Source organism: Streptomyces sp. NPDC025806, from assembly GCF_055558275.1.
This window is the reverse complement of sequence record NZ_JBVHMU010000001.1, coordinates 439693-552547: the sequence shown is the minus strand read 5'-3', so window position 1 is coordinate 552547 and position 112855 is coordinate 439693. Positions and strand designations below refer to the sequence as shown.

The following is a 112855-nucleotide window of genomic DNA, read 5'->3' as shown; positions in this document are numbered from 1 at the left end:
ACCACCATGACCACACAGACCACCCCCACCCCGCAGACCGCGCAGACCGTCCTCGAAGCCCGTGACGTCACCATGCGCTTCGGCGGCCTCACCGCCGTCCGCAGCGTCGACCTCACCGTCCGCGAAGGCGAGATCGTCGGCCTCATCGGCCCCAACGGCGCCGGCAAAACCACCTTCTTCAACTGCCTCACCGGCCTCTACGTCCCCACCGAGGGCAAAGTCGCCTACAAAGGCACCGTCCTGCCGCCCAAGCCCCACCTCGTCACCCAGGCCGGCATCGCCCGCACCTTCCAGAACATCCGGCTCTTCGCCAACATGACCGTCCTGGAAAACGTCCTCGTCGGCCGCCACACCCGCACCAAAGAAGGCCTCTGGTCCGCCCTCCTGCGCGGCCCCGGCTTCAAGAAAGCCGAACGCGCCAGCGAAGAACGCGCCATGGAACTCCTCGAGTTCATCGGCCTCGAACACAAACGCGACCACCTCGCCCGCAACCTCCCCTACGGCGAACAGCGCAAGCTCGAAATCGCCCGCGCCCTCGCCAGCGACCCCGGACTCCTCCTCCTCGACGAGCCCACCGCCGGCATGAACCCGCAGGAAACCCGGGCCACCGAGGAACTCGTCTTCGCGATCCGCGACAAGGGCATCGCCGTCCTCGTCATCGAGCACGACATGCGCTTCATCTTCAACCTCTGCGACCGCGTCGCCGTCCTCGTCCAGGGCGAAAAGCTCGTCGAAGGCACCAGCGACGTCGTCCAGGGCGACGAGCGCGTGGTCGCCGCCTACCTCGGCACCCCCTTCGAGGGCGCCCCCGAGGACACCGCACTCGCAGAGGTCCAGGCCGCCGAAGCACAGGCCGCCACGGACAGCACCACAGAAGGAGACAACCAGTGACCGCGCTGCTGGAAGTCGAAGACCTCCACGTCGCCTACGGCAAGATCGAAGCCGTCAAAGGCATCTCCTTCAGCGTCGAAGAAGGCCAGGTCGTCACCCTCATCGGCACCAACGGCGCCGGCAAGACCACGACCCTGCGCACCCTCTCCGGCCTCCTCAAGCCCTCCAGCGGAAAAATCACCTTCGCCGGACAGCCCCTCACCTCCGTCCCCGCACACAAGATCGTGGCACTGGGCCTCGCCCACTCCCCCGAAGGACGCCACATCTTCCCGCGCCTCACCATCGCGGAGAACCTCCAGCTCGGCGCCTTCCTCCGGAAGGACAACGCGGGCATCGAGAAGGACATGCAGCGCGCCTACGAGCTGTTCCCGATCCTCGGCGAACGGCGCAAGCAGGCCGCGGGCACCCTCTCCGGCGGCGAGCAGCAGATGCTCGCCATGGGCCGTGCCCTCATGTCCCAGCCCAAGCTGCTCATGCTCGACGAGCCCTCCATGGGTCTCTCCCCGATCATGATGCAGAAGATCATGTCCACCATCTCCGAGCTCAAGTCCCAGGGCACCACCATCCTGCTCGTCGAGCAGAACGCCCAGGCCGCGCTCTCCCTGGCCGACCACGGCCACGTCATGGAGGTCGGCTCCATCGTCCTCTCCGGCACCGGCCAGGACCTCCTCCACGACGAGTCCGTCCGCAAGGCCTACCTCGGCGAGGACTGACCCGCACACGGCGAAGGCCCGCACCCCCGTCATCCCGGGGTGCGGGCCTTCGTCACGTACACCTACGAGGTCAGCCCTTGGCCGCCTTCTTCTCCTCGGCGTCCTCGATGACCGCCTCCGCGACCTGCTGCATCGACAGCCGCCGGTCCATCGACGTCTTCTGAATCCACCGGAACGCCGCCGGCTCGGTGAGCCCGTACTCCGTCTGCAGCACCGACTTCGCCCGGTCCACCAGCTTCCGCGTCTCCAGCCGCTGCGTGAGGTCCGCGACCTCCTTCTCCAGCGTCTTCAGCTCCGTGAACCGCGACACCGCCATCTCGATCGCCGGCACCACATCACTCTTGCTGAACGGCTTCACCAGGTACGCCATCGCACCCGCGTCCCGCGCCCGCTCCACGAGGTCGCGCTGCGAGAACGCCGTCAGCATCAGCACCGGAGCGATCGACTCCTCGGCGATCTTCTCCGCCGCGCTGATCCCGTCCAGCTTCGGCATCTTCACATCCAGGATCACCAGATCCGGCTTGTGCTCACGGGCCAGCTCGACGGCCTGCTCACCGTCACCGGCCTCACCCACGACGGTGTAGCCCTCTTCCTCGAGCATCTCTTTCAGGTCGAGGCGGATCAGGGCCTCGTCCTCGGCGATGACGACGCGGGTCGTCAGCGGCGGCACGTGCGACTGGTCGTCGTCGACAGCGTCGACAGGCTGGGGCGACTCGGGGGCGGTCACGGGGGCGCTCCTTGTTCGGGCAGGCTGGGGGCTGCCTCTAGAGCCTACCTAGCTGCGGCCGGGAGCGGAGACCCGGTATGCTTCCGACCAGCTCATCTGGCCGGGTTGGTGGAACGGTATACACGGAGGTCTCAAACACCTCTGCCTGAAAGGGCTTGCGGGTTCGAATCCCGCACCCGGCACATTTCGCACCGAAGCGGATGTTCACATTCTCGTGAACATCCGCTTTTTGCTGCATGGCGTCACGATCAGTCACGCAGGGTGTGCATGTGAACTACCACAGCACAGAGGTACGACAGCGGGCGCTCACCCTGCTACGTGGCGGCGCCCGCAATGCAGATGTCGCCCGAGACCTGAACATTCCGCTGGGCACCATCGGCTACTGGAAGCACATGGACCGCTCCAAGCGCGGCGAGTGTCCCGGCTCGCACGATCCCTCATGCCCTCGGTGTGACGGCCGAGCACTCGACGAAGCCGCGTACTCCTATCTGCTCGGTCAGTACCTGGGCGACGGGCACGTGAGCCACTACTCCAGCCACCGGGTGCCGAACCTCATGATCACCTGCGCGGATGCGTGGCCTGGTATCGCCGAGGAGACCGAGGCTGCCATGCGTGCCGTTTTCCCCGACAACCGAACTTGCCGCGTGCAACGCATCGGATGCCAGAATGTGAAGGTCTACTCAAAACACCTGATCTGCCTCTTCCCTCAGCACGGACCCGGCATGAAGCACACCCGCAGGATCGAACTTGAGCCCTGGCAGCAGGAGATCGTCGACGCGCACCCGTGGGAGTTCATCCGCGGCCTGATCCACTCCGACGGGTGCCGCATCACCAACTGGACGACCCGGCTCGTCGGCGGTGAGCGGAAGCGGTACGAGTACCCGCGGTACTTCTTCACCAACAAGTCCGACTGCATCCGGCAGCTCTTCACGGACACGCTCGATGCGCTCGGACTGACTTGGACGCACTGCACCCGGCACGGGAACCCGTACAACATCTCCGTCGCCCGGAAGGCCGATGTGGCACGCATGGACGAGCACATCGGCCCCAAGTACTGAGCAGCGGTGGCTACTTCGGGCTGTCGTCCTCGCCGATGTGGTGGACGCGGACGAGGTTGGTGGAGCCGGGGACGCCGGGTGGGGAGCCAGCGGTGATGACGACGGTGTCACCCTTGGCGCAGCGGCCGATTTTGAGGAGTTCTTCGTCGACCTGGGCGACCATGGCGTCGGTGGAGTCGACGTGGGGGCCGAGGAAGGTTTCGACGCCCCAGGTGAGGTTGAGTTGGGAGCGGGTGGCGGGGTCGGGGGTGAAGGCGAGGAGGGGGATGGGTGAGCGGTAGCGGGAGAGGCGTCGGACGGTGTCGCCGGACTGGGTGAAGGCGACGAGGAGTTTGGCGCCGAGGAAGTCGCCCATTTCGGCGGCGGCGCGGGCGACGGCTCCGCCTTGGGTGCGGGGTTTGTTGCGTTCGGTGAGGGGTGGGAGGCCCTTGGCGAGGATGTCTTCTTCGGCGGCTTCGACGATGCGGCTCATGGTGGCGACGGTTTCGACGGGGTATTTGCCGACGCTGGTCTCGCCGGAGAGCATGACGGCGTCGGTGCCGTCGATGACGGCGTTGGCGACGTCGCTGGCTTCGGCGCGGGTGGGGCGGGAGTTGTCGATCATCGAGTCGAGCATCTGGGTGGCGACGATGACGGGTTTGGCGTTGCGTTTGGCGAGTTTGATGGCGCGCTTTTGGACGATGGGGACTTGTTCGAGGGGCATTTCGACGCCGAGGTCGCCGCGGGCGACCATGATGCCGTCGAATGCGGCGACGATGTCGTCGATGTTGTCGACGGCCTGGGGTTTTTCGATTTTGGCGATGACGGGGAGGCGGCGGCCTTCCTCGTTCATGATGCGGTGGACGTCTTCGATGTCGCGGCCGGTGCGGACGAAGGAGAGGGCGATGATGTCGGCGCCGGTGCGCAGGGCCCAGCGGAGGTCGGCCTCGTCTTTCTCGCTCAGGGCGGGGACGCTGACGGCGACGCCGGGGAGGTTGAGGCCTTTGTGGTCGGAGACCATGCCGCCTTCGATGACGGTGGTGTGGACGCGGGGGCCGTTGACGCGGGTGACTTCGAGGGTGACTTTGCCGTCGTCGACGAGGATGCGTTCGCCGGGGGTGACGTCGGTGGCGAGGCCGTCGTAGGTGGTGCCGCAGGTCTGGCGGTCGCCTTGGGTGTCGGGTTCGACGGTGATGGTGAACTCGTCGCCGCGTTCAAGGAGTACGGGTCCTTCGCTGAAGCGGCCGAGGCGGATCTTCGGGCCTTGAAGGTCGGCGAGGACGCCGACGCTGCGGCCGGTCTCGTCGGAGGCCTTTCGCACGCGCTGGTAGCGCTCCTCGTGTTCGGCGTAGGTGCCGTGGCTGAGGTTGAAGCGGGCTACGTCCATGCCGGCTTCGACGAGTGCCTTGATCTGGTCGTACGAGTCGGTGGCGGGGCCCAGGGTGCAGACGATTTTTGCTCGGCGCATGGTTCGAGCCTAGGGCTTACCGGTGGGTAGAGATTTGGTGCGACATGACGACTCAACAAGCTTTACCTGAAGGACTGTTGACAAGTCTTGTATCTGTGCGGGCGGGTGCTCTGATGAGCGTGTGGGGTGGGTGGTTCGGCGGCTGGTCATCGGATCGAAATGTGTGGGGGGTGTTGCGGGTTGGGCTTCCTGGTCCAGAATCTACGCGCGTCATCACCACTGTTGTTCGTCCGTAGGTCAGGAGCCCGTCCATGTCGTTGAACCGCAGATCCTTCCTGGGCAAGTCCGCCGCGACTGGTGCGGGGGTCGCGCTGGCCGGTGGTGTCGTGGCGCCGTCGGCCGAGGCCGCCACCGGCGCTCCGGGGCGCGCGAAGCCGAAGAAGCGGTACGCGTTCACGGTCATGGGCACGACGGACCTGCACGGTCACGTCTTCAACTGGGACTACTACAAGGACGCCGAGTACAAGGACGCGGCGGGCAACGCGCAGGGTCTGTCGCGGATCTCGACGCTGGTGTCGCGGATCCGTGAGGAGGAGGGGCGCGGGAACACGCTGCTGATCGACGCGGGTGACACGATCCAGGGCACTCCGCTGACGTACTACTTCGCGCGCGTGGATCCGATCACGGCGGCGAACGGTCCGGTGCATCCGATGGCGCAGGCGATGAACGCGATCGGGTACGACGCGGCGGCGCTCGGCAATCACGAGTTCAACTACGGCATCGACACGCTGCGCAAGTTCGAGTCGCAGCTGCGTTTCCCGCTGCTCGGCGCGAACGCGGTGGACGCGAAGACCGAGAAGCCGGCCTTCGCCCCGTACGTCATCAAGACGCTGCGTACGCCGCACGGCAAGGACGTGAAGGTGGCGATTCTGGGGCTGACGAACCCGGGGATCGCGATCTGGGACAAGGCGTATGTGCAGGGGAAGCTGAAGTTCCCGGGGCTTGAGGAGCAGGCGGCGAAGTGGGTGCCGAAGCTGCGGTCGATGGGTGCGGACGTGGTGGTCGTGTCGGCGCACTCGGGTGCGTCGGGGACGTCGTCGTGGGGTGATCAGCTGCCGTACGTGGAGAACGCGGCGGCGCGGGTGGCGGCGAAGGTGCCGGGGATCGACGCGATTCTGGTGGGGCACGCGCATGTGGAGATCGAGCAGCAGGTGGTGACGAACGAGGAGACGGGCCGGTCGGTCGTGCTGGCGGAGCCGCTGTGTTACGCGGAGCGGCTCGCGCGGTTCGATTTCGAGCTGGAGTGGGTGAAGGGTCGCTGGACGGTGGCGTCGGTGACGTCGAAGCTGCTGAACTCGAACACGGTGGCGGACGATCCGGAGATCACGAAGCTGTTGGCGGCGCAGCATGCGCTGGTGGTGAAGTACGTGAATCAGGTGGTGGGTTCGGCGAAGGTCGAGCTGACGACGGTGGACGCGCGGTACAAGGACGCGCCGATCATCGATCTGATCAACAAGGTGCAGGCCGATGTGGTGACGGAGGCGTTGAAGTCGACGGAGTACGCGTCGTTGCCGGTGCTGTCGCAGGCGTCGCCGTTCTCGCGGACCTCGGCGATCCCGGCGGGCGAGGTGACGATCCGGGACCTGTCGAGTCTGTATGTGTACGACAACACGCTGGTGGCGAAGTTGATGACGGGTGCGCAGTTGCGGGCGTATCTGGAGTTCTCGGCGGAGTACTTCGTGCAGACGGCGCCGGACGCGCCGGTGGACGTGGAGAAGTTGACGAACGCGGGGAACCGGCCGGACTACAACTACGACTACGTGTCGGGGCTGTCGTACGACATCGACATCGCTCAGCCGGCGGGTTCGCGGATCAAGAACCTGAAGTTCGGCGGCAAGGATCTGGACGATGCGGCGAGGTTCGTGTTCGCGGTGAACAACTACCGGGCGAACGGTGGCGGTGCGTTCCCGCATGTGGCGAACGCCCAGGAGTTGTGGTCGGAGTCGACGGAGATTCGTACGCGGATCGCGGAGTGGGTGACGGCGAAGGGTGTGCTGGATCCGGCGGACTTCGCGTCGGTGGACTGGCGGCTGACGCGGGCGGGGACGCCGGTGTTCGCCCAGTAGTTCGGGCCGGTGGTTGCGGCCGGGGTCAGCTTCGGTCGAGGTCGTCCTGAAGTTCCACGAGAGCGCGCTGTCCGGGTCCGGTGTTCTGGTCCTGGGGGGCGCGTTCGTCGTGGGGGGTGAGGCCGAAGGTGGTGAAGGCGGTGCGGCGGGGCTGGGGGTAGGGGTCCTTGCCGGTGAGGCTGTTGAGGATGGTGGCGCTGCGCCAGGCGGCGAGGCCGAGGTCGGGGGCGCCGACGCCGTGGGTGTGGCGTTCGGCGTTCTGTACGTAGACGCGGCCGCCGGCGCCTTGGACGGTGTCGTCGAGGACGAGGCGGAACTGGTCGTCGATGCGGGGGCGGCCGGAGGCGTCGCGTCGGATGTGGGGGTCGAGGCCGGAGAGGATGCGGCCGAGGGGGCGTTCCTTGTAGCCGGTGGCGAGGACGACGGCGTCGGTGGTGAGGCGGCTGCGGATGCCTTGTTCCTGGTGTTCGAGGTGGAGTTCGATGCGCTGGTCGGCGAGGCGGCCGGCGGTGCGGACGCCGATGCCGGGGGTGAGGGTGACGTCGGGCCAGCCGCCGTGGAGGGTGCGTTGGTAGAGCTCTTCGTGGATGGCGGCGATGGTGTCGGCGTCGATGCCCTTGTGGAGTTGCCATTGGGCGGGGACGAGTCCGTCGCGTACGGGTTCGGGGAGGGCGTGGAAGTAGCGGGTGTAGTCGGGGGTGAAGTGTTCGAGGCCGAGTTTGCTGTATTCCATGGGGGCGAAGGCCTGGGTGCGGGCGAGCCAGTGGAGGTTTTCGTGGCCGGTGGGGCGGCGGCGCAGGAGGTCGAGGAAGATTTCGGCGCCGGACTGGCCGCTGCCGATGACGGTGACGTGGTCGGCGGCGAGGAGGCGTTCGCGGTGGTTCAGGTAGTCGGCGGAGTGGATGACGGGGACGGTGGGGGCGTCGGCGAGGGGTTTGAGGGGGGCGGGGACGAAGGGTTCGGTGCCGATGCCGAGGGCGATGTTGCGGGTGTGGGTGCGGCCGAGGGCTTCGGCTTCGCCGTGGGTGTCGAGTTGGGTGTAGTCGACTTCGAACAGGGCGCGTTGGGGGTTCCAGCGGACGGCGTCGACTTGGTGGCTGTAGTGGAGTCCGGGGAGGTTTTCGCTGACCCAGCGGCAGTAGGCGTCGTATTCGGCGCGTTGGATGTGGAAGCGCTCGGCGAAGTAGAAGGGGAAGAGGCGTTCGCGGGTTTTGAGGTAGTTGAGGAAGGACCAGGGGCTGGCGGGGTCGGCGAGGGTGACGAGGTCGGCGAGGAAGGGGACTTGGAGGGTGGCGCCGTCGATGAGGAGGCCGGGGTGCCAGTGGAAGGCGGGGCGTTGTTCGTAGAAGACGGTGTCGAGTTCGGTGAGGGGGTGGGCGAGGGCGGCGAGGGAGAGGTTGAAGGGGCCGATGCCGATGCCGACGAGGTCGCGGGGTGCGTCGGTGGGGGTGTGGGGGGGCTGCGGTGCGGGCGCGGCAGTCATCGGGGGGTGTGTCCTTCCACCAGTTTCAGGAGCGTGGCGAGGTCGCCGGGGTCGGTGTGTGGGTTGAGGAGGGTGGCTTTGAGCCAGAGGCGGCCGTCGATGCGGGCGCGGCCGAGGACGGCGCGGCCTTCGGTGAGCAGGCGGCGGCGGATCTCGGCGATGTCGTCGTCGTTCGCGCCGGTGGGGCGGAAGAGGACGGTGGTGAGGGTGGGGGTGTCGTAGAGGTCGAGGCCGGGGTGGAGGTCGATGAGGTGGGCGAGGTGGTGGGCGAGGGCGATGACCTGGTCGACGAGGGCGGCGATGCCGGTGCGGCCGAGGGCTTTGAGGGTGACGGCGATCTTGAGGATGTCGGGGCGGCGGGTGGTGCGCAGGGAGCGGCCGAGGAGGTCGGGGAGTCCGGCTTCGGTGTCGTCGTCGGCGTTGAGGTAGTCGGCCTGGTGGGTGAGGGGGGTCAGGTCGGTGGGTCGGCGTACGGCGAGGAGTCCGGCGGCGACGGGTTGCCAGCCCAGTTTGTGCAGGTCGAGGGTGACGGTGTGGGCGCGGTCGAGGCCGGTGAGCTGGGCGCGGTGGTGGGGGCTGAAGAGGAGGCCGGCGCCGTAGGCGGCGTCGATGTGGAGGCGGGTGCCGTGGGCCGCGCACAGGTCGGCGATCTCGGGGAGGGGGTCGATGAGGCCGGCGTCGGTGGTGCCGGCGGTGGCGGCGACGAGGTGGGGGCCGGGGAGGTCGGTGAGGGCTTCGTCGAGGGTGGCGGGGTCGAGGGTGCCGTTGGGGGTGGGCAGCACGATGGGTTCGGGCAGGCCGAGGAGCCAGGCGGCGCGGGTGAGGCTGTGGTGGGCGTTGGCGCCGGTGATGAGCTGGAGGGGGCGGGTGGTGCGGTGGGTCTCGCGGGCGAGGAGGACGGCGAGTTGGTTGGCTTCGGTGCCGCCGGTGGTGACGAGGGCGTCGGGGGCGGTGTCGGTGCCGGTGTGCGGGTAGACCTCGCGGGCGAGGGTGCTGGTGATGAGGGTTTCGAGGGTGGAGGCGGCGGGGGCCTGGTCCCAGGAGTCCATGGAGGGGTTGAGGGCGCTCGCGGCGAGGTCGGCGGCGGTGGCGACGGCGAGGGGCGGGCAGTGGAGGTGGGCCGCGCAGAGGGGGTCGGCGGGGTCGGCGGCGCCTTCGGTGAGGGCGGTGACGAGGGTGCGCAGGGCGGTTTCGGCGCCGGTGCCGTGTTCGGGGAGCGGGTTGCCGGCTGCCGCTGCGAGGCGGGTGGCGACGGTTTCGGGGCCGCCGGGTGGGAGGGGGCCTCCACGGTTTGCTCCGCCGGTGCGCAGGGCTTCCAGGACGGTGTCGAGGAGGGGCCGCAGGGCGTCGGGGCCGTCTGTGCCTCCGGCCAGGGGTGGCAAGGTGCGCATGCGGGGCCCTTCGGGGACTGGGCGGTCAGGTGGGTGCGGCCAGTCTTCGACGGGGCGGGAGCGTGCTCGGGGTGATCACGTGAAGTGGACCCGAAAGAGGGATGGGTGGGCGGGTTTTGGGGGGCGGGTGAGGTATAGGGGGCTGGCGGGTTCGTTGCCGGGTGACGGGTACGCGGTGGCTGGTCGCGCAGTTCCCCGCGCCCCTGAAGGCGCACTTCGTGCGCCCCAGGGGCGGCGCGCCTGGCGGCGGCGGTCGGGGAATCAAGCCCCTCCGGCGATTGAGGAGCGGGGGCCGGGGCGGAGCCCCTGGGGGTGCGCCAGGCTCCGGGCGCGAATTATGGCGCCGGACGCACCCCGTGCGGGGAGGGTCAGGCGGACCCGCGGACGCGTAGGGCTCGGGACAGGTCGTCGAGTTGGTCGACGAGGCGGCGGCGCAGCGCGGGCGTCGGGTCGGACTCGGCGAGGCAGCGTTCGCCGAGGGCGAGGGTTTCGGGGCTGATGGCCGTGGAGGGGAAGGCGTAGCGGCCGGCGGCTGCGGCGAGGGCGGCGCCGCGGCGTGCGGCGAGGGGGACGACGTCGGTGAAGTAGCGGGCGACGTAGCCGCGCAGCAGGTCGCTCTGTTCGGGTTGCCAGAAGCCCTGGGCGGTGGCGGCGAACAGGTAGTTGGAGAGTTCGCGTGCGGGGTCGTCGGTGAACAGGGCGTCCCAGGCGGCGGCCTTGGCCTGCGGGTCGGGCAGCGCGGCGTGGCAGCGGGCGGCGCCCTCCTGGCCGGTGGCGCTGGGGTCGTGGGCGAGTTCGGCCTCGATGACGGCGTCGTCGACGGCGCCGAGGACGCTCATGCGGCCCAGGATGCGCCAGCGCAGTTCGGGGTCGAGTTCGGGTCCTCCGGGGACGCTGCCGCTGTCGTACCAGCCGCGGATGACGTCGGCGTGCTGGGCGGCGTCGATGAGGTGGCGGACGGCGGTGAGGCGCAGGCCGGGGCGTTCTCCGTCCTCGGTGCGGCGGACGATGTCCTCGCACAGGGAGGTGAGGAGGGTGAGGGCGTCGGGGCGCTGTTCGGGGGTGCTGTAGTGGTCGGCGATCTGGTGGTGGGCGAAGGAGAGGACGCCCTGGACGAGGGCGAGGTCGGTCTCTTCGGGGAGGTGGGCGCGGGCGGCGGTGAGGTAGGAGCCGGTGTCCAGTTGTCCGTCGCGGACCATGTCGCTGAGCGCGTTCCACAGGACGGCGCGGGTGAGGGGGTCGGGGATGCCGGAGAGGCCGCGCAGGGCGGCTTCCTCGGAGGCGGGGTCGAGGCGGATCTTGGCGTAGGTGAGGTCCTGGTCGTTGGGGACGATCAGGGCGGGACGCGGGCCGCGGAAGGTGACGGGGTCGCCGGGTACGTCGACGTCGACGCGTTCGCGCAGGACGAGGGCGCGGGCGTCGGAGGGGTCGCGGTCGTAGAGGCCGACGGCGATGCGATGGGGGCGGCTGCCGGCACGGTCGACGGTGAGGGTCCAGTTGTCCTCGGCCTCGGTGACGCGCGGGGTGAGGGTGTCGACGCCGGTGGTGCGGAGCCAGGCGTCGGCCCAGGCGTGGACGTCGCGGTCGGTGTGGTGGGCGAGGGAGTCGATGAAGTCGGCGAGGGTGGCGTTGGCGAACTTGTGGCGTTCGAAGTGGGTGTTGATGCCGGCGAGGAAGTCCTTCTCGCCGAGCCAGTTGACGAGTTGGCGCAGGGCGGAGGCGCCCTTGGCGTAGGAGATGCCGTCGAAGTTGAGGAGGGCGGAGGCGGTGTCCTCGACGGCTTCGGGGGCTACGGGGTGGGTGGAGGGGCGTTGGTCGGCCTCGTAGCCCCAGTTCTTGCGGGAGATGCCGAAGTCGACCCAGGTGTCCGCGAAGCGGGTGCCTTCGGTGAGGGTCTGGTAGCCCATGTACTCGGCGAAGGACTCGTTGAGCCAGATGTCGTCCCACCACTTGAGGGTGACGAGGTCGCCGAACCACATGTGGGCCATCTCGTGGGCGATGACCATGGCGCGGGTCTGGCGTTCGGTGTCGGTGACGGCGGAGCGGTAGACGAACTCGTCGCGGAAGGTGACGAGTCCGGGGTTTTCCATGGCGCCGGCGTTGAACTCGGGGACGAAGGCCTGGTCGTAGGAGTCGAAGGGGTAGGGCTCGGCGAACTTCTCGTGGTAGCGGTCGAAGCACGCGCGGGTGATGTCGAGGAGTTCGTCGGCGTCGGCGTCGAGGTGGGGTGCGAGGGAGCGGCGGCAGTGGAGGCCGAAGGGCAGGCCGCGGTGTTCGGTGCGCAGGGAGTGCCAGGGGCCGGCGGCGACGGCGACGAGGTAGGTCGACAGGAGGGGGGTGGTGGCGGCCTGCCACTTTCCCTCGCCGAGGTGTTCGGTGACGCTGTTGGCGAGGACGGTCCAGCCTTCGGGGGCGGTGACGGTGAGGTCGAAGACGGACTTGAGGTCGGGCTGGTCGAAGGCGGTGAAGACGCGCTGGACGTCTTCCATGAACAGCTGGGTGTAGGCGTAGGTCTCGCCGTCGGTGGGGTCGGTGAAGCGGTGCATGCCCTCGCCGGTGTGCGAGTAGCGCATGGCGGCGTCGACGCGGAGCTCGTGCTCGCCGGCGGTGAGGCCGGTGAGGGGCAGGCGGTTGCCGTCGAGGGTGGCGGGGTCGAGGGCGTTGCCGTCGAGGGTGACGGAGCGCAGCTCGGCGGGTTTGAGCTCGACGAAGGTGTCTCCCGCGGTGCGTGTGGTGAAGCGGATCGCGGTGCGGGAGTCGAAGGTGTCGGGGCCGCGGGTGAGGTCGAGGTCCACGGTGTAGTGGTGGACCTCGATGAGCCGGGCGCGGGTCTGCGCTTCGTCGCGCGTCAGTACGGGCATGGGGTCATGGTGCCGTACGCCTCCGGCGCGGGAACAGGTGTCCTTGGTCGGGCCGCAGCCCTTGGCTCGGGGCCTGGGTCGCCCCGTAAGGGGCGCGGGGCTGTGCCGGTCAGCGGCTGCGCCGCAGGGCGCGACCAGCCACGACGGTGCTGAAGCCGCCGATGATCGCGCGCCCGCAACGGTGCTGAGGTCACGGGGCTCTGCCCCGGACCCCGCTCCTCAATCGCCGGAGGGGCTTGTTTTCGGGCCGGCGTCCGCCGCGATCTGTTCGTGGTGGCGGATGACCTCGCTGATGATGAAGTTGAGGAACTTCTCGGCGAAGGCGGGGTCGAGTTTGGCGTTCTCGGCGAGTTGGCGCAGGCGTTCGATCTGGCGGGATTCGCGGGCCGGGTCGGCGGGCGGCAGGGCGTGCTGGGCCTTGAGGTGGCCGACCTGCTGGGTGGCCTTGAAGCGTTCGGCGAGCATGTGGACGACGGCGGCGTCGATGTTGTCGATGCTGTCGCGCAGGCGGCCGAGCTCGGCGCGGACGGCGGGGTCGACTTCCGTCTGGGGTGCGGGGTCGCTGGTGGTCATGGGAGCTCAGCCTACGTGGAGCATGGGCGGGTGGTCGGGGTCGGGGATCTTGTCGGACCAGCCGCCGGGGACGGCGCGGCCCTGTTGTTCGCGGAAGCGGACGGGGGCGGTGCCGACGCGGCGGGTGAAGAGGCGGGAGAAGTAGGCGGGGTCGTCGTAGCCGACGCGGCGGGCGACGGCGGCGACGGGGAGTTCGGTGGCGGCGAGGAGTTCCTTGGCGCGGCCGAGGCGGATGCCGAGGAGGTAGTCCTTGGGGCTGCAGCCGGCGCCGCGGCGGACTGCGGTGCGCAGTTCGGCGGGGGTCATGCCGTGGCGGGCGGCGTGTTCGGCGACGGAGAGGGGCTGGAAGGCGTCGCGGGCGAGGGCCTGGAGGACGGGGTCGCCGTCGGGGGCCATGTCGGCGCGGGCGCGGCGCAGGGCGACGAGGAGTTCGTGGACGGCGGCGCCGGTCTCGACTTCGAGGAGGGGGTTGCCGCGGCGGGCGGCGCGGGCGATGCGGCCGACGGCGGCGCGGGCTGCCGCGGCGTCGGCGAGGGGGACGACGGGGCGGTCGGGTTCTATGTAGCCGAGTTCGGTGTAGGTGGCGGCGGCGGGTCCGGTGAAGTCGACGAAGCACTCGTCCCAGCCGCTGTCGGGGTCGGCGCCGTAGTGGTGCGGGACGCCGGGGGTGAGCCAGATGAGGGCGGGGGCGGTGATGGTGGTGCGGCGGCCGTCGGCGTTCTGGAACCAGCCGGTGCCGGCGGTGATGACGACGGCGACGTGGTGGTCGAGGGTGCGGGGTCCGACGGTGGGCAGGAGGCCGTGCTGGAGTCCGACGCCGAGGCAGACGAGGCCGAGTCGGTGGTGGGCCGGGCTGGGTGTGAAGTAGCGCATCCAGGTGTGGTATGTGGACATGTGTCCCCTCCTGTGGTGTTTCGCGCGCCTGGGTCGTGACCGCGTAGCCCCGTCCAACACCAGCCGATCTTTGTCCATGGACCCCGTCGCCCGCCAGAGGTGATGGTGGCCGCCTGTTCGTGAGCGAGAGGGACCTGATGACCGAGTTCAGGGTGGGCGAGGACGACTTCGAGGTGGACGGCCGGCCGGTGCGGCTGCTGTCGGGGGCTCTGCACTACTTCCGGGTGCACGAGGAGCAGTGGGGGCACCGGCTGCGGATGCTGAAGGCGATGGGCCTGAACTGTGTGGAGACCTACGTCCCGTGGAATCTGCACGCGCCCGGCCCGGGTGAGGTGCGGGACGTGGCGGCGGTGGGCCGGTTCCTGGACGCCGCGCGGGAGGCGGGCCTGTGGGTGATCGCGCGGCCGGGTCCCTACATCTGCGCGGAGTGGGAGAACGGGGGGCTGCCGCACTGGGTGACGGGCCGGGTGGGGGCGCGGCTGCGGTCGCGGGACGCGGAGTTCCTGTCGCTGGTGGAGGACTGGTTCCGGGTGCTGCTGCCGCAGATCACGGAGCGGCAGATCGACCGGGGCGGCCCGGTGATCATGGTGCAGGTGGAGAACGAGTACGGCAGTTTCGGCTCGGACCAGGTGTATCTGCGGGCGCTGGCGGATCTGCTGCTCGAACTCGGGGTGACGGTGCCGCTGTTCACGTCGGACGGGCCCGAGGACCACATGCTGACGGGCGGGTCGGTGCCGGGGATCCTGGCGACGGCGAACTTCGGCTCGCAGGCGCGCGAGGGTTTCGCGACGCTGCGCAGGCACCGCCCGTCGGGGCCGTTGATGTGCATGGAGTTCTGGTGCGGCTGGTTCGACCACTGGGGCGCGGAGCATGTCGTACGGGATCCGCGGGACGCGGCGGACGCGTTGCGGGAGATCCTGGAGTGCGGGGCGTCGGTGAATCTGTACATGGCGCACGGGGGGACGAGTTTCGGCGGCTGGGCGGGGGCGAACCGCGGGGGCGGTGCGCTGCACGACGGGGTCCTTGAGCCGGATGTGACCTCGTACGACTATGACGCGCCGATCGACGAGTTCGGGCGGCCGACGGAGAAGTTCTGGCTGTTCCGGGAGGTTCTCGGGAAGTACGCGGAGGGGCCGCTGCCGGAGGTTCCGGAGCAGCCTGCCGCGCTGGCGGCGCCGGTGACGGCGGAGCTGACGGCGTTCACGCCGCTGGACGGGGTGCTGGAGGGGCTGGGCGGGCCGGAGTCCCAGTGGGCGACGCCGCCGTCGTTCGAGGAGCTGGGCGTGGACCGGGGGCTGGTGCGGTACGCGGTGACCGTGCCGGGGCCGCGCGGCGGGCTGCCGCTGCGGGCGAACGGGCTGCGGGACGTCGCGGTCGTGGAGGTGGACGGGGAGCGGGTCGGGGTCCTCACGGAGGCGGAACCGGAGCTGCCGGTCCCGGTGGCGGGGTACGCGCGCGTGGAGCTGTGGGTGGAGTCCCTGGGGCGGGTCAACTACGGGCCGCGCACGGGTGAGCTCAAGGGGCTGACGGGCGGGCTGCTGCACGAGCGGCAGTATCTGCACGGGGTGACGGCCCGGGCGCTGCGCCTGGACGCGTTCACGGCCGGGGCGGTGGCCGGGCTGCCGTCCGGGGAGCCCGAGGAGGGGCGGCGCGGGCTGTTCCGGGGCGTGTTCGAGGTGGCGGGGCCGGGGGACGCGGCGCTGGAACTGCCGGGCTGGGCGCGGGGGTTCGTGTGGGTGAACGGGTTCTGTCTGGGCCGTTACTGGCCGGCGGCCGGTCCGCAGGAGTCGCTGTACGTGCCGGGGCCGGTGCTGCGGGCGGGTGCGAACGAGGTGTGGGTGCTGGAGACGGACCGCTCGGGTCCGCCGCGGGTGCGCCTGTCCTGAGCCGGGCTCGGGCACGGGGGAAGGGCCGGTCCCGGATCGCGGGGCCGGCCCTTCGTCTTGTTGCCGGGTGGGTCAGTCGAGCTCGGTCACGGTGAACCGGTCGATGACGACCGCGCCGCCGTCGGAGGCGTTCGAGGTCAGGCCCACCCACGCGTCGCCCTGGTCGGGCGCCGTGAACTCGTAGGCGAACTCGGCGGTGCCCTCGGTGGTCCTGGCGAGGGCATCGGAGCGCAGGGTCCGGGCGGCCGGTTCATCGACCGCGGTGGTCCAGGTGGCGGTGGTCTCGCTCTGGTAGAGGAAGGCCACCTTGTAGCGCTTGCCGGGGGTGAAGGGGACGGTCGCCGGGATGGTGCGGTAGACGAGGCCGGTGCCGGTCAGGCGGGCCTTGAGGGACCAGGTGCCGGTGAGCACGTCGTCGGTCTTCGTGCCGTTCCAGCCGGCCTGGGTGTAGGGCGCGTGCTTCTCCGCGAGGTGGGCGCGGCTCGTGGAGGCGATGAACGGGAAGATGCCGTCGGGCACGTCCTCGAAGTCCTGGTGGACGAGCGTGCCCGGCTGGGTGGCCGGGAGCGTGGCGCGGGCGACGCGGACGTTGTCGAACGCCACGCGCGCGTGGCCGTCGGCGACCTTCAGGGCGAGGGTGACGTCGCCGCCCTGTTCGGGGACGGTGAAGTGGACGAACATGCGCTGGAAGCGGGTGTTCAGCTTCAGGTCGCAGGACTGCTTGTTGACGGCCGTGGACGACTCCATGACGACCTTGCGGGCGCCTTCGGAGGTGGTGATCTCCAGGGTGGCGGTGCGCCGCTCCCCCGCCGTGTCGCCGACGAGTGCCTGGACGGAGGCGACGTAGGTCTGTCCGGGGCGCAGGCCGCGCAGCGTCTGGGCGAGGGACGCGGGAGCGCCGTCGGTGCCCGCCCAGGCCTCGTACTGGCCGGTGGCGCTGCGTTCGACGGCGCAGGTGCCGGTGACGGTCCAGCCGTGCAGGGAGCCGGAGTTGAAGCCGGGGTCGTGCACCGGGGTGCCTTCGCCCCACACGGGGTCGCGGTCCAGGTCGGCGCGGTCCTTGTAGAGGACGTAGGGCTGGTCGGGGTCGGCGTTCAGGGTGACGGTGCCGTCGCCGGTGACGGGTACGTGGGTGACGAAGACGCGGCCCTGGTCGGTGAGGCGGTACAGGGCGACGCGGGTGCGGGCGGCGGCCCACGCGCGCGGGAGGCGCCAGGTCGTGCTGCCGCCCTCGGGGTTGTAGTGGTAGAGCTTCGCGGGGTCGAGGGCGCGGCGCGGATCCCAGGGCAGCAGGTAGGTGTCGCCGGTGAGGACGGTGCGGCCGTCGGTGGTGACGGTGCGGGTGCCGTCGGCGGTGGTGGTGACCTTGGTGTCTCCGGCGCCGAAGAAGGTGATCTCGTCGTCGGTCCAGGTCTTGATCGCTCTGGCCTGGAGGTACTTGACGGGCAGGGTGTGGGACCAGATGAGGCGGTAGAAGGCGGTCCAGTCGGTCTTGTTCTGCCAGGCCTCGAAGTCGCCGAGGCGGGCGGTGCCGAGGAGGGGGAACTTGTCGGCGAAGACGTCCTTCTGGTGGTGGCGCATGAAGCGGATCAGCCGGGAGTTGACGCCGCGCGAGGAGTCGCCTCCGTAGGTGACGTCGTTGGCCCAGTGCGCCCACAGGGCGGAGCGTTCGAGGCCGTGGCCCCATTCGGTGGTGACCTGCCAGCCCTGGTCGCGCAGGATGCGCTGGAAGCGGTCACCGATCCAGCCGGAGTCGCGGAACACGTCGACGTAGAGGGTGTTGAGCCCGTCGTCGACCTCGTCGCGCAGCTGCTTCAGCCGCTGTTCGGTGCCGCCGCTGAGCAGGTCCCAGCGGTTGTTGATGCGGTAGCTCTGGTCCATCCACGCCCACTGCTTGTTCGTCTTGTCGACGAGCTGCTCGGAGAAGGCGCGGGCCTCGGGGTAGGACTCGGTGAAGTTGATGTGGACGGCGAAGTCGCTGTCCCATTTCTTGCCGGTGCGCACCAGGGTGTTGAGGTCGTCGAGGCCGCCGGCGCGCTCGTTGTAGTGGCCGCCGTAGTCGGGGTGGGCGGCGTCGTGGCCCTCGGACTGGTAGCCCTTGAGGAGGGTGAACTGGCGCAGGCCGTCGGTGGCGAGGTGGATGCGCTTGACGTGGTCGAGGGTGACGAGGAACGGATTGCCGGCGACGGAGCCGATGTTGTACGTGATGTGGGCGACGACGCGCTGGTACTGGCGGTCGGCGCCGAGCGGGGTGTGGGCGATGTCGCGGAAGGCGATCGCGGCGTCCTGCCAGTCGACGACGCCGTCGCCGTTGCGGTCGCCGGTGATGATCACCTTGGCCCAGGGCAGGGGTTCGGTGTCGTCGGCGGCGGCGGTGTCGGCGCGGTAGGTCCACTGGCCGTTGCTGATGCCGGCCTTGACGTAGCCGTCGCGCTGGACGACCTGGCGCCAGAATCGGCCGTTCTCCCAGTTCGCGCCGGGGGTCTTGGCCGGATAGTCGTAGCTGGCGTTGTTCTCGACGGCGGCGCCGAGTTCGCTCGTGTGGGCGACGGCGTAGGCGATGCCGGCGGCGGTCTCGTCAGGCCGGCTGTCAGTGGTGACTCGTACGGTGGCATCGCCGCTCTTGGCCTTGTCGATCTCGACGCGGGCCGTGGTGAGGGTGGCGCTGTCCTGCGTCGAGCGCACGCTGACCAGCTGCAGTCCGGGGATCTGCAGGGTGCGGACACGCAGGGCGTCCGTGTCGTGGATCGCGGTGACGCGGAAGGTGACGGTCCACTCGTCGACGGCGATCTCGGCGTCGATGCGGGGGCCTTCGTCGAGGGTGAGGGTGTAGGCGATCCGGTCGGACTCGGTGCGGCTGGTGACGCGGGGGGTGTACGGGGTGTTGTTGACGAGGAGCTGGGTGACCGCGTCCTCCTGGGCGTACAGGGTGCGGTCGGCGGCGCGGGCCGTGTACGAGGCGATCCGCGGGAAGGCCGTGCCGACGCGGACGGTGAGCGCGGCGGAGCGGATGACGGCCTCGGCGTCGGCGGCCGCGACGGCCGCCGCGCTCGTCTCCAGAGTCGCCGCACGCGCCACACCCCCCAGCCCGAGCGCGAGCCCCGCTCCCCCCACGGCCCCGACGGCCACGACCGCCCTGCGACTGGGTCCCTGCTTGTGCGGCGGCTGGCCGGTGGGCGGCACGTTTGCCCTCCTTCTCACGACGTTTCGACGTGCCGCTCACGATGCGCCGAGGCCCCGGCCCGGGCCCATGGACAAAGAAGCGGAAGGACTTGGACTAATGGGGCTCGGGGTGCGCTTGTGGGCCGGCGGGTGGGTGGGGGCGCGGGGGCTGCGGCGGGGTCGAGGGGTGGGTGCCGTGGCGGCCTCCGGGGCGGGAGGTCTGGCGGTCGGTGGTGGGGATGTGACGGTTGGCGGGGGTGGTGCGCTGGAGGAGTACGGCCCTGTGCCCGGTCCGTCCCCGTCCCCCCGTGGGCGGCGGGGTGCGGGTGTCCGCCGCCTCCGCCCCGCTCCCCCAGCGGGCGCGGAGGCGGACCCGCGTGCTGTTCCGGGGCGGCGGGGTCGCCGTACGCTGGAGTGGCCGGGCCCGGGGGCCGTCCCCGGGGGGACACGGCCCGGCGGCCCCAGGGGGTGCGCGCGTGGCGAACGGCGGGCCGGTGGTGCACGGCTATCCGCATCTGGAGACGGTGCGTTCGGCGATCACCGCGCTGTACCGGCGGCTGTCGTACGACACGGTGCACACGTTCGCCACGAGTGTCGCGCCCGTCGACGTGGCGTTCTGCGACACGGACGATCTGTATCTGGGGACGCAGCGGGTGGCGCGGGAGCTGGTGCGGCACTACCGGCTGCCGGACGCGCGGATGATCGTGAGCTTCCGGGAGATGCAGCACGCGGCGAGTGTCGAACTGGCGGCGGGGCCCGAGTACTTCATCGAGCTGAACGACCGGTTCCGCACGCATCGGCGGGACATCGGGGCGGCACTGGCCCACGAGATCATGCATGTGTATCTGCACCGGCTCGACCTGTCGTTCCCGGGGACGCGGGACAACGAGATCCTGACGGACACCGCGACGACATACCTGGGCGCGGGCTGGCTGCTCCTGGACGCGTTCCGGGAGGACGGGGCGTCGTCGCAGAAGCTGGGCTATCTGACGCCGGAGGAGTTCGGGTACGTGCTGGCGAAGCGGTCGCTGGCGTTCGGCGAGGCGCCGGAGACGTGGTTCACGAGCCCGCAGGCGTACACGGCGTACGCGGAGGGGCTGGCGCGGGCGCGACGGGACCAGCGGGAGCCTCCGCTGACGGCCTCCGGCTGGGCGGGGCGGCGCCGCTACGCCAAGGATCGCCGCGAGGCCCAGTCCCGGGGAGCCGTCTCGGCCTCGCCCTCCGCCTCGTACGCGTTCTCGGCGGCCGGGCCCCAGGACCGTCCCGGTGGCCTCCGGGTCGCGTTCCCGTGCCCGACCTGTCATCAGCGGATCCGGGTGCCGGTACGGGGGCGGGTTCGGGCGCGGTGTGGGTTGTGCCGCACGGTTTTGGAGTGCGACACGTAGGGGGTGGGGCGGTTCGTCGCGGGGTGCGGGTGGGTGGGGGCTGGTCGCGCCCCGCGGCGGAGCCGCTAGTAGACACAGCCCCGCGCCCCTGAAATGCAGACCCTTCGGGTCGCATTTCCCCGATACGCCGACGCCCCTATGGAGATGACGCACGAAGTGCGCATCTCCATAGGGGCGCGGGGAACTGCGCGACCAGCCCCCACCCAGCCGCACCCGGCGCCGAGGCGGGATGGACACCGGACCGAGCCGGGCCACCCGCCACCCCACTCCGCCGTCAGGCGTGCGGCTCCGTGAGCGCCGTGCGAGGAAGCAGGGCGCACAGCGCGGCGCAGAGCAGGAACCCGCCCACGACCCAGGGCGCCGCCGCCGAGAGGGCGTCCGTGAACCCGGCACCGTCGGAGAGCCGCCCGAAGAAGATCGTGCCGATGACGGCCGCACCGAGCGCCCCGCCGAACTGCTGGGCGGTGGAGAAGATCCCGGAGGCGCCGCCGGCGAGCTCGGCGGGGACGGCGGACAGGACGACGTTGACCAGCGGGACGACGAGGAAGCCCAGGCCCGCCCCGGCGACGACGAGCCCGGGCACCATCGGCCAGGCCCCGGTGTGCGTGCCGGCCGCCTGCTCGACGGCGTACCAGACCCAGCCGAGGCCGCCCGCCATGAGGAGCGCTCCGGCGCCGAGGACGAGCCGGCCGAACCGGACGGCGAGCGTGTCGGCGGCGGGGGCGGTGAGGAAGCCGCCGACGGAGAAGGCGACGGTCAGGACGCCGGCCTGCATCGGCGTGTAGTGCTGGCCGGCCTGCAGCCAGATGGCGAAGACGAGGAAGAAGCCCTGCATGCCGACGGAGAAGAGGAGTTGGACGAGGACGCCGACGGAGAAGGCGGGCAGCCGGAAGGCCTGCGCGGGCAGCAGGGGCACGGTCCGCTCGTCGTGGCGGCGTTCGCGCCGCGCCTCGAACACTCCGAGCCCGGCGACGGCGAGCACGCCCGCGGCGAGGCAGATCCAGCCCCACAGCGGCCAGCCGTCGCTGTGCCCCTGGACGAGGGGCAGCACGATCGCGACGAGGCCGGCGGCGAGCACGACGCTGCCGAGGACGTCGGGGCGGCGCGCGCTGCGCTCACGGGTGGCGGGCACGAGGAACCATCCGGCGACGAACGTGGCGATCGCGACCGGCACGTTGACGAGGAACACCGAGCGCCAGCCCCAGCCGAACAGGTCGGCGTCGGTGAGCAGTCCGCCCAGGAGGAGTCCGACGGCGGAGGCGAAGCCGGCGACGGCTCCGTACATGCCGAAGGCGGCGCCGCGTTCCTTGCCCTGGAACAGGGTGCGGAAGGAGCCGATGACCTGGGGCACGAGCACCGCGGCCATGACGCCCTGGAAGGCGCGGGCGGCGATCAGCTGGCCCGGCGTCTGGGCGATGCCGCAGGCCAGGCTGGCGACGCCGAAGCCGGCGGTGCCGGCGAGGAAGAGGCCTCGGCGGCCGAAGCGGTCGCCGAGGTGCCCGGAGACGATGAGGGTGGCGGCGAAGCCGAGCAGGTAGGCGGAGACGAGCCACTGCAACGCACTTTCGGAGGCGTGCAGTTCGCGGCCGATGGACGGGATCGCGACGTTGACGATCGTCACGTCGAGGAGGTCCATCAGGGCCGCGACCATCATGACGACGGCGGCGGCCCAGCGGCGCGGGTGCGCGGGGGTCTCGGTGACGGCGGGCGGGGCGAGCGCGGCGGACATGACGCCTCCAGGTCGGGGCTCGGCACGAAGTATTTCGTTCGGACTAACGAAATACTTGCACCGGCACTCCCGTGATCGCAACCCTTTCTTTCGGGCGAACGAAATATTGGCTAGCCTGGACCGTATGACGAGCGACGAGAAGAGCGAGCGGGCCGAGCCGGGGCCGGGCGGCGACGACCGGGAGTCCGTCCTCAAGGAGATGATGGAGACGGGGCGGGAGCAGAGCGCGGCGACGATCATGTTCCACACCGCCGTCGCCGCGTCTCAGGGCCTCAGTCCGACCGAGAGCAAGACGCTGGACCTGCTGGCCAAGCACGGGGCGCTCACCGCGAAGGACCTGGTGGAGTACACGGGACTGGCCCCCGCCTCGGTGACGGGCCTGGTGGACCGGCTCGCCGCCAAGGGCTTCGTACGACGGGTCAAGCACGCCACGGACAAGCGGCGCGTGGTCGTGGAACTCCAGCGGGAGAAGATCACCGAGCTCGCCGCGTTCTTCGACGACTGGGCCCGTGACGTCGTCGCGGCGTGCGAGGAGTTCAGCACGGAGGAACTGCGGACGGTGACGCGGTTCCTGGCGGTGACGGCGGCGCTGCAACGCGACGCCGCCGCCCGCCTCCCCCAGCCGGAGTGACCCGGCCGGCCCGAGCGACCCGGCCGGAGTGACCCGGCCGGGGCTCCGGCGAAAGCGCAGGTCAGGAGGCCCCGTACACGGCCCCCGGCGTCTCGGCGCGCGCGAGCAGGTCGCGGGCCGCGTCCCCCGCGCCGGAGGGCGTCCAGCGCTCGGCCTTGTCGACGGTCGGGCCGGGGCGCCAGCCCTCCATCACCGTGATGCGGCCGGCCTCGACCTCGAAGACCCGGCCCGTGACGCCGTCGCTGGCGGCGCCGGAGCCGAGCCAGACCACGAGCGGCGACACGTTCTCCGGAGCCATCGCGTCGAAGGCGCCGTCCTCGGGGGCGGCCATCGTGTCGGCGAAGGTGGCCTCGGTCATCCGGGTGCGGGCGGCCGGCGCGATCGCGTTGACCTGCACCCCGTAGCGCGCCATCTCCGCGGACGCGACCAGGGTCAGGCCGAGGATGCCGGCCTTCGCCGCGCTGTAGTTGCCCTGGCCGACCGAGCCCAGCAGGCCCGCCCCGGACGAGGTGTTGACGACGCGGGCGACCGGCGTGCGGCCCGCCTTGGCCTCGGCCCGCCAGTGCGCGGCGGCGGCCTGCAGGGGCAGGAAGTGGCCCTTGAGGTGGACGCGCATGACCGCGTCCCAGTCGTCCTCCGCCAGATTCACCAGCATGCGGTCGCGCAGGAATCCCGCGTTGTTCACGAGGGTGTCGAGGCGGCCGAAGGCGTCGACGGCGGCGGCGACCAGCGAGGCCGCCCCCTCCGATGTCGCTATGTCGCCTCCGTGGGCCACGGCCTCGCCGCCCGCCGCGCGGATCTCCTCGACGACCAGGGCCGCCGGGCTGTCGGGGGCGGGCGCGCCGTCGAGGCCGACGCCCAGGTCGTTCACCACGACCTTGGCGCCCTCCGCCGCGAAGGCCAGCGCGTGCGCGCGGCCGAGGCCCCGGCCCGCGCCGGTCACGGCCACCACGCGCCCCGCGCACAGCCCACCCGAACCCACCGCTTCAGTAGCCGCAGAATCCGTCATCTCACGCCTCCTTGTTGACCGTTGCCGCGTCGAGGAACGCGGGGCGCTCGCCGCCACCGTGCACGAGCAGGCTCGCCCCGCTGATGTACGCGGCGGCGTCCGACGCCAGGAACACCGCCGCCTCGCCGATCTCCCGGGGCTCGGCGAGCCGCCCCAGGGGCACCGTCGCGCCGACGGCGGCGATGCCCTCCTCGTCCCCGTAGTGCAGGGCCGACAGTTCGGTGCGGACCATGCCGAGCACCAGCGTGTTCACCCTGATGTCCGGGGCCCATTCCACGGCCATCGACCGCGCCAGGTTCTCCAGGCCCGCCTTGGCCGCCCCGTACGCGGCCGAGCCCGGGGAGGGGCGGGTGCCGCTGACGCTGCCGATCATGACGATCGAGCCGCGCGCCGCCGCGAGCTTCTCGCGGGCGGCCAGGGACGCCGTGAGCGGCGCCGTCAGGTTCAGCTCGATCACGCGCGCGTGCCGCTCCGCGTCCGTCTCGCCGAGGAGCCGGTACGGGGTGCCGCCCGCGTTGTTCACCAGTACGTCCAGCCGCTCCAGGCCTCCGAAGAACTCCTGCACCGCGGCCGTGTCGCGCAGGTCCACCTGCGCGAACTCGCAACCCTCGACCGGGACTTCGGGTGGTCTGCGCGCGCAGACCACCACCTTCGCCCCGGCCCGGGTGAAGGCGCGCGCTATCCCCGCCCCCACTCCCCTGGTGCCGCCCGTCACGACGGCGACCCGTCCGCTCAGATCCATCCCGGACCCCTCTCCCCGACCCATTCCGCCGGCCTCCGTCACCTGCTACGGTCATGACCTACCAAACAAACGTTAGGTGGAAAGGTAGCTGCACGCCATGGGTGTCTCCACCTCCTCACCCGAAAAAGGGATCTCCGTCGTCACGGTGGACTTCCCTCCGGTCAACGCACTGCCGGTGCAGGGCTGGTACGACCTCGCCGACGCGGTGCGCGCCGCCGGCCGCGATCCCGACGTGCGCTGCGTGATCCTCACCGCGGCCGAGCACAGCCGTGGGTTCAACGCGGGAGTGGACATCAAGGAGATGCAGCGCGAGACCGCGTCTCCCGGCGGTGGCCACCGCGCGCTGATCGGCGCCAACAGGGGCTGCTACGAGGCCTTCTCCGCCGTGTACCAGTGCGAGGTCCCGGTGATCGCGGCTGTGGGCGGCTTCTGCCTGGGCGGAGGCATCGGACTCGTGGGCAACGCGGACGCGATCGTGGCCAGTGACGACGCCACGTTCGGCCTGCCCGAGCTGGACCGCGGCGCGCTCGGCGCGGCCACGCACCTGGCCCGCCTGGTGCCGCAGCACCTGATGCGCGCCCTCTTCTACACCTCGCGCACCGCCACGGCGGCCGAGCTGCACGCGCACGGTTCGGTGTGGAAGGTCGTGCCGCGCTCCGAGTTGCGCGAGGCGGCGCTGGAGCTGGCGTGGGACATCGCCCGCAAGGACGGCTATCTCATCCGCCTCGCCAAGTCCGCGCTCAACGGGATCGACCCCGTGGACGTGCACCGCAGCTACCGCTACGAGCAGGGCTTCACCTTCGAGGCCAATCTCAGCGGGGTCGCCGACCGGGTGCGCGACACCTTCGGACAGGGAGCCGAGTGACCATGACCGACAAGACCGACAAGCTCATGACGCCTGACGAGGTGGTCGGCCGGCTGCGCTCCGGCATGACGATCGGCATCGGCGGCTGGGGTTCGCGCCGCAAGCCGATGGCGCTGGTCCGGGCGCTGCTGCGCAGTGACCTCACGGATCTGACCGTGGTCTCGTACGGGGGCCCGGACGTCGGGATGCTGGCCGCCGCGGGCAAGATCCGCAAGCTGGTGGCCGCGTTCGTGACGCTCGACTCGATCCCGCTGGAGCCGCACTTCAGGGCGGCCCGCCAGAGCGGCGCCTTCGAGATGACGGAGATCGACGAGGCGATGTTCATGTGGGGCCTGCACGCCGCGGCGAACCGGCTGCCCTTCCTGCCCGTGCGGGCCGGCCTCGGCTCGGACGTCATGCGGGTCAATCCGGAGCTGCGCACGGTCACCTCGCCCTACGAGGACGGGGAGACGTTCGTCGCGATGCCCGCGCTGCGCCTGGACGCGGCCCTGGTGCACATGAACCGCGCGGACCGCCGGGGCAACGGCCAGTACCTGGGCCCCGACCCGTACTTCGACGACCTGTTCTGCGAGGCCGCGGACGAGGCGTACGTGTCCTGCGAGCGCCTCGTCGACGGGTTCGGGGACGAGGCGCCGCCGCAGTCGCTGCTGATCAAGCGGCATGTGGTGACGGGTGTGGTGGAGGCGCCGCACGGCGCGGACTTCACCACGTGCGCGCCGGACTACGGCCGGGACGAGGCCTTCCAGAAGCTCTACGCGAGCACGCCCTGGGCCGAGTTCGCCGAGCGGTTCCTGCCGCCCGGCGGTGACGAGAAGCAGTACCAGTCCGCCGTCCAGGCCTGGCACGAGGAGCAGAAGTGACCACCACCGAGACCGCCGCCCCGCCCGCGACCCGGGCCGAGTACTGCGTGATCGCCTGCGCCGACGCCTGGCGGGACAACGGGGAGGTGCTGGCCAGCCCGATGGGCCTGATCCCCGGCTTCGGGGCCCGGCTCGCCAAGCGGACCTTCTCCCCCGACCTGCTGCTCACCGACGGCGAGGCCCTGCTGGTCGGGCTCGACGGCGCGGCCGAGGGCTGGCTGCCGTACCGCCAGCACCTCACCTTCGTGACCGGCGGCCGGCGTCACGTGATGATGGGCGCGAGCCAGATCGACCGGTTCGGGAACCAGAACATCTCGTGCATCGGCGACTGGGAGCGCCCCGACCGCCAGCTCCTCGGCGTGCGCGGCGCGCCGGTGAACACGCTGAACAATCCGGTGAGTTACTGGGTGCCCAAGCACAGCCCGCGCGTGTTCGTCGAGAAGGTCGACATGATCAGCGGGGTGGGCTACGACAGCGCCGCCGCGGCCGGCCCCTCCGCCACCCGCTTCCACCGCATCCCGCGCGTGGTGACGAACCTGGCGGTGCTCGACTTCGAGACGCCGGACCACACGATGCGGATCGCGTCCGTGCACCCCGGGGTCACGGTCGAGGAGGTGCGGGAGGCCACCGGGTTCGCGCTCGCGCTGCCGGAGGGCGGCGAGGTGCCGTTCACGCGGAAGCCGACGGCCGAGGAGCTGCGGCTGATCCGTGAGGTCGTCGACCCGAAGTCGCTGCGCGAGCGGGAGGTCCGGTCGGCATGAGCGACAGCGCGGATTTCACCCTCCCCACGGCGTTCACCAAGCTCACCGGGGTGCGTCACCCCATCGTGCAGACCGGCATGGGCTGGGTCGCGGGCCCCCGCCTGGTCTCGGCGGCGGCGAACGCGGGCGCGCTCGGTGTCCTCGCCTCCGCCACGATGACCGTCGACCAACTGCGGTCGGCGGTGCGGGAGGTGAAGTCCCGCACGGACCAGCCCTTCGGGGTGAACCTGCGGGCGGACGCGGGCGACGCGCGCGACCGCGTGAAGATCATCGTCGACGAGGGTGTGAAGGTGGCGTCCTTCGCGCTCGCGCCGTCCAAGGAGCTGATCGCCGAGCTGAAGGACGCGGGCGTCGTCGTCATCCCGTCCATCGGGGCGCGCCGGCACGCCGAGAAGGTCGCGGCGTGGGGTGCGGACGCGGTGATCGTGCAGGGCGGCGAGGGCGGCGGCCACACCGGGGAGGTGGCCACGTCGGTGCTGCTTCCGCAGGTCGTGGACGCGGTCGACATCCCGGTCGTCGGCGCGGGCGGCTTCCGTGACGGGCGCGGCCTGGTCGCCGCGCTCGCGTACGGGGCGGCGGGCGTCGCGATGGGCACCCGCTTCCTGCTGACCTCGGACTCCACCGTGCCGGACGCGGTGAAGGCCAAGTACCTGGCGGCCTCGGTCAAGGACGTGACGGTGACGACGGCGGTCGACGGACTGCCGCACCGGATGCTGCGCACCGACCTGGTGGACGCGCTGGAGAACGCGGGGCGCGCACGCGCCCTGCTCCAGGCCGTGCGCCGGGCCGCCGGGTTCAAGAAGCTCTCGGGTCTGTCCTGGCCGCAGATGGTGCGGGACGGGCTCGCGATGAAGCACGGCAAGGACCTGTCCTGGAGTCAGGTCCTGCTGGCGGCGAACACGCCGATGCTCCTCAAGGCGTCCATGGTCGAGGGCCGTACGGACCTCGGCGTGATGGCGTCCGGGCAGGTCGCGGGGCTCATCGAGGACCTGCCCAGCTGTGCCGAGCTCGTCGACCGTGTGATGGCCGAGGCCCGGCACGTGCTCCACACCCTGCCGACACCAGGGTGAACCGTGGGCCGCCCGGCGGCCCCCGGTCAGCGGGGCGGCCGTCGGACGGCCGCTTCCTGCAAGGGAGTTCAGGTATGCACGCTCCTCAGGCCGACATCACGGCGCCCTCCCGGCGCCGGGTGCTCGGGGTCACGCTCGGCGTGGCCACGGCGGCGGCGCTCGCTCCGGCGGGCGCCGCCGTCGCGCACGACCGGCTCTTGTCCGCTGCGCCGCCGATCCGGCAGATCCCGCTCCAGGGCGCGGTGAACGTCCGCGACCTCGGTGGGTACCGGGCCCGCTACGGCGGCCGGGTGCGGTACGGGCACGTGTACCGGGCCGACGCCCTCGGCAAGCTGACCGACGCGGATGTCGCGGCGCTGGCGGGGCTGGGGCTGCGGCGGGCGGTCGACTTCCGGGTGCCGTTCGAGGTCCGGATGGACGGCGCCGACCGGCTGCCGGCCGCTGCCGCCGCGGTCTCCCGGCCGATATCCGACGGGGGGATGTCGGCGCAGCTCATCGCGGCGATCGGGTCCAAGGATCCGGCGCGGCAGGAGGCGCTGCTCGGCGGGGACCGGGCGGCGGCGATGATGCGGGCCGTGTACCGGACGTTCGCGTCGGACGCGGTGACGCGGGAGGCGTTCGCGCAGACCCTGCGGGACGCTGCGCGGGGCGACGGGGCGGTGCTGTTCCACTGCACGGCCGGCAAGGACCGTACGGGGTGGCTGGCGTTCGTGCTGCACAGCGTGCTCGGGGTCGCTTCGCGGGACGCCGTGTCCGACTATCTGGCGTCGAACGGGTTCCGGGCGGAGGCCGATGCGCGGACCCGGGCGGGTTTGAAGGCGGCGGGGATGATGCAGAACCCGGACCTTCTGATCCCGGTCCAGGAGGTGCGGGTCGAGTACCTCGCGGCGGGGCTCGACCAGGTCCGTACGGACTTCGGCAGCCTCGGGCGGTACGTCGAGCGGGGTCTGGGCCTTGATCGCCGGGACCTCTGGGCTCTGCGGAGCCGGCTCGTGGGCTGACCGGTCTCGTCGCCGGGTGCCGGCCCGGTGGGGCTTCTCGCGCAGTTCCCCGCGCCCCTGAGATGCGCACTCCGTGCGCCATCTCAGGGGCGCCTGTCATCGGGGAAGTGCGACGCGAAGCGTCTGCATTTCAGGGGCGCGGGGAACTGCGCGACCAGCCCCCACCGGCCCGCAGACGAATCAGTCCGCAGCGGGACGCCGGGGGCGGCGGTTCCGGGGCGGGCGCGCCGCGGTGCCCGCGGAGGCACCGGCGCCCGAACCGGCCCCGCCGGAGCGACGCCCGGCTCCCCCGGACGCCCCACCGGAACGGCCACCGGCTCCCCCGGCCGACCCACCGGCACGGCCACCGGCCCCGCCGGAGCGCCCGCCTCGACCGCCCCGCGACCGGCGCGGCTTCGCAGAGGCCGCCGGAGCCGCAGGTTCCGGCACGACGATGGTGACGGGAACCCCGGAGGGCTCGCGCGCACCCGTGATGGTGACGAGCTCCTCGTCCGTGGAGCGGACCTGGGTGGTGCGCGGGCGCACCCCCGCGTCCCGCATCAGCCGCTGCACGTCCCGCTTCTGCTCGGGCAGGACGAGGGTGACGACGCTGCCGGACTCGCCGGCGCGGGCCGTACGGCCGCCGCGGTGCAGGTAGTCCTTGTGCTCGGTGGGCGGGTCGACGTTGACGACGAGGTCGAGGTCGTCGACGTGGATGCCGCGCGCCGCGACGTTCGTGGCGACGAGCGCGGTGACGCGGCCGTCCTTGAACTGCTCCAGGGTGCGGTTGCGCTGCGGCTGGCTGCGGCCACCGTGCAGCGGGGCCGCGAGGACGCCGGTGCCGAGGAGCCGCTTGGCGAGCCGGTCGGCGGAGCGCTTGGTGTCGACGAAGAGGATGACGCGCCCGTCGCGGGCGGCGATCCGGGCCGTGACGGCCTTCTTGTCGGTCTCGTCGAGCACGTGCAGGACGTGGTGCTCCATCGTCGTGACGGCGCCGGCCGACGGGTCGACGGAGTGCACGACGGGGTCGGTGAGGAACTGGCGGACGAGCCGGTCCACGTTCTTGTCGAGCGTCGCGGAGAAGAGCATCGTCTGGCCGCCCGGCGCGACCTGCTTGAGCAGCGCGGTGACCTGCGGCATGAAGCCCATGTCGGCCATCTGGTCGGCCTCGTCGAGGACCGTGATGCGCACCTCGCCGAGGGCGACGTCGCCGCGCTCTATGAGGTCCTTGAGACGGCCGGGGGTGGCGACGACGACCTCGGCGCCGCGGCGCAGCGCGCCGGCCTGGCGGGAGATCGACATGCCGCCGACGACGGTCGCCAGACGCAGCCGCAGCGCGGTCGCGTACGGGGTGAGGGCGTCGGTGACCTGCTGGGCGAGCTCGCGCGTGGGGACGAGCACGAGGGCCAGCGGCAGCTTCGGCTCGGCGCGCAGGCCCGAGGTGCGGGCGAGCAGCGGAAGGCCGAAGGCGAGCGTCTTGCCGGAGCCGGTACGGCCGCGGCCGAGCAGGTCGCGTCCGGCGAGCGAGTTGGGCAGCGTCGCGGCCTGGATCGGGAACGGCTCGGTGACGCCCTGCTCACCGAGGGTCTTCACGAGGGCGACGGGCATGTCGAGCACGTCGAAGGACTCGGCCGGGGGCAGCGCGGGCGTGGAGCTCTCCGGCATGGTGAACTCAGCCGGCGGGCTGGGCTGCCGCCTGCGCTGCTGTTCGGGCGCGCGGCGCTGGCCACCCGCCGCGGGGCGGGGACTGCGTCGGCGGGACGGGCGGGGGGAGCTGGCCATGCGGCATGCCTTCCGGGGACTGACAGAACAGGCCTGACAGGAACAGGCGGGGACAACGCGAACCGGGGCCCGCACCGCAAGGTGCGGACCCCGGCCCGTGTGCTGCGTGATCAGGCGGGGAGGATGTTCTCCGCCTGGGGGCCCTTCTGGCCCTGGGTCACGTCGAAGGTGACCTTCTGGCCTTCCTGGAGCTCACGGAAGCCCGAGGTGGCGATGTTCGAGTAGTGGGCGAAGACGTCGGCGCCGCCGCCGTCCTGCTCGATGAAGCCGAAGCCCTTTTCCGAGTTGAACCACTTAACGGTACCGGTGGCCATGTTGTTCTCCTTGAACAGGTAGCAGCTCCCATTCCGAGAACACCTCGGAAAACAATAATGCGCCTGAGGAACATTCCCGTCAGGCGCACATAAAGTCTATGGGTACCAAAACTGCAACGCCATCGACTCTAACACGCTCCTTCACCGCGTGGCGATCCCGTCCAGAACCATCGACAGATACTGGCGTGCGATCTCCTCGGGACTGTGGTGTCCACCGGGCCGGTACCAGGACGCGGCGACCCACACGGTGTCGCGCACGAACCGGTAGGTGAGCCGGATGTCGAGGTCGGCGCGGAAGACGCCGTCGGCGACGCCCCGCTCCAGGGTCGTCAGCCAGGTCTTCTCGAAGCGCCGCTGGGACTCGGCGAGGAACTCGAAGCGGTCCTGGGTGACGAGGTGGCGGGACTCCTTCTGGTAGATCGCGACGGCGGGCCGGTGCCGGTCGATCTCCCGGAAGGACTCGGTGACCAGCGCCTGGAGCGTCTCCCGGGGGCCGAGGTCCGCGTCGAGCACGGTGTCGTAGCCGGACCACAGCTCGTCGAGGAACGTGCGCAGGATCTCCTCCAGCATCGATTCCTTGGAGTCGAAGTGGTAGTAGAGGCTGCCGGCGAGCATGCCCGCGTGATCGGCGATCTTGCGGACGGTGGTGGCGTTGTACCCCTGCTCGGCGAAGACCTCGGCCGCGGTCTGGAGCAGCTCGCCGCGCCGCTCGGGCGCGGCGGTCGTCGCCTGGGGCTTCTTCTTGGTAGGCACGCGCCCATTGTCGTACCCGGGGGGACGCTCAGAGCCACAGGGCCGGGTGTTCGTCCGTCAGTTCGCCGCGGCCGGCCTCGGTGAAGCGGCCGGTGCCGAAGCGGGAACGGAAGTAGAGCAGCGGCCGGCCGTCGGGGCGCGGGGTGGTGAGGGCGGTGACGCGGCCGATGACGACCTCGTGGTCGCCGCCGTCGGCGATGCGCTCCACGATGCATTCGAGGTGGGCGAGCGCGCCGTCGAGCAGGACGGTGCCGGGGTCGTGGCCGGTGTGCCAGCCGAGGTCGGCGAACTTGTCGGCGGAGCGGGAGCCGAGGGTGCGGCACTCGCCGCGCTGGTCCTCGGCGAGCACCGAGATGCCGAACCGTCCGGTGGGCCGCAGCCGGGCCCAGCTGGACGAGGTGCGCGCGACGCAGAAGAGCACGAGCGGCGGGTCGAGGGAGAGGGAGGCGAAGGACTGGCAGGCGAGTCCTGCCGGGGCGCCGGCCTCGTCGAGGCCGGCGACGACGGTGACGCCGGAGGCGAACCGGGACAGGGCGTCCCGGAACTCCCCCGGATCGACGGGCGGCGCCATGGTGGTGCTCAGCCGTTCCACTCGTGGCCCCACAGCGAGTCGGAGGTGATCTCCCTGGCGGTCCAGGTGGCGGGGTCGACGATCAGGCCGTCCCAGCCGTACTCGACCTGGAAGCCGCCGGGCGCCTGGGCGTAGAAGGAGACCATGTGGTCGTTGGAGTGACGGCCGAGCGACGAGGCGATCGGGATGCCGGCCTTCTTCATACGGTCCAGGCCGTAGCCGACGTCGTCGAGGGTCTCCAGCTCGACCATGAAGTGGACGATGCCGGGGGGCAGGGCGCCGGGGTAGAGGCCGAGGCTGTGGTGGCGGCGGTTGGGCGACAGGAAGTACATGCGGTACGCGTCCTGGCCGGGCTTGCCGGTGGGGACGGCGACCGGGGGCAGCTGCATGGAGTCGCGCAGCTGGAAGCCGAGGAGGTTCTCGTAGAAGTCGAGGGTCTCGTCGATCTCGACGGCCGGCAGGACGACGTGGCCGAGGCCGAGGTCGCCGGTCGTGGGGCTGGTGGTGCCGGTGACGAAGCGGTTGCCGTAGGGGGTGCCGAGGGGGCTGTGGTCCTGGGCCTGGCCCCAGTAGATCTCCAGCGGGTTGCCGGCCGGGTCGCTGACGTGGAGGAGGCCCTGGACGCGGCGGTCGGCGAGGGTGGCGGCGTCGCCTTCCTTGACGGCGTGTCCGGCGGCCTCCAGCTCGCTCGCGACGCGGGCGAGTTCACGGGCGTTCGGCACCTCGAAGCCGGCGGCGACAAGGCGGTCCTGGGTGCCCGCGACGAACTGGAAGCGGTGGACGCGGTCGTCGATGCGGACGTTGAGCTGCTCGTCGGTGCTGCCCTGGGCCTCGACCATGCCGAGGGTGTCCAGGACGTAGGTGCGCCAGGCGGCGAGGTCCGTCGTCTCGATGCGGAGATAGCCGAGTGAGCGGATGTCCATCCGTAACTCCCGTACGTAGTCAGGTCGTTCAGTGGGTGAAGAAGTCGATGGCGAGGCGGTTGAACGCGTCGGCCTGCTCGGTCTGGGCCCAGTGGCCGCAGTGCGGGAAGACGTGGAGGCGGGCGTTCGGCATCGCCTTGAGGGCGACGAAGGCGCCGTCGATCGGGTTGACGCGGTCCTCGCGGCCCCAGGTGAGCAGGGTGGGGTGGGTGATGCGGTGGGCGTCGCGCCACAGCTGGGTGCGCTCGGTCCAGGCCGGGTTGGCGAAGGCGGCGCCCATGCGGGCGGCGCCGAGCTTGACCTCGGGGTCCAGGGCGCGCAGGTAGCGCTCCTCGACGAAGGCGTCGGTGATGATCGACCGGTCGTACGCGAGGACGGAGAGGAAGGCCCGCATCTGGTCGCGGGTCGGCTCGGGCGACATGTTGAAGTCGAAGAGCCGCTGGATGCCTTCGGTGGGGTCGGCGTGGAACAGGTTGAGGGTGACGCCGCCGGGGCCCATCAGGAGGAGCTTGCCGACGCGGTCGGGGAAGTCGAGGGCGAGCCGGGCGGCGGTGCCGCCGCCGAGCGAGTTGCCCACGAAGTCGGCCTGGTGGATGCCGAGTTCGTCGAGGAGGGCGACGGTGGCGCGGGCGGAGGCGGTCCAGTAGTCGGTGTCGAGTTCGGGCTTGTCGCTGTCGCCGAAGCAGAGCTGGTCGAGCAGGATCGTGCGCAGGCCGGCGGCGGCGAAGGGGGCGAGGTTGGCGCCGAAGTTGGACCAGCCGGAGGCGCCGGGGCCGCCGCCGTGCAGCATGACGACCACGGGTCCGTCGGCGGGGCCCGCCTCGTGGTAGGCGAGGGTGTGGCCGCCGGCCTTGACGGTGCGGCGGGTGGAGTCGGCGGTGAGGGCGGGGGTCACAGCATCACGTCCTGGACGTCGAGGCCGAGGGCGTCCTGACCGAACATCAGCAGGGCGCGCTCGGGGTCGTTGGCGGCGTGGCCGCGGCCGGTGTGGATGTCGCGCCAGGCGCGCTGGACGCCGGCCGGGCCGGCGCCGGTGCGCATGGCGTTGCCGCCCGCGTTCTCCATCAGCAGGTCGACGGCGGCGGCGCAGCGCTCGGTGGCGAGGACCTGGTCGCGGCGGGCGCGGGCACGCAGCTCGGTGCTCAGTTCGCCGCCGGCGCGCACGATCTCGTACATCTCGCCGATGTTTCCGCGCAGTTGGCGCCAGGCGGCGTCGATGTCGCCGGCGGAGCGGGCGAGGCGGATCTGGGCGAAGGGGTCCTCGGCGACCTTCTGGCCGTAGGAGACGCGGATGCGCTCGCGGGTGGCGGCGACGAAGCCGTCCCAGGCGCCCTGGGCGATGCCGACGATCGGCGAGGAGATGGTGGTGGTGAAGACGGCGGCGTACGGGAGGCGGAAGACCGGCTCGGGGTTGATGTCGAGGCCGGGGGCGGCCAGCGCGGTGACGGGGCCGTAGGACAGGGCGCGGTGCTCGGGGACGAAGACGTCCTCGACGAGGATGTCGTTGGAGCCGGTGCCGCGCAGGCCGACGGTGTCCCAGACGTCCTTGATCTCGTAGTCGGTGCGCGGCAGCAGGAAGGCGCGCATGTCGACCGGGTTGCCGTCGGCGTCGGGGACGAGGGCGCCCAGGATGATCCACTGGGCGTGGTCGCAGCCCGAGGAGAAGTGCCAGCGGCCGCTGAGCCGGAAGCCTCCGTCGACGCGGGCCGCGGTGCCGGTCGGGGCGTACGAGGAGGAGATGCGGGTGTCGGCGCGCTCGCCGTTCTCGCCCCAGACCTCGTCCTGCGCGGCCTTCTCGTACAGCGCCACGTGCCAGGGGTGGACCCCGAGGACGGAGGCGACCCATCCGGTGTAGCCGCAGGCCTGGGCGATCTCCTTGACGCAGTCGTAGAAGACGGCCGGGTCGGCGGCGTGTCCGCCGTACCGCTGGGGCTGCAGGAGCCGGAAGAAGCCGGTGGACGCCAGTTCCTTGACCGTGGCCTCGGGGATCTTGCGCAGCTCCTCGGCCTCGGCGGCGCGCTCGGCGACGGCGGGCAGGAGGGCGCGGACCGAGGCGAGGACTGCGGCGGTGGAGTCTTCGGTCATGTGAGGCACCTTCACGATGGGGCGGTGGGGTGAATGTGAGGGGACCGTAGGCGCGGCCCGGGGCGGGGCGACAGACGGGGTTCCCGCTGAGCGGGAAGCGGTGGCGGGGCGGGCCCGGAAAATCCACCGTGTCCGCTCTCTTCCCATGTCAGCCCCTGACGTGGCAAGGTCCCCTCAACGCTGAAGGACGACCGCGTCGTGGCGGTTCGTACCCCTTTGCTCTGTCCCGTTTGGGGGTGTGCTGTGCTCGAAATGGCCCCTGAGGCTGCCGTGGCTCCGCTGTCTCTGCTCGAGAAGGCCGAGAAGGTGCTCGCCGCGTTCGACGGCGGTCGCGGCCGGCTCTCGCTCACCGACGTCATCCACCGGTCGGGCCTGTCGCGCACCTCCGCGCACCGCATCCTGGACCAGCTGGTGCAGCTGCGCTGGCTGGACCGGGAGGGCCGGGACTACCGGCTCGGGCTGCGGATGCTGGAGCACGGCGGTCTTGCGGCGCACCACAACCGGCTGGTGCGGGCCGCCACCCCGCACCTGGACGCGCTGCACGAGGCGACCGGCAAGCAGGTGCACCTGTACGTGCTGGACGGGGCGACGGACGTCGTCTGTCTGGAGCGGTCCGGTTCGCTGCCGTCGTCCGCGGGCGATCGGGCCGACCGTACGCCTCAGGTGCGGGTCGGGGCGCGGCTGCCCGCGCACGCCACGGCGGCGGGGAAGGCGATGCTGGCGTTCGGTGACCAGGCGGACATCGAGCGGGTGCTCGCGGCGGGGCTCGCTCCGCGGACTGCGCGGACCGTGAGCCGGGCCTCGGTGTTCTGCTCGGAGCTTTCGCGGGTGCGGACGTCGGGGCTCGCCTATGACCGGGAGGAGTCGTTCCCGGGGCTCGTGTGTGTGGCGGTGCCGCTGCGTGGGGCGGGGCGGGCTGTTGCGGCCGTGTCCTTGTCCTCGCTGGGTCCGCAGCGGGGGCTCGAGCATCAGGAGGCCCGGCTGCGGGCTGCTGCGCGGGCGATCTGGCGGGATCTGCACGGGCCGGGTCGTGCGGCGCGGTTCGCTCAGGCGCCGGATGTCGCGCCGATGGGGCCCGGGGACCGGACTCTGCCGAACATGTTGAGCTGGGTGCGCCAGGACTCCTGGATGTGATCGAGCGTCGGCGTCTGCGGGTACGTCGTGGCTGGTCGCGCAGTTCCCCGCGCCCCTGGAGATGCGCACTTCGTGCGCTACCTCCAGGGGCGCGTCGGCGCGTCGGGGAAATGCGACGCGAAGCGTCTGCATTTCAGGGGCGCGGGGAACTGCGCGGCCCGCCCCCACCGGCCCGCACTCAATACTCGACCGACACCCGCGAACTGCGCGGCAGCGTCTGGCAGGCCAGGGTGTAGCCCTCCTTGAGGTCCTGTTCGTCGAGGACCTCGTTGCGGATCAGGGTGATGTCACCCGTGACGACCCGGCACGTGCAGGCCGCGCACGCGCCCTCGCGGCAGGAGAACGGGGCGTCGACGCCGGCCGCGAGCAGCGCGTCGAGCAGCGGGGTGTCCTCGGGCCAGGCCACCTCGTGCGTCTCCCCGTCGAGGCTGACGATCGCGGTGGAGGCGGGGCCCGTACCGGCCGAGGCCGAGACCGCGGGCACGGGAGCCGTGAACACGTCGCCGGAGAGGGAGAAGTACCGCTCCCGGTGGACGGCGCCGGCGCCCGCGCCGCGCAGGGCCTCCTCGGCCGCGTCCATGAAGGGGGCCGGGCCGCACAGGTAGGCGGGCCGGTCGCCGTACGGGGCGAGGAGCGGGCCGAGGGCCGCCGGTGCGGGCAGGCCCTGGAGCGACTCCAGCCAGTGCAGGACGGTGAGCCGGCCCGGATGGGCGGCGGCCAGGTCCTGGAGCGCGCCGCGCAGGATGACGGAGCGCTCGTCTCGGTTGGCGTAGAGCAGGGTGACGCGGCCGGTGCCGGCGGTGAGGACCGACGCGGCGATCGACAGGACCGGGGTGATGCCGCTGCCCGCGGCGGCGAGCAGCAGGTCGGTGTCGAGGTCGGCCGGGGTGAAGGTGCCGGCCGGGGCGAGCGCGGTGACGGTGTCGCCGGCCCGCAGCTGCTGACAGACCCAGTGGGAGCCGGTGCCCCCGGGCACGTGCTTGACCGTGACCCGGGGCAGTTCGCCGGTGTGCGGGGAGCTGGACAGGGAGTAGCAGCGGGCGTGGCCGCCGGGCACCTGGAGGGTGAGGAACTGGCCGGGCGCGTACGCGAGTTCCGGGGCGTCGAGGACGACGGTGACGGCGTCCTCGGTCTCCGGGACGATCTCGGCGACGCGCAGGCTCAGGGTGCGCGGGCCGCCCGGGAGGTCAGGGCTGCTCACGCCGGGTCACCTCCAGCCGGCCCGTGTCGACGGCGGAGTCGATCGCGGTGCGCAGGGCGGTGCAGTCCGGGACCCGTGCGACGGGGGTCCCGGCGGCGCCGGCCGCCTGCGCCGCGATGCGCGGGCAGGCGGCGGCGGTGTCGGCCGTCCACTGGATCTGGAGGTGGGCCGGGCTGTACTTCTCGCAGAGCACCTGGTTGCCGCAGGTGTCGCAGACGACGGGGGTCATGCCCCGTCTCCTTCCGTGGGCTGGGCGGCGGCGGCGCGCAGGGCCAGGTTGGCCTCGGCCTCGGCGCGCCAGTTCTCGTTGGCGCGGCGGGTGTCGATCTCGAACTCGAAGCGGCGCACCATCTCGTCCTTGACGTCGGCGGCGTCCACGTAGAACTGCTCGTACCAGCGGCGCAGTTGGTAGACGGGGCCGTCCTCCTCGGTGAGGAGCGGGTTGTCGATGCGGGTCTTGTTCTTCCAGATCTCGACGTCCTGCTCGAAGCCGACGGCGAGGCCCTCGCTGGTGAGGCGGGCGGCCTCGGCGGCCTCGGCGTCACTCATGCCGGGGAGCTTCTTGACCATGGCGCCGTACTGGAGGACGAAGCGGTCCGGGCCCACCGGGTAGTGGCAGTTGATGAGGATGGACTCCATCTCGGCGCCCGGCGCGACCTCCGTGTACAGCCAGTCGATCATGTACGAGGGGCCGAAGTAGGAGGCGTCGGAGCGGATGGCGCCGCTGGACAGGGAGCCGAGGTCGATGTCCGGGCGGGGCTCGGAGCGCATGTGCTGGGTGGCGACGTGCCCGTCGAAGATGTTCTTGAAGTAGACGGGGAACGAGTAGTGGATGTAGTAGAAGTGCGCCATGTCGACCACGTTGTCGACGATCTCGCGGCAGTTGGCGTCGATCGTGATCGTGTTCCACTGCCAGTCGGACCACTGGGCCCGCTCCTCGTCGGAGCCGTGGATGCCCGCGATCTCGGGGATGTCCTCCTCGGGGCGGGGCGGGTTGCCCTCGGGGTCGTGCCAGACGAAGAGCTGCCGGTTGCGCTCCATGGCGTGCCAGGTGCGGGTGCGGGCGCGCGGCGGGACACGGCGGGCGTACGGGATGGCGGCGCACTTGCCGTCGCCGGACCAGCGCCAGTCGTGGAACGGGCAGGCGACGGTGTCGCCCTTGACGGTGCCGTGGGCGAGGTTGCCACCCATGTGGGGACAGTAGGCGTTGAGGACGTGGAGCTCTCCGTCGTCCTCGCCCTGGAAGACGACGAGCTTGGTGCCGAAGGCCTGGATCTCGTGCGGCTTGCCGTCACGGAAGTCCGCGGCGAGGCCCAGGCAGTGCCAGCCGCGGGCGAAGCGGACCGGGGCGGTGCCGGTCTCGATGACGCGGACGTCGTTGTCGGTGGTCATGTTCTTCACACCCTTCTCTTCCGAATGTCTGCTGGACGGTTCAGGAACGGGCCGCGAGGGAGACGGCGATGTCGATGAGCTGGTCCTCCTGGCCGCCGACGAGCTTGCGGCGGCCGGCTTCGAGGAGGATCTCGGCGCCGGAGACGCCGTAGCGCTCGGCCTGCCGGTCGGCGTGCTTGAGGAACGAGGAGTAGACGCCGGCGTAGCCGATGAGCAGGGACATCCGGTCGAGGAGGCACTCGTCGTCCATGACGGGCCGTACGACGTCCTCGGCCACGTCGATGATCTTCAGGACGTCGATGCCGGTGCGCCAGCCGGACTTCTCGGCGACGGCGGCGAACGCCTCGACGGGCGTGTTGCCGGCGCCGGCGCCGAAGCGGCGGGTGGAGCCGTCGATCTGGCGGGCGCCCGCGCGCACGGCGGCGACGGAGTTGCCGACGCCGAGCCCGAGGTTCTCGTGGCCGTGGAAGCCGACCTGGGCGTCGTCGCCGAGCTCGGCGACGAGGGCCGAGACGCGGTCGGTGACGTCGTCCATGAGGAGGGCGCCGGCCGAGTCGACGACGTAGACGCACTGGCAGCCGGCGTCGGCCATGATGCGGGCCTGCTTCGCGAGCTTCTCCGGGGTGGTGGCGTGGGCCATCATCAGGAAGCCGACGGTCTCCAGGCCCATCTCGCGGGCGAGCTGGAAGTGCTGCTCGCTGACGTCGGCCTCGGTGCAGTGGGTGGCGATGCGGCAGATGTCGGCGCCGTTGGCCTGCGCGGCGCGGATGTCGTCCTTGACGCCGAGTCCGGGCAGCATCAGGAACGCGATCTTGGCGCGCTCGGCGGCCTCGACGGCGGTCTTGATGAGCTCCTGCTCGGGGGTGTGCGAGAAGCCGTAGTTGAAGGAGGAGCCGCCGAGTCCGTCGCCGTGGGTGACCTCGATGACGGGGACACCGGCACCGTCGAGGGCGGTGACGATCGAGCGGACGTTCTCCACCGTGAACTGGTGGCGGTGGGCGTGCGAGCCGTCGCGCAGCGACGAGTCGGTCACGCGGAGGTCGAGCTCCGCCGAGTAGGGCGCTTCGATGGTCACTTGCCACTCCCCTGCTGAATGCGGCGGGCGAACTCCTCGCCGACGCGGGTCGCGGCGGCGGTCATGATGTCGAGGTTTCCTGCGTAGGGCGGCAGGAAGTCGCCGGCGCCCTCGACCTCCAGGAAGAGGGCGACGCGGGCCATGCCGCCGTTCTCGGGGCGGGGCGCGTCGAACTGCGGGTCGGCGCGCAGCCGGTAGCCGGGCACGTACTCCGCGACCTGGGCGGCGACCTCCTTGACGCTGCGCACGATCGCCTCGTGGTCGCAGTCCTCGGGGATCGCGCAGAAGACGGTGTCGCGCATGATGACGGGCGGCTCGGCCGGGTTCAGGATGATGATCGCCTTGCCGCGCTGGGCGCCGCCGATCTGCTCGATGCCGCGCGAGGTGGTGCGGGTGAACTCGTCGATGTTCTGCCGGGTGCCGGGTCCCGCGGACACGGAGGCGACGGACGCGACGATCTCGGCGTAGGCGACGGGCACGACGCGGGAGACGGCGTACACCATGGGGATGGTGGCCTGGCCGCCGCAGGTGACCATGTTGACGTTGTCGGCGTCGAGGTGCGCGGTGAGGTTGGCGGGCGGCACGAGGCCGGGGCCGATGGCGGCGGGCGTCAGGTCGATGGCCCGGATGCCGGCTTCCTTGTAGCGCGGGGCGTTCGCGGCGTGCACGTAGGCGCTGGTGGCCTCGAAGACCAGGTCGGGCAGCTCGTCCTGGGCCAGCAGCCGGTCGACGCCTTCGTGGCTGGCGTCGAGGCCCGCCTCACGGGCCTTGGCGAGGCCCTCGCTGGCCGGGTCGACGCCGATCATCCAGCGGGGTTCGATGAGCTCCGAGCGCTGGAGCTTGTAGAGAAGGTCGGTTCCGATGTTGCCGGAGCCGACGATGGCGGCGGTCGCCTTCTTCCGTACGGTCGTCATACTCAGCCTCACTCGAAGGAAAGGGACACCGAGCCGAGCCCGGTGAAGTCGGCGGTGTAGGTGCGGCCCGGCGCGATGTCGACGGCGCGGGTGCAGGAGCCGGGCAGGATCAGGTGCCCCGCCTCCAGGCGCACGCCGAACCGGGCGACGGTGCGGGCCAGCCACGCGACGGACTCGGCGGGGTCGCCGAGCACGGCGTCGCCGCGGCCGGTGGCGAGCTCCGCGCCGGTGTCGTCGGTGAGCCGGGCCTCGACGGCCCCCAGGTCGAGGCCCGCGGGGGCACGGCCGGCGCCGACGACGTATCCGGCCGAGGAGGCGTTGTCGGCGATGGTGTCGCCGATGGAGATGCGCCAGTCCGCGATCCGGGAGTCGATCAACTCCAGGGCGGGGACGACGCGTTCGGTGGCGGCGAGCACGTCGGCGACGGTGCAGTCCTCGCCGGGGAGGCTTGCTCCGAGGACGAAGCCGATCTCGACCTCGATCCGCGGCGCGCAGTAGCGGGCGGCGGGGACGGGGGTGCCCTCGGTGAGCTCCATGGTGGACAGGAGGTGGCCGTAGTCGGGTTCGTCGACGCCCATCATCTGCTGCATGACGGGCGAGGACAGGCCGACCTTGTGGCCGTGCACCCGCTCGCCAGCGGCGACGCGGCCACGGATCCCGATGAGCTGGATCTCGTACGCGTCGACGGCGGTGAGCCCCTGGAAGGTCTCCGTCAGCGGCGCGATCGGCGCGCGTGCCGCCTCCGCCGCGGCCAGCGCCTCGGCGGCCTTGTGCCGTTCCTGCTCGGTGAGCATCGCGCCCGCTCCTCACTGCTCGGTTGCCGGTGGCTGTTGCCCGGGTGCCGTGACCGTAGGCGGGGGGCGCGGCCCGCTGCGACGGTCACTTCCCGGTGAGTGGGAAGGGGCGGCTGCCGCACCGCCCCCGGCTCTGCGAACCTCCCCGGCGTACGGACTTCTGAGGAGGGTGCGCCGGATGGACGGGCCACTGACGATCGCCGGACTCGCGGACTGGGCGGCCGACGCCTGGGGCGACGACGAGGCCCTCGGGTACGAGGGCGAGAGCTGGACTTTCGAGGCGCTGCGGGACGCGGTCGACGAGGCCGCGCGGGCGCTGATGGCGCAGGGTCTCGCGCCGGGCGACCGGGTCGCGCTGTGGGCGCCGAACAGTGCGCGCTGGGTCGTCGCCGCGCTCGGCGCGCTCGCCGCGGGCGGGGTGCTCGTCCCGGTGAACACCCGCTACCGGGCCCGGGAGGCGGCGGACATGCTGCGCCGGGCGCGCTGCCGGGTGCTGTTCACCGAGACGGACTTCCTGGGCACCGACTACGCGCGGATGCTCGCGGAGTCCGGGGAGGAGCTGCCGGACCTGGACCGGGTCGTGATCCTGCACGACGAGGCCGCCTGGGCCGGATTCCTGGGCCGCGCGTCCGAGGTGGACGGCGCGGCGCGGCGGGCCCGCACCGAGGCGGTGAGCCCGGACGATGTCGCGGACATCCTGTTCACGTCCGGGACCACGGGGCGCCCCAAGGGGGTGCTGACCACGCACGGGCAGACGGTGCGCGTGTACGCGGAGTGGGCGAAGGGCGTGACGCTGACGCGCGGGGACCGGTATCTGCTGGTCAACCCGTTCTTCCACACCTTCGGCTACAAGGCCGGGATCGTGGCCTGTCTGCGGGTGGGCGCGACGATGCTGCCGGAGCGGGTCTTCGACGCGGAGCGGGCGCTGCGGCGGATCGCGACCGAGCGGGTGAGCGTCCTGACGGGGGCGCCGGCGGTGTTCCGCGCGGTGCTGGACCATCCGCGGCGGGCCGAGTTCGCCGTCGACTCGATGCGGATGGCGGGGACCGGCGCGGCCGGCATCCCGACGACGCTGATCGAGGAGATCCGTGAACAGCTGGGCGCGGGGCTGGTGTTCACCGCGTACGGGCTCACGGAGTCGGACGGCACGGTGGCGATCTGTCCGCCCACCGAGTCGGCGGAGCGGCTCGCGCACACCTCGGGCAAGGCGCTGCCGGGCACGGAGCTGCGGATCGACTCCGCGGTGCCGGGTGAGCCGGGCGAGATCCTGACCCGGGGCTTCCATGTGATGCGCGGCTATCTGGACGATCCGGAGGCGACGGCGGAAGCGGTCGACGCGGACGGCTGGCTGCACACCGGCGATGTCGGGGTCCTGGACGAGCGGGGCTTCCTGACGATCACGGACCGGCTGAAGGACATGTTCGTGGTCGGCGGGTTCAACGCCTATCCGGCCGAGATCGAGCAGGTGCTGCGCACGCATCCGCGGCTCTCGGACGTGTCGGTGGTCGGCGCGCCCGACCGGCGGCTCGGCGAGGTCGGGATCGCGTTCTGCGTGCCGGCGCACGGTGAACAGCAGCCGGACGACGCGGAGTTGACACGCTGGGCGCGGGAGCGGCTGGCGAACTTCAAGGTGCCGCGCCGGTTCCTGCCGCTCACGGAACTGCCGCACAACGCGGCGGGCAAGGTCGACAAGCCGGCGCTGCGCGCGCGGGCCGCACAGGAGGTGGCCGGATGAGCGGCGCACGCACACCGGAACAGCGGGAGCTCGCGGCGGCGGTCCGCCAGGTGCTGACCGCGCACGAGGGCGCGGCGGCCTGGGAGCCGCTCGCCGGGCAGATCGGCGTGGCGGGGCTCGCGATCCCCGAGGAGTACGGCGGTTTCGGCGCCGGACCGGGTGAACTGGCCGTTGTCGGCGAGGAGTTGGGCCGTGCGCTGAGTCCCGTGCCGTTCCTCGGCAGTGCCGTCCTGGTGCCGGCCGCGCTGGTGGCGAGCGGGGACACCGAGGTGTGCGCGGGGCTGCTGCCGGAGCTGGCGGAGGGCTCACGGACGGCGTCGCTCGCGTGGGCCGAGAAGGACGCCGAGTGGGACACCGCGCGCCAGCGGACCAGCGCCGCGCTGCGGCAGGGCACGTGGCGGCTGTCCGGCGTGAAGGAGTACCTGCCGGCGGCGGGCGACACGCTGCTCGTCGTGGCGCGCACCGAGCACCACGGGCCGAGCCTGTTCCTGGTCCCGGCCGACGCCGAGGGGGTCGCTCTCACGCCGGTGCCGGTGATGGACGACAGCCGGCCGCAGTGGCGGCTCGAACTGACCCGGGCCGAGGGCGTGCCGGTGGGTGAACTCGGCGCCGCCGCCCCGGCGTTGGCCGCCGCCCTGGAGGCGGGGGCGCTGGTGCTCGCCGCGGACGCGGTGGGCGGGGCGTCCGTCGCGTTCGAGTCGACGCTCCAGTACGCCAAGGACCGGGAGCAGTTCGGCCGCCCGATCGGCTCGTTCCAGGCGGTCAAGCACCGGCTGGCCGACCTGTTCACCTCGCTGGAGTCCTCGCGTTCGCTGCTGGCCGCGGCGGTGGACGGCGAGGTGCCCGCGGGCGCGGCGAAGGCGGCGTGCTGCGAGAGCTTCGAGTGGATCGCCGGTGAGGCGATCCAGCTGCACGGCGGCATCGCGATCACCTGGGAGCACCCGGCGCACCGCTGGTTCAAGCGGGCCCACTCGGCGGCCCGGCTGCTCGGCTCGTCGGCCTGGCACCGCCGGAACCTGGCGCTGGTCTGACACGCGCGACCCCGGCCCCGGCCCTCGCCCTCTCATCCCCTCCCCCTCGGACCTCTTTCCGAACGTCTCACGAAAGGACCCGTCATGCCTGAACAGGTGGACGTCGTCATCGTCGGTGCCGGCTTCTCCGGCCTCTACGCCGCGTACCGGATGCGCGCCCTCGGTCTCACCGTCGCCGGGTTCGAGCGCGGAGAGGGCCCCGGCGGCGTCTGGTACTGGAACCGGTACCCGGGCGCCCGCTGTGACGTGGAGTCCGTCGACTACTCGTACTCCTTCGACCAGGAGCTGGAGCAGGAGTGGGACTGGTCGGAGAAGTACGCGACGCAGCCGGAGATCCTGCGCTACGTCGAGCATGTCGTCGAACGCCACGACCTGCTGCGGCACTTCACGTTCGGCACCTCGGTCGTCTCCGCCGAGCTGGACGAGGAGCGGCTGCGCTGGACGGTGCGCACGGACGACGGCCGGGTCGTGGAGGCCCGGTACGTGCTGACGTGCGTGGGCTGTCTGTCGACGGCGCACACCCCGCAGATCGAGGGCGTCGCCGACTTCGCCGGGGCCTCGTACCACACGGGGCAGTGGCCGCACGAGGGCGTCGACCTGACGGGGCTGCGGGTCGGTGTGATCGGCACGGGGTCCTCGGGCATCCAGTCGATCCCGCTGATCGCCGAGGACGCGGCGCATCTGACCGTGTTCCAGCGCAGCGCCAACTACTCGATCCCGGCGGGCAACAAGCCGCTGAGCGACGCGGAGCGGGCGGCGCAGAAGGCCTCGTACGCCGAGCGGCGGGCCCTGTCCCGGCGCTCCGGTGGCGGCTCTCCGCACATGGCGCACCCGCTGAACACCCTGGAGGCGGCGGCCGAGGAGCGCCGGGCCGCGTTCGAGGAGCGGTGGCGGCTGGGCGGGGTGCTGTACTCCAAGACGTTCCCGGACCAGGTCACGAGCAAGGCGGCGAACGACGTGGCGCGCGCCTTCTGGGAGGAGAAGGTCCGGGCGGTCGTCGACGACCCGGCCGTCGCCGATCTCCTGGTCCCCACCGACCATCCCATCGGCACGAAGCGCATCGTCACGGACGACGGCTACTACGAGACGTACAACCGCGACGACGTGCGCCTCGTGAACCTCAAGGCGACGCCGATCGAGCGGATCGAGGCGTCCGGTGTGCGGCTCGCGGGCGGTGAACTGGTCGAGCTGGACGTCCTCGTGTACGCGACCGGCTTCGACGCGATGACCGGTTCCCTCGACCGGATCGGGATCACGGGCCGCGCCGGGCGGACCCTGAAGGAGGCGTGGGCGGCCGGTCCGCGCACGTACCTCGGGCTCGGCGTGGACGGCTTCCCGAACCTGTTCAACATCGCGGGGCCCGGCTCCCCCTCGGTGCTCGCCAACATGATCCTGTGCGGCGAGCAGCACGTGGACTGGATCGCGGACCTTCTGACGCATCTGTCGGAGCGGGGGCACGCGGGCGTGGAGGCGCGGACCGCGGCGGTCGACGGCTGGGTCGAGGAGTGCCGCAGGCGGGCCGACGGCACGCTGATGCCGGCGGCGAACTCCTGGTACCTGGGCGCCAACATCCCGGGCAAGCCACGGGTGTTCATGCCGTTCGTCGGCGGGTTCGGCGCGTACGGGGACATCATCGAGAAGGTCGCGGCGGACGGCTACGAGGGCTTCGAGCTGCTGAGCTGACGGCCCCTGGGGGCATACGCGGAAGGGCCGGCGGGGTGCACCCCGCCGGCCCTCGTCGTGCTCGGCGCCCGTCAGTTCCGCAGCGCGGCGAACGCCTTGGCGCAGGCGTCGCGCGCCTCGGGGATGGCCACGTCCGCGCTCATCGTCATGAAGCCGTGGAACGCCTCGTCGTAGCCGTGGTGCTCGACGGGGACCCCGGCGGCGGCCAGCAGTTCGGCGTAGCGGCGGCCCTCGTCGCGCAGCGGGTCGAACCCGGCCGTGACGACGAACGCGGGCGGCAGCCCGGCCAGGTCGCGGGCGGCGAAGGGCGTGGCCCGCGGGTCGAGCGCGTCCGCCGGGCCGGTCAGGTACTGCTCCCAGTACCAGCGCAGATGGTCGGCGGTGACGAAGTAGCCGCGCGCGTTCTCCGTGTACGAGGCGGAGTCGCGGGCCGGGTCGAGCATCGGGTAGTAGAGGTGCTGGGCGGTGAGCGCGGGGCCGCCCCGGTCGCGGGCGAGCAGCGCGGTGACGGCGGCGAGATTGCCGCCCGCGCTGTCCCCGGCGACGCTCAGCGGGCGCCCGGGGTGGATGTCGGCGGCCCAGCGCAGCGCGGTGTACGCGTCCTCGAAGGCGGCCGGGAAGGGGTGTTCGGGCGCGAGGCGGTAGTCGACGGAGACGACGGTCGCGCCGGTGCCCGCGGCCAGTTCGCGGCAGAAGCCGTCGTGGGAGTCGAGGGAGCACAGCACCATGCCGCCGCCGTGGAAGAACACGACGACGGGGGCGTCCGGGCCGCCGCCGGGTTCGTAGACCCGGACAGGGACGCCGTGCGCGTCGGTGTCGGTGACCCGGTCGAGCGCGGGCAGCCGGGGCGGCTCGGGCGCGGAGCGGGCGGCGAAGAAGGCCCGAACCTCGCGGATGTCGGTCATGGTCGTGCCGAGCGGCGGGAACGCGGCGGTGCAGGCGTCCATGAGGACTCGCACGTCGGGGCGCGGTGCGCGGCTCATGCGTCGGCCTGCGCACCGCGCGGGGCGAACACCGGCATGCGGCCGGCCGTCGCACCGCCGTCGGCGGTGATCTCGGCGCCGGTCAGGTAGGAGGCGTCGTCGGAGGCGAGGAACGCGACGAGGGTGGCGACCTCTTCGGGGCGGCCGATGCGGCCGAGCGCGGCGGCGGGGTGGTCGGTGGTGCCCAGGTGGGCGGTCATCGCGGTGTCGATGGCGCCGGGGAAGACGCAGTTGACGCGGATGCCGAAGCCGCCGAGTTCGAGGGCGGCGGTGCGGCTCAGGCCGCGCAGGCCCCACTTGGCCGCGCCGTACGCGCCGTGGCCGATGATGCCCTGGAGGCCGGCCTGCGAGGAGATGTTGACGATCGCGCCGCCGCCCGCGGCGCGCAGGGCGGGCACGGTGGCCTGGAGTCCGAGGAAGGGGCCGACGAGGTCCACCTTGAGCAGGCGCTCCAGTTGCTCGGCGCTCTCGTCGAGGAGCGGGGCCGTCGTGTAGATCGCGGCGTTGTTGACCAGGATGTCGAGGCGGCCGAAACGGTCTGTGGCCGTGGCGACGGCCGCCGCCCAGGAGTCCGGCTCGGTGACGTCCAGCGGCACGAAGTGGGCCGCGTCGCCCATCGACGCGGCGGTCTTCTCGCCCTGCTCGGTGAGGACGTCGCCGAGCACGACGCGGGCGCCGCGCCGCGCCAACTCGCGGGCGATGGCCTCCCCCATCCCCCGGGCCCCACCGGTGACCAGCGCGACCTTCCCACCCAGTACCTGCCCTCGCTCATCGGACATCGTGTTCCGCCTCCCTGATTCGTATGCCTGTACAGACCCGACCGACGCCGGGGTGCCGGGCAGGATGCGCCCCGTAAGGGGCGCGGGGCTGTGTCCATGTGCGGCTCCGCCGCGTGGGCGCGAGCAACCACGACGACGCGGCACTCGGCAACGAGCCCCGGCCCCAACGGCGGCGGCGCCGGAGCCGAGGCCGATGAAACGCGCACCCGGCGCCGGGGTGCCGCCTTGCCCACCCGTGCCGCCCCAGGCGGCAGACTGCCCAAGGCGGCGGCAGCCGGAAGGCGTGCCCAGGGCCGATGTGCCCCGTAAGGGCGGCGCCCCCCTCAGGTGCCGGAGGCCATGTGGGTCGCGGCGCGGTGGCCGAAGACCATGCCCGTGCCGATGGGCGCGCCGGGCCCGGGATAGACGGGCCCCGTGACGTTCGCCGCCGTGTTGCCGGCCGCGTACAGCCCCTCGATCGCGGAGCCGTCCCCGCGCAGGACACGCGCGTGGACATCCGTGCTGAGACCCCCCTTCGTGCCGAGGTCTCCGAGCACGATCCGCACCGCGTGGAACGGCCCCCGCTCCAGCGGCAGCAGGCACGGGTTCGGCGCGGTCGACTCCGGGTCGGTGAAGAACCGGTCGTAGGGGTCGTCACCGCGCCCGAACTCGGGGTCGTGCCCCTCGGCCGCGTACCCGTTGAACGTCTTCACCGTGGCGGCCAGCGCGTCCGCCGGCACCCCGATCTCGGCGGCGATGCCCTCGATCGTGTCGGCGGTGCGCCACACCCCGGCCTGCTCGAAGGACTCCCGGTCGGTGGGGACCAGGACGATGCCGGGCGGCTCCTCGCCGTGCGCCGCGTCCCACACCCACCACACGGGCCGGTCGGGCCGGTCGCCGGCGCCCGCGGCCATCATGGCGCGGCCCATCCGGTCGTAGGACAGGCACTCGTTGGCGAAGCGGCGGCCCCGCGCGTCGACGAAGACGCCCGCGCGGAAGCCGAGGGCGAACGCGGCGCTGCCGTCGGGGAACAGCACGGACGGGCACCACCAGCTCTCGTCGAGCATCGTGGACGCGGCGCCGAGGCCGGTCGCGGCGCGCAGCGCGTCGCCGGTGCCGCCGCCGGCCGGGCCCATGGTCCAGTCGGCGCCCGGCCCGTTGCCCCAGGTGCGGCGCAGGTCGGAGGCGCGCTCGTAGCCGCCGGCGGCGAGCAGGACGCCGCGCCGGGCCGCGATGCACCGGGTCCCGCCGGAGGCGGTGCGCACCTCGGCGCCGGTGACGCGGCCGGTGTCGTCCTGGACGAGAGCGGTGAGCGCGGTGTGGCGCTCGGTGCGGCCGCCCGCGCCGTGCAGGGCGAGCAGCAGTCGGCCGATCAGCGCCCGGCCGTCCTCCAACGGGCCCTCGGGGGTGGGCAGTCGCAGGCGCTCGGCGTAGGCGGGCGGCCGGACCGCGTCGAGCAGCTCGGCCGAGCCCTCGGGGCGCTCCAGGGGGACGGGGAAGACGCCGCGGCCCGCGTCGAAGCGGCCGGGGCCCGGGTAGTAGTCGGGGAACGGGCGGTACTCGAAGTCGATGAGGTCGTCGCGCTCCAGGAACGCGACGAGCGGGCCCGCCCCGTCGAGGTAGGCGTCCTGCAGCTCGTGCGGGGTGGCGTCGCCGACGAGGGAGCGGAAGTAGGTACGGGCGAGGTCGGCGCTGTCCTCGACGCCGGCGCGGGCCTGTGCCTGGTTGCCGGGGAGCCACAGGCAGGCGCCGGCGTAGGCGGTGGTGCCGCCGAAATACTCGGTCTTCTCGACGACGAGGGTGTCGAGGCCCTGGGCGGCGGCGCTGTAGGCGCCGGTGAGGGCGGCGCCGCCGGAGCCGACCACGAGGACGTCGACCGTCTCGTCCCAAGACTGATTCTGCGTGCTCACAGGGTCTCGCTCCTCTCGTACCACTGGGGGAAGACGGCGCGGGCGGCGATCCGCCAGCCGTCGGCGGTGCGCTCGTACTCGTCCTCGTAGCGGACGGGGCAGCGCAGGTCGCCGCCCTCGGCGCCGAGGTGGTGGGCGATGCAGTAGGTGACGCCGCGGGCCCGGTCGGGTCCGGTGATCTCGGCGACGTGGTTGCCGACCTGGTGGAAGGTGCGGGGGAAGACGGAGAGGTCGTCGAGGAGCTTGGCGCGCTCGGCGCTGCCGCCGCGCTCCCACAGGAGGCTGCCGTCGGCCTCGTGGGCGACGATCCGCGCGTCGGCGGTGAACTGGGCGTCGAACAGGGCCGGGTCGCGGGCGTCGACCGCGAGGGCGTAGTTCTCGGCGAGGCGCCGCAGCGCGAACGCGTCACCGGGCTCGGGAGGAACAGACGTACGGGTCATGGCCCACACCCTGTCCCCACCCGGCCCGGTGCTCCACGGTCCGTTCCCGCTCAGTGGGAGACGGGCCGCCGCCTCACGACGCCCCAGACGCCGGGGACGTCAGAGGCGCTCGATGATCGTCACGTTGGCCTGGCCGCCGCCCTCGCACATGGTCTGCAGGCCGTAGCGCCCACCGGTGCGCTCCAGCTCGTGCAGGAGGGTGGTCATCAGCTTGGTGCCGGTCGCGCCGAGGGGGTGGCCGAGGGCGATCGCGCCTCCGTTCACGTTCACCTTCGCCGGGTCGGTGCCGGTCTCCTTGAGCCAGGACAGGACGACCGGCGCGAACGCCTCGTTGATCTCGACGAGGTCGATGTCCTCCATGGACAGGCCGGTCTTCTTCAGCGCGTACGCCGTCGCGGGGATCGGCGCGGACAGCATCCGGATCGGGTCCTCGCCGCGCACGGAGAGGTGGTGGATGCGGGCGCGCGGGGTGAGCCCGTGCTCGCGGACGGCACGCTCGGAGGCGAGCAGCATGGCGGCGGCGCCGTCGGAGACCTGGGAGGAGCAGGCGGCGGTGATGGTGCCGCCCTCGACGACGGGCTTGAGGCCGGCCATCTTCTCCAGGGTGGTGTCGCGGCGCGGTCCCTCGTCGACGGTGACATCGCCGTACGCGACGATCTCCTTGGCGAAGCGGCCCTCGTCGATGGCGCGCAGGGCGCGCTGGTGCGACTGGAGCGCCCAGGCCTCCTGGGCCTCGCGGGTGATGCCCCACTTCTTCGCGATGAGCTCGGCGCCGTGGAACTGGTTGACCGGCTGGTCGCCGTAGCGGGCGCGCCAGCCCTCGCTGCCGATGTAGGGGCCGTCGGTGAGGCCGAGGGGCTCGGCGGCCTGCCGGGAGGCGAACGCGATGGGGATCATCGACATGTTCTGCGTGCCGCCGGCGACGACGAGGTCCTGGGTGCCGGACAGGACGCCCTGGGCGGCGAAGTGGACGGCCTGCTGGGAGGAGCCGCACTGCCGGTCGACGGTGACGCCGGGCACCTCCTCGGGCAGTCCGGCGGCGAGCCAGGCGGTGCGGGCGATGTCGCCGGCCTGCGGGCCGACGGTGTCGAGGCAGCCGAAGACGACGTCCTCGACGGCGGCCGGGTCGACGCCGGTGCGGGCGACGAGCTCCTTGAGGACGTGGGCGCCGAGGTCGGCGGGGTGGACGGCGCTCAGTCCGCCCTTCTTGCGCCCGACGGGGGTGCGGACTGCTTCGACGATGTAGGCCTCGGCCATGACGGCTCCTTCATCCTTGCGGGGCGGGGGAATGGTCTGATCGGTCGGGTGCGGCGATCCCGTCCAGGACGGTCGCCAGGTACTGGCGGGCGATCTCCTCGGGGCTGTGCCGGCCGTCGGGCCGGTACCAGGACGCGGCGACCCAGACGGTGTCGCGCACGAAGCGGTAGGTGAGCCGGATGTCGAGGTCCGCCCGGAACTCCCCGGCCGCCACGCCGTCCTTCAGCGTGGTCAGCCAGGTCTGTTCGAAGGTGCTCTGGGACGCGGCGAGGAACGCGAAGCGCTCCCGGGCCGCGAGGGTCTTGGACTCTTTCTGGTAGATGGCGACCGCGGGTCCGTGCCGGTCGATCTCCCGGAAGGACTCGGTGACCAGGGCGCGCATCGTCTCGCGCGGCCCGAGCCCGGCGGCGAGCACCGTGTCGTAGCGGCCGGCGAGTTCGTCGAGGAAGCCGCGCAGGATCTCCTCGACGATCGAGTCCTTGGAGTCGAAGTGGTAGTAGAGGCTGCCCGCGAGCATGCCCGCGGCGTCCGCGATGCGGCGGACGGTCGTGGCGTCGTAGCCCTGGGCGGCGAACACCGCGGCCGCGGTGTCGAGGAGCTGGCGCCGCCGCTCGGGCGAGGCGCTCATGCGTGCTGGCTGCTCACGGACACGACCTCGCCGGTCATGTACGAGGAGTAGCCGGAGGCGAGGAAGACCATCACGTTGGCCACTTCCCAGGGCTCGGCGTAGCGGCCGAAGGCCTCCTTCTCGGTGAGCTCCGCGAGGAGTTCGGCGGAGGTGACCTTCACGAGGTGGGGGTGCATGGCGAGGCTGGGCGCCACCGCGTTGACCCGGACTCCGTACTCGGCGGCTTCCAGGGCGGCGCAGCGGGTGAGGGCCATGACCCCGGCCTTGGCGGCGGCGTAGTGGGCCTGGCCCTCCTGGGCGCGCCAGCCGATGACGGAGGCGTTGTTGACGACGACGCCCGTGCGGCCGGTGTCGCGGAAGGAGCGCAGGGCGGCGCGGGTGCAGCGGAAGGTGCCGCCCAGCGTGATGTCGAGGACGCGGGTCCACTGCTCGTCGGTCATGTCGACGAGGGCGGCGGTGCCGCCCAGGCCCGCGTTGTTCACCACGATGTCGAGGCCGCCGTGGACCTCGGTGACGTGGGCGAACAGGGCCTGTACCTGCTCCTCGTCGGTCACGTCGCAGGCGAGCGCGGAGACGCGGTCGGCGCCGAACTCCTCGGCGAGGGCCTGCTCGCTCTCCTTGAGGCGGCGGGTGTGCGCGTCGCTGATGACGACGCGGGCACCCTCCTCCAGGAAGCGGCGGGCCGTGGCCCCGCCGATGCCGGCGCCCGCGGCGGCGGTGACGACGGCGCTGCGGCCTTCCAGGAGCCGGTGGCCGGGGACGTACTCGGGAACGCGGGACTTCGGCGTCGTCATGCACGCACCTCTTTCGGCAGGCCGAGCAGGCGCTCGGCGATGATGTTCCGCTGGATCTCGTCGGAGCCCGCGTAGATCGTGTCGGCGCGGGAGAAGAGGAACAGGCGCTGCCACGCGTCGAGTTCGTAGGGTTCCTCGACGGCGAGCATCGAGGCGGCGCCGCAGATGTCGATGGCGAGCTCGCCGAGGCCGCGGTGCCAGGTGGCCCAGTAGAGCTTGGCGACGGAGGGGTCGACGCCGCGTCGCGCGTTGGCCTCCATGGTGCGCAGGCCCGTCCAGGCGCGGGCGAGGCGGTCGCGGAGCAGGGGGTCGTCGAGCGTGCCGCTCTTCTCGGCGAGCGCGATCAGGTCCGTCAGCTCGCGGCGGAAGCCGATCTGCTGGCCGACGGTGGAGATGCCGCGCTCGAAGCCGAGGGTGGCCATGGCGGTGCGCCAGCCGTCGCCGACGGCGCCGACGACGTGCGAGGCCGCGGTGCGGGCGCCGTCGAAGAACACCTCGTTGAACTCGCTGGTGCCGGTGAGCTGGACGATGGGGCGCACCTCGACGCCGGGCTGGTCCAGCGGCACGAGGAGGTAGGAGAGTCCGGCGTGCCGGCGGGAGCCGGGCTCGGTGCGGGCGATCACGAAGCACCACTGGGCCTCGTGCGCGAGCGACGTCCAGGTCTTCTGTCCGTCGACGATCCACTCGGTGCCGTCCTCGCTGAGGGCGGCGCGGGTGCGCACGCCCGCGAGGTCGGAGCCGGCGCCCGGCTCGCTGTACCCCTGGCACCACAGCTCCTCGACCCGGCGGATCGGCTCCAGGAAGCGGGCCTTCTGCTCCTCGGTGCCGAAGGCGATCAGGGTGGGGCCGAGCAGTTGCTCACCTATGTGGTTGACCCGGGCGGGGGCGTCCGCGAGGGCGTACTCCTCGTGGAAGGCGATCTGCTGCGCGAGGCTCGCGCCGCGTCCGCCGTGCTCCTCGGGCCAGCCGACGCACGTCCAGCCGTGCGCGGCCATGTGCCGCTCCCATGCGAGGCGCTCGGCGAACGCCTCGTGCTCACGGCCGGGTCCGCCCTTCCCCCGCAAGGAGGCGAATCCGCCGGAGAGTTCACGCTCCAGCCAGCCGCGAAAGCCGGTCCGGAAGTCCTCGACGCTGTCCATGCGCATAAGCTAACCTACCAAACACTTGTTAGGGAAGGATGAATCCGATGCCCGCACCGCAGCCCGACCTGTCCCAGCCCACGGAGGACACCTCCTCGCCCGTCCTGTACGAGGTCAGGGGCCCGGTCGCGTACGTGACGCTGAACCGGCCCCGGTACCGCAACGCGCAGAACTCGGCGATGACCTACGCCCTGGACGCCGCCTTCTACCGCGCGGCGGAGGACTCCGAGGTGAAGGCCGTCGTCCTCGCCGGCGCGGGCGAGCACTTCTCCGCGGGCCACGACATCGGCACCCCGGAGCGGGACGCGCACCTTCCGTTCGAGCGCAAGGCCGGTCTGTGGTGGGACCACTCCGACAAGCAGGGGGCCGACTCCCGGTTCGCCCGTGAGTCGGAGGTCTACCTCGGCATGTGCCGGCGCTGGCGCGAACTGCCCAAGCCGGTGATCGCCTCCGTGCACGGGGCGTGCGTGGCGGGCGGCCTGATGCTGGCCTGGGTGTGCGACCTGATCGTGGCGAGCGAGGACGCTTTCTTCGCGGACCCGGTCGTGCGCATGGGCATCCCCGGCGTCGAGTACTTCGCGCATCCGTGGGTGATGCCGCCGCGCATCGCCAAGGAGTTCCTGTTCACGGGCGAGCGGATGAGCGCCCGGCGCGCGTACGAGGTCGGGATGGTCAACCGGGTGGTGGCGCGCGAGGAGCTGGCGGAGCGCACGGACGAACTGGCCCTGAAGATCGCCGAGATGCCGCGTCTGGGCCTGGCCCTGACCAAGCGCGCGGTGAACCAGGCGGAGGACCTCCAGGGCCTGCACACCGGCATGGACTCGGTGTTCGGCCTGCACCACCTGGCCCACGCGCACAACGCGGAGACGGCGGCGGACTCCCTGGGCGGCATGGACGTCCGGTCGATGAAGGAGGCGGGCACGCGATGAACCTGGACTTCACCCCCGAGGAGGACGCGTTCCGGGCCGAGGCCCGCGCGTGGCTCGCCGCGCACGTGCCGGCCGAGCCGCTGCCCTCCCTGGAGACGGAGGAGGGCTTCGCCGCGCACCGCGCGTGGGAGGCCGAGCTGCACGCGGACCGCTGGGCGGTCGTGTCCTGGCCCGAGGAGTACGGCGGGCGCGGCGTCGACATCTTCAAGTGGCTGGTCTTCGAGGAGGAGTACTACGCGGCGGGCGCCCCGGGCCGCGTCACGCAGAACGGGATCAATCTGCTGGCCCCCACGCTCTTCGACCACGCGACGGACGAGCAGCGGGACCGCGTGCTGCCCTCGATGGCAAGCGGCGAGGTCGTGTGGGCGCAGGCCTGGTCGGAGCCCGAGTCCGGCTCTGACCTCGCGTCGCTGCGCTCGCGGGCGGTGCGCACGGACGGCGGCTGGCTGCTGAGCGGGCAGAAGACCTGGTCCTCGCGGGCCGCGTTCGCCGACCGGGCCTTCGGCATCTTCCGTACGGATCCGGACGCGCCGAAGCCGCACCAGGGCCTGACGTACCTCATGTTCGACCTGAAGGCGCCCGGGGTCACGGTCCGCCCGATCGGGCGGCTCGACGGGAAGCCGGCGTTCGCCGAGCTGTTCCTGGACGACGTGTTCGTCCCCGACGAGGACGTGATCGGCGAACCGGGCAACGGGTGGCGGATCGCGATGTCGACGACGGGCAACGAGCGGGGTCTGACGCTGCGCTCCCCCGGCCGTTTCCTCGCCGCCGCGGACCGGCTCGCGGCGCTGTGGCGCGAGCGCGGCGCGGACCCTGCGGTCCGGGACCGGGTGGCGGACGCCCTGGTCGGGGCGCGGGCCTACCAGCTGTTCACGTACGCCAACGCGTCGCGCTTCGCCGCCGGTGAGCAGATCGGCGCCGAGTCCAGCCTGAACAAGGTGTTCTGGTCGGAGTACGACATCGCGCTGCACGAGACGGCCCTTGACCTGCTCGGTGCGGACGCGGAGCTGGCGGACGGCGAGTGGGCGGAGGGCTACGTGTTCTCGCTCGCGGGCCCGATCTACGCGGGGACGAACGAGATCCAGCGCGACATCATCGCCGAGCGCCTGCTCGGCCTGCCGAAGGGACGCCGCTGATGAGGTTCCTCCTGGACACGGAGCAGGCCGAGTTCGGCCGCACCCTCGACCGGATGCTCGGCGCGGCCGACACCCCCGCCGCCGTACGGGCGTGGGCGGCCGGTGACTTCGGGCCGGGCCGGGCGCTGTGGGCGCGGCTCGCGGAGACCGGGGTGTTCGCCCTCGCGGTGCCCGAGGCGTACGAGGGGCTCGGCCCGCTGCCGGTCGAGCTGGCGGTCGCGTACGTGGAGCTGGGCCGGCACGCGGTCCCCGGCCCGGTCGTGGAGAGCGCCGCCGCGGCGGCGCTGCTCGCCCAGCTGCCGGAGGGCACGGGCGCCGCGAAGGAATGGCTGCCCCGGATCGCCTCCGGCGAGGCGGTTCTGTCGCTCGCGTCGGGCCCGTACGCGCTGGACGCGGACGCGGCGGACGCGGTGCTCCTCGCGGACGGTGACGCGATACGCCTGGCCGCCGGGCACGGCCCGCTGCGGGAGTCGGCCGATCCGGCCCGTCGCCTGTTCGTCCCGGAGGGCGGCGAGGTGCTGGCCCGGGGCCCGGAGGCCGCGGCGGCCCTGGCCCGCGCCACCGATCTGGCCGCGTTCCTCACGGCGGCCCAGTCCCTCGGCGTCGGGCTCGAACTGCTGCGCAGGACCGTGGAGTACGTGGGCCAGCGCCGCCAGTTCGGGGTGGCCATCGGCACGTTCCAGGCGGTCAAGCACCGGCTGGCGGACGCGCTGGTGGGCCTGGAGTTCGCCCGCCCGCTGCTCTTCGGGGCCGCGCTCACGCTGGACGGCGAGGAGATCGCGGCGGCCAAGCTCGCAGCGGGCGAGGCGGCGTACCGCGCGGCCCGCGCCGCCCTCCAGCTGCACGGCGCGGTCGGCTACACGGAGGAGCTGGACCTCTCCCTGTGGCTCCGCAAGGCCCTCCCCCTGCGCGACGCCTGGGGCACCCCGGCGCAGTGCCGGGCCCGGCTGGTCCCACAGGCGGGCGGGCCGGTCGCATGGCGGGCGTCGTCGGCGGGGTGACCTGCACGGGGGCCGCGGTGGGCGTGATCTCCGGGTTCGCTATTTTGAGCGGCGCCCGACGTTCATGACGTTGCTGACCTCAGGAGCCGGCCGTGGAACCCACGCCCCAGTCCGCCACGACCCCGACGTGCTACCGCCACGCCGGCACCGAGACGCACATCCGCTGCGCCCGCTGCGAGCGGCCGATATGCCCTCAGTGCATGCGCGACGCGTCGGTCGGCTTCCAGTGCCCGGAGTGCGTGGCCGAGGGCAGCCGCTCCGTGCGTCAGGCCCGCACGGTCACCGGCGGGCGGATCGCGGCCGTGCCGCTGGTCACGTACGTGCTCATCGCGGTGAACGTGCTGGCGTACGTGGGCGAGCTGATCAGCCCGCGGATCGTCGAGCGGTTCCAGATGCTGGGGCTCGGCCTGACGGGAGCCGACGGCCTCAGCTACCAGTACCTGGACCCGGCGCCGCCCGGCTTCGACCCGGCGGGCGTGGCGGCGGGCGAGTGGTACCGGCTGCTCACCGGCTCGTTCCTGCATCTGCCGCCCACCGACGGCTGGTACGGGCTGCTGCACATCACCCTGAACATGGCCTCGCTGTGGAACCTGGGCCGGCTCGTCGAGTCGCAGCTGGGCCGGGTCCGCTACCTCGCCCTGTACCTGCTGTCGGCGCTCGGCGGCTCGGTCCTCGTGCTGCTGCTCGCCCCCGAGACGCCCACCGTCGGCGCGTCCGGCGCGATCTTCGGGCTGGCCGCCGCGTACTACGTGATCGCGCGCCGGCTCGGCTGGGACATGCGCGGGGTCAACCAGTTCATGGCGTACTTCCTGGTGTGGATGCTGGTCTCCGCCGGATTCGCGTCCTGGCAGGGGCACCTGGGCGGGCTGCTCGCGGGCGCGGTCGCGGCGGTGGGCCTGGTGTACGCCCCGCGCGAGCGTCGCGTACCCGTGCAGACGGCGGCCTGCGTCGGGCTGCTCGCCCTGCTCCTGGTGATCACCGCACTCAAAGCGGGAGCACTGGCCTGAACCGGTCGGCGCGCCGCTTACTCTGTCCGGCATGAAACGCGCCGGCTGTCTGGCCCTCTCCTTTCTCGCCGTGGCACCGCTCGCCACGGTCGCGGTCTTCCTCATGTCCCCCGACGGGAAGACGGACGACTCCCCCGCCATGCCCTCGTCGGCCTCCGCGCAGCCGTACGAGAAGGACAAGTCGGCCGCCGAGCGCAAGGCCGACGACAAGCTGATAGCCAGCCTGCCGCCCGGCCTGGCCGCGCCCGCGAAGAAGGAGCTGGCGCAGCAGATCGTGGCGAGCGCGGAGAACTCGACGCTGGACTGGCGCAGCCAGTACGGCTACATCGAGGACATCGGCGACGGCCAGGGCTACACGGCGGGCCCCGTCGGCTTCTGCACCGGCACCCACGACCTGTTGACCCTGGTGGAGCGCTACACGAAGGCGCACCCGGACAACGAGCTGGCCCGCTTCCTGCCGGCCCTGCGCAAGGTCGACGGGTCGGACTCGCACGAGGGACTGGACCCGGGCTTCACCGAGGCGTGGAAGGCGGAGGCCGCGAAGAAGGCCTTCCGGGACGCCCAGGACACCGAGCGGGACCGGGTGTACTTCGATCCGGCGGTCCGTCTCGCCAAGCTCGACGGGCTCGGCACGCTGGGCCAGTTCATCTACTACGACGCGATGGTGCTGCACGGTCCGGGCATCGGTCCGAGCGGTTTCTACGGTCTGCGCGAGGCCGCCATCAAGGAGGCGGACACCCCGTCGCAGGGCGGCAGCGAGAAGAACTTCCTCGACATTTTTCTCGACCTGCGGCGCAAGGAGATGAAGGCGAAGCGCGCGGACCGCGACACCAGCCGCATCGACACGGCGCAGCGCCAGTTCCTCTACGACGGCAATCTGTCGCTGAAGACGCCGCTCACGTGGCAGGTCTACGGCGAAACGTTCAAGGCGCCGTGATCCACGCCGATTTGGCCCCGCGCACACCGTTCCGTCTGTGAAGATGACGTGTCGAAGCAGTGGTGCCCGCGTGTGCACCGGTCAACTCAAAAGAGGACAACACATGAACATACGCCCCACCTTGGCCGCCGCCTCCGCGCTGTCCGTCTCCGCGCTGGCCGCCGTGGCCCTGCTGGGAGCGGCCCCCGCGTACGCGACCGAGTACAGCTCGGCGCTGAAGATCCGCGGGGTCCAGTACGACGCGCCGGGCACGGACAGCAACCGCTGCTCGGGCGGCAACACGTCGCAGGAGTACGTGACGCTGAAGAACTACTCCAGGACCGCGACGATCAACCTCAAGGGCTACCTGGTCAAGGACGCCGCCGGCAACAGCTTCCGGTTCACCGCGAGCCACAGCCTCCAGCCCGGTGACTACGTGAAGCTGCGCGGCGGCAACGGCACGGACTCCGACGCCAACAACGTGGTCTACCGCGACAACTGCAACTTCATGTGGAACAACAGCGGCGACACGATCCACCTGTACAAGCCGTCCGGTCCGGGCTCGGACTCCCACAAGTACACGAAGTCCGCCAACGACCGTGACGGGAACGGGTACATCGGCTTCCACAGCTGATGCAGCACGTCCCCACCACCACGTATCGTCGAACGCGTTGACGATGCAGGGGCACACGTCCATGTGCCCCACGACGGGGGACGAGGACGGGCCGTGGGGTACACGATTCCGGGCTGGCTGGACGAGATCCTGGACTTCATCGGGATCAACTTCCCGAACGTGGACGAGGACGACTACCGCGAAATGGCCGACGCCATGCGGGAGTTCGCGGAGAAGTTCGAGGGGCACGGCGGGGACGCGCATCTGGCGTTCTCCCGGATCCTGTCCTCCTCCGAGGGCTGGGCCGTCGACTCCATGGAGAAGCACTGGAACAAGATCAAGGCCAGCCATCTGGAGAAACTCCCCGAGCTGGCCCGGCTGTTCGCGGACGCGTGCGACACCCTCGCCGAGATCATCGAGTGGATGAAGCACAAGGCCGAGGCCGAACTCGCCATCATGGCGGGTTCGGTGGGCCTGTCGATCGGCCTCGCCTGGGTCACTGGCGGCCTGTCCGCGGTCCTGGGCGCGGCCGAGATCCAGGCGATGCGTCAGGTGGTCAAGCGGATCATCGACGAGGCGGTCGAGCGGATCGTCGACGAGGTGATAGCCAAGCTGACCGAGCCGGTCAACGCGAAGCTGGAGTCGATGGTCGAGGACATGGTCCTCGACCTCGCCGAGGGCGCGTTCACCATGCCGCCGGCCGAAGGGCCCGGCGGCGGTGGCGGCTCCCACGGCGGCGGCAAGGACGGCGTGCACATCGCCTCGGCCGGCGACGGCGGCTCGTCCAGCGGTGGCGGCGCGGGCAAGCGCACGCGGATCGACCACACCGAGTTCGAGGACGGCGCGGGCAAGGTCTCCCGGCACGGCAGCGAGCTGCACCTCGCGTCCTCCGACCCGCTGGGCCGCGCCCGCGGCGCGTTCGGCCGCAGCAAGGGCCGCGACCCGTTCACCCAGGCCTTCGACAGTGTCCTGCACGGCGCCCTGAAGGGCTCCGAGAAGGCGCTGAAGAAGATCAGCAAGCACATCACGGAGACCGTCCCCGAGCGGGTCAAGGGCGCCTCCCGCACCCACAAGGGCAAGGACCACGACGTCCGCGACAAGGTCGACGGCATCGACGGCCGGCAGAAGGGACGCGACAAGAACAGCGGAAACGGCAGGCCCGGACCGGATTCCGGCGCCAAACTGAAGATCGATGAGGCCCGCAGGAACGACCCGGACCTGGTCGACCGCGCCAAGGACGCCCGCGCGTTCAAGGACAAGGAGTTCTGCGGCGACCCCATCGACATGGCATCCGGCCAGATGGCAATGTCGCAGACCGATGTCGAGTTGCCTGGTGTGCTGCCCCTGGTGCTGCGCCGTACGCATCTGACCGGTTACCGCCACGGCATCGCCTTCGGCCCGTCCTGGGCCTCCACCCTCGACGAGCGCCTCGAACGCGACCCGGCAGGTGAGGGTGTGTGGTGGCGCCGCGACGACGGCTCCAGCCTCTACTACCCCCGCACTCCCGACATCGTCGGCGATCGCGTCGTCCCGGTCGCGGGTGAACCGATCCCACTGACCTACGTCTCCCACGGCACTTCCTACGTACTCGTGGTCCAGGACCCGTCCACCGACCTGACCCGGTACTTCGAACCCGCCGCGACGGGCGAGGGCACCTGGTGGCTCGTCCGGACCGAGGACCGCAACCACAACCAGCTCACCCTCGAACGCGGCGAGGACGACCGGCTCTCGGAGGTGACGCACACCGGCGGCTACCGCCTGACGATCACCACCGCTCCGGGCGGCCGGGCAGTCACCGGGTTGCAGCTGCTCACCGAGGACGGCCCGCTACGGCTGCGTTCCTTCACCTACGACGACGCCTCCGGCGACCTCGTCGAGGTCCGCAGCGCCGTCGACGCCCCCACCCGCTTCACCTACGACGACACCCACCGCATCACCGGCTGGTGCGACAGCAACGACACCGAGTTCACCTACATCTACGACACATCGGGCCGGGTCGTCGCCACCCGCGGCAGCGACGGCTTCCTCGATTCCCGGATCACCTACGGGCGCCAGGAGAGCGACGGCAGTACGACCGTCACGTACACGGACTCCGTCGGCCACGCCACCGTCTACCGCGCCAACACTCTCGGCCAGATCGTCGCCGTGACCGACCCGCTCGGCCACACCGTCACCCAGACCTGGGACGACCGCGACCGCCTCCTGAGCCGCACGGATCCGGACGGCCACACCACCCGGTGGACCTGGGACGAGCGGGGCAACCTCGTCGCCGCCCACGAAGCCGACGGCACGGTCACCACGGCCGAGTACGACGAGCACGGTCTGCCCGTCGTCATGACCGCCCCCGACGGCGCCGTGTGGCGCTGCACCTACGACGCCGCGGGCAACAACACGGCACTCATCGCCCCTGACGGCACGGTCACCCGCTACGCGCACGACGAGCGTGGCGCCATCACCGCCATCACCGACGCGCTCGGCGCCACGGAGACGTTCCTGCCCGACGCCACGGGCCTGCCGATGGCTCGCACCGACGCCCTCGGCCATACCTGGGTCTTCACTCGCGACGCCTTCCGCCGCCCCACGTCCATGACAGACCCGATGGGCGCGACCACCCGCATGGAGTGGAGTGCCGAGGGCCGGCTGATCCGCCGCGTGGAACCCGACGGCAGCGAACGGACCTGGACGTACGACGGCGAGGGCAACCGGCTGACGGAGTCCACGGCCGGCGTCGGCACCACCCGCTACGAGTACACCCATTTCGGGCTGCTCGCCGCGCGCATCCAGCCGGGCGGCGCCCGCCACACGTTCACCTACGACACCGAGATGCGCCTCACGGAAGTCGAGAACTCGTCGTCCCGTACGTGGACTTACGCGTACGACCCGGCGGGCCGTGTCGTACGCGAGACCGACTTCGACGGCCGCGTCCTCACGTACGACCATGACGCCACCGGTCGCACGGTCACCCGCACCAATCCACTCGGCCAGTCCGTCACCCAGTACCGTGACGCGCTGGGCCGTCTCGTCGCGAAGGACGTCGACGGGGAGACGACCTCGTTCGACTACGACGCGGCCGGGCGGCTGCTGCGGGCCCGCTCCGCGCAGTCCGTGATGGAACTGGAGTGGGACACCCAGGGCCGGCTCACCGCCGAGACGGTCGACGGCCGCACCCACCGCTACGGGTACGACGCTGTCGGCCGCCGCACTCTGCGCACCACCCCCAACGGCACGGCGACCCGGCAGGCGTACGACGCGGCAGGCAACCGCACCGACCTGCACCTCGCGGGCCGCGCGCTGCGCTTCACCCATGACGCAACGGGCCGGGAACTCACCCGGGCCTTCGGCCCGCAGGACCACGCCGTCACTCTGGCCACGTCCTGGGACGCACTCGGCCGGGTCAGCGAGCAGAGCCTGACGGCGCGGGACCACAAGGTCCGCTCCCGCGCGTACCGCTACCGGCCCGATCACCACGTGCTCGGCATCACCGACCGACTCGGCGACGACGAACGGCGGTTCACACTCGACTCCGAAGGCCGGCCCACCGGTGTCGACGGGCGCAACTGGAGTGAGCGCTACCGCTACGACACCGAGGGCAACCAGACGGAGGCCGACTGGCCCGACAAGGCCCCACACCCGGAAGCGCGCGGCCCACGCGGCTACGACGGCAACCGGCTGCGGTTCGCGGGCGCACTGCACTACACGTACGACGCAGCGGGCCGGGTCGTCGAGCGCCGCCGCAAGCGGCTGTCCCGCCGACCCGAGGTCTGGCGCTACACCTGGGACGCCGAGGACCGGTTGACCTCCTGCACCACGCCCGACGGCACGGTGTGGACCTACACCTACGACGCCTTCGCCCGGCGCACCGCCAAGCGGCGGCACGCCCCCGACGGGACGGTGGCCGAGGTCACCGTCTTCTCCTGGGACGGCAGCCGACTCTCAGAGCAGACCGACAGCACGACGCGCACCACACTGACCTGGGAATACGACGGCATCCGGCCGCTCGCGCAGGTGGAGTCCCGCAGCCGCGCCGAGGACAGCGGCGCGATCGACTCCCGGTTCTTCGCCATCGTCACCGATCTCATCGGCACCCCCACCGAGCTCGTCGACGACACCGGTGACATCGCCTGGCACAGTCGCACCGTGCAGTGGGGCACCACCGCCTGGGGGCGGGAGTCGAGCGCGTACACACCGCTGCGTTTCCCCGGCCAGTACGCCGATCCTGAGACCGGCCTCCACTACAACCACTTCCGTCACTACGATCCCGAGCCCGGCCGCTACGTCACCCCCGACCCGCTGGGTCTCGCGCCCGCGCCCAATCCGGCCGCGTACGTGGACAATCCGGCGACCCTCGCCGACCCGATGGGGCTGGCCCCCTGTATGCAGTCGATGCAGGACATGGCCACCAAGATCAACAACCTGAAGAAGGAGGGCATCGCGCGCGACCGGCAGACCGTCGCGGTCATCCACGCGCAGACCCCGAACGGTCCGGTCACGTTCGTGGCGGGCACCAGCAAGAGCAAGCTCACCAAAGACCAGATCGCGCTGGCCAAGAAGATGGGGCTCGTCCCGCTTCCCAACGACGAGTACCTGAAGATTCCCAAAGGCCAGGAGGGCGGCCACGCCGAGCAGAACATCCTGCACTTCCTGCACCGCAGGAACCTTGCGGCGGGCGGAGAAGCAGGCTGGCTCCCGTCGCACGGTGCCGCCTCGAACGTCGTGTGCGACAAGTTCTGCTCGCCGATCATCCGCAGGACCTTCGGAGCTATGTTTGGGCAGGTGTATCCGGGAACCCAGGGGACGCAGCAGATGCAGTTCTACTGGCCGGCCCGGCACACCCCCTGACGCCACAGAAACCCAGGAGAGACGCACAGATGGCACCGCCCCGCCCGATGGTCGAACTGCTGGCCGAGGAGGAGTTCGCCGGGTACGGCGCCTGCTCCTCCAGGTACGACTCGTTCCTCACCCGTGACGGCATGAACTGGCTGGTCTCCCGGACCGGCGACACCATCGCGGTGGGCCGCGTCTCCACGGAGCCGGGCCGGGTTCTGGACGGAATGCGGAACTGGCCGGCCCCCGGGCCGGAGGGCTCGCGCACGTACGTGTCCCCACTGCCGGACGGCGGCCTCGCGGTGGTCGGTGACGGTCTGGTCACCGTGTACGAAGCGGACGCCCGGGTCCGCTGGACTCACGGGTTCACGCGCTGGACCGCCGGGACCGGCGCGAGTCCCGCGTGCATCGCCGACCCGTCCGGCGGACGCCTGCTCGTCACCACGCCAGGGCCCGAGCTGACCGCCCGTCCGTACCCCGGCGACCTGTGCGTGGCGCTCGACCTGGCCGACGGGCAGCCCCTCGGGCAGGTGCAGCTGCCCTCCGCCTCGGCGGGCTACGCCTTCAAGCAGTCCCTGACGCACCAGGCACAGCTCTTCCTCGACGCGGCGCAGGGCGACACGTTTTTCGCCCTGTCGATCGACGCGGCGGACGGCCGGCTCGCGGCGGACCGCGTCGGGCTGCCGACGGAGCTGTCCGCAGGGGTGGCCCTGGGCGGGGCCTGCCTGTACCTCGACGTGGGCGGCGAGTGGCTCGGCCGGTACGAACCCGGTCGGCCGGCGGTCCAGGCGGACGCCGAGGACGTGTTGCCCGAGGACTTCCGTTTCGTGGGCTACCGCACCGGCTTCCTGGACGAGAACCAGGTGCTCGCGGCAGCCGCCGAGGAGGAGGAATCGGACGAGAACACCCACCTTCTCCTGGACGGTCACACCCTGCGCCCCCTCGCCACGCTCGGCTACCCCGGCACGTCCGCGTACGATCCGCTCGCACTCGGCGACGGCACCTGGCTGACCGTGGAGGAAGACACGCTCCGCCGGTGGCGCCTGGCCTGACGGTGACGTCGGCGGGCCGGTGCTCCGCCCCGCCGACGAGCCGTGGCCGGCCCGCACCGACGCGCCCCGGCGGCGCCGACCCGAAGCGGAAGCCCTCCTGCTTCGCGACCTTGCACTTCTGCTGACTGATCGGCCAGTGGGCGTGGTGCACACCGCCGCGCCGGTGCTCGGCCGCGAGCCGGCCGACGGGCCGCGGGCCGGAGGCGGCGGCCCGCCCGGTGGTGGGCAACGGGCGGACGAGGACACCCCCGGTACGATCACCCCCGGCCCGCTCGCCCTGGGCGACGGCACCCGGCTCGCCGTGGAGGGCGACAACCTCCGCCGCTGGAGCCTCACATGACCCGCACCACCCCGCCCCGCCCCTTCGACGTCGAGGCACTCTTCCCCGGCCTCGCCCCGCTGCGCCGCACGGCGACCCGTCTGCATCCACGGCCCGGTTCCCCCACGGCGCGCGACAGTTCGGTCGGCGGCCCGATGCTGTGGCCCGCGCACGAGCCCTGGCCGGTGTGCCCGACGCCGCACAAGGGCGCCGAAGGTCCGCTGCCCCTGCTCGCGGTCGCCCAGCTCCACCGCCGTGACGTGCCCGGCCTCCCGCATCCCGAACTCGGCGACGTGCTCCAGGTGTTCTGGTGCGGCTTCGAACGGCACGGCGCGAGCGGCTACGAGCCGTACGCCGAGATCCGTTGGCGCCGCGCGGCGGACGTCACCGAACCGCTCGCCGAACAGCCGGCCCCCGAGGTCGTCGGCCGTGAGGAACTCGTCCCCACCCCGTGCGTCCTGCACCCCGAAGTGGTCACGGAGTACCCGTGGTTCGAGGAACTCCCCCTCGACCTCCAGGAACGCGTCGAGGCCTGGGAAGAGGACCGGGAAGGGGAGGTGGAGGACGAGGACGAGGAAGACGAGCACGACGGCGAGATCTACGTGTCGGACCTGTCGACGGCCCCCGGCTGGAAGACCGGCGGCCATATCGCCTGGAACCTGACCGGCCCGGCCGAACTGCGCTGCGTCACCTGCGCCGCGGACCTCTTCCCGCTCCTGAACGCCGCCGACCGGGAGTGGGACTGCAGCACCACGAGCTGGATCCCGTCCGAGGACCTGCCGAACGCCGACACCGAGCGCGCCTACGGGCCCACCGGTGTCCGGCCCGGCCGCAGCCATCTGGTCATCGCCGTCTGTCCGCGCGATGCCGGCCACCCGCTGCGCCTGGTCATCCAGTAGAACGACCGCGACGCCCGCCCTCTTCGTCCGGTCGGGGACAGTCTGGGCGAGCGTCGCGTTCAGTTCCGTACGCCGTTGTACGGGACAACTTTGAGGGGCCGTCAGGCCCCGGGGGGGGTCAGACCGTCAGGGCGCGGTCCGTCGGGCGGATCGGGGCCGGGAGGTCGGACGCTCCGGTGAGGAAGCGGTCGACGCCGCGGGCGGCCGAGCGGCCCTCCGCGATGGCCCAGACGATGAGGGACTGGCCGCGGCCGGCGTCACCGGCGACGAAGACGCCGGGGACGTTCGTCTGGAAGTCGGCGTCGCGCTCGATGTTGCCGCGCGCGTCGAGGTCCAGGCCGAACTGGGAGACGAGGCCGTTCTCCTGGTCGGTGCCGGTGAAGCCCATGGCGAGGGTGACCAGCTGGGCGGGGATCTTGCGCTCCGTGCCCGGCTTCGGGGTCAGCTTGCCGTCGACGAACTCGACCTCGGTGAGGTGCAGCCACTGGACGTTGCCGTCCTCGTCGCCCTCGAAGTGGGTGGTGGAGACGGAGTAGACCCGCTCGCCGCCCTCCTCGTGGGCCGAGGTGACCTTGTAGAGCATCGGGAAGGTCGGCCACGGCTGCGAGACCGGGTTCCGGTCGTCGTTCGGGCGCGGCATGATCTCCAGCTGCGTGACCGAGGCCGCGCCCTGGCGGTGGGCGGTGCCCACGCAGTCGGCGCCGGTGTCACCGCCGCCGATGACGACGACGTGCTTGCCCTCGGCGGTGAGGGGCGGCTGGACGTAGTCGCCCTCCTGCACCTTGTTCGCGAGCGGCAGGTACTCCATGGCGAAGTGGATGCCGTTCAGCTCGCGGCCCGGGACGGGCAGGTCGCGGGAGATGGTGGCGCCGGCGGCGACGACCACGGCGTCGTAGCGCTTGCGGAGCTTGGCGGCGTCGATGTCGCGGCCGATCTCCACGCCCGTACGGAACTTGGTGCCCTCCGCGCGCATCTGCTCGATGCGGCGGTTGATGTGGCGCTTCTCCATCTTGAACTCGGGGATGCCGTAGCGGAGCAGACCGCCGATGCGGTCGGCGCGCTCGTACACGGCGACCGTGTGACCGGCCCGGGTCAGCTGCTGGGCGGCGGCGAGACCCGCCGGGCCCGAGCCGATGACGGCGACGGTCTTGCCCGACAGGCGCTCGGGGATCTGCGGGGCGACGTCGCCCCGGTCCCACGCCTGGTCGATGATCGAGACCTCGACGTTCTTGATGGTCACGGCCGGCTGGTTGATACCGAGCACGCACGCCGACTCACAGGGCGCCGGGCAGAGGCGGCCGGTGAACTCCGGGAAGTTGTTGGTGGCGTGCAGGCGCTCCTGCGCCGCCGACCAGTCCTCGCGGTAGGCGAAGTCGTTCCACTCGGGGATCAGGTTCCCGAGCGGGCAGCCGTTGTGACAGAACGGGATGCCGCAGTCCATGCAGCGGGACGCCTGCTTGCTGATGACGGGCAGCAGGGAGCCGGGAACGTAGACCTCGTTCCAGTCCCGGACGCGCTCGCCGACCGGGCGGGTCTGCGCGACCTCGCGGCCATGGTTGAGAAAGCCCTTGGGATCAGCCATTGGTCGCCGCCTCCATCATCTTCTCGGTGATCTCGGTCTCGGAGAGACCGGCTCGCTCGGCGGCGTCCTTGGCGGCGAGCACTGCCTTGTACGTGCTGGGGATGATCTTGCTGAAGCGGGCGGCCGACGCGTCCCAGTCGACGAGCAGCTTCTCGGCGACGGTGGAGCCGGTCTCCTCGGCGTGGCGGCGCACGACGTCGTGCAGCCACTGCTTGTCGGTGGCGTCGAGCGCCTCCACGGCGCCGCGGTTGCCGACGTTGACCCGGTCGGTGTCCAGGTCGATGACGTAGGCGACACCGCCGGACATGCCGGCCGCGAAGTTGCGGCCCGTCTCGCCGAGGACGACCGCGTGACCGCCGGTCATGTACTCGCAGCCGTGGTCGCCCACGCCTTCCGAGACGACCGTGGCACCGGAGTTGCGGACGCAGAAGCGCTCGCCGGTACGGCCGCGCAGGTACAGCTCGCCGCCCGTCGCGCCGTACGCGATGGTGTTGCCGGCGATCGTCGAGTACTCGGCGAGGTGGTCGGCGCCGCGGTCCGGGCGGACGATGATGCGGCCGCCGGACAGGCCCTTGCCGACGTAGTCGTTGGCGTCGCCCTCCAGGCGGAGCGTGACACCGCGCGGGACGAAGGCGCCGAAGGACTGGCCGGCCGAGCCGGTGAAGGTGATGTCGATGGTGTCGTCGGGCAGGCCCGCGCCACCGAACTTCTTCGTCACCTCGTGGCCGAGCATGGTGCCGACCGTGCGGTTGATGTTGCGGATGGCGACCTGGGCGCGCACCGGGCGGGCGTCGGCCTGGTCGTCGGCCGCGAGGGCGTCGGCGGCGAGCTTGATGAGCTCGTTGTCGAGCGCCTTCTCCAGGCCGTGGTCCTGGGTGACGATCTGGTGGCGGACGGCGCCGGCGGGCAGGTCCGGCACGTGGAACAGCGGCTCCAGGTCGAGGCCCTGCGCCTTCCAGTGGTTCACGGCCCGCTCGGTGTCGAGGAGTTCGGCGTGGCCGACGGCCTCCTCGATGGAGCGGAAGCCGAGCTCGGCAAGGAGCTCGCGGACCTCGTGGGCGATGAACTCGAAGAAGTTGACGATGTACTCGGCCTTGCCGGAGAACCGGTCGCGCAGGGTCGGGTTCTGGGTGGCGATGCCGACCGGGCAGGTGTCCAGGTGGCAGACGCGCATCATGACGCAGCCGGAGACGACGAGCGGCGCGGTCGCGAAACCGAACTCCTCGGCGCCGAGCAGCGCGGCGATGAGGACGTCGCGGCCGGTCTTGAGCTGGCCGTCGGTCTGGACGACGATGCGGTCGCGCAGGCCGTTGAGCAGCAGCGTCTGCTGGGCCTCGGCGAGGCCGAGCTCCCAGGGACCGCCCGCGTGCTTGAGCGAGGTCAGCGGGGACGCGCCCGTGCCGCCGTCGTGGCCGGAGATGAGGACCACGTCCGCGTGCGCCTTGGAGACACCCGCGGCGACGGTGCCGACGCCGACCTCGGAGACCAGCTTCACGTGGATGCGGGCGACCGGGTTGGCGTTCTTGAGGTCGTGGATCAGCTGAGCCAGGTCCTCGATGGAGTAGATGTCGTGGTGCGGCGGCGGGGAGATGAGGCCCACGCCCGGCGTCGAGTGACGCGTCTTGGCGACCCACGGGTAGACCTTGTGGCCGGGCAGCTGGCCGCCCTCGCCGGGCTTGGCGCCCTGGGCCATCTTGATCTGGATGTCGTCGGCGTTGACGAGGTACTCGCTGGTGACGCCGAAGCGGCCGGAGGCGACCTGCTTGATGGAGGAGCGGCGCGCCGGGTCGTACAGGCGCTCCGGGTCCTCGCCGCCCTCACCGGTGTTGGACTTGGCGCCCAGCTGGTTCATGGCGATGGCGAGGGTCTCGTGGGCCTCGCGCGAGATGGAGCCGTACGACATGGCGCCGGTGGAGAAGCGCTTGACGATCTCGGAGACCGGCTCGACCTCGTCGATGGAGATCGCTTCGCGGCCGCTCTTGAAGTTGAACAGGCCGCGCAGCGTCATGAGGCGCTCGGACTGCTCGTTCACGCGGTCCGTGTACTGCTTGAAGATGTCGTAGCGGCGCGAGCGGGTCGCGTGCTGGAGGCGGAAGACCGTCTCCGGGTCGAACAGGTGCGGCTCGCCCTCGCGGCGCCACTGGTACTCGCCGCCGATGTCCAGCGCGCGGTGCGCCGGGGCGATGCCGGAGGCCGGGTAGGCCTTGGCGTGGCGGGCGGCGACCTCGTCGGCGATGACGTTGAGGTCCGCGCCGCCGATCTTGGTGGCGGTGCCGTTGAAGTACTTCTCGACGAAGGCCTCGTCGAGGCCGACGGCCTCGAAGACCTGGGCGCCGCGGTAGGAGGCGACGGTCGAGATGCCCATCTTGGACATGACCTTGAGGACGCCCTTGCCGAGGGCGTAGATCAGGTTGCGGATCGCGGTCTCGGCGCCGCCGTCCTCGTCACCGGCCAGGAAGGTGCCGGCGCGGACCAGGTCCTCGACGGACTCCATGGCCAGGTACGGGTTGACGGCCGCGGCGCCGAAGCCGATCAGCAGGGCGACGTGGTGGACCTCGCGGACGTCACCGGCCTCGACGAGCAGGCCCACCTGGGTGCGCTGCTTGGTGCGGATGAGGTGGTGGTGGACGGCCGCGGTGAGCAGCAGCGACGGGATCGGCGCGTGCTCGGCGTCGGAGTGCCGGTCGGAGAGCACGAGGAGGTGGGCGCCGGCCTCGATGGCGGCGTCGACCTCGGTGCAGATCTCGTCGATGCGGGCGGCGAGGGCGTCGCCGCCACCGGAGACCCGGTACAGGCCGGACAGGGTCGCGGCCTTCATGCCGGGCATGTCGCCGTCGGCGTTGATGTGGATGAGCTTGGCGAGCTCGTCGTTGTCGATCACCGGGAAGGGCAGGGTGACGCTGCGGCACGACGCGGCGGTCGGGTCGAGGAGGTTGCCCTGCGGGCCCAGCGAGGAGCGCAGCGAGGTGACGAGCTCCTCGCGGATGGCGTCCAGCGGCGGGTTGGTGACCTGCGCGAACAGCTGGGTGAAGTAGTCGAAGAGCAGGCGCGGGCGCTGCGAGAGGGCCGCGATCGGGGTGTCCGTGCCCATCGAGCCGATCGGCTCGGCGCCGGCCTTGGCCATGGGCGCGAGGATGACGCGGAGCTCTTCCTCGGTGTAGCCGAAGGTCTGCTGGCGGCGCGTGACGGAGGCGTGCGTGTGCACGATGTGCTCGCGCTCGGGCAGGTCGGAGAGCTCGATCTCGCCGGCCTCGAGCCACTCGGCGTAGGGCTGCCCGGCGGCGAGGCCCGCCTTGATCTCGTCGTCCTCGACGATGCGGTGCTCGGCGGTGTCGACGAGGAACATCTTGCCGGGCTGGAGGCGGCCCTTGCGGACGACCTTGGCGGGGTCGATGTCGAGGACGCCGACCTCGGAGCCGAGGACCACGAGGCCGTCGTCGGTGACCCAGTAGCGGCCGGGGCGCAGACCGTTGCGGTCGAGAACGGCGCCGACCTGGACGCCGTCGGTGAAGGTGACGCAGGCCGGGCCGTCCCAAGGCTCCATCATCGTGGAGTGGTACTGGTAGAAGGCGCGTCGCTCGGCGTCCATGGAGTCGTGGTTCTCCCACGCCTCCGGGATCATCATCAGGACGCTGTGCGGCAGCGAACGGCCGCCGAGGTGCAGGAGCTCCAGGACCTCGTCGAACGAGGCGGAGTCGGAGGCGTCCGGCGTACAGATCGGGAAGATCCGCTCCAGCTTCTCCGAGCCACTGCGTCCATTGTCGGCAGAGCCGAACGCATCGGAGGCGAGCTGGGACTCGCGGGCGCGCATCCAGTTGCGGTTGCCCTTGACGGTGTTGATCTCACCGTTGTGGGCGACGAAGCGGTAGGGGTGCGCGAGCGGCCACGACGGGAACGTGTTCGTGGAGAAGCGCGAGTGGACGAGCGCGACGGCCGAGGCGAAGCGGCGGTCGGACAGGTCGGGGAAGAAGGGCTCCAGCTGGCCGGTGGTCAGCATGCCCTTGTAGACGATCGTGCGCGCGGACAGGGAGGGGAAGTAGACACCCTCCTCGCGCTCGGCGCGCTTGCGCAGCACGAACGCCTTGCGGTCCAGGGCGATGCCCGTGGACGTGCCGTCGGCGACGAAGATCTGGCGGAAGGCCGGCATCGTCGAGCGGGCGCTGGCGCCGAGCAGCTCGGGGGCGACCGGGACCTCGCGCCAGCCGAGGACGGTCAGGCCCTCTTCGGCCGCGATCGTCTCGATGCGCGAGACGGACTCGGCGGTGCCGTGCTCGGGCAGGAAGGCGATACCGACGGCGTACGCACCGGCCTCGGGGAGGTCGAACTCGGTGACCTCACGCAGGAAGGCGTCCGGAACCTGGGACAGGATGCCGGCGCCGTCGCCCGAGTCGGGCTCGGAGCCGGTGGCACCGCGGTGTTCCAGATTGCGCAGAACGGTGAGCGCCTGCTCGACCAGCGTGTGGCTCGCCTCTCCGGTGAGGGTGGCCACGAAGCCGACGCCACAGGCGTCGTGCTCGTTGCGCGGGTCGTACATGCCCTGGGCGGCAGGGCGAGCATCCATGTGCGACCAGTTCTGGCCGCTGGTGGAGTGCTGGGACGGCTGGCGCGGCGTACGCATCGGCTCTCCCGTCGTCGTCGTGGCATTTGCGTGCCGAGGGACGACGTTGGCCCTCTGCGAGGTGATGCTGCTGCAAAATTTCGTGCAGGTTACATGATGGGGTGCTTCTCGCGAAGTGGATACTGCGTTCCATCATGCGGACACCGCGGTGGCGGTGGAGAGAGGCCTCAGGGACAGATCGTTGACCGGGGCCGTATGTGCCGGGGAGTGCGCCGCGAGCTTCGTTGCCCGCAGCGCTTACGGCTCATGCCCCGCTGTCGCACTGCCGAAACCGAACGGTAACGACTACTTATGCAAGGACCTGTATAGCCATCTTCAGGGGCACATCTTCGAGCGGGAACCCGCGCCCCGTCAACCGGCAAAAGTGCCGAAGACGCTTCCCAGGAGATACGTCACACCCGCCGCGGCCCCGCCCAGGGCCAGCTGGCGCAGTCCGCTGAACCACCAGGAGCGGGCCGTCACCTTGGCCACGACCGCGCCGCAGGCGAACAGGCCGAGCAGCGCGAGGATCACGGCCGGCCACAGGGCGCTCGCGCCGAGCAGGTAGGGCAGGACGGGGATCAGGGCGCCGAGCGCGAACGAGCCGAACGAGGACACCGCGGCGACCATCGGCGAGGGCAGGTCGGACGGGTCGATGCCGAGCTCTTCGCGGGCGTGGATCTCCAGGGCCTGCTCGGGGTCCTGCGACAGCTGCCGGGCGACCTCGCGGGCGAGCTCCGGCTCGACACCGCGGGACACGTACAGGTCGGCGAGCTCGCGCTCCTCGTCGGCGGGGTGCTTGCGCAACTCCCGGCGCTCCACGTCCAGTTCGGCCTCGACCAGCTCGCGCTGGGAGGCGACCGAGGTGTACTCGCCGGCGGCCATGGAGAAGGCACCGGCGGCCAGGCCCGAGAGGCCCGTGATGATCACCGTCTGCTGCGAGACGGCGCCGCCCGCGACACCGGCCATCAGCGCGAAGTTGGACACGAGGCCGTCCATGGCGCCGAAGACCGCCGGGCGCAGCCAGCCCCCGTTGACATCGCGGTGGGTGTGGTTGTCCCGGTGCGCGTCGTGGAGTGTCGCCTCGGTCTCGATGATCGCCATGCCTGCGCTCCCCGCTCCCCTGTGCCGACCCGGACGTCTGCTTCTGGATCCATCGCAGAATCTATTTCTGGACTTGATCCAGACCCGGATCTCTTCGATCTTTTGTCTACGCCCATGAAAGTACGCCTCCGGCGCGATCTCCGCTAGCAAGGAAGGCCGTACTTACCTGCAGTTTTGCGCCGCGCGGGGCCTCTCCGGCGGGGTTGAGGTCGGGCGATTCGGAGGGGCCCGGATCTTCCCGGACTCACCCGTGAGATGGATCACGGGATCACTCGGGCGCCACACCGGGGAAGCATGGTCGAAATATCTGGAATGCGGCTTTTCTCCGGGCGCCTCATGACTCCGGGGAGGGACCGCACCGGAAGAAAGCGCGGGCCCCTCATGAGCGTCAGCGTCGACCCGGATCCCCCGGCGGACGGCACGGCAGCGCCGCCCCGCAGACTGCGCACGGTCCCGCGGCGCCGCCCGCCCGCCGCGATCTCGCTGCGCGACCGGGCGCGGGGCGCGCTGCTCGGGCTCGCCGTCGGGGACGCGCTCGGGGCGCCCGCCGAAAACCTGAAGCCGTCTCAGATCCGGGAGCGCTGGGGGCGGATCGAGGGTTTCGTCGCGGACGATCCGGCGGGTACGGACGACACGGAGTATGCGATCTTCTCCGGGCTGCTGCTGGCCGAGAAGGGCGCGGCGCTCACCCTGGCGGACGTCGAGGCGGCCTGGCACACCTGGATCGCGGACCGGGACGAAGGGCCGTTCCGGGGCGCCGGGTTCAGCGAGCGCGGCACGCTGGAGAACCTGCGGCGCGGGCTCGCGGCGCCGATCTCGGCGCAGCACCGGCACGCGTGGAGCGACGGGCTCGCGATGCGGGCGGCGCCCTTCGGGGTGCACGCGGCGGGGCGGCCCGCCGAGGCGGCCCGGCTCGTCGCGATCGACGGGACCGTGTCGCACGACGGCGAGGGCATCCTCGGCGGGCGGGCCGTCGCGGCGGGGGTCGCCGCCGCGATGGTCAGCCACAACCCCGACGCGGTCGTGCAGGCGGCGCTGTCCGTGGTCCCGGACGACTCGTGGACGGCACGCTCGCTGCACCGTGCGGTCCACGCGGCCCGGCTCGCGCGGCGCGACCCGGAGGCGACCCAGCTGTCCATGGAACGGGCCGTCCGCAAGGCCGTCGTCATCGGCGGCTATCCCTGGACGGACCTCGCGCCGGAGGCGGTGGGGCTGGCGTTCGGGGCGTTCGCGGTGGCGCGGGGGGATTTCCGCGGGGCCGTGCTCACGGCCGTGAACATGGGGCGGGACGCCGATACGACCGCTGCGGTGGCCGGGGCCCTCGCCGGGGCCCTGAACGGGGAGTGCGCCATCCCCTCGCCCTGGGCCCACGCGATCGGCCCCGTACGAGGCACATGCCTCCCCCCGATGGCGGGCCGCCACATCCTGGACGTGGCCGACCGCCTGACCCCGCCCGCGCCGGGGGCTGCGGGGGCAGCATCATGACCCCACCGTCTCCGGCCGGCCTCCCCCACCCCTGGGGCGGCACGGGTGGGCAAGGCGGCACCCCGGCGCCGGGCGCGCGTTTCATCGGGGCTCGGCTACAGCGCCGCCGCCACAGTGGCCGAGCCTCGTCGCCGAATGTCGCGCCGTCGTGGCTGGTCGCGCAGTTCCCCGCGCCCCTGAAGGCGCACTCCGTGCGCCCCAGGGTCGTACCGATCGCGCCCCGCGGCGAAGCCGCCAACGGGTACAGCCCCGCGCCTCTTGAGGGGTGCCTTCGTGCAGCCCTGCTCCCACCCACCCGCCCCCTCCGGGGGCGTTCGGCCCGGCGCCCGGGCTCTGTCGGCACCGCCGCCCCGGGTACGTGTTCCGGTCAACCCCGCCTTGGGCAGTCTGCCGCCTGGGGCGGCACGGGTGGGCAAGGCGGCACCCCGGCGCCGGGCGCGCGATCCGGTCGGCCCCAGCTGAAGCGCCGCCGCCGTAGGGGCCGAGCCTCGTCGCCGGGTACCGCGCCATCGTGGCTGGTCGCGCAGTTCCCCGCGCCCCTGAAGGCGCACTCCGTGCGCCCCAGGGTCGTACCGATCGCGCCCCGCAGCGGAGCCGCTGACGGAAACTGCCCCGCTCGCGCCCAACGGCCAAACCACCCCGCAGGGCCCATCCGACCCCGCGCCGAGGAGATCACGCCCCCCGGCGGAGCCGGGCCGCGTACGCCCGGAGGCGCCCCGTGAATCCCGTTGAGGATCTCGTTCCGCGTCGGAGCCGCGTAGAGGGGCTGTTGCTCGGGGTTGCCGCCGGGGACGCGGCCGGGTGGCCCGCGGGGCGGCACCGCGCGGCGCGGCTGCCCGACTGGACGCGGCGGCTGACCCGGGAGCTGGACACGTTCGCCGAGCTGAACGCCACCACGACGCTCCCGGTGCCGATCGCGCTCAACCAGCCCCCGGAGCCGCTCCGGCTCGGCCCGTCGGACGACGCCGAGTGGGCCGCGTTCACCGCCGACGCGATCCTCGGCGCGGGCAACGACGACGTACGGACCGCGCTGGCCCGCGCCTGGCACGCCCTCGCCGACGAGATCGCCGCCGCCGCGGCCCGGGCCGACGAGATCGAGTCGGCCCGGATCCCGCTGCGGGCCCGCATCTCGGTGCGGGCCGGGCTCGGCAATCTCGCCGCCGGACTGCGGCCCCCGGCGACCGGCCACGACAACCCGCACTACTTCGACGACGCGGCCTGCGTCCGGGCCGCCGTCCTCGCCGTGGTCCACCCCGGCGAACCCGAACGCGCCGCGGACCTCGCCGAGTTCGACGCCCGCTACACGCAGGACGGCGACGGCGTGCACGGCGCCCGCGCCATGGCGGCGGCCGTCGCCGCGGCGCTCGGCGGCGCCCCGGTCGACGCCTGCGCGGATGCCGCGCTCGACCAGCTCCCCGAGGGCACGGAGATCCACCGCAACGCCCACCGCGCGGTCGGCCTGGGCCGCGCCGCCGCGGCTGCCCGCCCCGGTCTGCCCGGCAACGCGTTCGCCCTCGTACCGGTCCTGGAGCACGAGATCGTCGACCACGTCTACAGCTACGGCATCGCGGCGGCGGAGACCGTCCCCGTCGCCCTGGCCGTCGCGACGGCCGCCGCGGGCGCCGTCTCGGAGGCCGTGCCCACCGCCGCCTGCCTCTCCCGCGTCGCCGACTCCGCCCCCGCCCTGGCCGGCGCCCTCACCGGCGCGATCGGCGGCGCGGACGCCCTGCCCGACACCTGGCGCGCCGCCTGCCGCACCCTCGCCGGCTGCGCGCTCCCCCGGTTCGCGGGCACCGACCTCGTCCAGCTCGCCGGACGGCTCTCCCGTACGTCGTTCATCTCACCCGCCATGGAAGGGACTTCACCATGAACACCCCCCGCCCGACCCTCGAGGACCGCGTCACCGGCACACTCGTCGGCGCCGCCGTGGGCGACGCGCTCGGCGGACCGGTCGAGGGCTGGCCACCGGAGGCCATCGTGGAACGGCACGGCGGCCGGGTCCGCGGCATCGTGGAGCCCTTCCACAAGGACGACTGGCGCACGGCCCGCCCCATCGCCCCGTACCACAAGGGCGACGGGCACGTCACCGACGACACGTTGATGACGCACGCGCTGGTCCGCGTGTACGAGAAGGTCCGCGACCACCTCGACGCGTACGCGGTCGCCGACCACCTCGTGCCCGACCTGATGACGACCCCGCGCTGGATCCCGGAACTGGAGGCGGAGGCCCTCCCGCTCCAGCGGATCTTCCTCGCCGAGAAGTGGATCGTGACGCGGATCCACTACGGCCATGTGGACCCCCGCGAGGCCGGCGTCGGGAACATCGTGAACTGCGGCGCCGCGATGTACATGGCCCCGGTCGGCGCGGTGAACGCGGGCGATCCCAGGAAGGCGTACGAGGAGGCGCTGGACGTGGCGGGCGCGCACCAGAGCTCGTACGGGCGTGAGGCGGCCGGGGTGTTCGCGGCGGCCGTCGCCTCCGCGTTCAAGCCCGGCGCGACCCCGGACCGGGTGGTCGAGGACGCGCTCGCGCTGGCCAAGGACGGCACCCGCGCCGCGATCGAGGCGGTCTGCGAGGTGGCCGTGAACCACGTCGACTTCGAGGCGGCGCTCGCCCCGCTGCGTGCGGCGGTCGCCCCCTTCGACACGGTCGGCCCCGAGTACCGCAGGCCCTCCCTCGGCGCCCGCCGCCCCTCCCGGTTGCACGCGATCGAGGAGCTGCCGGTCGCGCTCGGCATGCTGCTCGTCGGCGCGGGCGACTACCGGCACACCGTGCTCGGCGCGGTCAACTACGGCCGGGACTGCGACTCGATCGCCACGATGGCCGGCGCGATCGTCGGCGCGCTGCGCGGCGAGAGCGCGGTGCCGAAGGAGTGGAGCGCGGAGGTCGCCCGGGCCAGCCGCCTGGACCTGCACCGCCCCGCGGCGTCCCTGGCTCTGGTCGCCCGCGAGGTGCACGCCCGCGACCTGTCGCGGCGCCGGGCCCACGAGGCGGCCTTCGCGTCGATCGCGGGCCTGTGATGCTGCGCCTGACCTGGGTGCAGCCCGAGGACCTGATCGGGCACGAGCTGCGCCAGGCCGCGCAGGACGGCCGGGACGCGGGCGCGGTGGCCCGGCGCTGGGCCGCGGCCGGCGGCCACCCGGCGCCGCTGCGCGCGGGCGCGTCGCCGACCCGGGCCCGTCCCGAACTGCGGGCCCTGGCCGAGGAGTTGCTGGACGAGTTGGCCCGGATGCCGGCCCCGCTGGGCGGCACCGAACCGGCGGTCTTCCACGGTCCGGCCGCCCGGGCGACGGGCTCCGCGCCCCGCCGCGAGCGCGAGCTGGACCGGCTGCACGCCGCCTGGCTCGGCCGCGCGGCCGGCTGTCTGCTCGGCAAGCCGGTGGAGAAGCTGCCCCTGGAGGGCATCCGCGCGATCGCCGCCTCCACCGGCAACCGCCCGCTGCGCACCTGGTTCACCGCACGCGGCCTCGACCCGGAGATCGCCCGTGCCCACCCCTGGAACCGCCGCTCGGCCGCCACCTGCCTCGCCGAGAACATCGACGGGATGCCCGAGGACGACGACCTCGACTACCCCCTGCTCGGCCTGCTGCTGCTCCAGCGGCACGGCCGGGACTTCACCACGGAGGACGTGGCCCGGCTGTGGCTGGACGAGCTGCCGGCCGGCCGCGCCTTCACCGCCGAACGGATCGCGTACCGCAATCTCCTGTCCGGGCTCGAACCCCCGCTCACGGCCACCCACCGCAATCCGTTCCGCGAGTGGATCGGCGCGCAGATCCGCGCCGACGTCTACGGCTGGACCACCCCGGGCGACCCCGCACGCGCGGCCGAACTGGCCCGCAGGGACGCCGTCCTGACCCACACGGCGAACGGGGTCTACGGCGCCCAGTTCGTCGCGGCGGCGCTCGCGCACGCGGCGGGCCCCGGCCGCCCCACCGTGCACGAGGCCCTGCGCACCGGCCTCGCGCACGTCCCGCCCGACTCCCGCTACGCCCGCGCGGTCCGCTTCGGCATCGCCGCCGCCGAGGCCGAACGCACCGGCACCGCCGCCGGGTTCGACACGGTCGTGGACCGGCTGCACACGGCGTACGGCGATCACCACTGGGTGCACGTCCTGCCCAACGCGGCGCTGCTCGCCGCCGCCCTCACCCACGCCGACGGCGACTTCGCGGGCTCGATCTGCCGCGTCGTGTCCGGCGGCTGGGACACCGACTCGAACGGGGCGACGGCCGGCTCGCTCACCGGCCTGCTCGCCGGACATCCGGGCGCGCTCGGCGAGCAGTGGACCGCCCCGCTGAAGAACCGTCTCGCCAGCACGGTCGCCGGCTTCGACGGCATCGGATTCGACGAACTGGCCCGGCTCACCCTGGAGGCCCGCGCATGACACACCACCCGCCCACGGACGGCCCGCTCACCGGCCTGCGCGTCCTCGACCTGGCCACGCTGTTCGCGGGCCCCCTGTGCGCGACGATGCTCGGCGACTTCGGCGCCGAGGTCGTCAAGGTCGAGCACCCGCGCCGCCCCGACCCCTCGCGCGGGCACGGCCCGTCGAAGGACGGCGTCGGCCTGTGGTGGAAGCTCCTCGGCCGGAACAAGCGGAACATCACCCTCGATCTGTCCACGCCGGGCGGCCGGGACGTGCTCCTGAGGCTGGCCGCCGACGCGGACGTCGTGATCGAGAACTTCCGCCCCGGCACACTGGAGCGCTGGGGCCTCGGCTGGGACGCGCTGAGCGCCGCCAACCCGCGGCTCGTCCTGGCCCGCGTCACCGGCTTCGGCCAGCTCGGCCCGTCCGCGCGGCGCCCCGGCTTCGGCACGCTCGCCGAGGCGATGAGCGGCTTCGCGGCGATCACCGGGGAGCCCGACGGGCCGCCGACGCTGCCACCGTTCGGCCTCGCCGACTCCATCGCCGCGCTCGCCTCCTCGTACGCGGTGATGGCGGCGCTGCGCGGCCGGGACCTCACCGGGCGCGGGCAGGTCGTCGACATGGCGATCATCGAGCCGATCCTCACCGTGCTCGGCCCGCACCCCGTCTGGTACGACCAGCTCGGCTACGTCCAGGAGCGCACCGGCAACCGCTCCACGAACAACGCGCCCCGCAACACGTACCGCACCGGCGACGGGAGGTGGGTCGCGGTGTCGACCTCCGCCCAGTCGATCGCGGAGCGCGTGATGCATCTGGTGGGGCGGCCGGAGCTGATCGACGCGGAGTGGTTCGCGTCGGGCGCCGGCCGCGCCGCCCACGCGGACGAGCTCGACGAGGCGGTCGGCGACTGGATCGCGGCCCGCACCCGCGACGAGGTGCTGCGCGCGTTCGAGAAGGCGGAGGCGGCGATCGCCCCGGTGCACGACATCCGGGACGTCATGGCCGACGAGCAGTACGCGGCCCTGGACTCGATCGTCGAGCTGCCCGACCCGGAGCTCGGCTCGGTCAAGATGCAGAACGTGCTGTTCCGGCTCTCCGGGACACCCGGCGCGATCCGCTGGACGGGCCGCCCGCACGGCGCCGACACGGACGAGGTCCTGGGCGCTCTCGGCCTGACGGGCACCGAGATCGGAGCGCTGCGCGAGGCGGGTGCCGTGTGACCCGCTCCCTTCGGAACCCCCTGTTCCTGACCTGGCTGTACGCGCCCGGTGACCGGCCCGACGTGGTCGCGAAGGCGCTCGGTTCGGGGGCCGACGTGGTCCTGGTCGACCTGGAGGACGCGGTCGCCCCCGACCGCAAGGCCTACGCCCTGGACGCGACGGCGGAGCTGCTCACGGACCGGCATCCGGTGCCGGTGCACGTCCGGGTCAACGCGCTGGACGGACCGCGCGCCGAGCACGAGGTGCGCCGCCTGAGCGCGCTGCCCGGCCTCGGTGCGCTGCGCCTGCCGAAGGTCCACGACGTGTCCGACCTGGACCGGGCGCTGGGCTGGGCGGTGGCGGTGCCGCCGCTGTACGCCCTGCTGGAGTCGGCGCTCGGGGTCGAGCGGGCCTACGCGATCGCCTCGCATCCGGCGGTCCACGGCATCGCGCTCGGCGAGGCGGATCTGCGCGCGGATCTCGGCATCGCGGATCCGGCGGGCCTCGCCTGGGTGCGCGGCCGGGCGGTGGTCGCGGCCCGTGCGGCGCGGCTGCCGCCCCCGCCGCAGTCCGTCCACCCGGACATCCGTGATCTGACGGGGCTCGCCCGGTCCTGCGCGGCGGGCCGGGCGCTCGGCTTCCTGGGCCGTATGGCGATCCATCCGCGTCAGCTGCCGGTGATCGAGGCGGCGTTCCGGCCGAGCCCGGCGGAGGTGCGGGCCGCGGAGGACATCGTCGCGGCGGCGGCCGGGGACGCGGGGGCGCTGGCGCTGCCGGACGGGCGGTTCGTGGACGCGGCGGTGGTGGCGGGAGCGCGCCGGACGCTGGCCCTCGCGGCCCGGTGCGGGGAGACCGATCGGGGCGGGCACGCGAACGGGGGCGCCGGACCTGTACGGTCCCGCGCCCCCGTCGACGTACGGAGCTGAGCGGTGGAGCCGGGCGGTCAGCCCTTCTTGGCCCCGGCCTCGGCGCCCGCCTCGGCCTCGGCTCCGGTGGCGTCGTCGCCGGAGTCGGGCTTCGCCGCGTCCTCGGGCTCGGCCTTCTTCAGGTCGGGCTTCTCGGCGGCGTCGCCGGTGTCGGCGGCGGGGGCCTCGTCCTCGGTCGGCTCCTTCTTGGCGTCCGGGGCACCGCCCTCGTCGTCGCCGGAACCGTCGGCGCCCGGCTCGACGATCTCCTCGCGGCCCGGCCGCGTCTTCGCAGAGATCACCATGTAGATCACGGCGAGCAGGAAGACGAACAGCGCCGTCCAGTTGTTGAGCCGCAGGCCGAGGATGTGGTGCGCGTCGTCCACGCGCAGGTACTCGGTCCAGAACCGGCCCACGCAGTACGCGGCGACGTACAGCGCGAAGGCCCGCCCGTGGCCGAGCTTGAACCGGCGGTCCGCCCAGATGACGAGCAGCGCGACGCCGATGCACCACAGGGACTCGTACAGGAACGTCGGGTGGTAGTAGCCCGGGACGCGCCCGTCGGTGTCGGAGGTGATGTGGAGCGCCCACGGGAGGTCGGTGGCCTTGCCGTACAGCTCCTGGTTGAACCAGTTGCCCCAGCGGCCGATGGCCTGGGCGAGGGCGATGCCGGGGGCGATGGCGTCCGCGTAGGCCGGGAGCGGGATGCCGCGGCGGCGGCAGCCGATCCAGGCGCCGACCGCGCCGAGCGCGATGGCGCCCCAGATGCCGAGGCCGCCCTCCCAGATCTTGAAGGCGTCCACCCAGTCACGGCCCGCGCTGAAGTACAGCTCGTAGTCCGTGATCACATGGTAGAGACGCCCGCCGACCAGGCCGAACGGCACCGCCCAGACAGCGATGTCGGCCACCGTGCCGGTCCGGCCGCCGCGGGCGATCCAGCGCCTGTTGCCGAGCCAGACGGCCACGAAGACGCCGATGATGATGCAGAACGCGTAGCCGCGCAGCGGGACGGGTCCGAGGTAGACCACTCCGCGGGACGGACTGGGAATGTAGGCAAGTTCCATGGCAGTGTCGACGCTACCGTGCCGGGCCTCGCCCACGTCGGGCAGCCCGGCAACGGCTCCATTACGACTTGCCCCGCTCCCTCTGATCTCCCGCGCGTCCCCTACTTGTTCGCGTCCTCGACCATCTGCTTCAGCTTGGCGGGCGTCAGCGTGTTGTCGTTCATCAGGTTCTTGCCGTCGAGCAGGACGGTCGGCGTGCCGGTGTGGCCCGCGTCCTGGAACGCCTTGTAGGACTTCTGGATCCAGGAGTCGTACGTGCCGTCGTTCACGCACTTCTTGAACGTGTCCGTCGTCAGCCCGTCGACCTTGCCGGCCAGCTCGATCAGCTTCGCGTTCGACGCGTAGGCGTCGTCGCTCTCCTCCGGCTGGTTCTCGAACAGGACGTCGTGGTACTCGCGGAACTTGCCCGCGTCCTGGGAGCACGCCGCCGCGTTGCCCGCGCGCAGGGAGCCGCTTCCTCTCAGGTTCCCGTCGATCAGGGTGACCGTGTGGTAGTCGGCGCGGAGCTTCCCGGCCTCCGTCAGCTCGTTGATCGTCGAGCGGTACGTGTCCTCGAAGGACTTGCAGGCCGGACAGCGGAAGTCCTCCCACACCGTGAGGGTGGACTTCGCCGAGGCCGGGCCGACGGGGATCGCCAGCTTGTCCTTGCCCGAGGCGCCCTTCGGGGCCGTCACCGGGCCCGACGAGTCGCTGGAACTGTCTCCCGAATTGGCGGCGACCACACCGATCACGGCGGCGAGGCCGAGCACGCAGACGACGGCGGCGCCCACGATCAACGTCCTGCGCCGCTTCTCCGCGGCCTTCTGCTTCTCGCGCTCTACGGCCAGCCGCTCACGGGCCGTGCGCTTTCCCTCACGGTTCTTCTCGCTCACACCCGCGCCAACGAACCGGGGAGGCGCAAACGCGCCTCCCCGACCCCACTTCCACCCATACGGGTGACTGAACTACTTACCGGCCCTGACCCCTTCGGCCAGTTCCGCCGCGAGGGCGCGGACACCGGCGAGGCCGGCCGCCTCGTCCTCGGCGTCCAGCATCCGCTTCACGAAGGCCGAGCCGACGATGACGCCGTCGGCGAAGGAGGCGACCTCCCTGGCCTGCTCCGCGTTCGAGACGCCGAGGCCGACGCAGACCGGCAGCTCCGTGGTCGCCTTGGTGCGGCGGACCAGGTCCTGGGCCTGGCTGCCCACGGACTCGCGGGTGCCGGTGACGCCCATGAGGGAGGCCGCGTACACGAAGCCCGAACCGGCTGCCGTGATGGTGGCGAGCCGCTCGTCCTTGCTGCTGGGCGCGACGACGAACACGGTCCCGAGACCGTGCTTGTCCGCGTGCTCCCTCCAGAGCGCCGACTCCTGCACCGGCAGGTCGGGCAGGATGCAGCCCGCGCCGCCGGCCTCGGCGAGCTCGCTGGTGAAGCGCTCGACGCCGTAGATGTAGATCGGGTTCCAGTACGTCATGACGAGGACCGGCTTGCCGGTGGCCTCGTGCGCCTCGCGGACGGTGCGCATGACGTCCTTGATCTTCAGGCCGCCGCGCAGCGCGATGTCGTCGGCGGTCTGGATGACCGGTCCGTCGAGCACCGGGTCGGAGTGCGGCAGGCCGACCTCGACGACGTCTGCGCCGCCCTCGAAGGCCGCCTTGACGGCCTCGATGCCGCCGTCGACGCTCGGGAAGCCCGCGGGCAGGTAGGCGATGAGGGCGGCGCGGCCCTCGGCCTTGGCCTGCGCCAGGGTGTCGTTCAACAGCTGTACGTTGCCGCTCACTTGGCGTCCCCCTCGATCTCCGCGACGTCGGCGGCGTCGGCCGCCACCTGCGCGTCGGTGCCCTCTTCGTACAGGCCGAAGTAGCGCGCGGCCGTGTCCATGTCCTTGTCGCCGCGGCCCGACAGGTTGACGACGATCAGGCCGTCCTTGCCGAGCTCCTTGCCGACCTCGATCGCGCCCGCGAGGGCGTGCGCCGACTCGATGGCCGGGATGATGCCCTCGGTGCGCGACAGCAGGCGCAGGGCCTGCATCGCCGCGTCGTCGGTGACCGCGCGGTACTCGCCGCGGCCGCTGTCCTTCAGGTACGCGTGCTCCGGGCCGATGCCCGGGTAGTCCAGACCGGCCGAGATCGAGTACGGCTCGGTGATCTGGCCCTCCTCGTCCTGGAGGACGTAGGAGCGCGAGCCGTGCAGGATGCCGGGCTCGCCCGCGGTCAGGGTCGCCGCGTGCTCGCCGGTCTCGACGCCGTGCCCGGCCGGCTCGCAGCCGATGAGGCGGACGCCGCTGTCCGGGATGAAGGCGTGGAAGAGGCCGATGGCGTTGGAGCCGCCGCCGACGCAGGCGATCGCGGCGTCGGGCAGCCGGCCCGCCTGCTCCTGGATCTGGCGGCGGGCCTCGACGCCGATGACGCGGTGGAAGTCGCGGACCATCGCGGGGAACGGGTGCGGGCCCGCGACCGTGCCGAAGAGGTAGTGCGTGCGGTCGACGTTGGCGACCCAGTCGCGGAACGCCTCGTTGATGGCGTCCTTGAGGGTGCGGCTGCCGGACTTCACGGCGACGACCTCGGCGCCCAGCATGCGCATGCGGGCCACGTTCAGGGCCTGGCGCTGGGTGTCGATCTCGCCCATGTAGATGGTGCAGTCGAGGCCGAACAGGGCGCAGGCGGTGGCCGTGGCGACGCCGTGCTGGCCGGCGCCGGTCTCGGCGATGACGCGGGTCTTGCCCATGCGCTTGGTGAGCAGGGCCTGGCCGAGCACGTTGTTGATCTTGTGCGAGCCGGTGTGGTTCAGGTCCTCGCGCTTGAGGAAGATCCTGGCTCCGCCGGCGTGCTCGGCGAACCGGGGCACCTCGGTGAGGCTGCTCGGGCGGCCGGTGTAGTGAACCAGGAGGTCGTCGAGCTCGCGGGCGAACTCCGGGTCGTTCTTGGCCTTCTCGTACTCGACGGCGACCTCGTCCACGGCGGCGACGAGGGCCTCCGGGATGAACTTGCCGCCGTAGGTGCCGAAGTAGCCTTCGGGGCTCGGGACCTGACCCTCGGGGTCGGGGATGAAGTAATCGCTGGGCATGCGGTTGTACCTCACGGGTGATGAAGGTGCGGGCATGAATGGGTACGCCTACGCGCCGTGAGTGGTCAGGAAACCGTGCGACAGCTGCACCGTTGTGGCTGGTCGCGCAGTTCCCCGCGCCCCTGACGGGGCGCTCTCGCTCAAGCGGCGCCGTGAGAGAGCGCCGCCTGCCATCGCATGCCGTTGATCTGGCCCGGCTCCGAGCCGATGTGGTAGCGGACCCGGCGGCCACGCACGCGTCGCGCAGGCGCCCGGCAGCCGCGGGGGCGGCAGCCGGGGGCGAGGCGGGCGGCGATCGACATGGCGGAGGTCAGGCCCTTCCGTGGCGCAGCGCCGGGTGGGCGCCCGCGGCGACGAGGTCGGCGACGGCGGCCTTGGGGTCGCGGCCGGTGACGAGGGACTCGCCGACGAGCACGGCGTCGGCGCCCGCGTTGGCGTACGCGATCAGGTCGTGCGGGCCGCGCACGCCGGACTCGGCGACCTTGACGATGTGGTCCGGGATGTCCGGGGCGACGCGCTCGAAGGTGCCGCGGTCGACCGTGAGGTCCTTCAGGTTGCGGGTGTTGATGCCGATGATCTTGGCCCCCGCGTCGACGGCGCGCTCGACCTCGTCCTCGTCGTGGGCCTCGACGAGCGGGGTGAGGCCGATGGACTCGGCGCGCTCGATGAGGGACTCCAGGGCGGGCTGGTCCAGGGCGGCCACGATCAGCAGGGCGAGGTCGGCGCCGTACGCGCGGGCCTCCCACAGCTGGTACGAGGTGACGATGAAGTCCTTGCGCAGGACCGGGATGTCGACCTTGGCGCGGACGGCCTCCAGGTCGGCGAGGGAGCCGCCGAAGCGGCGCTGCTCGGTGAGGACGGAGATGACGGCGGCGCCGCCCGCCTCGTAGTCGGCGGCGAGTCCGGCCGGGTCGGCGATCGCGGCGAGCGCGCCCTTGGAGGGGCTGGACCGCTTGACCTCACAGATGACCTTGACGCCGTCGCCGCGCAGGGCCGCGACCCCGTCCTTGGCCGCGGGAGCCTTCGCCGCGCGTTCCTTGAGCTCGTCGAGGCTGACGCGCGCCTGCCGTTCCGCGAGGTCGGCACGGACTCCGTCGATGATCTCGTCGAGCACACTCACGCGAGCGGACTCCCTTCTGGCAGTTCCCCGGGCAACCGGCTGGTCACTGCGAATGGTATCCGCAGGAGGGCGAAGGCTCCGCATCCGGTTGACTCCGGTCCCATTGGGTGGACATCGGACGGACAGCGGGGTCAGGGGTGCAGGAAGGCTCCGAACGGCAGGTTGCGGGCCACGGTGAAGGCGAGAACGACGGTGCCGGCCGCCCACAGGTGCGCCCGTCCGAGCCGGGGTGCGAACGGTCTGCCGCGGGCCGCGCGGATCACCCACACGGCCCACAGGACGGCGAAGAGGGCGTAGCCGGCGACCGCGAGGGCGTTGGCGCCGAGGGCCGTCGCGAGGTCTCCGTGCGCGAAGGCGTGGGCGCTGCGCAGACCGCCGCATCCCGGGCAGTAGGCGCCGGTGAGCTGGAGGAACGGGCAGGCGGGGTAGTGGCCCGGCTCGTTCGGGTCGACGGCGGCGACGTAGCCGAAGGCGGCGACGACTCCGGCGAGCAGGCCGACGGGGACGGCGGTCCGGCGCAGGGCGGCGCGGGCGGAGGCGCCGGAGGGGGCGGCGGCCCGGGGTTCGCTCGTCCGGTCGCTCGCCGGTGCGCTGCTGTCGACGGTCACCCGTGCATTGTGGCCCGGCGGTGCGGGACGTGCCCGCCCGGGAACGCGAAAGGGGCGGTACGGCGCGCGTGTCGCGCCGTACCGCCCCCGCGAGGCGTACCGGGGCTCAGGCCTCCGAGCCGGCGGCCTGCGGCGTGGCGACCGAGGGCATCTGCAGCTCGGCGCGGCGCGGCTTGCCGAGGCCGGCCAGGTGCATCACTCCACCGACGACGGCGGCGACGGCCAGCAGGGCCATGCCGGCCCAGAAACCGGCGACGCTGCCCATCACCATGAAGGCGCCGGCGACGATGAAACCGACGAAGGCGATGATGACACCGGTCCAGGCGGCCGGGGTGTGTCCGTGGCTGGCATCCGCCATGGCTTGCTCCTCATTGCTGATGGGTGTTCTTACGGCCCATGCGCACGCAGGGCGTACGACGTTCAGGGTCCATTGTCCCGTACTCGCCATGCGGCGATGTACAGGGGGTCTAGGCGGTGCCGGTGGGGTCCTCGCCGCGGTCCAGGGCCTTCCACAGGTCCTCGGGGCGGTCCGGGTCGAGGGCCTTGGCCTTGCGGGCGCGCGGGGCGCCGGAGCGCTCGTAGCGGCCGCCCATCGAGGGCCAGGCCGCGCCGTAGACGACGGCGAGGATGCCGGCGATCAGGATGAGCGCGCCGCCGCCGGCCGCGACGTACGGCCAGGCGGTGTGCGAGAGGGCGTCGATCGTGGTGGACGCGTCGCCCGCGGCCGTGGCGGCCTTCTCGTCGAGCGCGGAGCTGTCGCCCGCGCCGAGCACGGCGGCGGCGACGGCGCCCGCGCCGCTGAGCGCGAGCAGCGCGGCGACCAGGACGCGGCCGACGCGGCGCACGGCGAACACGGCGACGAGGGCGGCGAGCCCGACGATCGCGAGGGCCGCGGGGACCCCGGTGACGTCGCTGCCCTTCGCGGTGAGCGGCAGTCGGCCGCCCGCGACGGCGGCGACGCCCGAGCACCATTCCTGGCGGGAGGCGAGCAGCGCGACGGCGGCGCCCACCGCGCCGAAGAGCAGCGCGGCGCCGAGGCTGCGCCGGCCGGTCCGGTTCGGCCCGGTCTCGGCGGCTTCGGTGCGGGGGTGCGGTACGGCAGTCACGTACTCCACTATCGCCCCTCGGTCCAGGTGTGCGGGCGCCGGGGGTGGGAGTCGTGCGTCACTTCACAGCCGGTTCGCGGTGTGTACGGCGCGCAGCACCGCTGCGGCCTTGTTACGGCATTCGGTGTCCTCGGCGACCGGATCGGAGTCCGCGACGACGCCGGCACCGGCCTGTACGTACGCGGTGCCGTCGCGCAGCAGGGCGGTGCGGATGGCGATGGCGGTGTCGGAGTCGCCCGCGAAGTCGAGGTAGCCGACGCAGCCGCCGTACAGGCCGCGCCGGGAGGGCTCCAGCTCGTCGATGATCTGCATGGCGCGGGGCTTGGGGGCGCCGGAGAGGGTGCCGGCGGGGAAGCAGGCGGTGAGGACGTCGAAGGCGGTGCGGCCCTCGGCGACCTGGCCGGTGACGGTCGAGACGATGTGCATGACGTGCGAGTACCGCTCGATGGACATGAAGTCGACGACCTCGACGGAGCCCGGTTCGCAGACCCGGCCCAGGTCGTTGCGCCCGAGGTCGACGAGCATGAGGTGCTCGGCGCGCTCCTTGGGGTCGGCGAGCAGCTCGTCGGCGAGGGCCTGGTCCTCCTGCGGGGTGGCGCCGCGCGGCCGGGTGCCGGCGATGGGGTGGACCATGGCGCGCCCGTCCTCGACCTTGACGAGGGCCTCGGGGGACGAGCCGACGACGTCGAAGCCGTCGAAGCGGAACAGGTACATGTACGGCGACGGGTTGGTGGCCCGCAGGACCCGGTAGACGTCGAGGGCGCTCGCGGTGCACGGGGTCTCGAAGCGCTGCGAGGGGACGACCTGGAAGGCCTCGCCGGAGCGGATGCGCTCCTTGATGTCCTCGACGGCCTCCTGGTACTGCTGGCCGCCCCACAGGGCCGTGTACGCGGGCAGTTCGGAGGGCGGGAGCGCGGCGGGGGCGGACTCGACGGGCTTGCCGAGGTCGGCCTCCATCGCGTCGAGCCGGGCGACGGCGTCGGCGTAGGCCTCGTCGACGCCGGTGTCGAGGTCGTTGTGGTTGATCGCGTTGGCGATGAGCAGGACCGAGCCGTCCCAGTGGTCGAGCACGGCGAGGTCGCTGGTGAGCAGCATGGTCAGCTCGGGGAGCTTCAGGTCGTCGCGCTCCCCCGGGCCGATCTTCTCCAGGCGGCGCACGATGTCGTAGCCGAGGTAGCCGACCATGCCGCCGGTGAAGGGGGGCAGGCCCTCGTGGTGCGGGGTGTGGAGGGTCTCGACGGTGGCGCGCAGGGCGGCGAGCGGGTCGCCGTCCACGGGGACGCCGACGGGTGGGGTGCCGAGCCAGTGGGCCTGGCCGTCGCGGGTGGTGAGGGTGCCGGCGGAGCGCACGCCGACGAACGAGTAGCGGGACCAGGAGCGGCCGTTCTCCGCGGACTCCAGGAGGAACGTGCCGGTGCGCTCGGCGGCGAGCTTGCGGTACAGGCCGACGGGGGTGTCGCCGTCCGCGAGGAGCTTGCGGCTGACGGGGATCACGCGGCGGTCGGTCGCGAGCTTGCGGAAGGTCTCGAGGTCCATGGCCGCCGACCTTACTGGTTGAGGGGGAGGACGTCGGAGTCGAAGCAGGTGCGCGTGCCGGTGTGGCAGGCGGCGCCGACCTGGTCGACCTTGACGAGCACGGTGTCGGCGTCGCAGTCGAGCGCGACGGCCTTCACGTGCTGGACGTGGCCGGAGGTGTCGCCCTTGACCCAGTACTCCTGGCGGCTGCGCGACCAGTAGGTGGCGCGGCCCGTGGTGAGCGTGCGGTGCAGCGCCTCGTCGTCCATCCAGCCGAGCATGAGCACCTCGCCGGTGTCGTACTGCTGGGCGATGGCGGGGACGAGGCCGTCGGTGCTGCGCTTGAGGCGGGCGGCGACGGCCGGGTCGAGGTCGCTGGGGCGGGAGGCGCTGGTCATGGTGACCATTGTGCCGCGCCGGGCCGCACCGGCCGGGGGCGGTCCACTGTCCGGACGGTGGGGGCGGTCGTAGGCTGGCGGACATGTCGACCCATGCCAAGCGTGAACGGCTCCTGCTGGCCGATCTGTTGGAGGCCGCGGGCCCTGAGGCCCCGACCCTGTGCGAGGGCTGGACCGCCCGGGATCTCGCCGCCCATGTGGTGGTGCGCGAGCGCCGTCCGGACGCGGCGGGCGGCGCCTTCGTGAAGCCGCTGGCCGCGCGTCTGGAGCGGGTGCAGGCCGAGTTCGCGGACAAACCGTACGAGGAGCTGATCCAGCTCGTCCGCACCGGGCCGCCGCGGTTCTCGCCGTTCTCCGTGAAGCAGATCGACGAGGCGGCGAACGCGGTGGAGTTCTACGTCCACGCGGAGGACGTGCGCCGGGCGCAGAAGGACTGGAGCCCGCGGGCGCTGGATCCGGTGTTCTCGGACGTGCTCTGGTCCCGCCTGGAGAAGATGGCGCGGGTGATGGGCCGCAAGCTGCCGGTGGGCCTGGTGCTGCGCCGCCCGGACGGCCGGACGGCGGTCGCACACCGCGGCACCCCGGTGGTGACGGTGACCGGGGAGCCGCCCGAGCTCCTGATGTTCACCATGGGCCGCCAGGCGGCGGCGAAGGTGCAGGTCGAGGGCGACGAGGCGGCGATCACCCGACTGAGCGAGACGAAGGCGCTGGGGATCTAGGGGGTTCGGCGGGGCGAGCGCCGACCGGGCGCCGATCTGGAACGGCCAGCGGCCCCGGGCGGCGCGGGCGGCCGTACAGAGCCCGACACCTCCGGCGGCGGTACCAACGAGGCGCTTCCATGACGCCACGTCCGGGGCACGCCCGGCGCCTCCGCATCGGCGGAACCCTCACCGGCCGACGTGACCTTCGGCGCCGGACGGGCGCCGAGCCCGAGCGAGGCTCCGGCTCTCACACCCACGCCGGGCGGCGCTGGCGGTCGTACGGAGCCGGACGGCTCCGGCGGCAGTGCTAACGGGGCGCTTCCACTGCCCCGTGCGCGGGCGCGCCCGGTGCCTCCGCTTCGGCGGGGCGCTCGTCGGCCGGCCCGGGCTGGGCCGGGGTGGCCTCGGCCGGTGGGGCCTTCGGGGTCGTCCGGGCGCGGGACCAGAGCAGGGCGCCCGCCGCCACGCCCGCCACTCCGGGCAGCCAGGCCGCGGCGCCACCGGGCAGCGCGCCCGCGACGAGGCCGCTGAGGGCGCCGGCCAGCTGGAGGGCGAGCGACTGCACCGAGAGCGCGGTGGCGCGGCCGGAGCTGTCGGTACGCCGGTGCAGGAAGTCGTTCAGGCAGGGCGAGGCGAGGCCCAGGCCGATGTAGACGAGGACGTATCCGGCGACGGCCGGGGCCACGGTGCGGGTCGCGGCGGTCGCGCAGAGCACGGCCAGGCCGAGCAGCGTGATCAGCTCGGCGGCGAGGATGGCCCGCTCTCCGCTCCGGGCGACGCGGGCCACCCACGGGGAGAGCCGGTTGCCGAGCGCGGTGGCGGTGAATCCGGCGCAGGCCAGACCGGCGTAGAGGACGGCGCCCGAGGAGGCGGCACCGGTCGCGTCGGCGGCGCGGGACGGGGTGAGCAGTTCGACGACGCCGAGCGCGCTTCCGGCGGCGGCCATGGTGAGCATGATGCGCCGGACCATGACGTCGCGGGTGGCGAGCCGGACACCGGCGCGGGCGGTGCGCGGCACGTCGGCGAGGACGGCGCGCAGCCCGACGGACGGGCGGGCGGGCTCGGGCAGCGCGATCAGCACGTGGACGACGTAGAGGACGCTGCAGGCGGCGCCCGCGAGGAGCGGCACGGACAGCGGCGGGACGACGCCGCCGGTGGCGCGCTGCAGGGCGGCGCCGAGGTCGGGGCCGAGGCCGAGCAGCCAGGGCACGAGGCCGCCGAGGATCGTGCCGAGGGCGAGGGCGACGGAGGAGGCGGCGGAGCCGCGGGCCAGGCCGTCGCGCAGGTCGGCGTCGGGGCCGAGGTCCGCGTGCACGGTGTCGACGTACCAGGCCTCGGCGGGTCCGCTGTTGAGGGCGCGTCCGGCGCCCTTGAGGACCATGGCGAGGGCGAACACCCAGGTGGCGCCGGCCAGGGCGGTCATGGCGAGCGCAACGACGGAGAGGACCCCGGAGGCGGCGAGGACAGCGCGCCGGCCTATGACGTCGGAGAGCCCGCCTGTGGGCAGTTCGAGCCCGGCGGCGGTCAGGGAGTGCACGGCGAACAGGGCGGCGATCGTGGCCACGGAGACGCCCCGGTCGGCGAGCAGCAGCACCTGTACGGGGATGTAGAGCCCGGTCGGGAACCAGAAGAGGAAGTTGACCGCGACGAAGCGGCGGCGGGCGGCCCGCGCGTCGAGGAGGGCGGCCATCACGCGTTCCTCAGCGGGAAGGCGTACAGGTGCACGGCGACGGTCTCGCGGCCCTCGGGGTCGGCGGCCTTGCCGGCCTGCGTGTACCGGTCGACGACGGCGTGCAGCTCGGCGGTCATCTCCTTCAGCTCCTCAGGGGTGAGCCGGGCCAGGAAGTCGGAGCTGTCGTGGGCGTCCTGCCAGTCGGGGCTCCAGCCGGCGCGCTGGTCGAGGAAGCGCAGGTAGTGGTCGCGGCGCTGCTCGTACATGACGCGGGACAGCGCGGTGTGGGCCGCGGAGCCCTCGGGGGTGTCGCGGAAGTCGGAGCTGTCGATGCGCAGGGCTTCCTGCGCGGGCTTCCACCAGCGCTCGCGGCCGTCGGCGCCCTCGGGCTCGGCGGGCTCGATGAGGCCGTGCTCGGCGAGCTTGCGCAGGTGGTAGCTGATGAGGGAGACCGCCGTGCCGTCGTCGAGGTCCTCGGCGAGGTGCGAGGCGGTGGCGGTGCCGCGCATGTAGAGCGCCCCGTAGAGGCGCATGCGCAGCGGGTGCCCGAAGGCCTTCAGCGTGGCGAGATCGGTGATGCGGCGGTATTCCGTCATACCCACGACCCTAGATACGAAAGAAGACTTGCACAAGATAAGTTGCACAACTTTTCTTTCGCAATTCCGCGGGGTGATGGTCGCCCGGTGCCGGGCCAACGCGAAGCGCCCCCGAAGGCAGTGCCTTCAGGGGCGCTCGGGGGCGCTTCCGTGCGCGGGAACGCTTACCGGACCGGGTGGCCCGCCTCGCGCAGCGCCGACTTCACGTCACCGATCCGCAGATCACCGAAGTGGAAGACGGACGCCGCGAGCACCGCGTCCGCGCCCGCCGCGACGGCCGGCGCGAAGTGCTCGGCGCGTCCGGCGCCGCCGGAGGCGATCACCGGCACGGACACGTGCTTGCGGACGGCCTCGATCATCTCGATGTCGTAGCCGTCCTTCGTGCCGTCGGCGTCCATCGAGTTGAGCAGGATCTCCCCCGCGCCCAGCTCGGCGGCCCGGTGCGCCCACTCGACGGCGTCGATCCCGGCGGAGCGGCGCCCGCCGTGGGTCGTCACCTCGAAGGAGCCGGACTCGGTGCGGCGGGCGTCCACGGACAGGACGAGGACCTGGCGGCCGAAGCGCTCGGCGATCTCCCGGATCAGGTCCGGGCGGGCGATGGCCGCCGTGTTGACGCCGACCTTGTCGGCGCCGGCCCGCAGCAGCTTGTCGACGTCGTCGGCGGTGCGCACGCCGCCGCCCACGGTGAGCGGGATGAAGACCTGCTCGGCGGTGCGCCGCACCACGTCGTACGTGGTCGCGCGGTCGCCGGAGGACGCGGTGATGTCGAGGAACGTCAGCTCGTCCGCACCCTCGGCGTCGTAGACCTTGGCCATCTCGACGGGGTCGCCCGCGTCGCGCAGGTTCTGGAAGTTGACGCCCTTGACGACGCGGCCGTTGTCCACGTCGAGGCAGGGGATGACGCGTACGGCGAGGCTCATGCTGAGGGTGCTCCTGAATCGGACCGGAACGCCTCCACCTCGACCTCGACGACCAGGCTGGGGTCGACGAATCCGGAGACGATGATCATGGACGCGGCGGGGCGGACGGTGTCGAACAGCTCCTTGTGGGCCCGGCCCACCTCGTCCGTGTCCCGCGCGTGGGTGACGTACATGCGGGTGCGCACGACGTCCTCGCGGCCGAGGCCGAGCTGCCCGAGGGCGTCGAACGCGACGGTGAAGGCGTTCATCGCCTGCTCGTACGGGCCGCCGGCGGCGATCACGCCGTCGACGACCGAGGTGCAGCCGGAGACCAGGACGAGACCGGTGGGCAGCTCGACGGCGCGCGCGTACCCGAAGGCCTCCTCCCACGGCGCCCCCGACTGCACGCGGCGCACGGCACCGGTCATGACGAGACCGCCGCCAGGGCTTCTTCGAGGGTGAAGGCCTTGGCGTACAGCGCCTTGCCGACGATGGAGCCCTCGACGCCGAGCGGGACGAGCTCGGCGATGGCCCGCAGGTCGTCCAGGGACGAGACGCCGCCGGAGGCCACGACCGGGCGGTCGGTGGCCGCGCACACGTTCTTCAGGAGCTCCAGGTTCGGGCCCTGGAGCGTGCCGTCCTTGGCGATGTCGGTGACGACGTAGCGGGAGCAGCCCTCCTTGTCGAGGCGGGCCAGCGTCTCGTACAGGTCGCCGCCGTCGCGGGTCCAGCCGCGGCCGCGCAGGGTCGTGCCGCGCACGTCGAGGCCGACCGCGATCTGGTCGCCGTGCTCGGCGATGATCTTGGCGACCCACTCGGGGTCCTCCAGGGCGGCGGTGCCGATGTTGACGCGGGTGGCGCCCGTGGCGAGGGCGGCGGCGAGCGAGTCGTCGTCGCGGATGCCGCCGGACAGCTCCACCTTGATGTCCATGGCGCGGGCGACCTCGGAGATCAGCGCGCGGTTGTCACCGGTGCCGAACGCGGCGTCGAGGTCGACCAGGTGCAGCCACTCGGCGCCGGCGCGCTGCCAGGCGAGGGCGGCCTCCAGCGGGGAGCCGTAGGAGGTCTCGGAGCCGGACTCGCCGTGGACGAGGCGGACGGCCTGACCGTCGCGGACGTCGACGGCGGGAAGGAGTTCGAGCTTGTGCTGGGATGCGGTCACAGTACGGAGATCCAGTTCTTGAGCAGCTGCGCTCCGGCGTCGCCGGACTTCTCGGGGTGGAACTGCGTGGCCCACAGTGCGCCGTTCTCCACGGCGGCCACGAACGGCTCGCCGTAGGTGGCCCAGGTGACCTTCGGTGCGCGCAGGTTCGGGTTGTGCACTTCCAGGTCCCACTTCTGGACCGCGTAGGAGTGCACGAAGTAGTAGCGCTCGTCGGTGTCGAGGCCGGCGAACAGCTGGGAGCCCTGCGCGGCGTCCACCGTGTTCCAGCCCATGTGCGGGACGACCTCGGCCTTGAGGGGCTCGACGACGCCGGGCCACTCGTCGAGGCCCTCGCTCTCGATGCCGTGCTCGATGCCGCGCGCGAACAGGATCTGCATGCCGACGCAGATGCCCATCACGGGGCGCCCGCCGGACAGCCGGCGGCCGACGATCCAGTCGCCGCGCGCCTCCTTGAGGCCCTGCATGCAGGAGGCGAACGCGCCGACGCCGGGCACGAGGAGCCCGTCGGCGTTCATGGCCTTGTCGAAGTCGCGGGTGATCTCGACGTCGGCGCCCGCGCGGGCCAGGGCCCGCTCGGCGGAGCGGACGTTGCCGAACCCGTAGTCGAAGACGACGATTTTCTTCTGAGGTGTGGCGCTCATGTCAGCCGGATCAATTCCAGTAGTCGAGCCGCAGCACGCCCGCGAGCAGGCAGAAGCCCGCGCTGACCGCGAGGAGCGTGATGACGCTCTTGCCGATGCCCTGCTTGACGAACGAGTAGACGCCGCCGAGCAGGAACAGGCCGAGGACGATGAGGACGGTCGCGAGGCCGTTCATGACTAGAGGGCGCCCTTCGTCGAGGGAAGGATGCCGGCGGCCCGCGGGTCGTGCTCGGACGCGTAGCGCAGCGCCCGGGCCAGCGCCTTGAACTGGCACTCCACGATGTGGTGCGCGTTGCGCCCGTACGGGACGTGGACGTGCAGGGCGATCTGGGCCTGCGCGACGAAGGACTCCAGGATGTGCCGGGTCATCGTCGTGTCGTACTCGCCGATCATCGGCGCCATGTTCTCGGGCTCGGTGTGCACGAGGTAGGGGCGGCCGGAGAGGTCGACGGTGACCTGGGCGAGGGACTCGTCCAGCGGGACCGTGCAGTTGCCGAAGCGGTAGATGCCGACCTTGTCGCCCAGCGCCTGCTTGAAGGCGGCGCCGAGGGCGAGGGCGGTGTCCTCGATGGTGTGGTGCGAGTCGATGTGCAGGTCGCCGTCGGTCTTGACCGTGAGGTCGAACAGGCCGTGGCGGCCGAGCTGGTCGAGCATGTGGTCGTAGAAGCCGACCCCGGTCGACACGTCGACCTTTCCGGTCCCGTCGAGGTCGATCTCGACGAGGACGGAGGTCTCCTTGGTGGTGCGTTCTACTCGTCCTACGCGGCTCATGCGCCGAACTCCTTGATCACTTCACGGGCCGCGTCCAGGAACGCGTCGTTCTCTTCGGGGGTGCCGACGGTGACGCGCAGCCTGCCGGGCACGCCGTTGTCCCGGATCAGGACGCCGCGGTCGAGGACGAACTGCCAGACGGCGTGCGGGTCCTCGAAGACGCCGAACTGGATGAAGTTCGCGTCGGCGACGGTCACGTCGAAGCCGAGCGTCTCCAGCTCCGCGACCACGCGGTCGCGCTCGGCCTTCAGCTGCTCCACGTAGCTCAGGAGCGTGTCGGTGTACTCCAGGGCGGCGAGCGCCGTCGCCTGGTTGACGGCCGACAGGTGGTAGGGCAGGCGCACCAGCTGCACCGCGTCGACCACGGCGGGGTCGGCGGCGAGGTAGCCGAGGCGCAGCCCGGCCGCGCCGAAGGCCTTCGACATGGTGCGGGAGATGACGAGGTTGGGCCGGCCCTCGATCAGTTCGAGCAGCGAGGCGCCGTGGCTGAACTCGGTGTACGCCTCGTCGACGACGACGATCGCGCCCGGTCCGGCGGCCTCGTACAGGGCGAGGACGTCCTCGCGGGCGACCGCGTTGCCCGTCGGGTTGTTGGGGCTGGTGATGAAGACGACGTGCGGCTTGTGGGTGCGGATCGCCTCGACGGCCGCGTCCACGTCCAGCGAGAAGTCGTCCTTGCGCGGGGCGCTGACCCAGCCCGTGTTGGTGCCGCGGGCGAGCAGCGGGTGCATCGAGTACGAGGGCTCGAAGCCGAGGGCGGTGCGGCCGGGGCCGCCGAAGGCCTGGAGGAGCTGCTGGAGCACCTCGTTCGACCCGTTGGCCGCCCAGACCTGCTCGTGGGTCACCTCGTACCCGGTGGTGCGGGTGAGGTAGCGGGCGAGCTCGGTGCGCAGCTCGACCGCGTCCCGGTCCGGGTAGCGGTTGAGGCTGCGGGCCGCGTCGGCGACGCGCTCGGCGATCCGCTGCACGAGGGGCTCGGGCAGCGGGTAGGGGTTCTCGTTCGTGTTCAGCCGGACGGCCACGTCCAGCTGCGGTGCGCCGTACGGGGACTTGCCGCGCAGCTCGTCCCGTACGGGGAGGTCGTCGATCCTGGTCACTGGTTCTTCGGCACCTTCCATCCGAAGCGCGCCTTGATGGCGGCGCCGTGCGCGGGCAGGTCCTCGGCCTCGGCGAGCGTCACCACGTGGTGGGCGACCTCGGCGAGGGCGTCCTTCGTGTAGTCGACGATGTGGATGCCGCGCAGGAAGGACTGGACGGACAGGCCGGAGGAGTGGCAGGCGCAGCCGCCGGTCGGCAGGACGTGGTTGGAGCCCGCCGCGTAGTCGCCGAGCGAGACCGGGGCCCAGGGGCCGACGAAGATCGCGCCCGCGTTGCGCACGCGCCCGGCGATCTCCGACGCGTTCTCCGTCTGGATCTCCAGGTGCTCGGCGCCGTACGCGTCGACCACCTTGAGGCCGTCGTCGAGGGAGTCGACGAGGACGATCGCGGACTGGCGGCCGGCGAGCGCGGGCTTGATGCGGTCCTCGATGTGCTTGGTCGCGGCGACCTGGGGCTCCAGCTCGCGCTCGACGGCTGCGGCCAGCGCCTCGTCGTCGGTGACGAGGACGGCGGCGGCCAGCGGGTCGTGCTCGGCCTGGCTGATCAGGTCGGAGGCGACGTGCACGGCGTCGGCCGTGGCGTCCGCGAGGACCGCGATCTCGGTCGGGCCGGCCTCGGTGTCGATGCCGATGAGACCGGTGAAGTAGCGCTTGGCGGCGGCCACCCAGATGTTGCCCGGGCCGGTCACCATGTTGGCCGGGGCGCAGGACTCGGTGCCGTACGCGTACATGGCGACGGCTTGGGCGCCGCCGACCGCGTAGACCTCGTCGACGCCGAGCAGGGCGCACGCGGCGAGGATCGTCGGGTGCGGCAGGCCGCCGAACTCGGCCTGCGGCGGGGACGCGAGCGCGATCGACTCGACGCCCGCCTCCTGCGCCGGCACCGCGTTCATGATCACGGAGGACGGGTAGACGGAGCGGCCGCCCGGCGCGTACAGGCCGACGCGCTCGACCGGCACCCACTTCTCGGTGACGGAGCCACCGGGGACGACCTGGGTGGTGTGGCTGGATCGGCGCTGTTCGCGGTGGACGATCCGGGCGCGGCGGATGGACTCCTCCAGGGCCGCGCGCACGGCGGGGTCGAGGTCGGCGAGGGCCTTCTCCAGGGCCTCGGCCGGGACGCGCACGGACTCCATCCGCACGCCGTCGAATTTCTCCGCGTACTCGATCAACGCCGCGTCGCCACGATGATGCACGTCCTCGCAGATCGGACGCACCTTCTCCAGGGCGGCCGTGACGTCGAAGTCGGCACGGGGCAGCAGCGAGCGCAGGGCCTGGCCCTCGGGGAGGGCGGCGCCACGCAGATCGATTCGAGAGATCACGTAACAAGTCTCTCAGACGGCCCATCGTGACCGTCGTCGCGTTCCAGTGGCTGATACGCCCGGTGCCGGTCCCTGATACACGTCCGGATCCGGCCGTTGTCGGGTTTCCGGAGGTTGCCGTTCACCACTAGCGTTCAGACGCTCACGCAGCGGGCATCAGGCGCGTGGGACTACGGGGAAGCAGTGGGATGTACGGGGAGGCAGAACAGTCGTGGTCGACGACGTGACGACCGGCAACGGGGACGTGCCGGACGGACTGACCGCCACCGAGGTCGGCATGTGGCAGGCGTTCCGCAACGGGAGCGTGTACGACCTGCGGACCGGGGACCTGGCCGTGGACGATCCGCACGGCGGGCACGCCTGGGGACCGGAGCGCAGCGTGCGGGCGCGGATCGTGGCCTGGCTGCTGCTGTCCGGGCCGCCGGCGCTCGACGGCCGGGTGTCCTCGCTGAAGCTCCAGGGGGTGCAGATCACCGACGTGCTCGATCTGTCGGGCGGCACGATCGTCCCGTACGTGGAGCTGAAGCAGTGCCGCTTCGAGAAGGAGGTGCGGGTCCCGGAGGCGCGGTTCACGACCGTGCGGCTCGTGGACTGCTCGGTGCCACGCCTTGAGGGCGCCAGGGTGCACACCGAGGGCGATCTGCACCTGCCGCGCTGCCGGTTCCACAACGGGGTGCGGCTCTCGGACGCGCACATCGGCACGGACCTGCTGCTGAACCAGGCGGTGGTGTTCCGCGACCGGCACGGCAAGTCGATCAACGCGGACGGGATGACGGTCGGCCAGGACCTCCAGGCGGAGATGCTGGAGACGCACGGCGAGCTGAGCCTGCGCGGCGCGGTCGTCGGGGTGTCGCTCTCGCTGCGCGGCAGCCGGCTGAGCAACACCCACGGGCGGCGCGCCCTGAACGCCCCGCAGCTGACGGTCGAGCGCACCCTCTACCTGACCCCGGCCGGGGTCGGCAATCCGATCCAGACCAGCGGCTCGACCCCCGCCCGCGGCACGCGCGTGCAGCGCTTCGAGTGCGTGGGCGGGGTGCGGCTCGACGACGGGCGGTTCGGCGACGCGATCGACCTGGACTCGGCGCGCTTCACGCTGGAGAGCGACCAGGAGGTCTCGCTGCGCCGCGTGCAGACCCCGGAGCTGCGCTTTCGCGGGGAACGGCCGCAGCGCGGGACGGTCGTGCTGTCCGGCGCCAAGGTCGTCAACCTGATCGACAAGGCGACGAGCTGGCCCGGCCCCGGCCAGCTGCGCGTGGGCGGTTTCGTCTACGAGAACCTGATCCCGTCCGGTACCTTCCCGCTCTCCCGCCGCCTGGACTGGCTGGCCGCCGCGACCGCGGAGTACAACCCGGAGCCGTATGAGCGGCTCGCCACCGTGCTGCGCAACAGCGGCGAGGACGCGGACGCCCGCGAGGTGCTGCTCGCCAAGCAGCGCCGCCGCCGCGAGACGCTGCCCGCCGCGGCGAAGGTGTGGGGCTACATCCAGGACTGGACGGTGGCGTACGGGTACCGGCCCGGGCGCGCCGCGGTGTGGATGGCGGTGCTCTGGGCGATCAGCGCGGTCGCTTTCAGCCATGCCGCGCACCCGCCGATCAAGGAGGGCGAGGCGCCGAACTGGAGCGCGCCGCTGTTCGCCCTCGACCTGCTCCTGCCGGTGATCGATCTCGGCCAGACGGGATACTGGCAGTTGCGGGGCGGCTGGCAGTGGGTGGCCGCGGTGCTCGTGCTGCTCGGCTGGATCCTGGCGACGACGGTCGCGGCGGGGGCGACGAGACTGTTGCGGCGCAGCTGAGTTCCTCACGGCCGAACGCGTCGTAGGTGAGTGCGGGTCTTCCCCCGCAGCGGGGAATCGGCGCCGGGCGAGGCAACCTTCGGGTCGCCCAGGCCGTCCTCCCTGCGCAACCAATGAATCACCGGTCATCCGCCGGGTCACACACAGGGAGGGCGCAGGGCATGTCCGTCCTTCGTGCCTTCGTCCGCACGGCGCGCATGATCCGTCATCTGGGCCCGCTCGGCGCGGGCCTGCCGCCGGACGACGAGCTGCTCCTCGACGCCCCGGACGAGCGGCTCGCCCCGGCCCTGGTCGCGGCGGGGCGCGGCGAGTACGACCCGGCCGCCAAGCTGCTCGCCCACACCCGGGAGGCGGCCGAGTGGGAGAACCGGGACCGGTACGTGCTGCGGTTCGCGACGTTCGCCGCCGCCCGCACCGAGTGGTTCGACGCCTGGCAGTGCGCGTCCCCGCACGACCCGGACCTGCTCCTGGTCAAGTCCGAGCTGGCCGTGGCCCGCGCCTTCGCCTCCCCCGCCCGGGCCGAGCTGCTGCGGGACGTGGCCCCGCTGATCGCGGCCGCCGCCGAGGCGGAGCCCGGCGATCCGGTCCCGTGGCGGATCGCCCTCGACCAGGCGCGCGGGGCGGGTGCCCCGCGCGGCGCGTTCGAGGAGCTGTGGGCGCAGGCGGTGCGCCGCTCCCCGCACCACTACGGCTGTCATGTCTCCGCGCTCCAGTACCTGTCGGCCGCCTGGTACGGCTCGCACGCCGAGTGCTTCTCCTTCGCCGAGCGCGCCGCGAAGGACGCGCTGCCCGGCTCGCTCCTCAAGGCGCTGCCCGTGCGGGCCGCGCTCGCCTGTCTGACCTCGCCGCAGGCCCCGCAGGACATTCCGCGGGCCCGGCTCGACGCGGCTGCCGACCTGGCCGTCGAGCTGTCGCGCACGTACGAGGCGGCCGATCCGTGGCCCGCCGAGGTGCGCAATCTGCTGACCTGCGTCCTCGTCGAGCTGGAGCGCTGGCCGGACGCCCTGGAGCAGCTGCGGCTCATCGGCCCGTACGCCACGTCGTTCCCCTGGGACCGGCTCGTGGAGGACCCGCTGGAGCACTTCGTGGAGCTGCGGGCGACGGTGCGACTCGAAGTCGCGGCGGTCTTGCCGCTGCTCGGCGGTCCCGGCGCGGCCGGCGCCCATTACGCTTGAGCGTCGTGACCACCGTCCGGCTTCCGCTCTTCCCGCTCAACTCGGTGCTGTTCCCGGGACTCGTCCTCCCGCTGAACGTGTTCGAGCAGCGTTATCGCGCCATGATGCGCGACCTGCTGAAGGCAGCCCCCGAGATCCCCGACACCGACCCGGCCGTCTCCGACGAGCCGCGGCAGTTCGTGGTCGTCGCGATCCGCGACGGGCACGAGGTCGCCCCGAGCGCCGCCGGCATGCCGGACGACGTGACGACGAAGGAGGCGGGCGCGGGCCCGGCCGCCGGGTTCGGCGACGACCCGATCAAGGCCTTCCACGCCGTGGGCTGCATCGCCGACGCGGCGACGATCCGCGAGCGGCCGGACGGCGGCTTCGAGGTCCTCGCGACCGGCACGCGCCGCGTGAAGCTGCACTCCGTGGACGCCTCGGGCCCGTATCTGACGGCCGAGGTGGAGGAGCTGCCCGAGGAGGACGGCGACGAGGCGGGCGCCCTCGCCGAAGGGGTGCTGCGCGCGTTCCGCTCGTACCAGAAGCGGCTCGCCGGGGCCCGTGAGCGCTCCATGACCTCGGGCGCGGACCTCCCGGACGAGCCCTCGGTGGTGTCGTACCTGGTGGCCGCCGCCGCGGTGCTCGACGTGCCGACCAAGCAGCGGCTGCTCCAGTCGCCGGACGCGGCGTCCCGGCTCCGTGACGAGCTGCGGCTGCTGCGCGCCGAAACGGCGATCATCCGGCACCTCCCGTCCCTCCCGGCGACGGAACTGACCCGCCAGGCCACCAGCCAGAACTGACGCAGGAAGAAGCAGCACGTTGGCGAAGAAGGCCAAGAAGCAGCAGGCGCAGTCCGGGGGCACCCCCGCGACGGTCGCGCTGACCACCGCGGGCACCGCCTTCACGGTCCACGCGTACGAGCACGACCCGGCGCACCCGTCCTACGGCGACGAGGCCGCGGAGGCGATGGGCGTCTCCCCCGACCGTGTCTTCAAGACGCTGGTCGCGGACGTGGACGGCAAGCTGACGGTGGCCGTGGTGCCGGTGGCGGGCCAGCTCGATCTGAAAGCCCTCGCGGCGGCGGTGGGCGGCAAGCGGGCGGCGATGGCCGACCCGGCGCTCGCCGAGCGCACGACCGGCTACGTACGGGGCGGGATCTCGCCCCTCGGCCAGCGCAAGAAGCTCCCCACGGTGATCGACGCGTCGGCCGGGTCCCATGCGACGATCTGCGTCTCGGCGGGCCGCCGGGGCCTGGAGGTCGAACTCGCCCCGGCGGACCTCGCGGCGCTGACGGGCGCGGTCCTGGCCCCGGTGGGCCGCGTCTGACCTCCGGGGTTCAGTGCCCCGGGGGCTGCGACTGCGGCTGCGGGGCGTACGAGGTGTAGTAGCCGGCGTACGGGTCCGGGTCGCGCGGCCCGAAAAGCCCGGTCAGGGCCAGGTGCACGATCATCGCCGACAGGGGCCAGGCCAGCAGCGCGCCCTTCGCGTTCAGTTCCAGCGGGGCGTCGAAGACCACGCCCTTGCCGAGCTCCTTGGCGTGCGCGGCGACGTCCTGCGTCGGACCGAGCCAGACGCCGAACCGCCAGGCCAACACGCCGCCGAGCAGCGCGCCCACGGCCAGGCCGACGACGAGCGGGACGCCGCCGCGCCGGCGCCACAGGAACACGGCGGTCGCGGTCACGACACCCAGTCCGAGCGCGAGCAGCGCGAACGTGCCGTCGGCGCCGATGGCCTGCTCCCCCTCGGTGTCCTTCAGGTACACCGCGGTACTGTCCGAGACGAGCGGCACGCGCGGCGCCAGCCACAGCCACAGCGCGCCGAGCACGAGCCCGAACAACGCCACCCCGACCGTCACCACGGCCGCCTCGCGCAGCTCCGTGCCCAGCCCGGGTCCGTCCTCGCGCGGCGGCACGGGCGGAAGATGCCCGGTCATCGGGTCCGGGGCCTGCCAGGGGTCCTGGTGCCCGTCGTTGTGCGGGGGCTGATGCGGCGGCGGTGTCAGCGGTGCGGTCACCCTGACATCGTGCCAGGCCTTCCTGACACCCGCGTCACCGGACGCCACCCCCAAGCCACCGAGCACGGGCCTGTACCGGATCAGCGACTCCGCCACGGGGCGGTACCCGACCAGCGACTCCGTCACGGGGGCGCGACCACCGGGCCCCTGGAGGCGCACGAAGTGTGCCCTCCAGGGGCGCGGGGAACTGCGCGACCAGCCACGACGAAACCCGCACCCGGCAACGAACCGCCAACCCGCAACGGCGCGCCCCCGACCCCCCCGCCCCCCAGCGGAGCTCACCGCACGGCGGCCCGGCGATACGCCCACGTCGCCACCGCCAACGAGGCAACCCCCACCGCCGCACAGACCCCGAGGTCGAGCAGCACGACCCCCCAGTCCGGCCGCGCGGCGAACGACCGCGCGAACGCCTCGACGCCGTACGTCGACGGCAACAGATCCCGCGCGTACTGAACGAACACCGGCATCCGCTCGGCCGGCAGCACCCCGAGCAGCAGCGCGGCGGACATCCCGAGCTGCCCGAGCAGCGTCGCCAGCTCAGGACGCGGCGCGAGCAGCCCGAGCGCGGCGCCCAGCCCGGCGAGCGCGGCCCCGGCCAGCGGGACCACAGCGGCCAGCACCCACAGATGGGTGAGCGGCAGATCGAACATGAGGCAGCCACAGACCGCCGTCACCAGCGTGCCCGGCACCGTGAACGAGGCGTACGCCCCCGCGGCCCCGAGCACGACGGAGGCGGGCGGCACCGGCAGGGTCGCGTAGTGGTCGAGCCCGCCGGCCGCGCGGAGCTGCCCGAAGTACTGGGCGAGCAGGTTCAGCGCGACGAACGCGACGACCAGCACGGCCGACCCGGCGACGACCGCCCGCGCCTCGCCGCCACCCTGATCGACGACCCCGCGCATGAGGATCATGATCCCGATGGACTGGAAGGTCGCCACGAACAGCAGCGGGATCCGGGCCACCCGGGCGCGGCTGAGCTGGGCCTTGTAGACGGCGGCCAGCGAGGGCAGGAAGCGGGCCCGGGGCGCGAGCGCGGCCACGCCGGAACCGGCCGTCGGCGCGGGCTCCGCCACGGCCCCCCGTACCACCGCTGCGGGGACGACACTCATGCCTTCACCAGGCCCTTCACGCCGCTGCGGCTCCCGCCGAGCGCCAGATACACGTCCTCCAGGCTCGGCGTCGCGAGCGTGAAGTCGTCGAGGAAGTCGAAGGCCGGTCCGCCGGTGACGGCCGCGACGGCGGTGCGCGCGGCGTCCGGATCGAGCCGCAGCGACCAGCGCCGCCCGGACTCGACGGCCCGCTCGCGCAGCCGGGCCACCTCGGGCAGCTGCGTGGGGACCTTCTCCCGCCACACGAACTCGACCCGCACCTCACCGGCGACGCGCTCCTTGAGCCCGGCCGGGGAGTCGCAGGCGATGACCCGGCCCTGGTCGAGCACGGCGACCCGGTCGAGGACGGTCTCGGCCTCGATGACGTTGTGGGTGACGAGCAGGACGGTCGTGCCGCGCTCGGCGCGCCGCCGGTCCACGGCGCCCCACACGGCGCGCCGGGCGACGGGATCCATGCCGGTGGTCGGTTCGTCGAGCACCAGCAGGGGCCGCTCGCCGACCAGCGCGGCGGCGAAGCAGGCGAGCCGCCGCTGGCCGCCGGACAGCTTCTTCAGCGGGCGTCCGGCGAGCGGGGTGAGGCCGAGTTCGTCGAGGACGTCGTCGCGCGCGGCCCGCGCCTCCTTGAGGCTGAGCCCGCGCAGCCGGCCGGTGGTCTCGGCGGCGAGCGACACGGTGAGTTCGTCGAGGGCGGTCGACTCCTGGCCGAGGTAGGCGAGGATGCGCGCGGCCCGCTCGGGGTGGCGCACGATGTCGTGCCCGAGGAGGGTGACGCTGCCGGCGTCGGGCCGCATCAGCCCGGTGAGCTGTCGCACGAGGGTGGACTTGCCGGCCCCGTTGGGCCCGAGCAGTCCGAAGATCTCGCCGCGCCGGATGTCGAGCCGCACGTCGTCCGTGGCCCGCACCTCGGGCGTACCCGGCGCTCCGCGCCGCCCGCGCACGGCGGGATACGTCTTCCGCAGCCCCCGCACGGCACACACCACGGCGTCCCCGTCCGGATGCGGGTCAGCCACCTTGGTGCACGTATTCACGAGCAACGAGGGTACGGGGTCCCGCCCCCACCTCCACCCCCGGGTCGGACAAAACGCGCCCCCGGGGCACCCAAGCCATGCCTCCCAGAGCCCCTGGGGGCGCACGAAGTGTGCCCTCCAGGGGCGCGGGGAACTGCGCGACCAGCCACGACGAAACCCGCACCCGGCAACGAACCACCAACCCGCAACGGCGCGAAGCCGGCACCTCACTCCCCGGCGGAGCCCCCCGCCCCGACCTGCGCCCCGGCGGCCCCGGTCCGCACGTCGACCTCCCGCCAGAACCCGGCCCGGATCGCATACCGATCGTGCTCGTCGATCTGATCGTCCTTGTGCGCGAGGAGCCCGAACCGCGCGGCGTACCGCAGCAGCTCCCCGTCGATCCGATGCGGCACCCGGGGATACTGCGTGGCGAGCTTCTGGAGCGCCGCCGGATCCCCGAGCCGCCCCATCCAGCGCCGCGCGAACACCTGCCCCACCTCGTACGGGTCCCCGCCCACCGTCGTGATGTCCTCCTCACGGTCCGCCCAGCGCTGCTCGGCCGTGGTGAGCTGCGCCAGCGTCGGGAGCGAGGCGGCCTCCGGGGGCTCTCCACCGCCGGAGGGCCGCTCGACCCAGCCCTTGTCGGAGGACCAGCGCAGCGTCGCGTTCGCGGGCTGCGGAGCGGGCTGCGCGGCGCCGGGCCCGCGCAGCGCGGCCAGGTCCTTCGGGGTCGGCACGCCCTTCGGGTGCCCGGCCCGCTCCTCCGCCTCGCCCTCGGCCCGCGCGGCCGGCGCGTGCGGTGCGGAGGGCGGCGCGGCCGGGGCCGTGTCGGAGGGGCGCCCGGCGGAGGGCAGCGCGGAGTCGGGCAGCGGGGCGGAGAGGATCGCGGCGATCTCGGGGCGCGGGGCGGGCGGCGGTGCGCAGACCCCGCCGAGTTCCTTGGCGCGGACCGCCTTGGTGATCCAGGTGCGGTCGAGGACGCGCCGCTCGTCGGCCTCGGCGACGAGGTCCTCGGACTGGTTGTAGTCGCCGTCGGCGGCCTGCACGGCCCAGAGGTGGACGGCGACGCCGTGCTCCTTGGCGGCCATCATGCCGGGCAGCAGGTCCCCGTCGCCGGTCACGAGGACGACGTCGGAACAGGCTCCGTTGCGGGCGAGCTCGGTGAGCTCGGCGTGCATGGCGGCGTCGACGCCCTTCTGCGCCCAGCGCCCGTCGCTGCGGGTCAGGGCGCCCAGGCGGACCGTCACGCGGGGCATGACGCGGAGCCTGCGGTGCTCGGGCTGCGGCACCCGGTCGGGGGCGCCGTCGAACCAGTAGATGCGCAGGAGCGGCCGTTCGGTCTCCGTCTCGGCGCGCTCGCGCAGTCCCTGGATGAGTGCGGCGTGGTCGACATGGATGCGGGAGCGTGAGGGCTCGCCGGCGAGGAGGCTCGCGGCTGCTCCCAGCAGGTATCCGGCATCCACCAGGACGATGCAACGGTCCACGCGATCCACCCTCTTTCGCCGACACGCCCGCGCGTTCGCTTGGGGTTTCCTTCGAGTCTGCCCGACCGTGCCGGGGTTAACGGCCCGAACTGGATCTTCGGCGTGGCGGACTCGCGCGGTCCGCCGACGCATCCCCTGTCACGGACCGTGAATCCCTGAAATGCGACCTTTGTCGACTTATGTGAGTCTGAACGCGGCCCTGGCCCCTAGATCCCCCGCAGGAGGCAGATCACCATGGCCAAGAACCGTAAGCAGAACCGAAGTCAGCAGAAGCAGTCCCAGGCGTCGTCGCCGCAGGAGCAGTCCCGGTCGCAGGCCATGGAGGCCGAGGCGAAGTCGGCTCAGCAGCAGGCGTCGCCGATGGACATGGCCCGCAAGCACCGTGAGCGTCGCTTCGGCCACAACTGATCCAGCCGCACGCGGCACACGCGAGGGGCGCACCCGGAGGACCCGGGCGCGCCCCTCGCGGCGTGGTGCGGCGGCTCAGCCGGCCAGGCAGGACGGGCCGAGCAGCACCTTCAGGTCGCCGTAGAGCGCGGGGTCGGGCTTGACCCGGTGGCGGTCGAGCCGGAGCACGGTGGTCTTGCGGGGGCCCTGGAGCTTGATGCGGACCTCGCTGTCGCCCCGGTGGTTGGCGAGGATCTCGCCGAGGCGGCTGACCATCGGCGGGGTCACCTTGAGGGCGGGGATGGTGAGGATCACCGGCGCGTTGGTGCCCGCGTTCGACAGGTCGGGGACCTGCATCTCCATGGCGACCAGGCGCGGCACGTCCTCGCGCTTGTCGAGGCGGCCCTTGACGAAGACGACGGCGTCCTCGACGAGCTGGGTGGACACCAGCTGGTACGTCGCCGGGAAGAACATGCACTCGATGGAGCCGGCGAGGTCCTCGACGGTGGCGATCGCCCAGGCGTTGCCCTGCTTGGTCATCTTGCGCTGGAGGCCCGAGATGATGCCGCCGACGGTGACGACGGAGCCGTCGGAGTAGTCGCCGCCGGTGAGCTGGCCGATGCCCGCGTCCGCCTTGTCGGACAGCACGTGTTCCAGGCCGAACAGCGGGTGGTCGGACACGTAGAGGCCGAGCATCTCGCGCTCCTGGGCGAGCAGGTACGTCTTGTCCCACTCGTCGGTGGAGAACTCGACGTCGAGGCCGAAGCCGGGCTCGTTGCTGTCCTCCTCCCCCATGCCGCCGAAGAGGTCGAACTGGCCCTCGGCCTCCTTGCGCTTGACCGCGACCACGTTGTCGATCATCGGCTCGTACTGGGCGGTGAGGCCCTTGCGCGTGTGCCCGAGCGCGTCGAAGGCACCGGCCTTGATCAGTGATTCCGTGGTCCGCTTGTTGCAGGCCGCGGCCTCGATCTTGTCCAGGTAGTCGGGGAACGAGCTGAACTTCCCCTTCGCCTTGCGGGCCCGGACGATCGACTCCACCACGTTCGTGCCGACGTTGCGCACGGCCTCCAGGCCGAAGAGGATCACGTCGTCGCCCTGGGCGGCGAAGTTGTGCACCGACTCGTTGACGTCCGGCGGGAGCACCTTGATCTTCATGCGCCGGCACTCGTTCAGGTAGACGGCGGACTTGTCCTTGTCGTCCTTCACGGAGGTGAGCAGCGCGGCCATGTACTCGGCCGGGTAGTTCGCCTTCAGGTAGGCGGTCCAGTAGGTGACCAGGCCGTACGCGGAGGAGTGCGCCTTGTTGAACGCGTATCCGGCGAACGGGACCAGGACGTCCCACAGGGCCTGGATCGCCGCGTCCGAGTAGCCGTTCTTCTTCGCGCCCTCCTGGAAGAGGACGAAGTTCTTCGCCAGTTCCTCGGGCTTCTTCTTGCCCATCACGCGGCGCAGGATGTCGGCCTCGCCGAGCGAGTACCCGGCGATGATCTGGGCGGCCTTCTGCACCTGCTCCTGGTACACGATGAGGCCGTAGGTCAGGCCGAGCGTCTCCTTCAGGGGCTCTTCGAGCTCCGGGTGGATCGGCGTGATCTCCTGCCGGCCGTTCTTGCGCTCCGCGTAGTTCGTGTGCGAGTTCATGCCCATCGGGCCCGGCCGGTACAGGGCCGAGACGGCGGAAATGTCCTCGAAGTTGTCGGGCTGCATCTGGCGCAGCAGGGAGCGCATGGGGCCGCCGTCGAACTGGAAGACGCCGAGCGTGTCACCGCGGCAGAGCAGTTCGAAGGTCTTCGGGTCGTCGAGCGGGAGCGAGAGCATCTCCAGGTCGATGCCCTTGTTGGACTTCACCATCTTGACGGCGTCGTCCATGATCGTCAGGTTGCGCAGGCCGAGGAAGTCCATCTTCAGCAGGCCGAGCGACTCGCACTGCGGGTAGTCCCACTGCGTGATGGTGACGCCGTCGGTGTGCCGCACCCAGATCGGGGCGTGGTCGACGATCGGCTCGCTGGACATGATGACGCCGGCGGCGTGCACGCCCATCTGCCGGACCAGGCCCTCGACGCCCTTGGCGGTGTCGATGACCTTCTTGACGTCCGGCTCGTTCTCGTACATCCCGCGGATCTCGCCCGCCTCGCTGTAGCGCGGGTGCGAGGGGTTGGTGATGCCGTCGAGGTCGATGCCCTTGCCGAGGACGTCGGCGGGCATCGCCTTGGTGAGGCGGTCGCCCATCGCGTACGGGTAGCCGAGCACGCGCGCGGAGTCCTTGATCGCGTTCTTGGCCTTGATCTTGCCGTAGGTGCCGATCATGGCGACCTTGTCGGCGCCGTACTTCTCGGTCACGTACCTGATCACCTCGACGCGCCTGCGCTCGTCGAAGTCGATGTCGACATCGGGCATGGAGACGCGCTCGGGGTTGAGGAACCGCTCGAAGATCAGTCCGTGCGTGATCGGGTCGAGGTCGGTGATGCCCATGGCGTACGCGACGATCGAGCCGGCCGCGGAGCCTCGGCCGGGGCCCACCGCGATGCCGTTGTTCTTCGCCCACATGATGAAGTCGGCGACGACCAGGAAGTACCCCGGGAACCCCATCTGGATGATGATGTCCATCTCGTACTCGGCCTGCTTCTGGCGGTCGTCCGGGACACCGTCCGGGTAGCGGCGGGCCATGCCGCGGCGGACTTCCTCCTGGAACCAGGTGACCTCGGTGTAGCCGTCCGGGATCTCGAACTTCGGCATGAGGTCGCGCTTCTCGAACATGCCGGTGGTGTCGATCTGCTCGGCCACCAGGAGCGTGTTGCGGCAGCCCTCCTGCCAGGCGTCCGAGGAGTCGACGGCGTACATCTCGTCGGTCGACTTCAGGTAGTAGCCGGTGCCGTCGAAGCGGAAGCGGTCGGGGTCGGAGAGGTTCTTGCCGGTCTGGATGCACAGCAGGGCGTCGTGGGCGGTCGCCTCGTGCGCGTACGTGTAGTGCGAGTCGTTCGTCACCAGGGGCGGGATGCCGAGCTTCTTGCCGATGTCGAGCAGGCCGTCGCGGACCCGGCGCTCGATCTCGATGCCGTGGTCCATCAGCTCCAGGAAGTACCGGTCCTTGCCGAAGATGTCCTGGTACTCGGAGGCGGCCTTCAGGGCCTCGTCGTACTGGCCGAGGCGCAGCCGGGTCTGGAGCTCACCGGAGGGGCAGCCGGTGGAGGCGATCAGGCCCTCGCTCCACTGGGAGATCGTCTCCTTGTCCATGCGGGGCCACTTCTGCAGCCAGCCCTCGGCGTACGCGTCCGAGGACAGCTTGAAGAGGTTGTGCAGCCCCGTCTTGTTCGCCGCCCAGATCGTCTTGTGGGTGTAACCACCCGAACCCGAGACGTCGTCGCGCTTCTGGTGCGGCTGGCCCCACTGGATCTTCCGCTTGTTGCGCCGGGACTCCGGGGCCACGTAGGCCTCGATGCCGATGATCGGCGTGACGCCCGCCTTCTGCGCCGTGTGGAAGAAGTCGTACGCCCCGTGGAGGTTGCCGTGGTCGGACATCGCGATGTGCGTCATGCCCATCTCGTTGCACGCCTTGAACATGTCCTTCAGCCGCGCGGCACCGTCCAGCAGCGAGTACTGGGTGTGGACGTGCAGGTGCGTGAAGGGCGGCTTTGACACGGTTCGGGCCTCCAATGGCGAACAGACGGCGACCGGCTGAAGACAGCGCGGAGATACCTCGGGGGACAGCTTGGAAGTCTACGACCGGCGACTGACAACCGGCGGGCACTCCGGAGTACGGTCGGACGTTGGACGAGGC

At 72.2% G+C, this 112855-nt stretch carries 100 protein-coding genes and 1 tRNA gene (1 of these 101 cut by a window edge); 40 read left to right on the top strand and 61 right to left on the bottom strand.

The window, feature by feature from the left end:
- The 3 genes in view from ACZ4E1_RS02495 to ACZ4E1_RS02485 are tightly spaced (at most 5 nt apart) and all read left to right on the top strand, a layout consistent with a single transcriptional unit that may run on beyond the window.
- Position 1 carries a 1-nt sliver of a branched-chain amino acid ABC transporter permease gene (locus ACZ4E1_RS02495; RefSeq protein ID WP_467535043.1) on the top strand. It extends 1790 nt beyond the left edge of the window, so a 1-nt sliver of its 1791-nt coding sequence is all that appears in the window; its start codon lies beyond the left edge, outside the window; only part of the stop codon is in view: it crosses the left edge, with 1 base visible at position 1.
- 5 nt (positions 2–6) lie between these two features.
- On the top strand, positions 7–891 hold the full coding sequence (locus ACZ4E1_RS02490; RefSeq protein ID WP_467535416.1) for an ABC transporter ATP-binding protein: 885 nt from the start codon (positions 7–9) through the stop codon (positions 889–891).
- On the top strand, positions 888–1604 hold the full coding sequence (locus ACZ4E1_RS02485; RefSeq protein WP_467535041.1) for an ABC transporter ATP-binding protein: 717 nt from the start codon (positions 888–890) through the stop codon (positions 1602–1604). Before ACZ4E1_RS02490 ends, ACZ4E1_RS02485 begins: the two co-directional genes overlap by 4 nt.
- A 70-nt stretch (positions 1605–1674) precedes the next feature.
- Here ACZ4E1_RS02485 and ACZ4E1_RS02480 read toward each other — a convergent pair whose 3' ends face one another.
- Positions 1675–2331 carry an ANTAR domain-containing response regulator gene (locus ACZ4E1_RS02480; protein ID WP_467535039.1) on the bottom strand — a complete coding sequence of 219 codons (657 nt, stop codon included), beginning with the start codon at positions 2329–2331 and terminating at the stop codon, positions 1675–1677.
- A gap of 99 nt (positions 2332–2430) precedes the next feature.
- On the opposite strand from ACZ4E1_RS02480, the gene ACZ4E1_RS02475 reads away from it, so the two are divergent.
- Together ACZ4E1_RS02475 and ACZ4E1_RS02470 are read left to right on the top strand one after the other, a co-directional pair.
- Positions 2431–2513, top strand: a tRNA-Leu gene (locus ACZ4E1_RS02475).
- Between the two features lie 87 nt (positions 2514–2600).
- On the top strand, positions 2601–3389 hold the full coding sequence (locus tag ACZ4E1_RS02470) for a transposase (protein ID WP_467535037.1): 789 nt from the start codon (positions 2601–2603) through the stop codon (positions 3387–3389).
- 10 nt (positions 3390–3399) lie between these two features.
- Here the strand turns inward: ACZ4E1_RS02470 and pyk are convergent, their stop codons facing one another.
- Positions 3400–4836: a pyruvate kinase gene (gene pyk, locus ACZ4E1_RS02465; RefSeq protein ID WP_467535035.1), complete on the bottom strand. Its 1437-nt coding sequence runs from the start codon at positions 4834–4836 to the stop codon at positions 3400–3402.
- Between the two features lie 251 nt (positions 4837–5087).
- Here pyk and ACZ4E1_RS02460 point away from each other — a divergent pair, with 251 nt between their 5' ends.
- Positions 5088–6902 (top strand): bifunctional metallophosphatase/5'-nucleotidase, encoded by a 1815-nt coding sequence (locus tag ACZ4E1_RS02460; RefSeq protein ID WP_467535033.1) that lies wholly within the window; start codon positions 5088–5090, stop codon positions 6900–6902.
- 25 nt (positions 6903–6927) lie between these two features.
- Here the strand turns inward: ACZ4E1_RS02460 and ACZ4E1_RS02455 are convergent, their stop codons facing one another.
- The 5 genes from ACZ4E1_RS02455 to ACZ4E1_RS02435 form a co-directional block, all read right to left on the bottom strand.
- Positions 6928–8385 (bottom strand): lysine N(6)-hydroxylase/L-ornithine N(5)-oxygenase family protein, encoded by a 1458-nt coding sequence (locus ACZ4E1_RS02455; protein WP_467535031.1) that lies wholly within the window; start codon positions 8383–8385, stop codon positions 6928–6930.
- Positions 8382–9776, bottom strand: a complete 1395-nt coding sequence (locus tag ACZ4E1_RS02450; protein ID WP_467535029.1) for a pyridoxal phosphate-dependent decarboxylase family protein — start codon at positions 9774–9776, stop codon at positions 8382–8384. The genes ACZ4E1_RS02455 and ACZ4E1_RS02450 overlap by 4 nt, the downstream gene beginning before the upstream one ends.
- A 368-nt stretch (positions 9777–10144) precedes the next feature.
- On the bottom strand, positions 10145–12637 hold the full coding sequence (gene pepN, locus ACZ4E1_RS02445) for an aminopeptidase N (protein WP_467535027.1): 2493 nt from the start codon (positions 12635–12637) through the stop codon (positions 10145–10147).
- A 219-nt stretch (positions 12638–12856) separates the two neighbouring features.
- Positions 12857–13210, bottom strand: a complete 354-nt coding sequence (locus ACZ4E1_RS02440) for a chorismate mutase (RefSeq protein ID WP_467535025.1) — start codon at positions 13208–13210, stop codon at positions 12857–12859.
- A 6-nt stretch (positions 13211–13216) separates the two neighbouring features.
- A complete protein-coding gene (locus ACZ4E1_RS02435) occupies positions 13217–14104 on the bottom strand; it encodes a helix-turn-helix domain-containing protein (RefSeq protein WP_467535023.1) in 888 nt (295 codons plus the stop codon).
- 137 nt (positions 14105–14241) lie between these two features.
- Here ACZ4E1_RS02435 and ACZ4E1_RS02430 point away from each other — a divergent pair, with 137 nt between their 5' ends.
- Entirely contained in the window at positions 14242–15990 is a 1749-nt protein-coding gene (locus ACZ4E1_RS02430; RefSeq protein WP_467535414.1) for a beta-galactosidase, read from the top strand.
- Between the two features lie 72 nt (positions 15991–16062).
- Here the strand turns inward: ACZ4E1_RS02430 and ACZ4E1_RS02425 are convergent, their stop codons facing one another.
- The gene (locus tag ACZ4E1_RS02425) at positions 16063–19173 is read right to left on the bottom strand and encodes an endo-alpha-N-acetylgalactosaminidase family protein (RefSeq protein WP_467535021.1); all 3111 of its coding nucleotides are present in this window, start codon (positions 19171–19173) and stop codon (positions 16063–16065) included.
- Positions 19174–19628: 455 nt separating this feature from the next.
- Here ACZ4E1_RS02425 and ACZ4E1_RS02420 point away from each other — a divergent pair, with 455 nt between their 5' ends.
- Positions 19629–20537, top strand: a complete 909-nt coding sequence (locus ACZ4E1_RS02420) for a hypothetical protein (RefSeq protein WP_467535019.1) — start codon at positions 19629–19631, stop codon at positions 20535–20537.
- Between the two features lie 274 nt (positions 20538–20811).
- Here the strand turns inward: ACZ4E1_RS02420 and ACZ4E1_RS02415 are convergent, their stop codons facing one another.
- Positions 20812–22266 carry an MFS transporter gene (locus tag ACZ4E1_RS02415; protein ID WP_467535017.1) on the bottom strand — a complete coding sequence of 485 codons (1455 nt, stop codon included), beginning with the start codon at positions 22264–22266 and terminating at the stop codon, positions 20812–20814.
- 124 nt (positions 22267–22390) lie between these two features.
- On the opposite strand from ACZ4E1_RS02415, the gene ACZ4E1_RS02410 reads away from it, so the two are divergent.
- Positions 22391–22897 carry a MarR family winged helix-turn-helix transcriptional regulator gene (locus tag ACZ4E1_RS02410; RefSeq protein ID WP_467535015.1) on the top strand — a complete coding sequence of 169 codons (507 nt, stop codon included), beginning with the start codon at positions 22391–22393 and terminating at the stop codon, positions 22895–22897.
- A gap of 61 nt (positions 22898–22958) precedes the next feature.
- Here the strand turns inward: ACZ4E1_RS02410 and ACZ4E1_RS02405 are convergent, their stop codons facing one another.
- Together ACZ4E1_RS02405 and ACZ4E1_RS02400 are read right to left on the bottom strand one after the other, a co-directional pair.
- A complete protein-coding gene (locus tag ACZ4E1_RS02405) occupies positions 22959–23906 on the bottom strand; it encodes an SDR family oxidoreductase (RefSeq protein WP_467535013.1) in 948 nt (315 codons plus the stop codon).
- A gap of 1 nt (position 23907) precedes the next feature.
- Complete coding sequence (locus ACZ4E1_RS02400) at positions 23908–24648, bottom strand: SDR family oxidoreductase (protein WP_467535011.1); 741 nt, start codon at positions 24646–24648, stop codon at positions 23908–23910.
- Between the two features lie 97 nt (positions 24649–24745).
- Here ACZ4E1_RS02400 and ACZ4E1_RS02395 point away from each other — a divergent pair, with 97 nt between their 5' ends.
- The 5 genes from ACZ4E1_RS02395 (at position 24746) to ACZ4E1_RS02375 (ending at position 29205) form a co-directional block, all read left to right on the top strand.
- Positions 24746–25513, top strand: coding sequence for an enoyl-CoA hydratase family protein (locus tag ACZ4E1_RS02395; RefSeq protein ID WP_467535010.1), 768 nt, complete (start codon positions 24746–24748; stop codon positions 25511–25513).
- Positions 25514–25515: 2 nt separating this feature from the next.
- Positions 25516–26373 carry a CoA transferase subunit A gene (locus ACZ4E1_RS02390; protein WP_467535008.1) on the top strand — a complete coding sequence of 286 codons (858 nt, stop codon included), beginning with the start codon at positions 25516–25518 and terminating at the stop codon, positions 26371–26373.
- Positions 26370–27134 carry a CoA-transferase subunit beta gene (locus ACZ4E1_RS02385; protein WP_467535007.1) on the top strand — a complete coding sequence of 255 codons (765 nt, stop codon included), beginning with the start codon at positions 26370–26372 and terminating at the stop codon, positions 27132–27134. Before ACZ4E1_RS02390 ends, ACZ4E1_RS02385 begins: the two co-directional genes overlap by 4 nt.
- Positions 27131–28204, top strand: a complete 1074-nt coding sequence (locus tag ACZ4E1_RS02380) for an NAD(P)H-dependent flavin oxidoreductase (protein WP_467535006.1) — start codon at positions 27131–27133, stop codon at positions 28202–28204. Before ACZ4E1_RS02385 ends, ACZ4E1_RS02380 begins: the two co-directional genes overlap by 4 nt.
- Positions 28205–28278: 74 nt before the next feature.
- Positions 28279–29205: a tyrosine-protein phosphatase gene (locus ACZ4E1_RS02375; RefSeq protein WP_467535005.1), complete on the top strand. Its 927-nt coding sequence runs from the start codon at positions 28279–28281 to the stop codon at positions 29203–29205.
- A gap of 180 nt (positions 29206–29385) precedes the next feature.
- Here ACZ4E1_RS02375 and ACZ4E1_RS02370 read toward each other — a convergent pair whose 3' ends face one another.
- From ACZ4E1_RS02370 to hsaA, 7 genes are all read right to left on the bottom strand, one after another.
- Complete coding sequence (locus tag ACZ4E1_RS02370) at positions 29386–30966, bottom strand: DEAD/DEAH box helicase (protein ID WP_467535003.1); 1581 nt, start codon at positions 30964–30966, stop codon at positions 29386–29388.
- A gap of 110 nt (positions 30967–31076) precedes the next feature.
- Positions 31077–31280 (bottom strand): cold-shock protein, encoded by a 204-nt coding sequence (locus tag ACZ4E1_RS02365; protein ID WP_005318814.1) that lies wholly within the window; start codon positions 31278–31280, stop codon positions 31077–31079.
- Positions 31281–31421: 141 nt separating this feature from the next.
- Positions 31422–32033 carry a TetR/AcrR family transcriptional regulator gene (locus ACZ4E1_RS02360; RefSeq protein ID WP_188339495.1) on the bottom strand — a complete coding sequence of 204 codons (612 nt, stop codon included), beginning with the start codon at positions 32031–32033 and terminating at the stop codon, positions 31422–31424.
- Between the two features lie 28 nt (positions 32034–32061).
- Positions 32062–32625, bottom strand: a complete 564-nt coding sequence (locus ACZ4E1_RS02355; RefSeq protein ID WP_467535000.1) for a flavin reductase family protein — start codon at positions 32623–32625, stop codon at positions 32062–32064.
- Positions 32613–33527, bottom strand: coding sequence for a VOC family protein (locus ACZ4E1_RS02350; RefSeq protein WP_467534999.1), 915 nt, complete (start codon positions 33525–33527; stop codon positions 32613–32615). The genes ACZ4E1_RS02355 and ACZ4E1_RS02350 overlap by 13 nt, the downstream gene beginning before the upstream one ends.
- 28 nt (positions 33528–33555) lie before the next feature.
- Positions 33556–34422, bottom strand: coding sequence for a 4,5:9,10-diseco-3-hydroxy-5,9,17-trioxoandrosta-1(10),2-diene-4-oate hydrolase (gene hsaD, locus ACZ4E1_RS02345; RefSeq protein WP_467534997.1), 867 nt, complete (start codon positions 34420–34422; stop codon positions 33556–33558).
- On the bottom strand, positions 34419–35612 hold the full coding sequence (gene hsaA / locus ACZ4E1_RS02340; protein ID WP_467534996.1) for a 3-hydroxy-9,10-secoandrosta-1,3,5(10)-triene-9,17-dione monooxygenase oxygenase subunit: 1194 nt from the start codon (positions 35610–35612) through the stop codon (positions 34419–34421). The genes hsaD and hsaA overlap by 4 nt, the downstream gene beginning before the upstream one ends.
- 270 nt (positions 35613–35882) lie before the next feature.
- On the opposite strand from hsaA, the gene ACZ4E1_RS02335 reads away from it, so the two are divergent.
- The gene (locus ACZ4E1_RS02335; RefSeq protein ID WP_467534995.1) at positions 35883–36746 is read left to right on the top strand and encodes an IclR family transcriptional regulator; all 864 of its coding nucleotides are present in this window, start codon (positions 35883–35885) and stop codon (positions 36744–36746) included.
- Positions 36747–36924: 178 nt separating this feature from the next.
- Here ACZ4E1_RS02335 and ACZ4E1_RS02330 read toward each other — a convergent pair whose 3' ends face one another.
- Genes ACZ4E1_RS02330 through ACZ4E1_RS02305 form a run of 6 tightly spaced genes read right to left on the bottom strand, consistent with a single transcriptional unit; the run spans position 36925 to position 42122 of the window.
- Positions 36925–37947, bottom strand: coding sequence for a 2Fe-2S iron-sulfur cluster-binding protein (locus tag ACZ4E1_RS02330; RefSeq protein WP_467534992.1), 1023 nt, complete (start codon positions 37945–37947; stop codon positions 36925–36927).
- Entirely contained in the window at positions 37934–38176 is a 243-nt protein-coding gene (locus tag ACZ4E1_RS02325) for a hypothetical protein (RefSeq protein WP_467534990.1), read from the bottom strand. The genes ACZ4E1_RS02330 and ACZ4E1_RS02325 overlap by 14 nt, the downstream gene beginning before the upstream one ends.
- On the bottom strand, positions 38173–39339 hold the full coding sequence (locus ACZ4E1_RS02320) for a Rieske 2Fe-2S domain-containing protein (RefSeq protein ID WP_467534989.1): 1167 nt from the start codon (positions 39337–39339) through the stop codon (positions 38173–38175). Before ACZ4E1_RS02320 ends, ACZ4E1_RS02325 begins: the two co-directional genes overlap by 4 nt.
- Positions 39340–39379: 40 nt before the next feature.
- Positions 39380–40414 carry a 4-hydroxy-2-oxovalerate aldolase gene (gene dmpG, locus ACZ4E1_RS02315; RefSeq protein ID WP_467534988.1) on the bottom strand — a complete coding sequence of 345 codons (1035 nt, stop codon included), beginning with the start codon at positions 40412–40414 and terminating at the stop codon, positions 39380–39382.
- Entirely contained in the window at positions 40411–41328 is a 918-nt protein-coding gene (locus ACZ4E1_RS02310) for an acetaldehyde dehydrogenase (acetylating) (protein ID WP_467534986.1), read from the bottom strand. Before ACZ4E1_RS02310 ends, dmpG begins: the two co-directional genes overlap by 4 nt.
- Before the next feature lie 8 nt (positions 41329–41336).
- Positions 41337–42122: a 2-keto-4-pentenoate hydratase gene (locus ACZ4E1_RS02305; RefSeq protein ID WP_467534984.1), complete on the bottom strand. Its 786-nt coding sequence runs from the start codon at positions 42120–42122 to the stop codon at positions 41337–41339.
- 178 nt (positions 42123–42300) lie between these two features.
- Here ACZ4E1_RS02305 and ACZ4E1_RS02300 point away from each other — a divergent pair, with 178 nt between their 5' ends.
- The 3 genes from ACZ4E1_RS02300 to ACZ4E1_RS02290 all read left to right on the top strand — a co-directional run bounded on the left by ACZ4E1_RS02300 (position 42301) and on the right by ACZ4E1_RS02290 (position 46571).
- Entirely contained in the window at positions 42301–43857 is a 1557-nt protein-coding gene (locus ACZ4E1_RS02300) for a FadD3 family acyl-CoA ligase (protein ID WP_467534982.1), read from the top strand.
- On the top strand, positions 43854–44888 hold the full coding sequence (locus tag ACZ4E1_RS02295) for an acyl-CoA dehydrogenase family protein (protein WP_467534980.1): 1035 nt from the start codon (positions 43854–43856) through the stop codon (positions 44886–44888). Before ACZ4E1_RS02300 ends, ACZ4E1_RS02295 begins: the two co-directional genes overlap by 4 nt.
- An 84-nt stretch (positions 44889–44972) precedes the next feature.
- Entirely contained in the window at positions 44973–46571 is a 1599-nt protein-coding gene (locus tag ACZ4E1_RS02290) for a flavin-containing monooxygenase (RefSeq protein WP_467534979.1), read from the top strand.
- 71 nt (positions 46572–46642) lie between these two features.
- Here ACZ4E1_RS02290 and ACZ4E1_RS02285 read toward each other — a convergent pair whose 3' ends face one another.
- The 8 genes from ACZ4E1_RS02285 to ACZ4E1_RS02250 all read right to left on the bottom strand — a co-directional run bounded on the left by ACZ4E1_RS02285 (position 46643) and on the right by ACZ4E1_RS02250 (position 54480).
- Complete coding sequence (locus ACZ4E1_RS02285) at positions 46643–47554, bottom strand: alpha/beta hydrolase (protein ID WP_467534977.1); 912 nt, start codon at positions 47552–47554, stop codon at positions 46643–46645.
- On the bottom strand, positions 47551–48333 hold the full coding sequence (locus tag ACZ4E1_RS02280) for a glucose 1-dehydrogenase (RefSeq protein WP_467534975.1): 783 nt from the start codon (positions 48331–48333) through the stop codon (positions 47551–47553). Before ACZ4E1_RS02280 ends, ACZ4E1_RS02285 begins: the two co-directional genes overlap by 4 nt.
- 323 nt (positions 48334–48656) lie before the next feature.
- Positions 48657–50222 (bottom strand): FAD-dependent oxidoreductase, encoded by a 1566-nt coding sequence (locus ACZ4E1_RS02275; RefSeq protein ID WP_467534973.1) that lies wholly within the window; start codon positions 50220–50222, stop codon positions 48657–48659.
- Entirely contained in the window at positions 50219–50662 is a 444-nt protein-coding gene (locus ACZ4E1_RS02270; RefSeq protein WP_467534972.1) for a nuclear transport factor 2 family protein, read from the bottom strand. The genes ACZ4E1_RS02275 and ACZ4E1_RS02270 overlap by 4 nt, the downstream gene beginning before the upstream one ends.
- 99 nt (positions 50663–50761) lie before the next feature.
- Positions 50762–51919 carry an acetyl-CoA C-acetyltransferase gene (locus ACZ4E1_RS02265; RefSeq protein WP_467534970.1) on the bottom strand — a complete coding sequence of 386 codons (1158 nt, stop codon included), beginning with the start codon at positions 51917–51919 and terminating at the stop codon, positions 50762–50764.
- A 10-nt stretch (positions 51920–51929) separates the two neighbouring features.
- Positions 51930–52547 carry a TetR/AcrR family transcriptional regulator gene (locus tag ACZ4E1_RS02260; protein ID WP_188339478.1) on the bottom strand — a complete coding sequence of 206 codons (618 nt, stop codon included), beginning with the start codon at positions 52545–52547 and terminating at the stop codon, positions 51930–51932.
- A complete protein-coding gene (locus ACZ4E1_RS02255) occupies positions 52544–53341 on the bottom strand; it encodes an SDR family oxidoreductase (RefSeq protein ID WP_467534968.1) in 798 nt (265 codons plus the stop codon). Before ACZ4E1_RS02255 ends, ACZ4E1_RS02260 begins: the two co-directional genes overlap by 4 nt.
- Positions 53338–54480 carry an acyl-CoA dehydrogenase family protein gene (locus ACZ4E1_RS02250; RefSeq protein WP_467534967.1) on the bottom strand — a complete coding sequence of 381 codons (1143 nt, stop codon included), beginning with the start codon at positions 54478–54480 and terminating at the stop codon, positions 53338–53340. Before ACZ4E1_RS02250 ends, ACZ4E1_RS02255 begins: the two co-directional genes overlap by 4 nt.
- Before the next feature lie 47 nt (positions 54481–54527).
- Between ACZ4E1_RS02250 and ACZ4E1_RS02245 the strand changes: the two genes are divergently transcribed.
- The 10 genes from ACZ4E1_RS02245 (at position 54528) to ACZ4E1_RS02200 (ending at position 67176) form a co-directional block, all read left to right on the top strand.
- A complete protein-coding gene (locus tag ACZ4E1_RS02245) occupies positions 54528–55409 on the top strand; it encodes an enoyl-CoA hydratase (RefSeq protein WP_467534965.1) in 882 nt (293 codons plus the stop codon).
- Positions 55406–56545, top strand: a complete 1140-nt coding sequence (locus ACZ4E1_RS02240) for an acyl-CoA dehydrogenase family protein (protein WP_467534964.1) — start codon at positions 55406–55408, stop codon at positions 56543–56545. Before ACZ4E1_RS02245 ends, ACZ4E1_RS02240 begins: the two co-directional genes overlap by 4 nt.
- Entirely contained in the window at positions 56545–57546 is a 1002-nt protein-coding gene (locus ACZ4E1_RS02235) for an acyl-CoA dehydrogenase family protein (protein WP_467534962.1), read from the top strand. Before ACZ4E1_RS02240 ends, ACZ4E1_RS02235 begins: the two co-directional genes overlap by 1 nt.
- A 92-nt stretch (positions 57547–57638) precedes the next feature.
- On the top strand, positions 57639–58553 hold the full coding sequence (locus ACZ4E1_RS02230; protein WP_467534960.1) for a rhomboid family intramembrane serine protease: 915 nt from the start codon (positions 57639–57641) through the stop codon (positions 58551–58553).
- Between the two features lie 31 nt (positions 58554–58584).
- Positions 58585–59490 carry a chitosanase gene (locus ACZ4E1_RS02225; protein ID WP_467534959.1) on the top strand — a complete coding sequence of 302 codons (906 nt, stop codon included), beginning with the start codon at positions 58585–58587 and terminating at the stop codon, positions 59488–59490.
- Between the two features lie 103 nt (positions 59491–59593).
- Entirely contained in the window at positions 59594–60103 is a 510-nt protein-coding gene (locus ACZ4E1_RS02220; protein ID WP_467534957.1) for a lamin tail domain-containing protein, read from the top strand.
- Positions 60104–60196: 93 nt separating this feature from the next.
- Entirely contained in the window at positions 60197–64921 is a 4725-nt protein-coding gene (locus ACZ4E1_RS02215; RefSeq protein WP_467534956.1) for a DUF6531 domain-containing protein, read from the top strand.
- Positions 64922–64950: 29 nt separating this feature from the next.
- Positions 64951–65958: a hypothetical protein gene (locus ACZ4E1_RS02210; RefSeq protein WP_467534954.1), complete on the top strand. Its 1008-nt coding sequence runs from the start codon at positions 64951–64953 to the stop codon at positions 65956–65958.
- A 142-nt stretch (positions 65959–66100) separates the two neighbouring features.
- The gene (locus ACZ4E1_RS02205) at positions 66101–66298 is read left to right on the top strand and encodes a hypothetical protein (RefSeq protein ID WP_467534952.1); all 198 of its coding nucleotides are present in this window, start codon (positions 66101–66103) and stop codon (positions 66296–66298) included.
- Positions 66295–67176 (top strand): YwqG family protein, encoded by an 882-nt coding sequence (locus tag ACZ4E1_RS02200; RefSeq protein ID WP_467534950.1) that lies wholly within the window; start codon positions 66295–66297, stop codon positions 67174–67176. The genes ACZ4E1_RS02205 and ACZ4E1_RS02200 overlap by 4 nt, the downstream gene beginning before the upstream one ends.
- A gap of 118 nt (positions 67177–67294) precedes the next feature.
- Here ACZ4E1_RS02200 and ACZ4E1_RS02195 read toward each other — a convergent pair whose 3' ends face one another.
- From ACZ4E1_RS02195 to ACZ4E1_RS02185, 3 genes are all read right to left on the bottom strand, one after another.
- The gene (locus ACZ4E1_RS02195) at positions 67295–68758 is read right to left on the bottom strand and encodes a glutamate synthase subunit beta (protein WP_467534948.1); all 1464 of its coding nucleotides are present in this window, start codon (positions 68756–68758) and stop codon (positions 67295–67297) included.
- Complete coding sequence (gltB, locus tag ACZ4E1_RS02190; RefSeq protein ID WP_467534946.1) at positions 68751–73376, bottom strand: glutamate synthase large subunit; 4626 nt, start codon at positions 73374–73376, stop codon at positions 68751–68753. The genes ACZ4E1_RS02195 and gltB overlap by 8 nt, the downstream gene beginning before the upstream one ends.
- A gap of 351 nt (positions 73377–73727) precedes the next feature.
- Positions 73728–74459 carry a VIT1/CCC1 transporter family protein gene (locus ACZ4E1_RS02185; protein ID WP_399126741.1) on the bottom strand — a complete coding sequence of 244 codons (732 nt, stop codon included), beginning with the start codon at positions 74457–74459 and terminating at the stop codon, positions 73728–73730.
- A gap of 381 nt (positions 74460–74840) precedes the next feature.
- Between ACZ4E1_RS02185 and ACZ4E1_RS02180 the strand changes: the two genes are divergently transcribed.
- The 6 genes from ACZ4E1_RS02180 to ACZ4E1_RS02155 all read left to right on the top strand — a co-directional run bounded on the left by ACZ4E1_RS02180 (position 74841) and on the right by ACZ4E1_RS02155 (position 82433).
- Entirely contained in the window at positions 74841–75944 is a 1104-nt protein-coding gene (locus ACZ4E1_RS02180) for an ADP-ribosylglycohydrolase family protein (RefSeq protein WP_467534945.1), read from the top strand.
- Positions 75945–76662: 718 nt separating this feature from the next.
- Positions 76663–77814 (top strand): ADP-ribosylglycohydrolase family protein, encoded by a 1152-nt coding sequence (locus ACZ4E1_RS02175; RefSeq protein ID WP_467534944.1) that lies wholly within the window; start codon positions 76663–76665, stop codon positions 77812–77814.
- Positions 77811–78965 (top strand): ADP-ribosylglycohydrolase family protein, encoded by a 1155-nt coding sequence (locus ACZ4E1_RS02170; protein ID WP_467534943.1) that lies wholly within the window; start codon positions 77811–77813, stop codon positions 78963–78965. The genes ACZ4E1_RS02175 and ACZ4E1_RS02170 overlap by 4 nt, the downstream gene beginning before the upstream one ends.
- Positions 78965–80326, top strand: a complete 1362-nt coding sequence (locus ACZ4E1_RS02165) for an ADP-ribosylglycohydrolase family protein (protein ID WP_467534942.1) — start codon at positions 78965–78967, stop codon at positions 80324–80326. The genes ACZ4E1_RS02170 and ACZ4E1_RS02165 overlap by 1 nt, the downstream gene beginning before the upstream one ends.
- A complete protein-coding gene (locus tag ACZ4E1_RS02160) occupies positions 80323–81528 on the top strand; it encodes a CaiB/BaiF CoA transferase family protein (protein ID WP_467534941.1) in 1206 nt (401 codons plus the stop codon). The genes ACZ4E1_RS02165 and ACZ4E1_RS02160 overlap by 4 nt, the downstream gene beginning before the upstream one ends.
- Complete coding sequence (locus tag ACZ4E1_RS02155; protein ID WP_467534940.1) at positions 81525–82433, top strand: HpcH/HpaI aldolase/citrate lyase family protein; 909 nt, start codon at positions 81525–81527, stop codon at positions 82431–82433. The genes ACZ4E1_RS02160 and ACZ4E1_RS02155 overlap by 4 nt, the downstream gene beginning before the upstream one ends.
- Before the next feature lie 17 nt (positions 82434–82450).
- Here the strand turns inward: ACZ4E1_RS02155 and lgt are convergent, their stop codons facing one another.
- The 11 genes from lgt to hisI all read right to left on the bottom strand — a co-directional run bounded on the left by lgt (position 82451) and on the right by hisI (position 91269).
- Positions 82451–83476, bottom strand: coding sequence for a prolipoprotein diacylglyceryl transferase (gene lgt / locus ACZ4E1_RS02150; protein ID WP_467534939.1), 1026 nt, complete (start codon positions 83474–83476; stop codon positions 82451–82453).
- A gap of 101 nt (positions 83477–83577) precedes the next feature.
- On the bottom strand, positions 83578–84348 hold the full coding sequence (locus tag ACZ4E1_RS02145; RefSeq protein WP_467534937.1) for a DsbA family protein: 771 nt from the start codon (positions 84346–84348) through the stop codon (positions 83578–83580).
- A 72-nt stretch (positions 84349–84420) separates the two neighbouring features.
- Complete coding sequence (trpA, locus tag ACZ4E1_RS02140; protein ID WP_467534935.1) at positions 84421–85236, bottom strand: tryptophan synthase subunit alpha; 816 nt, start codon at positions 85234–85236, stop codon at positions 84421–84423.
- On the bottom strand, positions 85233–86522 hold the full coding sequence (gene trpB / locus ACZ4E1_RS02135; protein ID WP_467534932.1) for a tryptophan synthase subunit beta: 1290 nt from the start codon (positions 86520–86522) through the stop codon (positions 85233–85235). Before trpB ends, trpA begins: the two co-directional genes overlap by 4 nt.
- A 140-nt stretch (positions 86523–86662) precedes the next feature.
- Complete coding sequence (gene trpM / locus ACZ4E1_RS02130; RefSeq protein WP_467534931.1) at positions 86663–86824, bottom strand: tryptophan biosynthesis modulator TrpM; 162 nt, start codon at positions 86822–86824, stop codon at positions 86663–86665.
- A gap of 8 nt (positions 86825–86832) precedes the next feature.
- Positions 86833–87642 (bottom strand): indole-3-glycerol phosphate synthase TrpC, encoded by an 810-nt coding sequence (gene trpC / locus ACZ4E1_RS02125; RefSeq protein ID WP_399126754.1) that lies wholly within the window; start codon positions 87640–87642, stop codon positions 86833–86835.
- A gap of 131 nt (positions 87643–87773) precedes the next feature.
- Entirely contained in the window at positions 87774–88250 is a 477-nt protein-coding gene (locus tag ACZ4E1_RS02120) for a DUF2752 domain-containing protein (RefSeq protein WP_467534929.1), read from the bottom strand.
- A gap of 106 nt (positions 88251–88356) precedes the next feature.
- On the bottom strand, positions 88357–88608 hold the full coding sequence (locus tag ACZ4E1_RS02115) for an HGxxPAAW family protein (protein ID WP_467534927.1): 252 nt from the start codon (positions 88606–88608) through the stop codon (positions 88357–88359).
- Between the two features lie 109 nt (positions 88609–88717).
- On the bottom strand, positions 88718–89365 hold the full coding sequence (locus tag ACZ4E1_RS02110) for a TIGR02234 family membrane protein (RefSeq protein WP_467534925.1): 648 nt from the start codon (positions 89363–89365) through the stop codon (positions 88718–88720).
- A gap of 54 nt (positions 89366–89419) precedes the next feature.
- Positions 89420–90892 carry an anthranilate synthase component I gene (locus ACZ4E1_RS02105; RefSeq protein WP_467534923.1) on the bottom strand — a complete coding sequence of 491 codons (1473 nt, stop codon included), beginning with the start codon at positions 90890–90892 and terminating at the stop codon, positions 89420–89422.
- Between the two features lie 11 nt (positions 90893–90903).
- Positions 90904–91269 (bottom strand): phosphoribosyl-AMP cyclohydrolase, encoded by a 366-nt coding sequence (gene hisI, locus ACZ4E1_RS02100; protein ID WP_467534922.1) that lies wholly within the window; start codon positions 91267–91269, stop codon positions 90904–90906.
- 83 nt (positions 91270–91352) lie between these two features.
- Here hisI and ACZ4E1_RS02095 point away from each other — a divergent pair, with 83 nt between their 5' ends.
- A complete protein-coding gene (locus ACZ4E1_RS02095; protein ID WP_467534920.1) occupies positions 91353–91988 on the top strand; it encodes a TIGR03085 family metal-binding protein in 636 nt (211 codons plus the stop codon).
- A 289-nt stretch (positions 91989–92277) separates the two neighbouring features.
- Here ACZ4E1_RS02095 and ACZ4E1_RS02090 read toward each other — a convergent pair whose 3' ends face one another.
- From ACZ4E1_RS02090 to hisD, 10 genes are all read right to left on the bottom strand, one after another.
- On the bottom strand, positions 92278–93660 hold the full coding sequence (locus tag ACZ4E1_RS02090) for an MFS transporter (protein WP_467534918.1): 1383 nt from the start codon (positions 93658–93660) through the stop codon (positions 92278–92280).
- Entirely contained in the window at positions 93660–94238 is a 579-nt protein-coding gene (locus ACZ4E1_RS02085; RefSeq protein WP_467534916.1) for an ArsR/SmtB family transcription factor, read from the bottom strand. The genes ACZ4E1_RS02090 and ACZ4E1_RS02085 overlap by 1 nt, the downstream gene beginning before the upstream one ends.
- A gap of 164 nt (positions 94239–94402) precedes the next feature.
- Entirely contained in the window at positions 94403–95158 is a 756-nt protein-coding gene (hisF, locus tag ACZ4E1_RS02080) for an imidazole glycerol phosphate synthase subunit HisF (protein ID WP_467534915.1), read from the bottom strand.
- Positions 95155–95565 (bottom strand): RidA family protein, encoded by a 411-nt coding sequence (locus ACZ4E1_RS02075; RefSeq protein ID WP_467534914.1) that lies wholly within the window; start codon positions 95563–95565, stop codon positions 95155–95157. Before ACZ4E1_RS02075 ends, hisF begins: the two co-directional genes overlap by 4 nt.
- Positions 95562–96299 (bottom strand): bifunctional 1-(5-phosphoribosyl)-5-((5-phosphoribosylamino)methylideneamino)imidazole-4-carboxamide isomerase/phosphoribosylanthranilate isomerase PriA, encoded by a 738-nt coding sequence (gene priA, locus ACZ4E1_RS02070; protein ID WP_399126765.1) that lies wholly within the window; start codon positions 96297–96299, stop codon positions 95562–95564. The genes ACZ4E1_RS02075 and priA overlap by 4 nt, the downstream gene beginning before the upstream one ends.
- On the bottom strand, positions 96296–96943 hold the full coding sequence (hisH, locus tag ACZ4E1_RS02065; RefSeq protein WP_467534912.1) for an imidazole glycerol phosphate synthase subunit HisH: 648 nt from the start codon (positions 96941–96943) through the stop codon (positions 96296–96298). The genes priA and hisH overlap by 4 nt, the downstream gene beginning before the upstream one ends.
- 10 nt (positions 96944–96953) lie before the next feature.
- On the bottom strand, positions 96954–97118 hold the full coding sequence (locus ACZ4E1_RS02060; RefSeq protein ID WP_188339444.1) for a hypothetical protein: 165 nt from the start codon (positions 97116–97118) through the stop codon (positions 96954–96956).
- Positions 97119–97120: 2 nt separating this feature from the next.
- Positions 97121–97714 (bottom strand): imidazoleglycerol-phosphate dehydratase HisB, encoded by a 594-nt coding sequence (gene hisB, locus ACZ4E1_RS02055; protein WP_067158063.1) that lies wholly within the window; start codon positions 97712–97714, stop codon positions 97121–97123.
- Positions 97711–98811 (bottom strand): histidinol-phosphate transaminase, encoded by a 1101-nt coding sequence (locus ACZ4E1_RS02050; RefSeq protein WP_467534909.1) that lies wholly within the window; start codon positions 98809–98811, stop codon positions 97711–97713. The genes hisB and ACZ4E1_RS02050 overlap by 4 nt, the downstream gene beginning before the upstream one ends.
- Entirely contained in the window at positions 98808–100133 is a 1326-nt protein-coding gene (gene hisD, locus ACZ4E1_RS02045) for a histidinol dehydrogenase (RefSeq protein ID WP_467534908.1), read from the bottom strand. The genes ACZ4E1_RS02050 and hisD overlap by 4 nt, the downstream gene beginning before the upstream one ends.
- A gap of 211 nt (positions 100134–100344) precedes the next feature.
- Between hisD and ACZ4E1_RS02040 the strand changes: the two genes are divergently transcribed.
- The 4 genes from ACZ4E1_RS02040 (at position 100345) to ybaK (ending at position 104408) form a co-directional block, all read left to right on the top strand.
- Positions 100345–101925 carry an oxidoreductase gene (locus ACZ4E1_RS02040; protein WP_467534907.1) on the top strand — a complete coding sequence of 527 codons (1581 nt, stop codon included), beginning with the start codon at positions 100345–100347 and terminating at the stop codon, positions 101923–101925.
- Positions 101926–102086: 161 nt separating this feature from the next.
- Positions 102087–103100 (top strand): hypothetical protein, encoded by a 1014-nt coding sequence (locus tag ACZ4E1_RS02035; RefSeq protein WP_467534906.1) that lies wholly within the window; start codon positions 102087–102089, stop codon positions 103098–103100.
- 5 nt (positions 103101–103105) lie between these two features.
- Complete coding sequence (locus ACZ4E1_RS02030) at positions 103106–103882, top strand: LON peptidase substrate-binding domain-containing protein (protein WP_467534904.1); 777 nt, start codon at positions 103106–103108, stop codon at positions 103880–103882.
- Positions 103883–103901: 19 nt separating this feature from the next.
- The gene (gene ybaK / locus ACZ4E1_RS02025) at positions 103902–104408 is read left to right on the top strand and encodes a Cys-tRNA(Pro) deacylase (RefSeq protein WP_467534903.1); all 507 of its coding nucleotides are present in this window, start codon (positions 103902–103904) and stop codon (positions 104406–104408) included.
- 10 nt (positions 104409–104418) lie between these two features.
- On the opposite strand, the gene ACZ4E1_RS02020 is transcribed toward ybaK, so the two are convergent.
- From ACZ4E1_RS02020 to ACZ4E1_RS02005, 4 genes are all read right to left on the bottom strand, one after another.
- Positions 104419–105096 carry a DUF2567 domain-containing protein gene (locus ACZ4E1_RS02020; RefSeq protein ID WP_467534902.1) on the bottom strand — a complete coding sequence of 226 codons (678 nt, stop codon included), beginning with the start codon at positions 105094–105096 and terminating at the stop codon, positions 104419–104421.
- Between the two features lie 278 nt (positions 105097–105374).
- The gene (locus ACZ4E1_RS02015; RefSeq protein WP_467534900.1) at positions 105375–106202 is read right to left on the bottom strand and encodes an ABC transporter permease; all 828 of its coding nucleotides are present in this window, start codon (positions 106200–106202) and stop codon (positions 105375–105377) included.
- Positions 106199–107179, bottom strand: a complete 981-nt coding sequence (locus ACZ4E1_RS02010) for an ABC transporter ATP-binding protein (RefSeq protein WP_467535411.1) — start codon at positions 107177–107179, stop codon at positions 106199–106201. The genes ACZ4E1_RS02015 and ACZ4E1_RS02010 overlap by 4 nt, the downstream gene beginning before the upstream one ends.
- 257 nt (positions 107180–107436) lie before the next feature.
- Positions 107437–108693, bottom strand: a complete 1257-nt coding sequence (locus ACZ4E1_RS02005; RefSeq protein ID WP_467534899.1) for an NYN domain-containing protein — start codon at positions 108691–108693, stop codon at positions 107437–107439.
- A gap of 234 nt (positions 108694–108927) precedes the next feature.
- On the opposite strand from ACZ4E1_RS02005, the gene ACZ4E1_RS02000 reads away from it, so the two are divergent.
- Positions 108928–109101, top strand: a complete 174-nt coding sequence (locus ACZ4E1_RS02000) for a hypothetical protein (protein WP_399126778.1) — start codon at positions 108928–108930, stop codon at positions 109099–109101.
- A 75-nt stretch (positions 109102–109176) separates the two neighbouring features.
- Here ACZ4E1_RS02000 and dnaE read toward each other — a convergent pair whose 3' ends face one another.
- Positions 109177–112716, bottom strand: coding sequence for a DNA polymerase III subunit alpha (dnaE, locus tag ACZ4E1_RS01995; RefSeq protein ID WP_467534897.1), 3540 nt, complete (start codon positions 112714–112716; stop codon positions 109177–109179).
- Positions 112717–112855 lie beyond the last annotated feature (139 nt).

What these genes read in the sequence shown, in the direction of transcription:
- ACZ4E1_RS02440 (WP_467535025.1), bottom strand. Translation starts at nt 13,210, where the DNA reads ATGACCACCAGCGACCCCGCACCCCAGACGGAAGTCGACCCCGCCGTC.
- ACZ4E1_RS02195 (WP_467534948.1), bottom strand. Translation starts at nt 68,758, where the DNA reads ATGGCTGATCCCAAGGGCTTTCTCAACCATGGCCGCGAGGTCGCGCAG.
- ACZ4E1_RS02390 (WP_467535008.1), top strand. Translation starts at nt 25,516, where the DNA reads ATGACCGACAAGACCGACAAGCTCATGACGCCTGACGAGGTGGTCGGC.
- ACZ4E1_RS02455 (WP_467535031.1), bottom strand. Translation starts at nt 8,385, where the DNA reads ATGACTGCCGCGCCCGCACCGCAGCCCCCCCACACCCCCACCGACGCA.
- ACZ4E1_RS02090 (WP_467534918.1), bottom strand. Translation starts at nt 93,660, where the DNA reads ATGGCCGCCCTCCTCGACGCGCGGGCCGCCCGCCGCCGCTTCGTCGCG.
- ACZ4E1_RS02450 (WP_467535029.1), bottom strand. Translation starts at nt 9,776, where the DNA reads ATGCGCACCTTGCCACCCCTGGCCGGAGGCACAGACGGCCCCGACGCC.
- trpB (WP_467534932.1), bottom strand. Translation starts at nt 86,522, where the DNA reads ATGCCCAGCGATTACTTCATCCCCGACCCCGAGGGTCAGGTCCCGAGC.
- ACZ4E1_RS02160 (WP_467534941.1), top strand. Translation starts at nt 80,323, where the DNA reads ATGACACACCACCCGCCCACGGACGGCCCGCTCACCGGCCTGCGCGTC.
- ACZ4E1_RS02395 (WP_467535010.1), top strand. Translation starts at nt 24,746, where the DNA reads ATGGGTGTCTCCACCTCCTCACCCGAAAAAGGGATCTCCGTCGTCACG.
- ACZ4E1_RS02430 (WP_467535414.1), top strand. Translation starts at nt 14,242, where the DNA reads ATGACCGAGTTCAGGGTGGGCGAGGACGACTTCGAGGTGGACGGCCGG.
- gltB (WP_467534946.1), bottom strand. Translation starts at nt 73,376, where the DNA reads ATGCGTACGCCGCGCCAGCCGTCCCAGCACTCCACCAGCGGCCAGAAC.
- ACZ4E1_RS02260 (WP_188339478.1), bottom strand. Translation starts at nt 52,547, where the DNA reads ATGAGCGCCTCGCCCGAGCGGCGGCGCCAGCTCCTCGACACCGCGGCC.
- ACZ4E1_RS02290 (WP_467534979.1), top strand. Translation starts at nt 44,973, where the DNA reads ATGCCTGAACAGGTGGACGTCGTCATCGTCGGTGCCGGCTTCTCCGGC.
- hsaA (WP_467534996.1), bottom strand. Translation starts at nt 35,612, where the DNA reads ATGACCGAAGACTCCACCGCCGCAGTCCTCGCCTCGGTCCGCGCCCTC.
- ACZ4E1_RS02280 (WP_467534975.1), bottom strand. Translation starts at nt 48,333, where the DNA reads ATGTCCGATGAGCGAGGGCAGGTACTGGGTGGGAAGGTCGCGCTGGTC.
- ACZ4E1_RS02170 (WP_467534943.1), top strand. Translation starts at nt 77,811, where the DNA reads ATGAACACCCCCCGCCCGACCCTCGAGGACCGCGTCACCGGCACACTC.
- ACZ4E1_RS02490 (WP_467535416.1), top strand. Translation starts at nt 7, where the DNA reads ATGACCACACAGACCACCCCCACCCCGCAGACCGCGCAGACCGTCCTC.
- ACZ4E1_RS02035 (WP_467534906.1), top strand. Translation starts at nt 102,087, where the DNA reads ATGTCCGTCCTTCGTGCCTTCGTCCGCACGGCGCGCATGATCCGTCAT.
- hisF (WP_467534915.1), bottom strand. Translation starts at nt 95,158, where the DNA reads ATGAGCCTCGCCGTACGCGTCATCCCCTGCCTCGACGTGGACAACGGC.
- ACZ4E1_RS02320 (WP_467534989.1), bottom strand. Translation starts at nt 39,339, where the DNA reads ATGACCACCGACAACGACGTCCGCGTCATCGAGACCGGCACCGCCCCG.
- ACZ4E1_RS02000 (WP_399126778.1), top strand. Translation starts at nt 108,928, where the DNA reads ATGGCCAAGAACCGTAAGCAGAACCGAAGTCAGCAGAAGCAGTCCCAG.
- ACZ4E1_RS02415 (WP_467535017.1), bottom strand. Translation starts at nt 22,266, where the DNA reads ATGTCCGCCGCGCTCGCCCCGCCCGCCGTCACCGAGACCCCCGCGCAC.
- ACZ4E1_RS02285 (WP_467534977.1), bottom strand. Translation starts at nt 47,554, where the DNA reads ATGAGCCGCGCACCGCGCCCCGACGTGCGAGTCCTCATGGACGCCTGC.
- ACZ4E1_RS02060 (WP_188339444.1), bottom strand. Translation starts at nt 97,118, where the DNA reads ATGAACGGCCTCGCGACCGTCCTCATCGTCCTCGGCCTGTTCCTGCTC.
- ACZ4E1_RS02270 (WP_467534972.1), bottom strand. Translation starts at nt 50,662, where the DNA reads ATGACCCGTACGTCTGTTCCTCCCGAGCCCGGTGACGCGTTCGCGCTG.
- ACZ4E1_RS02245 (WP_467534965.1), top strand. Translation starts at nt 54,528, where the DNA reads ATGCCCGCACCGCAGCCCGACCTGTCCCAGCCCACGGAGGACACCTCC.
- hisI (WP_467534922.1), bottom strand. Translation starts at nt 91,269, where the DNA reads ATGACCAGCGCCTCCCGCCCCAGCGACCTCGACCCGGCCGTCGCCGCC.
- ACZ4E1_RS02180 (WP_467534945.1), top strand. Translation starts at nt 74,841, where the DNA reads ATGAGCGTCAGCGTCGACCCGGATCCCCCGGCGGACGGCACGGCAGCG.
- ACZ4E1_RS02095 (WP_467534920.1), top strand. Translation starts at nt 91,353, where the DNA reads ATGTCGACCCATGCCAAGCGTGAACGGCTCCTGCTGGCCGATCTGTTG.
- hisH (WP_467534912.1), bottom strand. Translation starts at nt 96,943, where the DNA reads ATGAGCGCCACACCTCAGAAGAAAATCGTCGTCTTCGACTACGGGTTC.
- ACZ4E1_RS02075 (WP_467534914.1), bottom strand. Translation starts at nt 95,565, where the DNA reads ATGACCGGTGCCGTGCGCCGCGTGCAGTCGGGGGCGCCGTGGGAGGAG.
- ACZ4E1_RS02370 (WP_467535003.1), bottom strand. Translation starts at nt 30,966, where the DNA reads ATGGCCAGCTCCCCCCGCCCGTCCCGCCGACGCAGTCCCCGCCCCGCG.
- ACZ4E1_RS02380 (WP_467535006.1), top strand. Translation starts at nt 27,131, where the DNA reads ATGAGCGACAGCGCGGATTTCACCCTCCCCACGGCGTTCACCAAGCTC.
- ACZ4E1_RS02235 (WP_467534962.1), top strand. Translation starts at nt 56,545, where the DNA reads ATGAGGTTCCTCCTGGACACGGAGCAGGCCGAGTTCGGCCGCACCCTC.
- ACZ4E1_RS02085 (WP_467534916.1), bottom strand. Translation starts at nt 94,238, where the DNA reads ATGACGGAATACCGCCGCATCACCGATCTCGCCACGCTGAAGGCCTTC.
- ACZ4E1_RS02365 (WP_005318814.1), bottom strand. Translation starts at nt 31,280, where the DNA reads ATGGCCACCGGTACCGTTAAGTGGTTCAACTCGGAAAAGGGCTTCGGC.
- ACZ4E1_RS02410 (WP_467535015.1), top strand. Translation starts at nt 22,391, where the DNA reads ATGACGAGCGACGAGAAGAGCGAGCGGGCCGAGCCGGGGCCGGGCGGC.
- ACZ4E1_RS02310 (WP_467534986.1), bottom strand. Translation starts at nt 41,328, where the DNA reads ATGACGACCGTACGGAAGAAGGCGACCGCCGCCATCGTCGGCTCCGGC.
- pepN (WP_467535027.1), bottom strand. Translation starts at nt 12,637, where the DNA reads ATGCCCGTACTGACGCGCGACGAAGCGCAGACCCGCGCCCGGCTCATC.
- ACZ4E1_RS02400 (WP_467535011.1), bottom strand. Translation starts at nt 24,648, where the DNA reads ATGGATCTGAGCGGACGGGTCGCCGTCGTGACGGGCGGCACCAGGGGA.
- ACZ4E1_RS02115 (WP_467534927.1), bottom strand. Translation starts at nt 88,608, where the DNA reads ATGGCGGATGCCAGCCACGGACACACCCCGGCCGCCTGGACCGGTGTC.
- ACZ4E1_RS02405 (WP_467535013.1), bottom strand. Translation starts at nt 23,906, where the DNA reads ATGACGGATTCTGCGGCTACTGAAGCGGTGGGTTCGGGTGGGCTGTGC.
- pyk (WP_467535035.1), bottom strand. Translation starts at nt 4,836, where the DNA reads ATGCGCCGAGCAAAAATCGTCTGCACCCTGGGCCCCGCCACCGACTCG.
- ACZ4E1_RS02240 (WP_467534964.1), top strand. Translation starts at nt 55,406, where the DNA reads ATGAACCTGGACTTCACCCCCGAGGAGGACGCGTTCCGGGCCGAGGCC.
- ACZ4E1_RS02295 (WP_467534980.1), top strand. Translation starts at nt 43,854, where the DNA reads ATGAGCGGCGCACGCACACCGGAACAGCGGGAGCTCGCGGCGGCGGTC.
- trpM (WP_467534931.1), bottom strand. Translation starts at nt 86,824, where the DNA reads ATGTCGATCGCCGCCCGCCTCGCCCCCGGCTGCCGCCCCCGCGGCTGC.
- ACZ4E1_RS02210 (WP_467534954.1), top strand. Translation starts at nt 64,951, where the DNA reads ATGGCACCGCCCCGCCCGATGGTCGAACTGCTGGCCGAGGAGGAGTTC.
- ACZ4E1_RS02325 (WP_467534990.1), bottom strand. Translation starts at nt 38,176, where the DNA reads ATGACCCCCGTCGTCTGCGACACCTGCGGCAACCAGGTGCTCTGCGAG.
- ACZ4E1_RS02255 (WP_467534968.1), bottom strand. Translation starts at nt 53,341, where the DNA reads ATGACGACGCCGAAGTCCCGCGTTCCCGAGTACGTCCCCGGCCACCGG.
- ACZ4E1_RS02300 (WP_467534982.1), top strand. Translation starts at nt 42,301, where the DNA reads ATGGACGGGCCACTGACGATCGCCGGACTCGCGGACTGGGCGGCCGAC.
- ACZ4E1_RS02350 (WP_467534999.1), bottom strand. Translation starts at nt 33,527, where the DNA reads ATGGACATCCGCTCACTCGGCTATCTCCGCATCGAGACGACGGACCTC.
- ACZ4E1_RS02200 (WP_467534950.1), top strand. Translation starts at nt 66,295, where the DNA reads ATGACCCGCACCACCCCGCCCCGCCCCTTCGACGTCGAGGCACTCTTC.
- ACZ4E1_RS02435 (WP_467535023.1), bottom strand. Translation starts at nt 14,104, where the DNA reads ATGTCCACATACCACACCTGGATGCGCTACTTCACACCCAGCCCGGCC.
- lgt (WP_467534939.1), bottom strand. Translation starts at nt 83,476, where the DNA reads ATGGAACTTGCCTACATTCCCAGTCCGTCCCGCGGAGTGGTCTACCTC.
- ACZ4E1_RS02250 (WP_467534967.1), bottom strand. Translation starts at nt 54,480, where the DNA reads ATGGACAGCGTCGAGGACTTCCGGACCGGCTTTCGCGGCTGGCTGGAG.
- ACZ4E1_RS02305 (WP_467534984.1), bottom strand. Translation starts at nt 42,122, where the DNA reads ATGCTCACCGAGCAGGAACGGCACAAGGCCGCCGAGGCGCTGGCCGCG.
- ACZ4E1_RS02185 (WP_399126741.1), bottom strand. Translation starts at nt 74,459, where the DNA reads ATGGCGATCATCGAGACCGAGGCGACACTCCACGACGCGCACCGGGAC.
- ACZ4E1_RS02105 (WP_467534923.1), bottom strand. Translation starts at nt 90,892, where the DNA reads ATGGACCTCGAGACCTTCCGCAAGCTCGCGACCGACCGCCGCGTGATC.
- ACZ4E1_RS02165 (WP_467534942.1), top strand. Translation starts at nt 78,965, where the DNA reads ATGCTGCGCCTGACCTGGGTGCAGCCCGAGGACCTGATCGGGCACGAG.
- ACZ4E1_RS02265 (WP_467534970.1), bottom strand. Translation starts at nt 51,919, where the DNA reads ATGGCCGAGGCCTACATCGTCGAAGCAGTCCGCACCCCCGTCGGGCGC.
- hisB (WP_067158063.1), bottom strand. Translation starts at nt 97,714, where the DNA reads ATGAGCCGCGTAGGACGAGTAGAACGCACCACCAAGGAGACCTCCGTC.
- ACZ4E1_RS02375 (WP_467535005.1), top strand. Translation starts at nt 28,279, where the DNA reads ATGCACGCTCCTCAGGCCGACATCACGGCGCCCTCCCGGCGCCGGGTG.
- ACZ4E1_RS02225 (WP_467534959.1), top strand. Translation starts at nt 58,585, where the DNA reads ATGAAACGCGCCGGCTGTCTGGCCCTCTCCTTTCTCGCCGTGGCACCG.
- ACZ4E1_RS02220 (WP_467534957.1), top strand. Translation starts at nt 59,594, where the DNA reads ATGAACATACGCCCCACCTTGGCCGCCGCCTCCGCGCTGTCCGTCTCC.
- ACZ4E1_RS02460 (WP_467535033.1), top strand. Translation starts at nt 5,088, where the DNA reads ATGTCGTTGAACCGCAGATCCTTCCTGGGCAAGTCCGCCGCGACTGGT.
- ACZ4E1_RS02015 (WP_467534900.1), bottom strand. Translation starts at nt 106,202, where the DNA reads ATGAGTGTCGTCCCCGCAGCGGTGGTACGGGGGGCCGTGGCGGAGCCC.